This window comes from Streptomyces sp. NBC_00984 (genome assembly GCF_045162475.1).
Lineage (GTDB): Bacteria > Actinomycetota > Actinomycetes > Streptomycetales > Streptomycetaceae > Streptomyces.
On sequence record NZ_CP108734.1, the window covers coordinates 4,577,648 to 4,692,336 of the forward strand.

Below are 114,689 nucleotides of genomic sequence, written 5' to 3' on the forward strand. Positions count from 1 at the left end.
CTTGCTCACTAGGGGGCTCCAGAAATGACTCGTGTGTTGGCGGGACATCGCCTGGCTGTCACCGTGCGCCCACGAGAGACTCGCGTAAACGCTCTAGTGCACCGCTTCACAATCACAGGATCGTGATCTTTGCCCATCGGAGGCAGGCGGCAGCAGCCATCGACAACTCGACCTGGTCACGGTACGCGCGGCTACGCCATCCGGTCAAACCGGCTCCGCAACACCCCCCACTGTGCACAGGCTGTGGACAACAACTTGAACCACGCGGGTCGCCCTGACTACCGTGGTTGAGTTCCGGTCTTTTCTTCCTGCCTGCCGGTCCCCACCCATCCCGTCCCGAGAACCACACATTCGTGGGACCTGCGAGAGAGCGTGCCCTGTGGCTGACGTACCTGCCGATCTTGCCGCAGTGTGGCCACGAGTGCTGGAGCATCTCCTCGGGGAGGGCCAACAGGGCATCGAGCCGAAGGACAAACAGTGGATCGAGCGCTGCCAGCCGCTCGCCCTGGTCGCGGACACCGCGCTGCTCGCCGTCCCCAATGAATGGGGCAAGCGCGTCCTCGAAGGCCGGCTCGCGCCGCTCATCAGCGAGACGCTGAGCCGCGAATGCGGCCGCCCGATCCGCATCGCGATCACCGTCGACGACTCCGCGGGCGAGCCTCCGAGCCCGCCCGCGCCTCCGATGCACCAGTCCCAGCAGCCCCAGCAGCACCGCTACCAGGGACCGCAGCACGACGAGCGGCAGCACAACGACGCGTACGACGGATACGGGCACCGGCCCTCCGACGACGGCATGCCGACCGCCCGGCCGGCCTACCCCGACTACCAGCAGCAGCGTCCCGACCCCGGCGCGTGGCCGCGCACCCAGGAGGACCTCTCCTGGCAGCAGCCCCGGCTCGGCGGATTCCAGGACCGCGAGGCTCCCGCGGACCAGTGGCGCGAGCCGTACGCCGGCGGCCGCCCCCAGCAGCCGCAGCACGACTACCGTCCGCAGCCGCCCGAACGCCAGGGTTACGAGCAGCAGCGCCCCGACCACCACGACATGCAGGAGCCCCAGCCGCAGCACCGGCAGGGCGGCGTCGGCACCGGACGGCCCGGCGGCGCCTCCGGACCGATGGGCTCGCAGCCGGCTCCCACGCCCGGCCCCGGCGAACCGGCGGCCCGGCTGAATCCGAAGTACCTCTTCGACACCTTCGTCATCGGCGCGTCCAACCGGTTCGCGCACGCCGCGGCGGTCGCGGTCGCCGAAGCCCCCGCCAAGGCGTACAACCCGCTCTTCATCTACGGGGAGTCCGGGCTCGGCAAGACCCACCTGCTGCACGCGATCGGTCACTACGCCCGCAGCCTCTACCCGGGCACCCGGGTGCGGTACGTGAGCTCCGAGGAGTTCACCAACGAGTTCATCAACTCGATCCGCGACGGTAAGGGCGACACCTTCCGCAAGCGCTACCGGGATGTGGACATCCTGCTCGTCGACGACATCCAGTTCCTGGCGAGCAAGGAGTCGACGCAGGAGGAGTTCTTCCACACCTTCAATACGCTCCACAACGCCAACAAGCAGATCGTGCTGTCCTCCGACCGGCCGCCCAAGCAGCTGGTGACCCTGGAGGACCGGTTGCGGAACCGTTTCGAGTGGGGTCTGACCACCGACGTGCAGCCGCCGGAGCTGGAGACGCGGATCGCGATCCTCCGCAAGAAGGCGGTGCAGGAGCAGCTCAATGCCCCGCCGGAGGTGCTGGAGTTCATCGCCTCCCGTATCTCCCGGAACATCAGGGAGCTGGAGGGGGCTCTGATCCGGGTCACGGCCTTCGCCAGTCTCAACCGTCAGCCGGTGGACCTCGGGCTGACCGAGCACGTGCTGAAGGACCTGATCCCGGGTGGCGAGGACTCGGCTCCGGAGATCACGGCGACGGCCATCATGGCCTCGACCGCGGACTACTTCGGCCTCACGGTGGACGATCTCTGCGGAACCTCGCGCAGCCGCGTGCTGGTGACGGCGCGCCAGATCGCCATGTACCTCTGCCGGGAGCTCACCGATCTCTCACTGCCCAAGATCGGTGCGCAGTTCGGCGGCCGCGACCATACGACGGTGATGCACGCCGACCGGAAGATCCGCGCACTGATGGCGGAACGGCGCTCCATCTACAACCAGGTCACCGAGCTCACCAACCGCATCAAGAACGGCTGACGGACCGCCGCCACCTGCGCCGGCGCCGGTCGGCACCCAGGTCGGCACCCAGGTCGGCACCCGGGTCGCCACGCACCTCGACAGCTGCTCCCGTACGCGCCTCAGGGCGCCCGAAGAGCCCTCACAGGGTTCCTCGGGCGCCCTTTTCGTTGCCTGGAAACCGCCTGGAAACCGCCCTCAGGACGTCCTGATAGCCGTCCTGAGGCCGTCCTGAAAACCGCCGGAGGCCGCGCCGGAGCCACCCGGAAGCCGCCGGAAGGCCCTCAGAGACCGCCCGGAGGCGCCGCGGAGACCGTTCAAAGGCCCCTGGAGACCGCCCGAATGCCGTCCGAACGCCTCCCGGGGACCTCCCATCGCCCGCCCCGGACCCCACTGCCAACGCTCCGAGTCCACCGCGGTGTTCGAATACCTGCCGCTGGCCGTCCGTTCTCCACAGATCTGGGGAGTTTTCCCCCTCCACAGCCTGGGGATCCGGAAGTTGTCCATATTGCTTCCACAGGGCCGACTACCGATACTCCATCAGGCCAGGTCAAGGGCCTGGGGATTTGTGGTCAACAATGATCCACAGCCTGTGGACAAAATATTCGTCCACAGGAGGCGGATGATGTTGTCCACCGGCGACCCACAGGTCGAGCCGTGTTGTCCCCAGCTTCCTGCTGCTTCTCCACACCTCTGTCCACTGTTCGGCAACGCGGCACTGCCTTTCACCGCGCCGAGTGAAAGGCGTCACACCAAGAGGGTCGGTTGGGCTGTGGGGAACCTGGGTAAAGCTGGGGACAGCCCTGGGGAGAAACCCCCCTGTCCTGTGCATCGGGTGTGCAGAACTTTCCTGTGTCCACAGAAGCGCCGTGTTGTCCACCGGTGCCACCCACAGGGTCGGTGGACAAAAAACCGGACTTGACCTGCGGAAACGACGTTATCCACGGTTTCCACAGGCCCTACTACTACTGCCACATAGAGTTAGCCCGGAATCCGCTTCGAAGTGGGGCCTGTGCACAACTCGGGGCCGGAGCGCTCCGAGGCTCTTGTCGCGACTTGACCCCGAGCAGCACCGAGTGTCGGTGCCGTACGTCAGACTGGTCCCCGGCGTCCTTCCTGCCTCGTCGGCAGGAGACCCGATCAGACGACGAAGGCCAGCAGGGCGAGCGAGCAACAGCAGGAGGCGGTTCCGGTGAAGATCCGGGTGGAGCGCGATGTACTCGCGGAGGCTGTGGCCTGGGTGGCCCGTAGCCTCCCGGCCCGTCCGCCGGCGCCCGTTCTTGCGGGCCTTCTGCTGAAGGCTGAGGACGGGGCCCTCAGCTTCTCCAGCTTCGACTACGAGGTCTCGGCCCGGGTCTCGGTGGACGCCGAGGTCGAGGAGGACGGCACGGTGCTGGTCTCCGGCCGGCTGCTCGCCGACATCTGCCGCGCCCTTCCCAACCGCCCGGTGGAGATTTCCACAGACGGTGTACGGGCGACCGTGGTCTGCGGCTCCTCGCGATTCACACTCCACACCCTTCCTGTGGAGGAGTATCCGGCGCTTCCCGAGATGCCGACCGCGACGGGCACGGTCCCCGGCGAGGTCTTCGCCTCGGCCGCCGCCCAGGTCGCCATCGCCGCGGGCCGTGACGACACGCTGCCGGTGCTGACCGGTGTGCGGATCGAGATCGAGGGCGACACCGTCACCCTGGCCTCGACCGACCGCTACCGCTTCGCGGTCCGCGAGTTCCTCTGGAAGCCGGAGAACCCGGACGCCTCGGCCGTTGCCCTGGTGCCCGCCAAGACGCTGCTGGACACTGCCAAGGCCCTGACCAGCGGTGACACGGTGACCCTGGCGCTGTCCGGCTCGGGTGCCGGTGAAGGGCTGATCGGTTTCGAGGGCGCGGGCCGGCGGACGACCACGCGGCTGCTCGAAGGCGATCTGCCGAAGTACCGCACGCTCTTCCCCACGGAGTTCAACTCGGTGGCGGTCATCGAGACGGCGCCGTTCGTCGAGGCCGTCAAGCGTGTGGCTCTCGTCGCCGAGCGGAACACCCCGGTGCGGCTCAGCTTCGAGCAGGGCGTGCTGATCCTGGAGGCGGGTTCCAGCGACGACGCACAGGCTGTGGAGCGGGTCGACGCGGTGCTGGAGGGCGACGACATCTCGATCGCCTTCAACCCGACCTTCCTGCTGGACGGGCTGAGCGCGATCGACTCCCCGGTCGCCCAGCTCTCGTTCACGACATCCACCAAGCCCGCGCTGCTCAGCGGCCGCCCGGCCGTGGATGCCGAGGCCGACGACGCGTACAAGTACCTGATCATGCCGGTCCGCCTCTCCGGCTGACCCGGTCGCAGGTCCGGTCATCGGTCCGGTCATGGCGGATCTTCCGACGGGCACGCTCGGCTCCGAGCATGCCCGTCGGTCCGTCCCAGGCCGGGCGTAGGCTCGTCCTTGGGTACGAATCGGCACAACGCTTAAGGAATCTCTGATGGAGCTCGGTCTCGTCGGCCTCGGCAAGATGGGCGGCAACATGCGCGAGCGCATCCGCCGCGCAGGCCACACCGTCATCGGTTACGACCGCAACCCGGACGTCTCCGATGTCCACAGCCTCGAAGAGCTTGTGGGCAAGCTGAAGGGTCCCCGGGTCATCTGGGTGATGGTTCCGGCCGGCGCCCCGACCCAGGCCACGATCGACGAGCTCGCCGGTCTCCTCTCGCCCGGCGACATCGTTGTGGACGGCGGGAACTCCCGCTGGACCGATGACGAGAAGCACGCGGTCGAGCTGGGCATCAAGGGCATCGGCTTCGTGGACTGCGGCGTCTCCGGCGGCGTCTGGGGCCTGGAGAACGGCTACGCGCTGATGTACGGCGGCGACGCCGAGAGCGTGGCGAAGGTCCAGCCGGTCTTCGACGCACTGAAGCCCGAGGGCGACTTCGGTTCCGTGCACGCGGGCAAGGTCGGCGCAGGCCACTTCGCGAAGATGGTCCACAACGGCATCGAGTACGCCATGATGCAGGCCTACGCCGAGGGCTGGGAGCTTCTGGAGAAGGTCGACTCCGTCACCGATGTGCGCGAGGTCTTCCGCTCCTGGCAGGAGGGCACGGTCATCCGTTCCTGGCTGCTCGACCTGGCGGTCAACGCGCTGGACGACGACGAGCACCTCGACAAGCTCCGTGGCTACGCCGCCGACTCCGGTGAGGGCCGGTGGACGGTGGAGGCCGCGATCGACAACGCGGTGCCGCTGCCCGCGATCACCGCGTCGCTCTTCGCGCGTTTCGCCTCGCGCCAGGACGACTCCCCGCAGATGAAGATGATCGCCGCGCTGCGCAACCAGTTCGGTGGCCACGCGGTCGAGAACAAGAAGTAACCGCAACGGGAGGCGGGCCGGACCCAGGCGTCCGGTTCGCCCCACGAAGCACGGAGCAGGAAGCCGGGAAGGTCGGCGTACACCCATGCATGTCACGCATCTCTCGCTGGCCGACTTCCGCTCGTACGCCCGGGTCGAGGTACCTCTCGAGCCGGGCGTCACCGCTTTCGTGGGGGCCAATGGCCAGGGCAAGACGAATCTGGTGGAGGCGGTCGGCTATCTCGCGACGCTCGGCAGCCACCGGGTCTCCTCCGATGCGCCGCTGGTGCGGATGGGCGCGGACCGGGCTGTCGTCCGCGCCGCCGTGACACAGGGAGAGCGTTCGCAGCTGATCGAGCTGGAGCTCAATCCCGGCAAGGCCAACCGGGCCCGTATCAATAGATCGTCGCAGGTCAGACCGCGTGACGTGCTGGGGATAGTACGTACGGTGCTGTTCGCGCCGGAGGATCTGGCGCTGGTCAAGGGCGATCCCGGGGAGCGTCGGCGCTTCCTCGACGAGTTGATCACGGCTCGTTCGCCGCGGATGGCGGGTGTGCGCTCGGACTACGAGCGGGTGCTGAAGCAGCGCAACACGCTGCTGAAGTCGGCGGCGATGGCGCGTCGGCACGGCGGCAGGTCGATGGATCTGTCCACGCTCGACGTGTGGGACCAGCATCTGGGCCGGGTGGGTGCGGAGCTGCTGGCGCAGCGGCTGGATCTGATCGCGACCTTGCAACCGCTGGCGGACAAGGCGTACGGGGATGTCGCGCCGGGCGGTGGCCCGGTGGCGTTGGAGTACCGAAGCTCGGTCGGGGCGGGTGCGGAGTCCGCCCGTACCCGTGAGGAGCTGTACGAGCAGCTGATCGCCGCCCTGGTGGATGTCCGCAAGCAGGAGATCGAGCGGGGTGTGACCCTGGTCGGTCCGCACCGTGACGATCTGCTGCTGGGGCTGCGGGGGATGCCGGCCAAGGGGTACGCGAGCCACGGTGAGTCCTGGTCGTACGCGTTGGCGCTGCGGCTGGCTTCGTACGATCTGCTGCGCAGCGAGGGCAATGAGCCGGTGCTGGTGCTGGACGACGTCTTCGCGGAGCTGGACGCGCGGCGCCGTGAGCGGCTGGCGGAGCTGGTGGCCCCGGGTGAGCAGGTGCTGGTGACGGCCGCGGTGGACGACGACGTCCCGGGGGTGCTGGCGGGGGCGCGGTACGCGGTGTCCGCGGGTGAGGTGGAGCGGCTGTGAGCGGCCGTGGCGAGGGGCTCGGGGAGCCGTCGCGGGAGCGTTCCGGCGGGGGGAAGGCTCCGGAGCCCTCGGGTGTCGATCTGGCGCGGGTGGCGTTGCGCGCGGCCAAGGAGCAGGCGCGCGCACGTGGTGCTGCCGCGCAGCAGAAGAAGCAGGCCAGGCGGGGTGGCGGGCTGCGTTCGGGCGCGCGGGCCGATGGGCGTGATCCGTTGCCGCTGGGTTCCGCGATCAACCGTCTGATCACCGAGCGCGGCTGGGAGACGCCCGCGGCGGTGGGCGGGGTGATGGGGCGCTGGCCGCAGATCGTCGGTGAAGATCTGGCCAATCATTGTGTGCCGCTGCGGTACGACGAGGATCCGGACGAGCGGGTGCTGACGGTGCAGTGCGACTCGACGGCGTGGGCGACGCAGCTGCGGTTGCTGGCGCCTCAGCTGGTGGCCCGGCTGAACGCGGATCTGGGGCAGGGCACGGTGCGGTTGATCAAGGTACTGGGGCCCGGTGGTCCCCAGCGCAGGTTCGGTCCGCTGCGGGCACCGGGAAGCACCGGTCCGGGCGATACCTACGGCTGACCTGGGCTTTTCTCAGTTTCGGAGCTGTCGCAGGGCTGTTGTCGTGCTGCTCCGCTGTCTCTTCCGGGCCCTGTGCGGGCCCCGTTCCCGGTCCGGACGCGGCTCTGCCGCGGTGCTGGGCTGTCTGTGCGGGGCACTGCCCGTCGGGTCCGTCCTGTACGGGTATGCGGTGGTTGAAACCACGCGGTGAGAATGGGGCGTCCCTCACGGTAGCGGGAGCTTGACAGGCCGAAGCGCTCAAGGCCCGCGTGAGCCTCCTGAGGGCCCTTCCTGAATATGGGGAGTCGTCAGCCGCTCATTCAGGGCGGCACATGCGTACTCAGGTACCGGCAAACCCCCATTCATGTCAGCGCTACCGGTAGACTGGTGGACAATCCCGCACCTTTGCGGGAGTCGTCGATACAAGCCGAACGACGCAGCCGCTCCCGTTTGCCCGGAGAACGGCCTGTGCTGTGCCAGAAAGGGCGCTTCGTGGCCGATTCCGGCAACCCCAACGAGAACATTCCGTCCACACCCGGTGAGAGCGCCGAGGCTGTCGCCGCGGGCGAGGCCGTGGGCACCGGCGAGGTCACCGCCTCGTACGACGCCAGCGCGATCACCGTCCTCGAGGGTCTGGACGCGGTCCGTAAGCGGCCTGGCATGTACATCGGTTCCACCGGTGAGCGCGGCCTCCACCACCTCGTGCAAGAGGTCGTGGACAACTCGGTCGACGAGGCGATGGCCGGGCACGCGGACACGATCGACGTCACGATCCTCGCCGACGGCGGGGTCCGCGTGATCGACAACGGCCGAGGCATCCCGGTCGGCATCGTGCCGTCGGAGAAGAAGCCCGCGGTCGAGGTCGTGCTGACGGTGCTGCACGCCGGCGGCAAGTTCGGCGGCGGCGGCTACGCCGTCTCCGGCGGTCTGCACGGTGTCGGTGTCTCCGTGGTCAACGCGCTGTCGTCGCGGGTCTCGGTCGAGGTCCGGACGGACGGTTACCGCTGGACCCAGGACTACAAGCTCGGTGTGCCCACTGCTCCGCTGGCCCGCAACGAGGCCACCGAAGAGACGGGGACGTCCGTCACCTTCTGGGCCGACGGGGACATCTTCGAGACGACCGAGTACTCCTTCGAGACCCTGTCGCGCCGCTTTCAGGAGATGGCGTTCCTCAACAAGGGCCTGACGATCAAGCTCACCGACGAGCGCGAGTCGGCGAAGGCGACGCTGGGCGCGGATGTTGCCGAGGTGGCCGAGGCCGCCGAGGCGGAGCAGGCCCGTACGGTCACGTACCACTACGAGGGCGGCATCGTCGACTTCGTGAAGTACCTCAACTCCCGCAAGGGCGATGTCATTCACCAGTCGGTGATCGACATCGAGGCCGAGGACAAGGAGCGTCTCCTCTCGGCCGAGATCGCGATGCAGTGGAACACGCAGTACAGCGAGGGGGTCTACTCCTTCGCGAACACGATCCACACGCATGAGGGCGGTACGCACGAGGAAGGTTTCCGCGCCGCGCTGACCACGCTGGTCAACAAGTACGCGCGCGAGAAGAAGCTGCTGCGCGAGAAGGACGACAACCTCACGGGTGACGACATCCGCGAGGGTCTGACGGCGATCATCTCGGTGAAGCTGGGCGAGCCGCAGTTCGAGGGCCAGACGAAGACCAAGCTGGGCAACACGGAGGCGAAGACCTTCGTCCAGAAGGTCGTCCACGAGCAGCTCACGGACTGGTTCGACCGCAATCCGAACGAAGCGGCCGACATCATCCGCAAGGGCATCGCGGCGGCCACGGCCCGTGTCGCGGCCCGCAAGGCGCGTGACCTGACCCGTCGTAAGGGGCTCCTGGAGAGCGCCTCGCTGCCGGGCAAGCTCAGCGACTGCCAGTCCAACGACCCGACGAAGTGCGAGATCTTCATTGTCGAGGGTGACTCCGCCGGTGGTTCGGCGAAGTCCGGCCGTAATCCGATGTACCAGGCGATCCTGCCGATCCGCGGCAAGATCCTGAACGTCGAGAAGGCCCGGGTCGACAAGATCCTGCAGAACACCGAGGTCCAGGCGCTGATCTCGGCCTTCGGTACCGGGGTCCACGAGGACTTCGACATCGAGAAGCTGCGCTATCACAAGATCATCCTGATGGCGGACGCCGATGTCGACGGTCAGCACATCAACACCCTGCTGCTGACGTTCCTCTTCCGCTTCATGCGTCCGCTGGTCGAGGCCGGGCACGTGTATCTCTCCCGCCCGCCGCTCTACAAGATCAAGTGGGGCCGGGACGACTTCGAGTACGCGTACTCGGACCGGGAGCGCGACGCCCTGGTCGAGCTGGGCAAGCAGAACGGCAAGCGGATCAAGGAAGACTCGATCCAGCGCTTCAAGGGTCTCGGCGAGATGAACGCCGAGGAGCTGCGCGTCACCACGATGGACGTCGACCACCGGGTTCTCGGCCAGGTCACGCTGGACGACGCGGCGCAGGCCGACGACCTCTTCTCGGTGCTGATGGGCGAGGACGTCGAGGCGCGGCGCTCGTTCATCCAGCGCAACGCCAAGGACGTCCGCTTCCTCGACATCTGAGTCGGCCGTACCAGCAAGCCGCCGCTCGAAAGGACTTTGACCAGCAATGGCCGACGAGAACACCCCTGTGACACCTGAAGAGGAGCCCGCCGCCGGTGTGGGCATGCGTGTCGAGCCCGTCGGGCTCGAGACGGAGATGCAGCGCTCCTACCTCGACTACGCGATGTCCGTCATCGTCTCGCGTGCGCTGCCGGACGTGCGGGACGGTCTCAAGCCCGTGCACCGCCGGGTGCTGTACGCGATGTACGACGGCGGCTACCGGCCCGAGAAGGGCTTCTACAAGTGCGCCCGTGTCGTCGGTGACGTCATGGGTACGTACCACCCGCACGGTGACTCGTCGATCTACGACGCACTGGTGCGCCTGGCGCAGCCGTGGTCGATGCGCATGCCGCTGGTGGACTCCAACGGCAACTTCGGTTCTCCGGGCAACGACCCGGCCGCCGCCATGCGGTACACCGAGTGCAAGATGATGCCGCTGTCCATGGAGATGGTCCGGGACATCGACGAGGAGACCGTCGACTTCCAGGACAACTACGACGGCCGCAACCAGGAGCCGACGGTTCTGCCGGCGCGGTTCCCGAACCTGCTGGTCAACGGTTCGGCGGGCATCGCGGTCGGTATGGCGACCAACATCCCGCCGCACAACCTGCGCGAGGTCGCGGCCGGTGCGCAGTGGTACCTGGAGCACCCGGAGGCCTCGCAGGAGGACCTTCTGGAAGCGCTGATCGAGCGGATCAAGGGCCCCGACTTCCCGACGGGCGCGCTCGTCGTGGGCCGCAAGGGCATCGAGGAGGCGTACCGCACCGGCCGTGGCTCGATCACGATGCGCGCGGTCGTCGCGGTCGAGGAGATCCAGAACCGGCAGTGCCTGGTCGTCACGGAGCTTCCGTACCAGACCAACCCCGACAATCTGGCGCAGAAGATCGCCGACCTGGTGAAGGACGGCAAGGTCGGCGGGATCGCGGACGTCCGTGACGAGACCTCGTCGCGTACGGGTCAGCGCCTGGTCGTCGTGCTGAAGCGGGACGCGGTCGCCAAGGTCGTTCTGAACAACCTGTACAAGCACACCGATCTGCAGACCAACTTCGGCGCCAACATGCTGGCGCTGGTCGACGGTGTGCCGCGCACCCTCTCGATCGACGCGTTCATCCGCCACTGGGTGACGCACCAGATCGAGGTCATCGTCCGGCGTACGAAGTTCCGTCTGCGCAAGGCGGAGGAGCGGGCGCACATCCTGCGTGGCCTCCTCAAGGCCCTGGACGCCATCGACGAGGTCATCGCCCTCATCCGGCGCAGCAACACCGTGGAGATCGCGCGTGAGGGCCTGATGGGCCTGCTGGAGATCGACGAGATCCAGGCCAACGCGATCCTGGAGATGCAGCTGCGCCGGCTGGCCGCGCTGGAGCACCAGAAGATCACGGCCGAGCACGACGAGCTCCAGGCGAAGATCAACGAGTACAACGCGATCCTGGTGTCGCCGGAGCGGCAGCGGAAGATCGTCAGCGAGGAGCTGGCGGCGATCGTCGACAAGTTCGGCGACGACCGGCGTTCCAAGCTGGTGCCCTTCGACGGTGACATGTCCATCGAGGACCTGATCGCCGAGGAGGACATCGTCGTCACGATCTCGCGCGGCGGCTATGTGAAGCGCACGAAGACGGACGACTACCGCTCGCAGAAGCGCGGCGGCAAGGGCGTGCGCGGTACGAAGCTCAAGGAAGACGACATCGTCGACCACTTCTTCGTGTCGACGACGCACCACTGGCTGCTGTTCTTCACGAACAAGGGCCGGGTGTACCGGGCGAAGGCGTACGAGCTCCCGGACGCCGGCCGTGACGCCCGCGGTCAGCATGTCGCCAATCTGCTGGCCTTCCAGCCGGACGAGCAGATCGCCCAGATCCTGGCGATCCGTGACTACGAGGCCGCGCCGTATCTGATCCTGGCCACGAAGGGCGGTCTGGTGAAGAAGACCGCGCTGAAGGACTACGACTCCCCGCGTTCGGGCGGTGTCATCGCCATCAACCTCCGGGAGACGGGGGACGGCTCGGACGACGAGCTGATCGGCGCGGAGCTGGTCTCGGCCGAGGACGACCTGCTGCTCATCAGCAAGAAGGCCCAGTCGATCAGATTCACCGCGACGGACGATGCGCTGCGCCCGATGGGCCGTGCCACCTCGGGTGTCAAGGGCATGAGTTTCCGCGAGGGAGACGAGCTGCTGTCGATGAATGTTGTCCGGCCGGGTACGTTCGTGTTCACTGCCACCGACGGTGGGTACGCGAAGCGGACTCCTGTCGACGAGTACCGGGTTCAGGGCCGTGGCGGTCTGGGCATCAAGGCTGCCAAGATCGTGGAGGACCGGGGCTCGCTGGTCGGCGCGCTGGTGGTCGAGGAGACGGATGAGATCCTCGCCATCACGCTCGGCGGCGGTGTGATTCGTACGCGAGTCAATGAAGTCAGGGAGACGGGCCGTGACACCATGGGCGTCCAACTGATCAATCTGGGCAAGCGCGATGCCGTCGTCGGTATTGCCCGTAACGCCGAAGCCGGTCGTGAGGCCGAAGAGGTCGAGGGGTCCGAGGACGCCGAGGCCGCGACGGCAGAGGGTGCCGAGAGCACGGTCGAGGGCAATGTCGAAGGCACCTCGCCTTCGGCCGGGGAGCACGAGGAGTAGAGCGTGAGTGGAGCCACGGGCGCCGGTTCGGCCGCTTCCGGAGCAGGAGCGAACGGTGCCCGTGGCCCTGCCACGGACTCCCAAGGGGGCACTGTGACGGACACCCGGGGGCCTCAGCCCCAGTACGAGGGCTATGCGACCGGGCCGTTGCCCGGTGAGCGCGAGCCCGCACCGGGGCAGGCGAGCGGGCCGTACCACCCGCCGCAGGCGTATCCCTCGCCCGCCGGCGGGACCCAGGGCGGCCGGCCGCAGGGCGGTGCGCAGGGCGCCGACGCCGCGCAGGCGGCCAGGCGGCCGCGGACGGGGGCGCGGACGACTCCGCGTACCCGCAAGGCGCGGCTGCGGGTGGCCAAGGCCGATCCGTGGTCGGTGATGAAGGTCAGCTTCCTGCTCTCCATCGCGCTCGGCATCTGCACGGTGGTCGCTTCCGCGGTGCTGTGGATAGTGATGGACGCGATGGGCGTCTTCGAGACCGTGGGCGGAACGATCAGCGAGGCCACCGGGTCGAACGACAGCAACGGCTTCGATCTCCAGTCGTTCCTGTCGCTGCCGAGGGTTCTCATCTTCACTTCGGTCATCGCGGTGATCGACGTGGTTCTGGCGACCGCGCTGGCGACGCTGGGCTCCTTCATCTACAACTTGTCGGCGGGTTTCGTGGGTGGTATCGAGCTCACGCTGGCCGAGGACGAGTAGGACGCCGGGTATCGATTTTGGGACTGGCCCCGACGTGCGCTAATCTTCAGAAGTCAGCGCAGAGCGCGGCGGGGCTATAGCTCAGTTGGTTAGAGCGCATCCCTGATAAGGATGAGGCCACAGGTTCAAATCCTGTTAGCCCCACCAGCACGAAGGCCCCTCACCGGAAACGGTGGGGGGCCTTCGGCATGTACGGCTGATGTACGCGGCTGACGTGTGCGGCCGGCGTCAGTAGCTTGGCCGCATGTCTTCCGTACTTGTTGTCGGTTACGACCCACAGGCACTGCCCGGCGTCGACGCGGAGGTCGTTCGCGCGACCCTCGCCGAGGAGGTGAGGCGGTTCGGCGAGCTCGGTATCGAAGCGGCCATGACGCTGGTCGTCTTCGACGAGTCGGCCGAACCCGCGATCGTCGCGTCGCTGGCCGAGCGTCCGTGGGACGTGGTCGTCGTCGGGGGCGGGATCCGCAAGACCGAGCAGTTGTTCCCGCTCTTCGAGCAGATCGTGAATCTGATCCGCCGCCATGCGCCCGGGGCCGCCATCGCGTTCAACACCAACGCGGGGGACAGCGTCGAGGCGGCGCAACGCTGGCTCCAGTAGGCGGGAGAGCCGCTGGAGGGCACGGAGAAGCCCCCGTCCGGTGTGAACCGGTCCGGGGGCTCGGTGCGTCAGTTGAGCGGCTCTCAGGGCGGCAGGAGGGACGTGTCCCCCGCCGGGGCCCCGTGGGGGCTGCGGGCGGGGTTCCTGGTGTCGGTGGCCGTGTTGTCGACGGACAGATGACGGGTCGCGGGTGAGGAGCCGTGCGCCTCGGCGCGGATGCGCTGCTTCATCGTGGGTGGCAGCGCCCTGTCGCGCGGAAGGGTCCATCGCACCGACGGGGTGGTCGCGGTTGCCGCGGTCGCACCCATGTGCTCCTGGGTCGTGGTGGTCGGCTCCGTGGCGCTCTGCTCCGTGGCCGTCGCCGGGGTGCTCATGAGCCCCAGCGCGGCGAGCAGTGCGAAGAAGGCGGTGACGAAGGCGGTCCAGATGCTCTTGGGCTTGAAGGTGCTCATGGCCCCTCGCTTTCGGGTGGTCCGGTTTGCTTACCTTTCTGATGATGTGGATGTGGCTCGCGATTTCATGGACCGACGCCACCGATCCGCCGATCTTCGGATGAACACCACTCGTATGGTTCAACCGGTCCTGACGGGCTTGTTCCGGACCGCGGGACGGGGCCGGATCCGCCGGGCGGAACGATCCTCGGACGATCGCTTTTCCCCGGGCGCCAGTTGGGTCGCAGGCAGGTCACCGGTTGATATCGGCCGGTGTGTATAGTCGGGCGGCAGAAGTCCCCTACGTCAAGGAAAGACGAGGTCGCGCGGTGAAGAAGCTTCTCCTGGTCGCACTGGCCGCCATCGGCGGGCTCCTCGTGTACCGCCAGATCCAGGCGGATCGCGCCGAGCAGGATCTGTGGACGGAGGCGACTGACTCCGTGCCCGCAGGTTCGGGTGTGTGAGACAGAACAGCCTGATTGCGGGCCCCGGTCGCTGAGCGGCCGGGGCTTCGTGCTGTTGCGGGACCGTGACGGCCGTGCTCTTGAGTTCACCCGAGCAAATCAATACGTTGCTTGAGCAAAACAGCCGGGTTTTGGTCGAGGGGGCGCGGGTGAAGGCACGGGACCACCACCGCCGTACCGCAGGCGCGGGGGCATGGATCGGCGGGGCGCTGCTCGCCCTGGTGGCGGGCGCGATGCCGGCCGCGGCGGCGCCCGCGGACACCGCGCCCGGAGCATCCGGAGCCGGCTCGAACGGCAGCCTGATCATGGTCCTCGACTCGTCCGGCTCCATGGCGGACGACGACGGGACGGGGCACACCCGGATGGAGAGTGCCCGTACGGCCGTCGGGACCGTCGTCGACGGCCTTCCCGACGGGTATCCGACCGGACTGCGGGTGTACGGCGCCGACCGCGCCCGGGGCTGCGCGGACACCATGCTGGTGAGGCCGGTGCGCGGGCTCGACCGTACGGCCGTGAAGCGCGCCGTGGCGGCCGTACGGCCCAGGGGCGACACTCCCATCGGCCTGTCGCTGCGGAAGGCCGCCGAGGACCTTCCGCGGCCGTCGGGCGGTGCCATCGGTACGCGCACGATCCTGCTGGTCTCCGACGGCGAGGACAACTGCGGTACGCCACGGCCCTGCGAGGTCGCCGAGCAGCTCGGCAAGGAGGAGATCGGGCTGCGGATCGACACCGTGGGCTTCCAGGTGAAGGGCGCGGCCCGCGAGCAGCTCGAATGCGTCGCGGCGGCGGGCAACGGCCGCTACTACGACGCACCGGACGCCGATTCGTTGGCCAGGCAGTTGCAGCGGGCGTCCCAACTCTCCGCGGACGGCTACCGGTTCCGGGGCGAGCGGATCGCGGGCACGGCGACGAGCGCGGGGGCGCCCGTGCTCGGAGCCGGGCAGTATCTCGACACCATCGGGCCGGGTGAGAAGCGGTACTACGCCGTCGACCTGGACGCCGCCTCGACGGCGGACTTCTCGGCCACGGCCGTGCCGCAGCCCGGGGCGGCCGTCGACACCTTCGACGCGCTGCGCACCGGCATCGCGTACGGCACCGGCGGTTCCTGCGGCTCGGAGGCCGCGCACTTCTCCCAGAAGGAGGGAGCGGCCCCGCTGACCTCGGCGATCGCCCGTATCCCCACCGCGCGGGGCACCGGTCCCTGCGACCGGGCGGGGCGGTACTGGCTGGTGGTCGAGCGGGAGAGCAAGAAGGGCTCCGACGCGGCGCGTTGGCCGCTCGAACTCGTCCACGGGGTGGAGGCGCCGCTGGCGAAGGGCGTCACGCCCGCGCAGTCGCAGCCGGAGTACGGCAAGGGCGGCGAGGACGCCGTGCCTCCCTCCGGCGACCCCCGCGACGTACGGGGCGGCACCGGCTTCAACGACGCCGAGAAGATCGCCCCGGGCGTGTGGCGCGACCGGATCCTTCCGTCGCAGACCCTCTGGTACAAGGTCCCGGCCGGCTGGGGCCAGCAGGTGCGCTACGACGTGGAGTTCGCGAACGAGCCCACGGTGGAGCGCGGCGGATCCACGTACTCGTACGGGGCGACGCAGCTGTTCACACCCGCCCGGTTCCCGCTCACCGGAGGCGGCGAGTTCACCCCGACGACCCTGTACAGCGGCCGCCCTTCGTCGGTCCGGATGGGCGGCGTGCCGGTCGCCTGGAGCAATCGCTACGAGAACGGCGCCCATGTCCGGCCCGTGCACGCCGGGGGCGACTTCTACATCTCGGTGACGCTGGGGGCGCGGGCGGCGGACATCGCGGAGAACCCGCAGATCGGTGTGGTGCTGCGGGTGTCGGTCCTCGGCGACGAGCTGGCCGGTCCCGAGCACCATGCTCCCGCCGCCACCAAGAAGGCGGACAAGAAGGGCAATTCGATCAGGGTCGAAGACAGCAGCGGTACGGGCGGGGCAGGATGGACCGGCATTGCGGCCGCTGCCGGGGCGGGCGCCGTGGTGGTGGTGATCGCGGGGCTCGTGTTCGTACGCGGGCGTCGCGGGCGGGCCGCACAGACGACGAGGGGAAGCGCGTGATGAGGCAGCGCAACAGGGGCCGGGTGGCGCTGGCCGCGGTCGCGGCGATGTGCGCGGCGGCGGCGCTGCCGGGGCAGGCGTTCGCGGCCGGGGAGCCCGCCGCGTACACCTTCGACCCCGGGGCGGAGAAGGTCGTCGGCACGGAGGTCAGCACCGAGGCGTCGGCGCTGACACCCGGATCGGTCTACAAGAGCTCGATCAAGCCCGGCGAGAAGCTCTACTACCGCCTCAACCTCGACGCGAGGACGAACGCGTACGTCTCCGCGGTGGCCGTGCCCAGGGGCGGCGGTCAGGTCGCCTACGGGGACGGCATCACGGTCAGCATCCGCGACAGCACGGACATGCAGTGCAGTTCGCAGGACGCGCGGTTCGAGTCGGCGGAGTTCCCGCGTCCGATCGCCACATACGCCTACCGGATCATGGAGAAGGGCAGCAGCACCTGCCAGGAGGCCGGTACGTACAACGTCCTGATCGAGCGGGAGAGCAAGGAGACCTCGGCGCCCGACGAGTGGGACCTGGAGCTGCGCTACGAGTCCGAACCGCAGCTGAAGTCGGCCGGTTCGATGCCGACCGACGCGCCGGAGAACTGGCCGTCCGCCTCGCCCACGCCGCCCACGACCGCCCCGCAGAAGCGATCGGGCGGCACCAGCTACTACGACGCGACCGGTCTGGAGACCGGCGAGTGGCAGGAAAAGGGCGGCATCAAGCCGGGGCAGACCCTCTTCTACCGGGTGCCGGTGGACTGGGGCCAGCAGATCTTCGCCACCGCGGACCTGAGCAACAACAACGCCTCGGACGAATTCATCGGCAGCGCGCTCGCGATGTCCCTGGACAATCCGGCGCACGGCCACGTCGACTCCGCGACGCCGCTGTCGTACTCCGGCAAGCCCGCGTCCGTGTCGCTGGATCCGTTGCCCCCGGTGGCGTACGAGAACCGCTACGACTCCACGGGCAGCGTCAGCGCGATGCGATTCGCCGGCTGGTACTACCTGTCGGTGACGCTCAGCCCGGCGATTGCGAAGTCGTACGGCAACAAGGCGATTCCGCTGACCCTCAAGGTCAAGGTCGAGGGGAAGGCGCGGAATTCGCCGTACACGGGGGACGCCGGGGCCTTCTCGGTCACGCAGGACGACAAGGACATGGCGAAGAGCGGCCAGAGCGGCCCGCAGGCGGCCAGGAGCGGCACGATGAAGACGGTCGGCGCGGCCGGGATCGGCGCGGGTTCGGTGCTGGTGCTCGGGCTCGGGGTGTGGACGCTGCTGGCCCGGCGCCGCGCGAGCACCGCCCCGGCGGGACCGTCCGGCGGCGAGCAGTCGTACGGAGGCCCGCCGCAGGCCTGGTAGCCGGGCCGGAACCCGAGCCCCTTGCAGCAGGGGCTCGGCCGACCGGGCTCAGCTCTGGGTCAGCGCCCAGATGCCCACCGCGAAACAGACCAGCGCCACCAGCAGCACCGGGACCGCCACCTTCGGGGACGGTCCCGGATGTCTCTGCGGGGCGCGCGCCGGAGCGACCGCCGGAGCGACCGCCGGGCCGTGCGGGGGAACCTCCGCGCCGGGCGCGGGAGTCCGCGGCTGCCCGACGGTGTACGCGCGGGTGAGAGCCGGTTCGTGCTGCACGGCGGACGTGGGCGCCTGTGAGGGATCCGGCGCGGGAGCGGGGACGGGAGCGGCGTACGGGGGCGCCGAGTGCGCCGTGTGCGCCGGGAGCGGAGAATGCGGCGCGACCGGCTGAGCCTGCTGGGGCGACGGCGCGGCCTGCTGTGGAGGCGGCGGGAGGTGGAAGCTGCCCGTCTCCGACATCGGCACCGGCGGCTGGGTGTACGGCTGCTGCACGGGCTGCTGGGCCGCCGGCTGGCTTGGTTGGCCCTGCTGTTCCGGCTGTTCCGGCTGTCCCGGCTGTCCCGGCTGGGCGTCCTGGGCGTTCTGGGCGTTCTGCGCGTTCTGAACGGGAGCCGTGATCGGTCCCGAGGGGCCGAACCCGGTGGGCAGCGGCCCGATTTGGTCGAAGACCTCGACCGGCTCGTCCTCGGCTCCGGGCTCCGGCAGCATCTCGACCGCGGCCGTCAGCGCCTTGCGCGCACCCGTGGCCGTACGGAACCGGGCCTGCGGATCCGGCTGCAGCAGTCCCGCGAGGACCTGCCACAACGGCTCGGGGATCCCCTCCGGTGCGGCGGGCGTGCCGTACGAGGCGAAGTGCTCGACGATCGCCTGCGCGTCGGGCTTCTTGCCCTGGAGCAGATACAGCGCGACGAGGCCGACCGCGAACAGGTCCGCGGGGAAATCGGGTTCCGCGCCCATCATTTGCTCGGGCGCGAAATAACCGGGCGTTCCCACCACGTAGTTGGTCTCGGTGAGGCGCGGCTCTCCCTTGCGCATGGAGATACCGAAGTCGGACAGCCGCAGATGCGGTCGTCCGGTACCGGTCGCCTCCATCAGGATGTTGGCCGGCTTGATGTCCCGGTGCACCACACCCTCCGCATGCACCGTGGACAGCCCCGACAGCAGCTGGTCGAGGAGCGTGCAGACGAAACGGGGCGGCAACGGTCCGTAGTCGCCGATGACATGCGCCAGCGAACCGCCGCTCACCAGATCCATGGTGAACAGGACCTTGTCGTCGTCCGCCGCCCAACTGGCGGGCGCCAGCACATGCGGATGCTCGATCCGCAGCGCCTGCTCACGGACGAAGCGCAACAGCGTGTGCGCGTCGCTCTGCTGGAGGACCTTGGCCGCCACATAGCGGCGGCGCCGGTGGTCCCAGGCCCGCCAGACGGCGCCGACCCCACCACGTCCGATCGGATCGATCAGTTCGTACCGACCGGCGAAGACCTCACCCATTGTGCTGCGCCCGCTCCCAGTTCCTATTTCGGTCCACGGCGTTCCTGTTTCGGCCCACGGCCGGCTTCGGGGGTGGTGTCCGGCCCGATCCAGCGAAAGCTAGCCCTGGTGTCCCTCGTAGTGCGCCACCGCGTCCGCGGTGCGCCCTGCGCCGTACACCCGGAGGAACTCTGCCAGTTCCGGGTGGGTCGGGGCGAGGGCGTCGGCGGCATCGATGATGTCACCGGCGGCCGCGACCGACCGCAGCAGCGACTGGATCTCGCGGACCACGCGCCGGACGGTGGGGGCGCCGCCGGTGGTCGAGGTCTGTCCGGTGCCGGTGAGGACGGAGCCGCCCTGGGACTTCTTGATCTCTTCCATGCGGTCGGTGGCCTCGCCCGCGCTGACGCTGCCGTCCGCGACCTGTCCGGCCAGCTCCTGGAGCGCCTGGACGCGCTGGACGACCGCGGGGTTGCCGATCTTCGCCCGCTGGCCGCTCATCAGCTGGGAGAGCATGGGGGCGGACAGCCCGAGGACGGCGGCGAGCCGGGCCTGGTTCAGGCCGAGATCATCGATCAGCCGGCGGAAGAGCGCACCGAGAGGCTCCCCGTACCAACTGCGCTGAAGCTCTCTGGCCCTTGCCGTTGCCTCTTGCTGCGCTGCGTCCATGGCGTCTCCCCTTCGCTGCGGCTTCGCTGCTGCGAACCTCGTCGAGCATCTTACGGAGAGTGGTCGCCGACCGGGAGCCCCCATCTTTTTGCAGGATTCCGGGGAGTACCCGGTACTCTGGTCTGCGGCGGTGGCCAGGACGCAGAAGCGTCTGGGGCTGTCCGTTTTTCGGGGCCTTAGCTCAGTTGGTAGAGCGCTGCCTTTGCAAGGCAGATGTCAGGAGTTCGAATCTCCTAGGCTCCACCCATCAACCCCCTCTGACCGGCACGAACGCGGTCGGAGGGGGTTTTGCGTGCTGCCGTGCGCCGTGAGGGCATGGCGGGGAGCAGCGAGGGAAGCGGCCGGGCGGCAGGGAAAACGGAACCCGCGCTGGAAGGCCACGATGTCTTCCGGCGCGGGTTCGTCGTTCGGGGACCGGCTCAGCGGCGGTCGTCCGGTCCGGTACCGTCCACACCCTCCTGGCCGTCCGACCCGTCGGCCTCCGACTCGGCCTGCTTGGCCCGGACCTCGGGGTCCAGCGGGGCGGGGCCGCTGCCGTCGACCGAGGTCAGCGGCGCACGGTCGGAGACCTCCGTGGCAGCGGGCGGTTCGACCAGCCAGTCGGGGTTGGCCTGCTTGTCCCACCACCGCCAGGCGGCGTAGGCGCCGCCCGCCACGATGCCGACCACGACGAGTCCCTTGAGCAGCCGCCCGGCCTTCGCCCGCCGCTCGTGCTTCCTGGCCAGCTGCCGGATCTCCGCCGCCGTGACCTGCCCGCGCAGCGCGGCCAGCGCGGCGGCGCTGCGGGCCGAGGCCTCCTCGGCCATGGGCTGGGCGACGGCCATCGCGTGCTCGACCCGCGGCACCGTGTAGTCCGCGGCGGTACGGGCCGCCCGGCGGGTGCGGTGCGCGGCGCGCCGGCCGACCTCGTCGACCTTGGGCGGCACATGGGTGAGGGCCAGTTCGATACGTGGTGCCAGATGCGCGTCGTATTGGACGCGGGCTTGCTGGGCCGCCTTGGACACCTTCGGCGCGAGCCGCGTGCGGGCCTCGTACGCAAGATGTGCGGCCTGGTCCTTGGCCGTGTCGGCGTAGGGCGCCACCACTTCCGCGGCGTGCTGCACGCTGTCCTTCGCCGAGTCGGTTGCGGCGCGCACGCTGTCGATGCGGGTCACGGGATCCTCCTCCTTGGTGGCGGGTAGACACTCCGCCTTTCCACCCATTTCGAGATCATGCCTGCCGGAGTCCCGTATGGCATGCGGGGTGGGCATCCGGGTCATTCAGGTCATGAGTGATGTCTTCGGGCAATGCGGTGCAAGGGGAGCTTGCCGACGACAATGCCACGGTTCGCTCCAGCCCGCGCCGCTTCGTCACGCACTTGGCCGCATTTGTTCCTGCAGGGAGCGGCACGGGAAGCGGACCGGCGGGGATGCGGGCGGGCGCGGGTTGCGACGGCGTGCGAGGCGCGGAAATGGGGGCGCGGAATGGGGCAGGGAGGTGACGCCACGCCTTCGCCGGTAGCGGCCGGGCGCCTGAGCGCACGGCCCGTGCGAGGATCGGTGAGCGTCACTGAAGACTTGGTGAATGTCACTGAGACCTTGGTGAACGTCACTGAGGACTCAACATCACCGAAGACTTACGGAAGGCAGATCGTGGCCGAGGAGCTTTACGCCACCTTGAAGACCAACCAGGGCGACATCGAGATCCGGCTTCTGCCGAACCACGCGCCCAAGACGGTCAAGAACTTCGTCGAGCTCGCCAAGGGCGAGCGTGAGTGGACGCACCCCGAGACCGGTAAGAAGTCGACGGACAAGCTGTACGACGGCACCGTCTTCCACCGGGTCATCAGCGGCTTCATGATCCAGGGCGGCGACCCGCTCGGCAACGGCACCGGTGGCCCGGGGTACGAGTTCGCGGACGAGTTCCACCCCGACCTCGCCTTCACCAAGCCGTACCTGCTGGCCATGGCCAACGCCGGTCCGGGCACCAATGGCTCGCAGTTCTTCGTGACCGTTTCGCCGACCGCCTGGCTGACCGGCAAGCACACCATCTTCGGCGAGGTCACCGACTCCGCCAGCAAGAAGGTCGTGGACGCCATCGCCGCCACCCAGACCAACGCTCGCACCGACCGCCCGGTGCAGGACGTCGTGATCGAGTCGGTCGCCATCGAGACCCGTTGAGTCATCGGGACCCGTTGATCACCTGAAGACTCGTTGATCAGCCGAGGACCCGTTGATCAGCCGAGAACCCCGATGATCACCTGTGGTCATCGACTGATCACACACTGATTTCCCGTTCGGGAACCAACCGCCCTGCCCGTCCGTACTGATACATAGCGGACGAGCAGGGCGGCGTTGTGCGTGTCGTGCCCGCCATGACGAGGACCGAAGGGACCGGGAAGCGATGGGACCGATGGACCAGCAGCCGCCGGGAGGCACGGACCGGTCCGCCGCCGCGGACGGCTCGCTCAGCTGCTACCGCCACCCCGGTCGCGAAGCGAACATCCGCTGCACCCGCTGCGAGCGCCCGATCTGCCCCGAGTGCATGATCGACGCCTCGGTCGGCTTCCAGTGCCCGGACTGCGTCCGTCAGGGATCGGGTACGGGACACGGGCCGGCCGCCAATCAGCCGCGCACTGTCGCGGGCGGCAGCGTCACCGCTGATCCCCGCCTCGTCACCAAGATCCTTCTCGGTATCAATGTCGCCGTGTACATCGCAGTGCTGGCGAGGGGCACCGCGCTGGTCGACGAGCTGATGCTGATCGGCCGCGCCACGACCCACTACGGCGGTCCGCTCGAAGGCGTCGCGGAGGGCCAGTGGTACCGACTGGTGACGTCGATGTTCCTGCACCAGGAGGTGTGGCACATCGCGTTCAACATGCTGGGGCTGTGGTGGCTCGGCGGGCCGCTGGAATCGGCGCTCGGCCGTGCCCGCTACCTCACGCTCTACATGATCTCCGGCCTGGCCGGCAGCGCCCTCACCTACTGGCTCTCCGTGCCCGTGCAGGGTTCGCTCGGAGCCTCCGGGGCGATCTTCGGGCTGCTGGGCGCCACCGCCGTGCTCCTGCGCCGGCTCAACTACGACATGCGTCCGGTCCTCGCGCTCCTCGCGGTGAACCTGGTCATCACCTTCAACCCCTGGGGCGGAATCGCCTGGCAGGCACATGTCGGCGGCCTGATCGCGGGCACGTTGATCGCGATCGGCATGGTGCACGCACCCCGCGAGCGGCGCGCGCTGGTGCAGTACGGCACCAGCGCCCTGGTCCTGGCGGCCGTGATTCTCGTGGTCGTCGCCAGAACTGCCGCGCTGACCTGAGCGGACGTGGCACCCGGGTCGGTTGTCCACAGTCGTAGTTGTCCACAGCGGGTGCCGGATCTTGTGCATTCTGTGGGAACAACTGTGCCCCTTGTCGCTGAGCTGGGTTTTTCCAGTCGGGACAAGGGGCGTGCCATCCCCCGATGGGGGAGGCTGCAGTCACATCGGCGTCAACCGCCAGGGAGTTATCCACAGATCGTCTGACCTTTTCCCCTGCCTGTGGATAACGCTGTGGGTAACTCGGGGCAAGGCTTGCGGGACGGGGCCCCGCTGTGCCACCAGGAGCGCCGCGGTTCTGCTTCCACCGGGGTGCTACTGCTGCTGCGGTGCTACTTCCACTGCGTGGAGACACCGAAGCCGCCGGCGATGAAGCCGAAGCCGACGACGATGTTCCAGTTCCCCAGGTCCTTGATCGGCAGATCGCCGTCGGTCACATAGAAAACGACGATCCAGGCCAGACCGATCAGGAAGAGCGCCAGCATCACCGGCGCCACCCAGCTGCGGCTGGTCAGCTTTATGTTGGTTGCCTGCTTCGCCGGAGGAGGCGTGAAGTCGGCCTTCTTGCGGATACGTGACTTCGGCACGAGGAACTCTCCTGTCGATGCGCTGCGTGACCGCGCAGGGAACTGTGGCTGGCGCCGGGGCGGGGCTCGAGGGGAATACTGCCTCCCCCCGGGCGTCCGTTAGCGTAGTGCTTCCCTGGCGCCGAAGGAGATAAGGGTACGTTGAGCAATTCTGCCGACTCCCCCCAAGGCCCGGTCCGGCGCACCTTCCGGCACCCGGCCCGCGTGCTGACCGCTGCCGTCTTCGCCCTCGCAGGACTGATCTTCGTCACCAGTGCCAACACGGCCAAGGGCACCAATATCCGCACCGACTCCTCGCTGCTGAAGCTCTCCGATCTCATTCAGCAGCGCAGCAACAAGAACGCCCAGCTGGACGAGACCAACGCGGCCGTGCGCGAGGACGTCGACGCCCTCGTCCGGCGCGACGACGGCAGCACCAAGGCGGAGGACGCCCGGCTCAAGGAGCTGGAGCGGGCCGGCGGCACCACGAAGCTCACCGGCCGGTCGGTGAGCGTCACTCTCAATGACGCCCCGCCCAATGCCACCGCCAACCCCGGCTACCCCGACCCGCAACCCAATGACCTGGTCATTCACCAGCAGGACCTGCAGGCGGTCGTCAATGCCCTCTGGCAGGGCGGTGCCCGGGGCATCCAGGTCATGGACCAGCGGCTGATCTCCACCAGCGCGGTGCGCTGCGTCGGCAACACCCTGATTCTCCAGGGCCGGGTCTACTCCCCGCCGTACAAGATCACCGCGGTCGGCGACCCGGGCAAGCTCAAGCAGGCGCTCAACAATTCCCCGGCGATCAGCAACTACCTGCTGTACGTGAAGGCGTACGGGCTCGGCTGGAAAGTCGACGAGCACGAGGCGGTGACTCTTCCCGGTTACTCGGGCACAGTGGACCTCCACTATGCGGAGCCCGTGAAGTAGCGAGCGGCTGTGGGGAGGCCGGCCAGGTGTCGGTGCGACTGATCGTCAGGACGTTCAGCGAACTCTGCATCACCATCGGCGCCCTGATCGTGCTCTTTGTGGTGTACGTGCTGTTCTGGACCGGGGTGAAGGCGGCCGACGCGGCCGAGGGGCAGATCGACTCCCTGCGCAGCCGGTGGGCACAGGGGACGGTGTCCGCACCCGCGCCGCAGGCCTCCCCGACATCGAAGTCCTCGAAGGCATCAAAGGCATCAAAGGCATCGAAGGAGCCTCCCGCCCCCGCCGCGTACCAGGACGGCAAGCCGTTCGCGATGCTGTACATACCCCGCTTCGGCAAGGGCTGGGAGTGGCCCGTCCTGGAGAACACCGAGGTCAGGACCTTGCAGAAGGGCCTCGGTCACTACACGGGGACCGCCCGCCTCGGTGCGAGCGGCAATTTCGCGGTGGCCGGACACCGCCGTACCTACGGGGATCCGTTCAAGGACTTCCCGAAGCTGCGCCCGGGAGACGCGGTGGTGCTGACGGACGGGACGACGTGGTTCACGTACCGCATCGACAAGAAGCCCTACCGGACGGTACCGAGCGACATCGGGGTCATCGACCCCGTCCCCCGGAAGTCCGGCTTCGACGGGCCGGGCCGCTATCTGACGCTGACCACCTGCGACCCCGAATGGGGCAGCAGCCACCGGCTGATCGCCTGGGCGCACCTCGATGCCACCCAGCCTGTGACCGAAGGCAAGCCGGCAGCTTTCCACAGCTGACCCACGCTTCTGCCCCGGCCCTTTAGTCTGGTCCCGTACCGAATGGAGGGGACAGCATGTACGGCTGGATCTGGCGGCATCTGCCGGGCAACGCATGGGTGCGTGCGCTCATCTCGCTCGTGTTGGTGCTGGCTGTCGTCTACGCGCTCTTCCAGTACGTCTTCCCCTGGGCGGAACCGCTGCTTCCGTTCGGTGATGTGACGGTCGACGGCTCGACCGGGACGGAGGCCGGCCAGTGAGTGCCCGCATCCTTGTCGTGGACAACTACGACAGCTTTGTCTTCAACCTCGTCCAGTACCTCTACCAGCTCGGCGCCGAATGCGAAGTGCTGCGCAACGACGAGGTGACCACGGCACACGCCCAGGACGGCTTCGACGGCGTTCTGCTGTCGCCCGGTCCCGGCACCCCGGAGCAGGCGGGCGTCTGCGTCGAGATGGTGCGCCACTGCGCGGCGACGGGCGTCCCGGTCTTCGGGGTCTGCCTGGGCATGCAGTCGATGGCGGTGGCGTACGGCGGGGTGGTGGACCGTGCCCCGGAGCTGCTGCACGGCAAGACCTCGCCGGTGACCCATGAGGGAGCGGGGGTCTTCGCCGGCCTGCCGTCCCCCTTCACGGCGACCCGCTACCACTCGCTCGCCGCCGAACCGGACACCGTCCCGGCGGAGCTGGAGGTGACGGCGCGGACCGCCGACGGCATCATCATGGGGCTGCGCCACCGTGAACTGCCGGTGGAGGGCGTGCAGTTCCATCCGGAGTCGGTGCTGACCGAGTACGGGCATCTGATGCTGGCCAACTGGCTGGCGCAGTGCGGTGACACCGGAGCCGTCGCAAGGTCGGCGGGGCTCGCGCCGGTGGTGGGCAAGGCCGTCGCGTGACCGCACTCCGCCCCGAACACGACGCCGGACAGGATGGCCCGTACGAGCAAGGAGCGTACGAGGCCGCAGGCGCGTTCGAGGCGGCGGTCGACCGGTTGGCAGACCCGTTGAACGACCCGCTGCCGGGGCGGCACGCCTCGCCGTGGTTCAGGGCGGGGAACCCGGCTGAGGCAGCGGAGGCGGCTGAGGCACCGGGGGCGGGGCAAGGGCAGCACCGGGCCCCGGACGCGCAGGCACGGGCAGTGCCTCGGGCGCAGGAGCAGGCGCAGGCGCCACATGGGGTGCAGAGCCCCGGGGGAGCTCCGCGGGAGTGGTACGACCCCGAGGGGTTCGAACGGGACTGGTACGGGCAGCAGGCGCCCGCGCAGGCGCCCGCACGGGCTGCGCCCGTTCCCCGGGCGCAGCCCGTGCCCCTTCCCTTCCCGCTCGGCGACGAGACGGTCGGTCTGCCCCGGCTCCGGGGTGACACCCCGCCGGGGCCGGAATCGGATCCGGACTCGAACCCGAACCCGAATCCGAACCCGGATCCGGCGAGCGACGTGGAGAGCTTCGCCGAACCCGGAACGGAGCCCGAAGGCACCGGCCCGGAACCGCGCACCGGAGGCCGTGCCGAACGGCGTCGCGCCGCCAAGGGGCGGGGGCGCCGCCGAGCCGACCAGCGGCCGGACACCGAGGCGACGACCGCCGCACAGGCCGACAAGCCGATGTCACGCGTCGAGGCACGGCGTGCGGCGCGCGCGGCGAAGGACAGCCCGGCCGTGGTGGCCAGCCGGGTCACCGGGGAGCTGTTCATCACGCTCGGCGTGCTGATGCTGCTGTTCGTCACCTATCAGCTGTGGTGGACGAATGTGCGCGCCGACCAGTACGCCGGCAAGGAGACGCACAAGATCCAGGACGACTGGGCGAAGGGCGACCGCAATCCTGGTGTGTTCGAAGCGGGGCAGGGATTCGCCATCATCCACATCCCCAAGCTGGACGTGGTCGCTCCGATCGCCGAGGGCATCAGCAAGGAGAAGGTCCTCGACCGGGGCATGGTGGGTCATTACGGCGAAGGGGCGCTCCGTACCGCGATGCCGTCGGCCAAGCAGGGAAATTTCGCCCTGGCCGGTCACCGCAATACGCACGGCGAGCCATTCCGCTACATCAACCGGCTGAGCCCCGGCGACCTGATCGTGGTCGAGACACAGGACGCGTACTACACGTACAAGACGACGAGGACGCTGCCACAGACATCGCCGTCCAATGTCTCGGTGATCGATCCGGTTCCGCGCGGATCCGGGTTCACCGGGCCGGGCCGGTACATCACTCTGACGACCTGTACGCCGGAATTCACGAGTACGTACCGTTTGATCGTCTGGGGCAAGATGGTCGACGAACGACCGCGCAGCAAGGGGAAGCCCGACGCGCTCGTGGGCTGAATCATCATCACGACAGGGACGGGTGCGGTGACAGCTAGGACCGAGCACGAAGAGCGGGTCGGCGAATCCGCGCCCCCGCCCCGGCGCAGGGGCCGCCATCCCGTCGCGACCGTGATCAGTGTCTTCGGCGAACTGCTGATCACCGCGGGCCTGGTGCTGGGGCTCTTCGTCGTCTACTCCCTCTGGTGGACGAATGTGCTCGCCGATCGTGAGGCCACCAAGCAGGGCCACACCGTCCGCGACCGCTGGGCGGGCGGGCCGGGCGCGCTGGACACGAAGGACGGCATCGGCTTCCTCCACGTCCCGTCGATGAAGAACGGCGAGGTGCTGGTCAAGAAGGGCACCGACACCGAGAACCTCAACAACGGCATCGCGGGCTATTACACGGACCCGGTGAAGTCGGCGCTTCCGTGGGACAAGAAAGGCAACTTCACCCTGGCCGCCCACCGTGACGGGCACGGTGCCAAGTTCCACAACATCGACAAGGTGAAGACCGGGGACGCGGTCGTCTTCGAGACCAAGGACACCTGGTACGTCTACAAGGTCTTCAAGGAGCTTCCCGAGACGTCGAAGTACAACGTCGAGGTTCTGCAGCCCGTGCCGAAGGAATCGGGCGCGAAGAAGCCCGGACGCTACATCACGCTGACGACCTGCACGCCGGTCTACACGTCGAAGTACCGCTACATCGTGTGGGGCGAGCTGGTGCGTACGGAGAAGGTGGACAAGGACCGTACGAAGCCGGCGGAGCTGCGCTAGCCGATACGATGATCCGGGCCCGAAGTCGCAACCAATCCTTGCGACTTCGGGCCCCTGTCGTTCCGACCGGCTGCTCCTACTTGAGCACCTGCAGCTTCGCGCCCGCGCTCCAGGCCTCCAGGAGGCCGCGGTGCACGGCGGTGACGCCGGCCCGCATCGCGATATCGAGCGTCTCGCGGGAGAACGGGCAGGTCGCCACATACACAGCAACGTCTGCCCGGTGCAGAGTCTTGGTGCCGACGAACTTCTGCATCTCACCACTCCACACAGAGCGGTACGGGGCGAAGTTCTTGCACTGGACGACCAGTCGGCGTCCGTCGGCGGTGTACGCGGTGATGTCGGCTCCGCGATCGCCGCTCCCGCCGTGGACCTCGACATCGGTGCAGTCGTCCCGGCGGAGCAGTCCGGCGATGTGCTGCTCGAACTCCCGCCAGTTCATGGCGTCCATGGCGGCCATGACCCCGACGAGCGGGCGCCGTTCCTGTGCCCGCTGGAGGCGCCGCAGCTGGACATCGTGCCGGACGAGCCGCCGCTCGATCTGCTGGACGTTCTCGCGAAGGCTGACGAGTTCTCGCTGCTGCTCGCCGGACGTTTCGATGAGGGCGCTGAGCATGGGGACGACGGTGGAGCCGAGGAGACGGGTGAAGCTCTCTTCGCTGAGCCGTGTGATGCGGGCGTCGAGTGACTCGACGTCGCTGTCATGCCCCGGGGCGTCCACGACGGTCGGCTGTGCCCGGAAGGTGTGCTCGAGGTCGAGCAGGTACGTACGGACACGGCGTGCGACGTCACTGTCCCGGAGCAGCATGGCGACGTTCAGGACCGTCCGCCGGAGCCAGAGAGCCATGCTCGAACGAGGCTGTGGATAACTCTCTGGATAGGAACTCAGAGTGAGTTTCTTAAATTTCTGCAGCTCATTGCCCCGGATGACCCGCAGGCCATTCGATTCGAGCTCTTCTCGATGGCGGCTGAGGAGGTTGTTGATGACAGTTTCCGCGACCTCGAAGTAGGCGGCGACCATGGCCGTGGTCACGTGCAGACCGTTCGGCAGCAAGGACAGCACCTTTACTCGGTCGAGTGCCTCCGTCCGCTCGGTGAAGCTCTGACGTTGTGCTTGTGATTCCACCAGAGCGACCTCGTTGATCATGCTCCTGGCCCTTCGCGTAGCCGGATGTACGGCCGGAGCCCGACGCCCCGCCCCGCCTGATCAACGAATCACCACATATGAAGACACGATCGGTTTACGATCACATGTGCGGTATGCAACGGATCCGTGGTGGCGGACACAGCAAAGGGCCCCGGTCGCCGTGTGGCGGCCGGGGCCCGATGGAGCGGTGTGTCCGGGTCAGCGGTGTGAGCCGGACGGGCCGCCGAAGATGTTGCCGTTTCCGCCGCCCGGCATGGTCTGGACGTTGACCGCGCTGTTCTTGTCGACCGGCTGACCCGCGTTGGGCTGGAAGGCGACGACCTTCGCGTTGTCGTCGTTCGGCCCCTGCACCTGGCCGAGCTGCAGACCCGCCCCGGCGAGCAGGGCCTTCGCCTCCGCGATCGTCTTGCCCTGCAGATCGGGAACCGTGGTCTGTTCCGGCTGCTGCGGGCCCTTCGAGACCGTCAGCACGATCTGGGCAGTCAGCGGCTGCATCGAGTCGGGGGGCGGCGTCTGGCTGATCACCTGGTTCGCCGGCTTCTCCGAATCGACGTCGGTCCTGGAGACGTTCGTGAAGCCCAGGCCGTTGAGCTGAGCCACGGCGGCGTCGTAGTCCCGGTCCGCGACGTTCGGCACCTTCTGGGTGGCCTGCTTGGCGACCGTGATCGTGACTTCGGAGTTCTTCTCGGCCTTCGAGTTGCCCTTGGGGTCCTGGTTGATGACCGTACCCGCGGTCTTCTCGGACTCGACCGCGGTGACGTTCACCGTGAAGCCCTTGTCCTCAAGGTCCTTGCGGGCGGTCGCCTCGGTCTTCTCCATGACGTCCGGGACATCGACCTTCGGGGCGCCGGTGGAGACGACGACCGTGACGGTGTCCTTCTTGTCCATCTTCTCGCCGACTGCCGGCGCCTGGCTGCAGATCTTGCCCTTCGGCTGATCCTCGCACGGTTCGCGCGAGCCGATCTTCAGGACGACATCGGGATTCTCCGCGAGCTTCTGTGCTTCCTTCACGGTCGAGCCGATCAGGTTCGGCGCATCGACCTTGCCGTTGTCGCTGTTGCTGTCGCTGAAGACCGACTTGCCGATCAGGACCGCGCCGATCAGCACCAGGACGCCCGCGACGATCAGCAGGATCGTCGAGGTGTTGCTCTTCTTCTGGCGGCGGCGGTCCGGGCGGTCGTCGTAGCCGTAGCCGCCGTCGTCCGGGTTGACCGGGGGCAGCATGGACGTGGGCGCGCCGTTCTGGTCCGCGGCGCGCAGTGCGGTGGTCGGCTGGTCGTTGCCGTATCCGTCGTAGCCGCCGTAACCGGCCGCACCCATCGCCGCGGTGGCGGCGACCGGCTGGCCGTCGAGGCAGGCCTCGATGTCGGCGCGCATCTCGTCGGCCGACTGGTAGCGGTAGTCGGGGTCCTTGACCAGGGCCTTCAACACGATCGCGTCCATTTCGGGCGTGATCTCGGGGTCGAAGTTGCTGGGCTTCTGCGGTTCTTCCCGTACGTGCTGGTAGGCGACCGCGACCGGTGAGTCCCCGATGAAGGGCGGCCGGACCGTCAGCAGCTCGTAGAGCAGGCAGCCGGTCGAGTAGAGGTCGGAACGCGCGTCGACCTGCTCGCCCTTGGCCTGCTCCGGGGAGAGGTACTGGGCGGTGCCGATGACGGCGGCGGTCTGGGTCATCGTCATTCCGGAGTCGCCCATGGCGCGGGCGATGCCGAAGTCCATGACCTTGACCTGACCGGTGCGCGTCAGCATGACGTTCGCCGGCTTGATGTCGCGGTGGACGATGCCGGCGCGGTGCGAGTACTCCAGCGCCTGGAGGATGCCGACGGTCATCTCAAGGGTGCGCTCGGGCAGCAACTTGCGCCCGGAGTGCAGGAGTTCCCTGAGTGTCGACCCGTCGACGTACTCCATCACGATGTACGGGATGGACACCCCGTCGACGTAGTCCTCGCCGGTGTCGTAGACGGCGACGATCGCCGGGTGATTGAGCGAGGCGGCGGACTGGGCCTCACGGCGGAACCGGGCCTGGAAGGACGGATCGCGGGCCAGATCGGCCCGGAGCGTCTTCACGGCTACGGTGCGGCCGAGCCGGGTGTCGTGTGCGAGGTAGACCTCGGCCATGCCACCACGGCCGAGCACCGAGCCCAGCTCGTACCGGCCGCCGAGGCGACGCGGCTCTTCCATAACTGTTCCAGCCCTCTCCGTCAGTCCCGACCGCACCGGTGTGCGGTCCGGCGGTGTGCTGCTCGCGCATACGCTACCGGCCGCGCACTACCTGATCGGTCCGTAGTCCTGACCTGATATCTGACCGGTATCCCAATGTGCAGGTATGGCACCCGATGTGATGGGCATCACTTCTTGCTGTCGATGACCGCCTTCATTACTGCCTGTGCGATCGGGGCGGCCAGGCCGCCGCCGGAGATGTCATCGCGGTTGGCCTGACTGTCCTCGACGACCACGGCGACGGCGACCGGAGAGCCGCTGTCGGTCTTGGCGTAGGAGATGAACCAGGCGTACGGATTCTCGCTGTTGTTCAGACCGTGCTGGGCCGTACCCGTCTTGCCGCCGACGGTGACGCCGGGGATCTGGGCGTTCTTTCCCGTGCCGTTCTCGACGACGGTCTCCATCATCTGCTGGAGCTTCTGCGCGTTCTCGCCCGAGAGCGGCTGGCTGAACTGCTCCTTCTCGTGGGTGTAGATCGCGTCGAGGCTGGGGGACTGGCGCTCGGCGACCATGTACGGCTGCATCAGCTTGCCGTCGTTGGCGACGGCCGAGGCGACCATCGCCATCTGGAGCGGGGTGGCGCGGTTGGACGCCTGGCCGATGCCGGCCATGGCGTTCTGCGGCCGGTTGTCCTTGGGGTAGACGCTGGCGTCGGCGCGTACCGGAGTGAAGATCTCCTTGTTGAAGCCGAACTTGTTGGCCTCGTCGATCATCTTCTGGTTGCCGAGATCGTCACTGATCTTGCCGAAGACGGTGTTGCAGGACCACCGCAGCGCTTCCCGGAGCGAGGCGTTCTCGCACGGGATGTTGCCCTCGTTGGCGAGGTCGCCGGTGGTCAGCGGGAGCCGCCAGGGCAGCGGGGAGTTGGTCTTGTCGTCGATCCCCTTGTACAGCCCGTTCTCCAGAGCCGCGGCGGCGGTGACGACCTTGAAGGTCGAGCCGGGCGGGTAGGTCTCGCGCAATGCCCGGTTGAGCATCGGCTTGTCCTTGTCGTCAAGGAGCTTCTTGCGGGCCTTGCTGTCCTTGTCGGAGTTGCCCGCGAAGACCGAGGGGTCGTACGAAGGGGTGCTGACCAGGGCCAGGATGGCGCCGGTCTGCGGGTCGAGCGCGGCCACGGCGCCCTTCTTGCTGCCGAGCCCCTTGAACGCGGCCTTCTGCGCGGCGCCGTTCAGGGTGGTGACGACGTTGCCGCCCTGCTTCTTCTCGCCGGTGAACATCGAGAGGGTGCGGTCGAAGAAGAGCTGGTCGTCGTTGCCGGTGAGGATGCCGTCCTCGAGGTTCTCCAGTTGCGAGGCGTCGAAGGCCTGCGAGGAGTAGCCGGTGACGGGGGCCCACATGGGGCCGTTCTTCCAGACCCGCTTGTACTTGAAGTCGCTGCCCTTGGTCTCGACGGACCCGGTGACGGGGTTGCCGTCGACGATGATGTTGCCGCGCTCGTGGGCGTAACGCTCGATGCGGACGCGACGGTTCTCGTCGCGGCTGTTCAGCTCGTCGGCACGGACGTACTGGAGGTAGTTGGTCCGCACGAGCAGGGCGAGGATGAGGAAGCCGCAGAAGATCGCGATCCGGCGCAGTGGCTTGTTCACGGTCGGACCACCTGGGTCATCTCGGCGTCAGGGGACGGTGCGGGTGCCGGTGCGGGGCGGCGAGCGGTGTCGCTGATCCGGATCAGAATGGCGATCAGTGCCCAGTTGGCCAACACGGACGAACCACCGTACGCAAGGAACGGCATGGTCATACCGCTGAGCGGAATGAGCCCCATGACACCGCCGGCGACCACGAAGATCTGGATCGCGAAGGCTCCTGACAGCCCGATGGCGAGCAGCTTGCCGAAGGGGTCACGGGCGGCCAGTGCTGTGCGTACGCCCCGCTCGACGATCAGGCCGTAGATCAGCAGGACGGCCATCATCCCGGCCAGACCCAGCTCTTCGCCGACGGTGGCGAGGATGAAGTCGGCGTTGGCGGCGAAAAGGATAAGGTCCGAATGGCCTTGGCCGAGCCCGGTGCCGAGCGTGCCGCCGGAACCGAAGGCCATCAGCGACTGGGCGAGCTGTTCGCTCTGGGCCCACGTCGCCTTGGCGAACGGGTCGAGCCAGGCGTTCACACGGGACTGCACGTGCGGCTCGAAGGACGCCACACCCACGGCGCCCACCGCGGACATCAGCAGGCCGAAGACGATCCAGCTGGTCCGCTCGGTGGCGACGTAGAGCATCACCACGAAAAGACCGAAGAACAGCAGCGAGGTGCCGAGGTCGGTCTCGAAGACCAGGACCAGGATCGACAGGGCCCAGATGGTGATGATCGGTCCGAGGTCCCGCCCGCGCGGCAGATACATCCCCATGAATCGGCGGCTGGCCAGCGCCAGTGCGTCACGCTTCACCATGAGATAGCCGGAGAAGAACACCGCGATAAGGATCTTGGCGAACTCTCCCGGCTGGATCGTGAACGGGCCGAGGCTGATCCAGATCTTCGCGCCGTTCACCGCCGGAAAGAACATCGGCAGGACCAGCAGGACCAGCGCCACGGCCATCGAGATGTAGGTGTAGCGCTGCAGGATGCGGTGGTCCTTGAGGATCACCAGCACGGCGACGAAGAAAGCGACACCGATCGCCGAGTACAGCAGCTGCTTGGGAGCGTCCGGGCTGTAGGCGCCGTACTGAGACTCCGCGCGCTGGATCAGTCGCTGCGACTGGTCCAGCCGCCAGATCAGCACCAGCCCCAGGCCGTTGAGCAGGGTGGCGAGCGGGAGTAGCAGCGGATCCGCGTACGGCGCGAACTTGCGCACCACGAGGTGGGCGACGCCTCCGAGCAGGATGAGTCCGGCTCCGTATCCGAACATGCCGGACGGGAGCTTGCCGTCGATGGCGAGCCCGACATTGGCGTAGGCGAACACCGAGATGGCGATGGCGAAGACCATCATCATCAGTTCGGTGTTGCGGCGGCTCGGTGCGTCGATGGCGCCGATCGTGGTCGTGTTGGTGACAACGCTCATGGTGCTGAAGGCCCCCTACGGCTTTACTGCTTACCGCACTGCGGGACCAGCTTTTTCTCTTCCTCCGAGAGGCTGGGACCAGGAGTGGGAGTTTTGGTCGGCTTGGTCTTGGCGGCATCGGACGTCTTGGCGCCACTGGATGTCTTGGCAGCGTCCGTACCCGGTGCCTGGCCCTCGTCGGCGCTGGCCTTCTCGGCGGCACGTCGTTCTGCGTTCTTCTGGCAGGCGGATGCCTGGAGAGCGAGTTCGCCGATCTTCTCCTGGGCGGCGGCCAGGCCGCCCTCGGCGATGGTCGCCTTGACCTGCTTGCGCTGGTAGGGCGGGAGGTACTTGAGTTCGATCTCGGGGTGGTCCTTCTCGACCTTCGAGAGCGAGACCCAGGCCAGGTCCTGGCTGATGCCGCGGAACAGCGCGACGTGTTCGTTCTTCGCGCCGACGTAGAACTGGTTCTGGGTCCAGCGGTAGCCGCCGTAGAGGCCGCCGCCGATGACGGCGAGCGCCAGCACGGTGTAGAGGGACCTCTTCAGCCACTTGCGGCCGCCGCCGGGCTTCACGAAGTCGTCGTCGGTGTACGCGTCGAAGGAGCCGTCGGGCATCCCGCCGTAGCCGCCGTCGACGCCGTCGCCGCTTCCCGGCGGGCCGAAGCCCCCCGCGGGCGGCGGTACGGGGCGGCCGAGGCCGGCTGCCCGTCCGGCGGGGGTCTGCATGGCGGCCGTGCTCTCGGCGGCGGACATCTGAGCGGCCTGGTTCTCGGCGACAGCGCCGACGATGACCGGGGTGTCGTTGAACTGCGCGGCCAGGGTGTCGTTGCTGTCGACGTCGAGGACGTCGGCGACGATGCAGGTGATGTTGTCGGGGCCGCCGCCGCGCAGGGCGAGCTGGATCAGCTCCTGGATGGTCTCCTGGGGGCCCTGGTAGCTGGCGAGCGTCTCTTCCATCGTCTGGTGGGAGACGACGCCGGACAGCCCGTCGGAGCAGATCAGGTAGCGGTCGCCGACCCGGACCTCACGGATGGAGAGATCGGGTTCGACATGGTCGCCACTGCCCAACGCACGCATCAGCAGGGCGCGCTGCGGGTGGGTGGTGGCCTCTTCCTCGGTGATCCGGCCCTCGTCGACCAGCCGCTGCACCCAGGTGTGGTCCTGGGTGATCTGGGTGAGTACGCCGTCGCGCAGCAGGTACGCGCGGGAGTCGCCGACGTGGACGAGGCCGAGGCGCTGGCCGGTCCAGAGCAGGGCGGTGAGCGTGGTGCCCATGCCCTCCAGCTGGGGGTCCTCCTCGACCATCATGCGCAGTTGGTCGTTGGCCCGCTGGACCGCCGTACCGAGCGAGGTGAGGATGTCCGAGCCCGGGACGTCGTCGTCGAGCTGGACGAGCGTGGAGATCACCTCGGAGCTGGCGACCTCGCCGGCTGCCTGGCCGCCCATGCCGTCGGCGATGGCGAGAAGGCGCGGGCCGGCGTAGCCGGAGTCCTCGTTGCCCTCCCGGATCATGCCCTTGTGCGATCCGGCGGCGAAGCGCAGGGAAAGACTCATGCGCACCTCGCCCGTCGGCTCGGGGTACAGCCGGTCTCGAGCCACACTGCCCACCCTCCGGTCGGGAGCCGGGCGGGGTCCGTTGCCCGGACTGCCGCGGCTCGCTCGCTCCGCTCGCTCATTGTCGTACTACTTCCGCAGCTCGATGACGGTCTTGCCGATCCGGATCGGCGCGCCCAGCGGAACAGGTGTCGGGGTGGTGAGTCGGGTCCGGTCGAGATACGTGCCGTTGGTGGACTCGAGATCCTCGACGATCCACTGGCCGTCACGGTCGGGGTAGATCCTGGCATGCCTGCTGGACGCGTAGTCGTCGTCCAGCACGATCGTTGAATCGTGCGCCCGGCCCAGCGTGATGGTCTGCCCCTGGAGCGCCACCGTGGTGCCGGTGAGGCTGCCTTCGGAGACGACCAGCTTTGTGGGTGCCCCCCGGCGCTGGCGCCCTGGCTGCTGGCGTTGCTGCGGCGGTGCCGCGGCATTCTGGCGTGCCTGTGGAGGCCGCGCGTCGTTCGCAGTGCGGCGTGAGCCGCGCTGCGTGACGCGCGTTCCGAACAGGTCGCTGCGGATGACCTGGACGGCCACGATCACGAACAGCCACAGAACAGCCAGGAAACCTAGCCGCATGACCGTCAGGGTCAGCTCTGACATTGCCCCCGCTTCACCCTTCGGCTTGCCGGTAAACGATGGTGGTGCTGCCCACGACGATCCGCGAGCCGTCGCGGAGCGTAGCGCGGGTGGTGTGCTGCCCGTCTACCACGATGCCATTGGTAGACCCGAGATCCTGGATCGTCGAGGGCGTTCCGGTCCGGATCTCACAGTGCCGACGCGATACGCCGGGGTCGTCGATCCGCACGTCGGCGTCGGTGCTGCGTCCCAGCACCAGCGTCGGGCGGGAGATCTGATGGCGGGTGCCGTTGATCTCGATCCAGCGTCGCACCTGCGCGTTCGGCAGGGGGCTGGGCCCGGCCGGCGGGTGCCGGTCGGTGCTGGCTGCTCCGGGCCTTCCGGCACCCGGCGGCGGCGGGGCCGCGGGCATGGGAGGGGCGGAGCTGGGCGGGTATCCGTAGCCGCTGGTGGGTTGCGCGGACCGGCCCGGACCCGGGTAGGGAGGCTGGCCCTGCAGTCCTTGGTGGCCCTGGGGGTCCTGCTGTGACGAACTCGACGCCAGGGTGCGGCTGCGCACCCGGTAGAGCCCGGTGTCGAGGTCGTCGGCCTTCTCCAGGTGGACCTTGATGGGGCCCATGAAGGTGTACCGCTGCTGCTTGGCGTAGTCGCGGACCAGCCCGGAGAGTTCGTCGCCCAACTGGCCGGAGTACGGGCTGAGTCGCTCGTAGTCAGGGGTGCTGAGCTCGACGATGAAGTCGTTGGGGACGACGGTCCGTTCGCGGTTCCAGATCGTCGCGTTGTTGTCGCACTCGCGCTGGAGGGCTCCTGCGATCTCGACCGGCTGGACCTCGGACTTGAAGACCTTGGCGAAGGTGCCGTTGACCAGACCTTCGAGACGCTGCTCGAAACGCTTCATGACTCCCATGGGGCACCTCCTCCGTTGTAGTCGTCCCTGTACTGCTTACTGATCGTATCCACGCGTCGGGAAATCGGCTGGTTCCCCTTGTCTGCCCTGTGGATGAGTGTCACCTCTCACACGGATCGTAGAGGCGGCCTCCTCACAGTGTCCCGCACCCGGGGTGCACAGAGGAGGAGTGGGGGCGACCGCTCGGCGTTCCCGCTTCCCTTCAGCCGGTCGGTGAAACAACGGATGTGAATCCACCCTGTCCAGCGTGCTAATCTTCCGGATGTCGCCAGGGACTCGCACCAAACGGTGAGAGAGTCTCTGAAAACACCACTCTTGCGCGAGTGGCGGAACGGCAGACGCGCTGGCTTCAGGTGCCAGTGTCCTTAGGGACGTGGGGGTTCAAATCCCCCCTCGCGCACAAGAGAGAAGCCCCACAGGCCAAACGGTCTGTGGGGCTTCTTCGTTCCCGGATTCTTGTTTCACGTGAAACGTCTGATTCGAGGCGTCCTGCGGGACGGTGGGGCTTACGAGCTATACGAGTCGTACGTGGCGTATGGGGCTTGTGGGGCTGAGGGGTGACCGCCTCGTGGGGCCGAGGAGGGTCGAGGGGGCGATGGGGCTCGCGGAGTCCTGGTTCCGCGAGCCGCTGTCCGGGGCCTGGGGTCGGATCAGGCCGTCGGCGTCTGCGGGGCGGCCGTGATGGTGTTGCCCGCCGAGTTGTAGCGCAGCAGGTATTCCGCGAACCGGGCGAGATCTTCCTCCGTCCAGTCCGCGAGGCGCTCCTGGTAGGCCGTGCGGCGACTGGCCTGTGTGGAGGCGAGGGCCTGGGTTCCGGCCGCGGTGGGGTGCAGCACCTGGATCCGGTGGTCGTCGGGGTCCGGGTGGCGCTCGACCAGTCCCAGTTTCTCCAGGGTGCCGATCTGTCGGCTGACCGTCGATTTGTCCAGCATGTAGTGCGCGGCCAGATCGGTCGCGCGGCAGCCGTGCCGGTCTTCGATGTGCGCCAGCAGTGTGTACGAGACCAGGGGGAGCTCCGGGTGGAGGCGGGCCGCCGCGGCCCGTGCGCGGCGCGCGAAGGCAGTCAGTTCACGCTGGATGACGTCCAGCGACTCTTCGCGCTCCTCGGGGGTGCCTGGCACGGTTTCGCCTTCCGTCTCGCGGTTCCGGGGTTTCAGTTGTATAGTACAACGAGTTAAAGGTTGTAAAAGCCAACTATTGGAGTGTTCCGAATGTCCGCAGGCCCGAGTGCCGCCGCCGGCTCCACCGCCGCCGCCCTCCGCCATGTGCTGGGCCATTTCGTCACGCCGCTGCTGATGTGCATCGGCATGGGGCTCGCCTACCTCGGGGCCTTTCACGCCCCGGAGCCGCACGATCTTCGGGTGGACGTGGTCGGGTCCGGGCCGAGCGCGCAGGTGCTCGCGCAGACACTGCAGGACAAGAGCGACGGGGCGCTGAGCGTGCGTACCGTTCCCGACCGCGCCGCGGCCGTGGACCACCTCAGGACGCAGGCGAGTTACGGCGCCTACCTGCCGGGCAAGCACCCCGAGCTGCTCGTGGCCAGTGCGTCCTCCGACACCAGTGCCACGGTGGTCGAGAAGGTGTTCACCAAGGTTGCCGCCGAACAGGGCGACCCGCTGAAGGTGACGGACACGGCACCGACCGCGGACGGCGATCCGACCGGCCAGGGCATCTTCTTCCTGCTGGTCGCGGTGAGTATCGGCTCGTACGCCTCGGTCGCGGTCATCGGCGGCGCGGGCGCCGTGCTGGCGCTGCGGATCAGGGCCGCACTGGCTGTTGCCGCGTCGCTGGTGGTGAGCGTGATCGGAGTGGTGTTCGCGGGGCCGCTGTTCGGCCTGGTGGACCATGGGCTCGGCGGTCTGTGGGCGATGGCCTGGCTCTACTCCGCGGGCATCCTGTTGATCGGCGTCGGACTGCACACCTTCCTCAAGCGCTGGACGACGCTCGGGCTGATAGTGCTGTTCGTGATGCTCAACTTCACCAGCTCCGGCGGCATCTTCCGGCCCGAACTGCAGCCCGGATTCTTCGCTTCGCTGCACTCCTTCTGGAACGGCGCGGGCTTCGTCGAGGGCGTACGCAGCCATGTGTACTTCGGCGGACACGCGCTGGGCGGACATGTGCTGGTGCTCGCGCTCTGGTTCGTGGCGGGCCTGGCCCTGATGGGGCTGGCGGGGTGGTCGGAGTCGAGGCGGCGGCAGGCCGCGGTGGAGACGGCAGCGGCCGGCACCGACGCCGTCGCCAGTTCTGTCGAGGCCGGCGGAGCCCATGGGCCGAAGCACGCCGCCAGGACCGGGGCCGGAACCCGGACCGGGGTGGGCGCCGAGCCGCAGATCGAGGAGGAGATCGAGGCGGAGATGGAAGAGACCGTCGGTGTCTGACCAGGACGGATCGTTGTCCACAGGTCGCAAGGTGCGTTTTCCACAGGGGCAGACGGCATTCGGCCGACGGCGGTACCTTCGTCGCAATTGATCTGCGACAGGGCGTCGGGCCGGGAGCGCAGGGCGAGGGCGGGGGAGGCTGCGCGCCATGGGTGACATCGAAGCGACAGTGCCGGTTCAGCGGTCTGTGTCTGGTGATCCGCGCATTCCGGTCGTGCCCGGATTCGCGCGGAGGGCGGCCGGGGCGGGCGGGGGCGCGCAGCGGCCGTCGAGGAAGGCGGGCAAAGCGGTGCGGGAGCGGGTGCCCAGGGCCTCGCACGCGTTCCTGGACCTTCCGGCCGGGCGGCCCGACGCGGTGCGGGCGGTCGAGGAGTCGAGCCTGGGCAGAGTGCCCTCCCTCGCCCCGATCCGGGTGGGGCGGATGGCGGCCACCCCCTTTGCCTTTCTGCGCGGCTCGGCCGGGCTGATGGCCCATGATCTGGTGGGCACGCCGGTCAGTGGGGTGGGTGCCCAGCTCTGCGGCGATGCGCACGCGGCCAATTTCGGGCTGTACGGCGATGCGAGGGGCAGCCTGGTCATCGATCTGAACGACTTCGACGAGACCGTGTTCGGCCCGTGGGAGTGGGACCTCAAGCGTCTGGCCACCTCGCTGGTGCTTGCGGGGCGTGAGGCCGGGGCGGACGAGGAGACCTGCCGGCAGGGCGCGTACGACACGGTGGGCGCGTACCGGCGGACGATGCGGCTGCTGGCCAAACTGCCCGCGCTCGACGCCTGGAACGCCATCGCGGACGAGGAGTTGGTCTCGCACACGGACGCGCGGGATCTCCTCGGCACTCTGGAGCGGGTCTCGGAGAAGGCCCGTAACAACACCAGCGCCCGCTTCGCGGCCAAGTCCACCGAGGATTCCGGGGACGGCGGACGCCGCTTCATCGACGCGCCACCGGTGCTGCGGCGGGTGCCGGACGAGGAGGCCGCGGCGGTCGCGGCGGGACTCGGCGACTACCTGGGCACGATCTCGGAGGACCGGGTTCCGCTCCTTGCCCGGTACGCGATCCACGACGTGGCGTTCCGGGTGGTCGGTACCGGGAGCGTCGGCACCCGGTCGTACGTGGTGCTCCTGCTCGATCACCGCGGTGAGCCCCTGGTGCTGCAGGTGAAGGAGGCGCGGCCCTCCGTGCTGGCGCCGTACTTGCCGGCTGTCGGCTTCGATGTGCCGGAGGTGGCGCACGAGGGGCGTCGGGTGGTGCTCGGGCAGAAGCGGATGCAGGTCGTCAGCGACATCCTGCTGGGCTGGGCGACGGTGGACGGACGCCCGTTCCAGGTACGGCAGTTCAGGAACCGCAAGGGCAGCGTGGATCCAGCGGCACTGGCGGCCGATCAGGTCGACGACTACGGCCGGATGACCGGTGCGTTGCTGGCACGTGCCCACGCGCACAGCGCGGATCCGAGACTGATCGCGGGCTACTGCGGCAAGAACGAGGAACTGGACGAGGCGGTGGCGGCGTTCGCGGTGACCTACGCGGACCGTACGGAGGCGGACCACGCGGAGTTGGTGCGGGCCATCGGTTCGGGGCGGATAGCCGCCGAACTGGGCGTCTGAGGGGCATCGGGCCGACCGTGCGTCCTTGGGACGTGGGCCGTGGCCATACGCTGGACGGGTGACCCACGAAGCCGCCGGGGTGCCGACCACCCGGAACGACGATGACCGGCAGGACAACGACCGGCAGCGCGAGCAGCATGCCCGGAACGAGCAGTACGGGCGGGGCGAGCCGCCGGAGCAGCACGGTCGGCCGGCCGGTGCCGGTACGGACACCGGCGCCGGTCCTGGGGCCGGTGACGAAGGTGGCTCCGGCACCGCCGCGGGCGGCGCCGGAGACGGGGCTCCCGACGAGGCAGCGGGCGGGGACGCCGGCGGGGGGACGGGCGGTCGTGCTGAAGGTGAGCGGCCCGAGGCCCGGCTCGCGAAGGCGGTTCGGGCGGCGGAGCAGGCGCTGATCGAGTTCGAGATCGCGGTGGAGACCTTCCGGGTCGAGGTCGAGAACTTCTCCCGGCTGCATCACCAGAAGCTCGGGCCCATGTACACCCGCCTCGACGAGCTGGATGCGCAGATCGCGGAGGCTCGGGCCGCCAGGACGGGCGATCCGGAGGACATCCGCAAGGCGCAGGAGGCACGGGCGATCGTCATGCCGATGCCGGGCGTCGACGAGCTGTTTCACGACTGGATCGATTCCGACGGGCTGTCCCCCGAGGCCGCGGCGATGCTGACCGAGCAGCCGGTCCGGCCGCCCAAGCGGGTCCGGCCGACCGAGGAGGCGCGCAAGCTCTACCGCGACCTGGCACGCCAGGCCCACCCGGACCTGGCGCAGGACGAGACGGAGCGGGCCCGCCGGGACGAGTTCATCGCCCGCGTGAACGCCGCGTACGGGCGGGGGGACGAGGCTCTCCTGATCGAGTTGGCGCAGGAATGGGCGGCGGGTCCGGTGGCTCCGGAGGCGGAGCTCAGTGAGAGCGAGGAGCTCTACGCCCGGCTGAACTGGCTGACCCAGCGCAAGGAACTTCTGACGGTGCTCGCCCAGGAGCTGGAGAAGAGCGCCATCGGGGCCATGCTGCGGATGGCGCCGGACGATCCGGACCGGCTGCTCGACGAGATCGCCGAGCAGCTGCTGGGCGAGGTCGCGCAGCGCGAGGCGGAGCTGGCGTCCATGGTGCAGTAGCGTTCCAGGTGACTCAGGAGCGTACGTACGAGAGAAGGCATGACCCATGAATTTCGCCCCGCTGCCCTCGGTGGATGTCGCGGCGGTGCCGTCGGACGGCTTTGTGCTGGACGTCCGGGAGGACAACGAGTGGGCGGCCGGGCATGTCGAGGGCGCTCTGCACATCCCGATGAGTGACTTCGTGGCCCGCTTCGGTGAGCTGACCGAAGCCGCCGACGACGGCCGGCGCGTGCATGTGATGTGCCGGGTCGGTGGCCGGTCGGCCCAGGTCACCCAGTACCTGGTGCAGCAGGGCATCGATGCCGTGAACATCGACGGCGGGATGCTGGCCTGGGACGGCGCCGGACGCCCGATGGTCACGGACGACGACAACCCGGCCTTCGTGCTCTGAGCCGGGGAGCCGCTCCGCCGGGGAGCTGGTTCATGGTTGTGCGGCGGCTTGGCCGTTCGCTGGGCGCCCTTGCCGTTCGACCGGTGTCAGCCGAGGAGGTGTGCGGCCAGAAGGCTGCCCAGTGCCTCCTCGTGTGCCGCTGCCGGACCGAGGGACAACTCGATCTGCTTGGCCCAGGCGTGAAAGCGGTGCAGCGGATAGTCCGTGTCCGCTCCGAAACCGCCGTGCAGATGCTGTGCCGTCTGCACGACCCGGCGGACACCGTCCGAGGCCCAGATCTTCGCCACGGCGATGTCGCCCTCGGCAGGCAGCATCCCGTCGGCTCCGGTGGAGATCCGCCAGGCCGCCTGCCAGAGCGTCACTTCCATGGCCCGTAGGTCGATGTACCGGTCCGCGGCCTGTACCGCGACGGATTGGAAGGTCGCCACCGGGAAGCCGAACTGCTCGCGCTTGCCGGTGTATTCGCTCGTCATGGCGAGCACGGCCTCACCCAGGCCAAGTGCGAGCGCGCACGTTCCGGCGGTGAGGAGGGCGCGCAGCCACTCCCAGGCCCCGGCTCCGTCGATCAGCGCGCTGCCGTCGATCCGTACCGACTCCAGCCGGACTTCGGCGAACCGTTCACCGCTGGTGGAGACCTGCTCTGCCAGAGTGACGCCGTCCTGGGCGGGCTGGATCAGGGCGACCACCGCCCGGCCCTCGTCCGTGTGGGCCGGAATCGCGATCCAGTCCGCCGCCTGCGCCCACGGCACTGCCGACTGCGTCCCGTCGAGCACCCAGCCGGCAAGATCTCCGGCACCGTCGCCGACGGCTGTGCCGGGGGTTTCGTCCGTCGGGACGATTCCTGCTGTCGCCTCCCGGCGGGCGGTGACGGCGAGTTCGGCCGGATCGTGGCCGGAGCGGCCGTTGGCCCCGACGGTGAGGACCAGCTCCCCTCGGCCGGCCTTGGGCAGCAACTGGGCGGCCAGCCGCGGGTCTCCGTACCGCTGGAGCGCCATCGCGACCGCGCACGTCTCCAGCAACGGCACTCTCGCGAGCACCTTGGCTGACTCGCGCAACACCAGACAGAGCGCGACGAGATCGAGCCCGGCCCCGCCGTGCTCCGGCGACAGCGTCAGGCTCAGCAGATCGCTCGCGGCAAGCCGGGCCCACAGCGGGCGGTCGATGTCCTCGGCCACCGCGCCCGGCACGAGGGCGGGGCTGGGAATTCCGTCCGGTGCGACTCCCGAGAAGACCGCTCGTGCTGCCTCCGTGGCCGCCTGCTGTTCCTCGGTGAAGGTGAAGTCCACTGCCCTGGCCTCCCGCTGACCGATTGTCCCTGTGCCCGAATGTGACGGGCCGTCAAGATAGAACAGGTTCTACGAGAAGGGAACAGGAGGAGGAGCGGGAGAGGCAGCAGGGGAGGATCAGGAGACAGGGAGAGGCGAGGCGGCGCGGTCAGCGGTCGAAGTCGAGCTCCACCTCCGGAGTGGCCGGATGCGACTGGCACGCCAGCACATAACCCGCATCTGTCTCCTCGGGCTCCAGCGCGAAGTTGCGGTCCATCCGCACGTCGCCCGAGACCAGGAACGCCCGGCAGGTCCCGCACACCCCGCCCTTGCAGGCGTACGGTGCGTCGGCGCGGCTGCGCAGCACGGTCTCCAGCAGCGATTCGCCCTCTTCCACCGGCCAGGTGCCGGAACGGCCGTCCAGGGTGGCGGTGAGCCTGCTGTGAGCGGGTGTTTCGGCCCGGGGGCGGACGGATGTGCTCGGTCCGTCGTCCACATGGAAGATCTCCTGGTGGATGCGGGGCCGGTCGACGCCGAGGCCGCGCAGCGCCTGGTCCGCGGCCCGGATCAGTCCGAATGGCCCGCAGAGATACCAGCCGTCCACCTCGGTCACCGGTAGCAGCGCGGGCAGCAGTCCGGTGAGACGGTCCCGGTCCAGCCGGCCGGAGGGGAGACCTGCCTGCTGCTCCTCCCGGGAGAGTACCGTGACCAGCTGGAACCGGTCCGGGTAGCGATCCTTGAGGTCGGCGACCTCGTCCAGGAACATCGTCGAGAGCGCTGTCCGGTCGCTGCGGATCAGGCAGAAATGGGCATCGGGTTCCCGCGCCAGCAACGTGGCCGCGATGGACAGGACCGGCGTGATTCCGCTGCCGCCCACGATCGCCGCGAAGTGTCCGGCGCGGGGCGCCAGCACGAAGCGGCCCATCGGAGGCATCGCCTCGACCAGGTCACCGACGGCGAGTTCCTTCAGGGCGTACGTGGAGAACACGCCGCCGTCGACGAGCCGAATGCCCACACGCAGTACCGGATCATCCGGTTCCTCGGTGGCAGGGGAGCAGATCGAGTACGAGCGGCGGATCTCCTCGCCGTCGACCGTGTACCGCACATTGAGGTGCTGGCCGGGCTTGTGGCGAAAGGTCTCGCGCAACTCGGGCGGCACGGCGAGGGTGACGGCCACCGAATCGTCCGTGAGCCGTTCGATCGTGCGGACCCGGAGCGGATGGAACATCTACAACTCCTTGAAGTGGTCGAACGGTTCGCGGCATGTCACGCAGCGGCGCAGCGCCTTGCACGCGGTGGAGGAGAACCGGCTCAGCAGCTCCGTATCGGTCGAGCCGCAGTGCGGGCAGCGCACCGAGAGCGTGAGCGGCACCGGACCGCCCGCGCCGGTCGTGGCATCGTGCGGGCGTGGGGGCGCTATGCCGAACTCGGCCAGCTTGCGCCGTCCTTCCGCGCTGATGTCGTCCGTGGACCAGGCCGGTGAGAGCACGGTGACCACGGAGACCTCCGGTATGCCGTGGTCGTGCAGCACCCGCTCGATGTCGGAGGACATCGCCTCGATCGCAGGGCAGCCGGTGTAGGTCGGGGTGAGCCGCACGGTGACCTTGCCGGGGGCGAGAACATCCACGCCCCGGAGCACCCCCAGCTCGTCCAGGGTCAGCACGGGCAGTTCGGGATCGGGCACGGAGCCTGCGAGGCGGTGCAGCTCCTTCTCCAGGACGGTCTCGGTCACCATGACGCCCCCGGGTGGCTGCGATGCAGATGCTGCATCTCGGCGATCATGCGGCCGAAGGGTTCGGTGTGGATGCCCTGGCGTCCCGCACCCGCCGTCCACGCCCCGGACCGCGGACCGGCCGGCAGTGTCAGCGTGGCCCGCTCCAGCACCGCGGAAACGGACTCCAGCCAGCCGCTGTGCAGCGACTGCCAGTCGACCTCCACCCCCTCGACGGGCTCGAACAGCTCGCCGGTGAACCGCCACAGGGCATCCACGGCGCGCTGCATCCGGTCATGGCTCTCGTCCGTGCCGTCGCCGAGCCGCAGTGTCCAGTGCTCCGCGTGGTCCTGGTGGTACGCGACCTCCTTGACGGCCTTCGCCGCCAGGCCGGCGAACGCGTTCTCGCCCGATGCCAGCTGCTCGTACAGCAGCCGCTGGTAGGTGGAGAAGTAGAGCTGGCGGGCGATGGTGTGGGCGAAGTCGCCGTTCGGCTGCTCGACCAGCTGGACGTTGCGGAAGGCGCGTTCCTCGCGCAGATACGCCAGCTCGTCCTCGTCCCCGACCAGGGAGAGGAGTATCCGGGCCTGCCCCAGCAGGTCCAGGGCGATGTTGGCCAGGGCCACTTCTTCTTCCAGCACGGGCGCATGACCCGCCCACTCCCCCAGCCGGTGCGAGAGCACCAGCGCGTCGTCGCCCAGGGCGAGGGCCGCGGTCACAGGTGCTTCACCCCTTCCGGGATCTCGTAGAACGTCGGATGCCGGTAAGGCTTGTCGCCGGCCGGTTCGAAGAAGGAGTCCTTCTCGTCCGGCGAGGACGCCGTGACCTGTGCGGACGGGACCACCCAGATGGAGACGCCCTCGGAACGGCGCGTGTACAGATCGCGCGCGTTGCGCAGGGCCATCTCGGCGTCCGGGGCGTGCAGGCTGCCCGCGTGGGTGTGGGAAAGGCCGCGGCGCGAACGCACGAACACCTCCCACAGTGGCCATTCGGTCGAGCTGCTCATGCTGTCGCCTCCCCGTTCCCCGCTGCTGTGTGTGGTGCTGCGTGTGCTTGTGCTGCTGTGCGTTTCCCGGCGTAGGCAGCCGCCGCGTCCCGGACCCAGGCGCCGTCCTCGTGCGCCCGGCGGCGCTGGGTGAGGCGCTGTTCGTTGCACGGGCCGTTGCCCTTGAGGACCTCCTGGAACTCCTTCCAGTCGATCGCCCCGAAGTCGTGCTGTCCGCGCTCCTCGTTCCACCGGAGGTCCGGGTCCGGGAGGGTGAGACCCAGCGCCTCGGCCTGCGGGACACAGATGTCCACGAAGCGCTGCCGCAGCTCGTCGTTGGAGTGGCGCTTGATCTTCCAGGCCATCGACTGCGTCGAGTGGGCCGATGCGTCGTCCGGCGGGCCGAACATCATCAGGGACGGCCACCACCAGCGGTTCACCGCGTCCTGCGCCATTTCGTGCTGCGCCGGCGTGCCGCGGCTGAGGGTGAGCAGCAGCTCGTACCCCTGGCGCTGGTGGAAGGACTCCTCCTTGCAGATGCGGACCATCGCGCGGGCGTACGGGCCGTACGAGCAGCGGCACAGCGGCACCTGGTTGGTGATCGCGGCGCCGTCCACGAGCCAGCCGATCGCGCCGACGTCCGCCCAGGTCAGCGTCGGGTAGTTGAAGATCGATGAATACCTCTGGCGGCCCGCGTGAAGTTTGTCGAGCAGTTCCTCGCGGCCGGTGCCGAGGGTCTCCGCCGCGCTGTACAGGTAGAGCCCGTGACCCGCCTCGTCCTGCACCTTGGCCATCAGGATCGCCTTGCGCCGCAGCGAGGGCGCCCGCGAGATCCAGTTGGCCTCCGGCTGCATGCCGATGATTTCGGAGTGGGCATGCTGGGCCATTTGCCTGACCAGCGAGGCGCGGTACGCATCGGGCATCCAGTCGCGTGGCTCAATGCGCTCGTCGGCCGCCACCGCGGCGTCGAATGCCGCCTCCAGGACCTCGTCCGCCCCTTCGGGCCTGTCCGCTCCCGCCTGCGCTGTCTGGTCCGCAGTCACTGCCGCCATCCCGGGCTCCCTACCGACCGATCGTTCGGTCCAATGTCTTCAATGGTGAGTCGGCGGCCCGTAGGGTGTCAACCCTGTGGATAACTGACCGGGGATCGACGGGGATCGGGGCGGGATGGATTCGTACGACGACAGGGGCGCCGAAAGTGGGAACGGGGCTGCCGAGCCGGGGCCGGATCAGCAGGAAGAAATATCTTCCGACGCTGGTCAGGGGCCTGAATCAGGTCCTCGTGGCGGAATGGCCGCCCTGTCGCTTCCTTACCAGATCGTTGCCGCGGTTGCGCTGTCCGTCATCGGGCTGGTCACCTGTGGACAGCTGGCCATGGTGTTTCTGCACGTCGCCCCCTCCAACACCATGACCAAGCAGCACGGCGAAGCGGTCGACGAATGGATCTATCCCGAGTTCGAGCAGAACTGGAAGCTCTTCGCCCCGAACCCGCTTCAGCAGAACATCGCCATTCACGTACGAGCCGAGATATCCGGCGCCGACGGGCGCCGCACCACCTCCTGGATGAGCCTTTCCGGTGAGGACGGCAAGGCGATACGCGGCAGTCTTCTCCCCAGTCACGTCCATCAGAACGAACTCCGGCGCGGCTGGGACTTCTACGTCAGTTCCCACGACAACGAGAACCGGGCCAACGGCCTCCGCGGTCAGCTCTCCGAGCGTTACATCCGCCGCATCGTGATGCTGCGCCTCGGTGAACACGACTACGGCGGCACCGTCGAGCGCATCCAGGTCCGTTCCGAGGTGCGGTCCGTCGCGGCGCCCGCATGGAGCGAGGAGAAGATCAGTACGAGGCCGTCCTACCGGGTACTGCCGTGGTGGACGGTAACTGACGCAGACCTTCCCGAGAGCGCCAAGGGGGCGGACAAGTGAGTACGTTCGCCGTCGACCGCAAGATCGCCCGCGGTATCCAGCGCGTCACCTCCACGTCCTTCGGCCAGTATCAGAGTGCCGTCATCCGGATCGGCTTCTCGGCCACCTATCTGTTCTTCCTGCTGCGCGAACTGCCGCACCGCCACGAGATGTACGGACCCGACGCCCCGTGGCGCTGGGACATGGCGCAGCAGCTCATATCCGGCAATCAGGCATTCACCGCACTCATGTGGTCGGACAGCACGGTCTGGTTCGAGATCGTGTACGCGGTCGCGCTGATCTCCGCGGCGCTGCTGATGGTCGGCTGGCACACCCGCGCCATGTCGGTCCTCTTCATGGCCGGAGTGCTTTCCCTGCAGAACCGCAGCATCTTCATGGGCGACGGCGGCGACAACGTCATCCATCTCATGGCGATCTACCTGATGCTCACGCGCTGCGGGCGGGTCTGGTCGTTGGATGCGCGGCGGGCGGCGCGGCGGGCGCGTGCGGGAGCGGACGATCCTCGGCGCCCGGTGCGGGGGAATGTGGCCGGGACGGTCCTCTGGGTGGTGCTCGGCCTCGTTCTGATCGTGGCCGGCATGACCGATGGGCTCGGCGGCACCTGGTGGCTGCCGACTCTTCTCTGGGTCCTTTGGGTCGGCGAGGGCGCCTGGTGGGCTGTGAACCGTTACGCACCGCACAGCGAATCGCGCACCCTGCTCGATGTCGTCGCCAACCTCGCCCACAACGCGACCCTCGTCGTGATCATGGCCGAGGTCTGTCTGATCTACGCCACCGCGGGGTGGTACAAGATCCAGGGTTCGCGGTGGCAGGACGGTACGGCGCTGTACTACCCGCTCAAGCTCGACTACTTCACGCCCTGGCCCGGACTGTCGGACATCCTCGCCTCCAGCGGTGTGATGGTGATGCTGCTTACGTACGGCACGGTCATCGTTCAGGTCGCGTTTCCCTTCACCCTGTTCAACCGGCGGGTCAAGAACGTTCTGCTCGTCGGCATGATGTGTGAGCACGCCGGCATCGCCCTGCTGCTCGGGCTGCCCTTCTTCTCCATGGCGATGATCGCCGCCGACTCCGTCTTCCTGCCGACCGTCTTCCTGGTGTGGCTCGGCGGCCGGGTGACCCTCGCCCGGGAGCGGCTGTTCCCGGGCAGGGTCGAGGTCCCCGGGCAGCGGCGTGGCGCCGATGACGAGGAGGCCCCGCAGCACAGCGGCGACGGGGGTCATACGCTCGTCGGGTGAGCAGTAGTGAGAGTGGCAGCACGGGCCGCGCGGGCAGTAGCGGCGGCGAATCGTTGGACGAGGAGGCCGTCGGACTCGATGCGCCCCTCGCATCCGTGGCGGGGACGGAGCCCGGTCTGCCGGAGGAGCCCGGTGCCTCGGCGGAACCGATGCAGTACGACGACGGGTTCGGGACGGAGATCGGCGTCGGACCCCACCCGCTGCCATGGCCCGTGGACGAGCGGTACGACCCCGAGCTGCTCGCCCACGGCGACCGGCGCAACGTGGGCGATGGCTACCGGTACTGGACCCGGGAGGCGATCGTCGCCGATCTGGATCTACGGCGGCACGACTTCCATGTCGCGGTCGAGAACTGGGGCCACGACTTCAACATCGGCTCCGTGGTGCGCACGGCGAACGCCTTTCTCGCCAAGGAGATCCATATCGTGGGGCGGCGGCGCTGGAACCGGCGCGGTGCGATGGTCACCGACCGCTACCAGCATGTGCGGCATCACCCCGACACCGAGTCGCTGACCGCGTGGGCCGAGGCCGAGGGTCTGCCGATCATCGGGATCGACAATCTGCCGGGCGCGGTGCCGCTGGAGCGGACCGAGCTGCCGCGGCGCTGTGTACTGCTCTTCGGGCAGGAAGGTCCCGGGCTCACCGAGGAGGCCCGTAAGCACGCGGCGATGGTGTGCTCCATCGCGCAGTTCGGGTCGACGCGGTCGATCAACGCGGGGGCCGCGGCCGCCATCGCCATGCACGCGTGGGTGCAGAGGTATGCGGAGATTCCCGAGGCGGGGAACTAAGACCGACCGGTCTGGGTTGGGGGCGGGGCTCCGCCCCCAACCCTCGCCGGGTCATGCCTGGCGGCGGACTTCCACCATCCGGAAGCGGTTGGACACGAAGGCTCCGTCGCACAGCGCCGCGTTCGCCGCCGGGTTGCCGCCCGAGCCGTGGAAGTCGGAGAAGGCCGCGGTCTGGTTGACGTACACCCCGCCGGTCAGATTCAGCGACAGCTGGGCCGATTCGTCCAGGCAGACGTCTTCCACCGCGCGTTCCACCTCCGGTGAGGTGGTGTACGCGCCGACCGTCATCGCGCCCTGGTCGCGCACCGTGCGGCGGAGCAGCTCAACGGCGTCGGCCGTCGAGTCGACCGCTACCACGAAGGCGACCGGGCCGAAGCACTCCGACAGGAAGTGCTCCTCGTCGTCCGGCTTGGTGGCGTCCAGCTTGACGACGGTGGGGGTGCGGACCACGGCGTCGGGGAATTCCGGGTTGGCCACCTCGCGGGAGGGCAGGGCGACCTCGCCCAGATCCGCGGCTGCTTCCAGGCGGGCCTTCACATCGGGGTTGACCAGGGCGCCGAGCAGTGCGTTCGCCCGGGTGTCGTCGCCCAGCAGGCCGGTGACGGCGGCGGCGATGTCGGCGACCACTTCGTCGTACGTCTTCTCGCCGGCGTCGGTGGTGATGCCGTCCCGGGGGATCAGCAGGTTCTGCGGGGTCGTGCACATCTGGCCGCTGTACAGGGAGAGGGAGAACGCCAGGTTGGACAGCATGCCGCGGTAGTCGTCCGTGGAGTCGAGGACGATCGTGTTGACGCCGGCCTTCTCCGTGTAGACCTGGGCCTGGCGGGCGTTGGTCTCCAGCCAGTCGCCGAAGGCGGTGGACCCGGTGTAGTCGATGATCTTGATTTCGGGGCGGAGGGCAAGCGTCTTCGCGATGCCTTCGCCCGGTCGCTCGGCGGCCAGGGCGACCAGGTTGGGATCGAAGCCCGCCTCGGCGAGCACCTCGCGGGCCAGCTGCACCGTGAGCGCGAGCGGAAGCACGGCGCGTGGGTGCGGTTTGACCAGGACGGGATTGCCGGTGGCCAGGGAGGCGAAGAGGCCGGGGTAGCCGTTCCACGTGGGGAAGGTGTTGCAGCCGATCAGCAGCGAGATGCCGCGTGGCGCCGCGGTGAACGACTTCTGCAGCTGGAGCGGGTCGCGCTTGCCCTGCGGCTTGGACCAGTCGGCGCTCCGCGGGGTGCGGATCTGCTCCTCGTACGCGTACGCCACCGCCTCCAGGCCGCGGTCCTGGGCGTGCGGGCCGCCCGCCTGGAACGCCATCATGAAGGCCTGGCCGCTGGTGTGCATCACGGCGTGACCGAACTCGTGGGTCCTGGCGCTGATCCGCGCGAGGATCTCCAGACAGACCAGGGCCCTGGTCTCGGGGCCCGCCGTACGCCAGGCGGGCATGCCCGCGCGCATCGACGGAAGCAGGACGTCCAGGTCGGCGTGCGGATATTCGACGCCGAGCTCCGGCCCGTACGGAGAGACTTCCCCGCCCGTCCAGCCGTCGGTGCCGGGCTGGCCGAGGTCGAGCCGGGTGTTCAGCACGGCGTCGAAGGCGGCCTTGCCCTCGGCGGCGCTCAGGCTGCCGGTGGCGCCGCCCTCGCCGTATGCCTTCGGATGCTCGGGGTGCGGGGACCAGTAGGCACGCGTACGGATCGCGTCGAGGGCCTGGTCGAGCGTGGGGCGGTGCTTCTCGGACAGCAGGTGCGGGGAGAGCTCGGCGGCCATGACGGACCAACTCCTCATCGAGCTGGGCAGGGACGGGCGGACAGAGTTAGAGTAACCGAACGATCGGTCGGGACAAGGGGGCCCGCCAAACCTGTGGACAACTCGTAGGGGAGGATCGCGGACATGACCACGGCCAAGCGGGACACGTACACCCCGGAGACTCTGCTCACCGTTGCCGTCCGTGTCTTCAACGAGCGCGGCTACGACGGCACGTCCATGGAGCATCTCTCCAAGGCAGCGGGCATTTCCAAGTCGTCCATCTACCACCATGTCGCGGGCAAGGAGGAGCTCCTGCGCCGCGCGGTCAGCCGGGCGCTGGACGGGCTCTTCGGAATTCTCGACGAGCCGGGGGCGACGCGGGGGCGTGCGATCGAGCGGGTCGAGTACGTCACCCGGCGCACCGTCGACGTGCTGATAGCCGAACTGCCCTACGTGACGCTGTTGCTGCGCGTACGGGGCAATACGAAAACGGAGCGCTGGGCCATGGAGCGGCGGCGCGAGTTCGACCAGCGGGTGACCGATCTGCTCAAGGCGGCGGTCGCGGACGGTGACCTCCGCTCCGACGTGGACATACGGCTGGCGACCCGGCTGCTCTTCGGAATGGTCAACTCCTTGGTGGAGTGGTATCGGCCGCTGCCCGACGGCGGAGTCGACGGGGAGCGGCTGGCGGACACGCTCGTCCGCGTGGCCTTCGAGGGGATGCGGTCCAGCCGTTGAACCGTTGACGGCCGCACAAGGAATCCCGGTCCCGCCCCGGATTCCTGGCGCCCGCTGCGGGCAGCCCTCAGGCGAGCTCGGTGGGCCTGTCCGGGCCCGGGGCCAGGTCCGTCTCCTCGAACACCAGAAGCGTGCGGGTGGAGAGCACCTCCGGGATGGCCTGGATCCTCGTCAGTACCAGTTCGCGCAACGACCTGTTGTCCCGGGTGTGCACCAGCAGCAGGACATCGAAGTCACCGCTGACCAGCGCGATGTGAGTCGCCCCGGGCAGGGCCTGGAGCTGCTCGCGCACCGTGCGCCAGGAATTCTGGACAATCTTGAGAGTGATGTACGCGGAGGCTCCCTGCCCCGCCCGCTCATGGTCCACCCGTGCGCTGAAGCCACGGATCACGCCGTCGTCGATGAGCCGGTTGATCCGGGCATAGGCGTTGGCCCGGGACACATGGACCCGATCGGCCACCGACCGTATCGAGGCGCGGCCGTCCGTCTGGAGCAGTCGCAGGATGCGGCGATCGATGGCGTCGAGCGGGCGCGCGGGCGGAACCTGGCCCGGGTCCTCGCCCCCGTCGGCCATTTGTTCAGCTGACATGTGTCCCCGCCTCCCTGTCCTGGACGACCTGCCTCCATCCCAGGCTGTGGAGAACCGTTTGTCCACAGGCTGAAGGCGCCTGTAGCCAAAATGCGCTCACGACCGAACAATCGGTAGGTGAGGCACACCACGTCCGTGCCTCGGCAGCGCTCGACATTTCGATGTATTTCGACACCCCTCGGCATCGGACGATCCCCCGATGCCGACAGACGCCGCTCGAAACCCCTCGATGCCAGGAGGTGCTTGTCATGACGGTCCAAGAGCTGCCCGGCGCGGCCGCTTACCGGCCCACGCCGCCCCCGGCCTGGAAGCCGCTCACCGATCCCGCGCCGCTGCTCCCGGACCCCGCGCCGTACCGCGTGCTCGGTACGGATGCCGTGGCCGACGCCGACCCCGAGCTGCTGCTGCGGCTCTATGCGGAGCTGGTCCGCGGCCGGAGGTACAACGCGCAGGCCACCGCCCTCACCAAGCAGGGCCGGCTCGCCGTCTACCCGTCGAGCACGGGGCAGGAGGCCTGCGAGATAGCGGCCGCGCTGGTGCTGGAGGAGCGGGACTGGCTCTTTCCCAGCTACCGGGACACGCTTGCGGCGGTGGCGCGAGGCCTGGACCCGGTCGAGGCACTGACCCTGCTGCGTGGCGACCGGCACACCGGTTACGACCCGCGTGAGCACCGCATCGCACCGCTCTGCACCCCCCTCGCCACCCAGTTGCCGCATGCCGTCGGGCTGGCACACGCGGCGCGCCTCCAGGGTGACGACGTGGTGGCGCTCGCCATGGTCGGCGACGGCGGGACCAGCGAGGGCGATTTCCACGAGGCGCTGAACTTCGCGGCCGTCTGGCGCGCTCCGGTCGTCTTTCTCGTGCAGAACAACGGCTTCGCCATCTCCGTACCGCTGGCGAAGCAGACCGCCGCGCCGTCCCTGGCGCACAAGGCCGTGGGGTACGGGATGCCGGGCCGGCTGGTGGACGGGAACGACGCGGCCGCGGTGTACCAGGTCCTCGGCGAGGCGGTGGCGCGGGCCCGCAGCGGCGGCGGGCCGACGCTCGTCGAGGCGGTGACGTACCGCATGGATGCCCATACGAACGCCGACGACGCCACTCGCTACCGCGTCGACAGCGAGGTGGAGGCCTGGCGTGCGCACGACCCGATCCAGCTTCTCGAGCGGGAGCTGACCGGGCGGGGGCTGCTCGGCGACGACGGGATCGAGGAGGCGCGCGTGGCCGCGGAGCGGATGGCAGCCGCTCTGCGCGATCGGATGAACGCCGATCCGGTACTGGACCCGATGGACCTGTTCGCCCATGTCTACGCGGAACAGACCGCACAACTGCGGGAGCAGGCAGCCCGGTTGCGTGTCGAACTGGACGCCGAGCAGGACCAGCACGGCCATGACGACGTGGAGGAAGGACGATGACCACCGCAGCGGCGACGGCCGGAGAGCGGACGGCGAAGGCCAAACCCGCCACGATGGCGCAGGCACTCGGGCGGGCGCTGCGCGACTCGATGGCACAGGACCCGACGGTGCACGTTCTCGGCGAGGACGTCGGCACGCTCGGCGGGGTCTTCCGGATCACCGACGGGCTGGCGAAGGAGTTCGGCGAGGACCGTTGCACGGACACCCCGCTGGCCGAGGCGGGCATCCTCGGGGCGGCCGTGGGCATGGCGATGTACGGGCTGCGGCCCGTGGTGGAGATGCAGTTCGACGCCTTCGCCTATCCGGCGTTCGAGCAGCTCATCAGCCATGTCGCGAAGATGCGGAACCGGACGGCCGGCGCCATGCCGCTGCCGATCACGGTCCGGGTGCCGTACGGCGGCGGGATCGGCGGGGTCGAGCACCACAGCGACTCCTCGGAGGCCTACTACATGGCGACACCCGGCCTCCATGTCGTCACGCCCGCCACGGTCGAGGACGCGTACGGGCTGCTGAGGGCCTCGATCGCCTCCGACGATCCGGTGGTGTTCCTGGAGCCGAAGCGGCTCTACTGGTCGAAGTCGGACTGGTCGCCCGACGCGCCGGTGGCGGTGGAGCCGATCGGCCGGGCCGTCGTCCGCCGGCCGGGCCGCAGCGCAACGCTGATCACGTACGGGCCTTCGCTGCCCGTCTGTATGGAGGCGGCGGAAGCGGCCGTCGAAGAGGGCTGGGACCTGGAGGTCGTGGACCTGCGCTCGTTGGTGCCGTTCGACGACGAGACCGTTGCCGCTTCCGTCCGGCGTACGGGGCGTGCGGTCGTCGTCCATGAGTCCTCCGGTTTCGGCGGTCCGGGCGGTGAGATCGCGGCCCGGGTCACAGAGCGCTGCTTCCACCACCTGGAGGCGCCGGTGCTGCGGGTCGCCGGGTTCGACATTCCGTATCCGCCGCCGATGCAGGAGAAGCACCATCTCCCGGGCGTGGACCGGGTGCTGGACGCGGTCGCCCGCTTGCAGTGGGAGGCGGAGAGCTGATGCCCCAGGTACTCGAATTCAAGTTGCCGGACCTCGGCGAGGGGCTCACCGAGGCGGAGATCGTGCGCTGGCTGGTGGAGGTCGGCGATGTCGTCGCCATCGACCAGCCGGTCGTCGAGGTCGAGACGGCCAAGGCGATGGTGGAGGTGCCGTGCCCGTACGGGGGCGTGGTGACCGCACGGTTCGGCGAAGAAGGCTCGGAACTACCGGTCGGGGCACCTCTGTTGACGGTGGCGGTCGCGGTGGGATCGGCGCAGCCGGTGGGGTCGGTCGAAGGGGTGGGCGAGGGGGCGGATGAGGGAGCAGGGTCCGGTTCGCGTGGGTCCGGGTCCGGGTCCGGTGAGGTGGAGGCGTCCGGCAATGTGCTGGTCGGGTATGGGACGGGTGCGCCGGTGGCGCGCCGTCGGCGGGTCCGTCCCGCAGCCGTGACCGCGGCTGTTCCCGCACGGGTGCCTGCGGCTCCGGCGCCGGTTCCCGATCCCGATCCCGTGCCGGATGCGGTGCCGGGGCCGGTGGCGGTCGTCTCCCCGCTGGTACGGAAGCTGGCGCGGCAGCATGACCTTGATCTGCGGCAGCTGGAGGGCTCCGGACCGGACGGGCTGATCCTGCGGGCCGATGTCGAATCCGCGATCAGGGCGATGGCAGAGGGAAGGGCCGCTCCCCTGGTGGCCCCGGTCCCGACGCCGGGGGCCGTGGCGGAGTCCGTGGCGGTAACGGAGTCGGTTCCGGAGTCGGTTCCGGGATCGGTATCGGTGTCGGGATCGGTGTCGGGGTTGGCTTCCGGGGTGGTGGGGCAGTCGCTGACGGCGGCGAGACCGGCCGCACATCGGATTCCGTTGCGCGGTGTACGGGGCGCGGTGGCCGACAAGCTGGCGCGCAGCCGACGGGAGATCCCCGACGCCACGTGCTGGGTCGACGCCGATGCCACCGAGCTGATGGCGGCCAGATCCGCGATGAACAGCGCCGGTGGTTCGGCTGCCGGCCCCAAGGTGTCGGTGCTGGCCCTGCTGGCTCGTATCTGCACCGCGGCGTTGGCCCGGTTCCCCGAGCTCAACTCCACGGTGGACCTGGAGGCGCGGGAGATCGTGCGGTTGCCGGAGGTCCATCTCGGGTTCGCGGCGCAGACCGAGCGGGGCCTGGTCGTCCCCGTCGTGCGGGACGCACAGGCCAGGAACGCCGAGTCGATCGGGGCCGAGATCCTCCGGCTGACCGAGGCGGCGCGGGCCGGGCGGCTGACCCCGGCGGAGCTGACCGGGGGCACGTTCACACTGAACAACTACGGGGTGTTCGGAGTCGACGGATCGACCCCGATCATCAACCACCCCGAAGCGGCGATGCTGGGCGTCGGCCGGATCGTGCCCAAGCCCTGGGTGCACCGGGGAGAGCTGGCCGTGCGCCAGGTGGTCCAGCTCTCGTTGACCTTCGATCACCGGGTCTGTGACGGCGGCACGGCGGGCGGCTTCCTGCGCTACATAGCCGACTGCGTGGAACAACCGGCGGTGCTGCTGCGCACGTTGTAGGCGAAAACAGGCGTGGGCTCCCGTTTCCTCCCTTCGCTCGATCCGGCCGATCGGCTCGATCACCGACCGGGAGGATCAGCGGGAGCCCGCGGCCCGCATACTCGGATGCATGACCGCGTATGACGCCATCGTCCTTGCCGGAGGGGCCGCCAAGCGGCTCGGCGGCGCCGACAAGCCCGGGATACGGGTCGGTGGCCGTGCGCTGATCGACCGGGTGCTCGCGGCCTGCGCCGACGCTTCGGTGACAGTGGTGGTGGGCGGGCGCCGGTCCACCGTGCGGCCGGTGATCTGGACACGCGAAGAGCCGCGGGGCGGCGGTCCGGTGGCCGCGCTCGACGCCGGGGTTCGGCGGACCACGGCGGAACGGGTCCTCGTGCTCTCCGCCGACCTGCCGTTTCTCGGGGCGGGCACTGTCGGAGCGCTCCTGGCCGCCGCCGGGGAAGGGCAGCGGGACGGGGCTCTGTGCATCGATCAGCAGGGGCGCGACCAGCCTCTCGTCGCCGTCTACCGTGCCGAGCCGCTACGCCGTGAGCTCGCGCTGCTCGCCGCCGAGCACGGCGGTCTGTCCGGGCTCCCCCTGCGTCTGCTGGCGCAGGAACTCGACCTTGCTCGGGTGGAGGCCGATCCTCTCGCCTCCTTCGACTGCGACACCTGGGAGGACATTGCGTCGGCCCGTGCCCGTATCAGAGAGCATGGGACCGTGCTGGATGAATGGATCACCGCAGTCAAGAACGAACTCGGCATCGAACTCGACGTCGACACCGACGTCCTGCTCGACCTCGCCCGTGACGCCGCCCACGGCGTCGCCCGGCCCGCCGCGCCGCTGACGACCTTCCTGGTCGGGTACGCGGCGGCCAAGGCGAGCAGCGAAGGAGGCGGCGACGGCGACGGTGCCACGGCGGTGGCCGAGGCGGCCCGGAAGGCTGCTGCGCTCGCCCTTCGCTGGGCGGACGAGAACGAGACGCAATGACCACCCGTAACGGCGGGTCCGATCGGCCTCCGGCTGCGGATACCGCATCGATGGGCGTCGGGGCCTCGGCGGCCGGATCGCTCCCGGCGGCCGGCGCACGTTCGGCGGCTGGCGCACGTTTGACGGTCGGCTCATGTCCGGCGGACGACGCACACTCGGCCGACTCGTCCGTGGACGTCGAGCATGAGTCACCCGTCGGCTCGTCTTCGGCCGTCGGCTCGTCTTCGGTTGTCGGTTCGTCCTCGGTCGCCGGTTCGTCCTCGCCTGTCGGCTCGCCTTCGGCCGTCGGCTCGCGTTCGGAGGACGACCGTCCCCGGAGCGGGGAGCGGTGTCCGACTCCGGGAGAGGTGCGGGCGGCCGAGGAGGACCGGGCCGTTGAGCAGGCCCTCGCTCTGGTAGGGCGCCAGTCGTCCGGTGAACCTCACCCCGCGGGTGGGCCCCATGCCGCGGGGCAGCCGCACGCCATGGGCCGGCCTCGCCCCGCGGACGAACCCGCGGCAGCACCCCGTTCGCTGACCCCGGACCGGAGCCCTGACGCGGCCCCCGGGCATGACCGGCACGCGGACAAGCACACGCACGCGCACGCGGACAAGCACAAGCACGCGGACACGGACATGGGCAGGCATCGGCACAGGCATGCGGCCTCCTGGCGGGAGGCGCGTGCGCTCGCCGTTCGGTCCGGGCGTGCCGCTGCGGTCCGGGCCAGCCGTCTCCCTCTCGACCAGGCGCTCGGACACGTACTCGCCGGACCGCTCGTCGCGCTCACCGATCTGCCGTCCTTCGACACCTCTGCCATGGACGGCTGGGTCGTCTCCGGACCGGGGCCGTGGAACATCCGCGAGGCCACCGGGGCCGGAGAAAAGAAGAGGGCCGGTGCCGGCTCGACCCGGGATCTGGGCATCCTCGCCGGGCGGAGCGCCCCCGCCACGCTTGCCGACGGAGATGCCGTACGGATCGCCACCGGCGCCCGCATCCCGGTGGATGCCAACGCCGTGATCCGCAGCGAGCACGCTCACGTGGACGAGGCCAGGGGGCTGCTCCACGCGAAGCATGGGGTGCTGCCCGGCCAGGACATCAGGCCCCGTGGCCAGGAGTGCCGTGCCGGCGATCAGCTCATGCCCGCCGGCGCGCTGGTGACGCCCGCCGTTCTCGGTCTGGGCGCCGCGGCCGGGTACGACACGCTCGTCGTGGTGCCTCGTCCTCGTGTCGACGTCCTCGTTCTCGGTGATGAACTGCTGACCGGCGGTCTGCCGCACGACGGGCTGATCCGTGACGCGCTCGGCCCGATGGTCGGCCCCTGGCTGCGCACGCTGGGTGCCGAGGCCTCGGCCCCGCAGCGTCTCGGCGACGACGCGGCGGCCCTGCGGCGCGCGCTCACCACGTCCGATGCCGATCTGGTCATCACCACCGGTGGTACGGCTGCGGGTCCCGTCGATCATGTCCACCCGGTCCTTGCCGAGATCGGCGCCGAGCTGCTGGTCGACGGAGTCGCCGTCCGACCCGGCCACCCGATGCTGCTGGCCCGGCTCAGGAGGGCGGACTCGGTGGCGGGTTCGTCGGAGCGCCGGGGTGAGGCGCGGGGCAAGGGCCCGTATCTCGTCGGGCTGCCGGGCAATCCTCTGGCCGCCGTCTCCGGGCTCCTCACACTCGCCGAGCCCCTGCTCCGCGGGCTGGCGGGCCGGGAGCCGGAGGCGCCGTACCGGGCCGTCGTACGCGACGAGGTGCACGGGCACCCGCATGACACCCGTCTGGTGCCCGTCATCCACCGAGCGGGCGGCGCTGCCGAGAGGCCAGGCAGCGGGTACAGCGGGTGTGCGGACGGCAGTGGATACGGCGATGGCAGCGGGGGAACCGGTAGCGGTGCCGAGCGCGTCGTACCGCTGCATTACGACGGTCCGGCGATGCTCCGCGGGATCGCTGCCGCTGACGGGCTGGCCGTCGTACCGCCGGGCGGGGTACGGTCCGGCACCGAGGTGGAGATCCTCGGTCTACCGTGGGCCTCGGCGATGCCGTGGACGGAAGGGTGTTTCACGTGAAACTTCCCGGCCACGATGCGATGGCCAGGCGCGCGGACGAGCATGTCGTACCCACGCGGGTGCTGCTCCCGCGCAGGGTGGTCAACGGTCCGGCGCGGCAGGTCGCCAAGCGGCTGATGATGGCGCTTCTGGTACTGGCCGCAACGGTGTTGATCGTCTGGGTGGACCGCGGCGGATACCACGATGCAGCCGATGGCCGGGTCGATCTGTTGGACGCGGTGTACTACGCGACGGTCACCCTCTCCACCACCGGCTACGGCGACATCACCCCGTACGGGGACGCCGCCCGGCTCACCAATGTGCTGCTCGTGACCCCACTGCGGGTGCTCTTCCTGATCATCCTGGTCGGCACCACTCTCGAGGTCCTTACGGAACGGACCCGGGAGGACTTTCGGCTGAAGCGTTGGAGAACCAACTTGCGTGATCACACCGTTGTCGTCGGCTTCGGGACGAAGGGCCGTTCGGCCATCCAGACCTTGTGTGCCACCGGGCTGAAGAAGGAACAGATCGTCATCGTCGACCCGGCGACCAAGGTGATCGAGATCGCCAACGCCGAAGGGTTCGTCGGTGTGGTCGGCGATGCGACGCGCAGCGAGGTGCTGTTGCGGGCAGAGCTCCAGAAGGCGCGTCAGATCATCATTGCCACCCAGCGAGACGACACGGCGGTGCTGGTGGCGCTGACGGCCCGGCAGCTCAATCGCGGGGCGAAGATCGTCGCCGCGGTGCGCGAGGAGGAGAACGCCCCGTTGCTCCGGCAGTCCGGCGCCGACGCGGTGATCACCAGTGCCAGTGCGGCGGGCCGGCTGTTGGGCCTCTCCGTCCTCAGCCCCAGCGCGGGCACGGTGATGGAGGACCTGATCCAGCAGGGCAGCGGTCTCGATCTCGTCGAACGGCCGGTGATAAAGGCCGAGGTGGGCAAGAGCGTGCGGGAGACGGATGATCTCGTGGTCAGCGTCCTGCGGGGGCATCGACTGCTGGGTTACGACGATCCGGCGGCCAGTCCGCTCCAGTTGACGGACCGTTTGATCACCATCGTGCGCGCCTCGAACGAATTGCCGCCGGACACCCCGTCCATGGGCACCCCGCGCCTGCGCGACTGATCCAGGGCCTTGCCCGCTCCAGGGCGGTGCCCGCGCGGATGGTCCCACGCAGCGCCTGCGCGACTGCTGCCAGGGGCTCCCGCGCGACTGGTCCAAGGCGGTGCCCGCGCGACTGGTCCAAGGGCCCCGCGCGGCTGGTCTGATCCCGGGCGGCGTCCTTCATGGTCCTTCATCCGCCACGGAGTAGCCTCGCCGCCATGTATGCGATCACGATCCCTGATCCCGGCGGCCCCGAGGCACTTGTCTGGGCCGAGGTGCCCGATCCGGTAGCCGGTGAGGGCGAGGTCCTCGTCGATGTCGTGTCCAGCGCGGTCAATCGCGCCGATGTGTTGCAGCGGCAGGGTTTCTACAGCCCGCCGCCCGGCGCGTCCCCGTACCCCGGCCTCGAATGCTCGGGCCGTATCTCGGCGATCGGGCCCGGTGTCACGGGCTGGTCGGTCGGCGACGAGGTGTGCGCGCTGCTCGCGGGTGGCGGATACGCGGAGAAGGTCGCCGTGCCCGCCGGGCAGCTGCTGCCCGTGCCGGACGGCGTCGAGCCGGTTCTGGCCGCGGCGCTGCCCGAGGTGACGGCCACGGTCTGGTCCAACGTCTTCATGGTGGCCCATCTGCGACCCGGCGAGACGCTGTTGGTGCACGGCGGGTCCAGCGGCATCGGCACGATGGCGATCCAGCTCGCCAAGGCCGTGGGCGCGCGGGTCGCGGTCACCGCCGGGGGGCCGGAGAAGCTGGCGCGCTGCGCGGAGCTCGGGGCCGACATCCTGATCGACTACCGGGAGCAGGACTTCGTCGAGGAACTGCGCAAGGCGACCGACGGGGCCGGTGCGGATGTCATTCTCGACATCGTCGGCGCGAAGTACCTGGACCGGAACGTGAAGGCGCTCGCCGTCAACGGCAGGCTGGCCATCATCGGCCTTCAGGGGGGCGTCAAGGGCGAGCTGAATCTGAGCGCCCTGCTGAACAAGCGGGCGGCCATCACCGCGACCTCGCTGCGCGGCCGCCCGCTCGCTGAGAAGGCCGCCATCGTCGCCGCCGTGCGCGAGCATGTCTGGCCGCTGATCGCCGACGGCGTCGTGCGGCCGATCGTGGACCGCACGGTGCCGATGCCGGACGCCGCCGAGGCTCACCGGGTACTGGAGTCCAGCGCGCACATCGGGAAGGTGCTGCTGCAGGCCCCTGCGGCCTGACGCCCCGGCCCGGCCCCTGCCCGCCCCACCGCGCGGAGAGGCCCGGCGCACAGGTCGTGGACCATGTGTGCCGGGCCTCGGCGTTTTTCGTAGTCAGGGGCGTACGCACCAGGGATATCGGAGGTGCGGGACCGAGGGACCAGAAGGGCCGGGGAACCAGAAGGACCGGGCGACTAGAGGTACGGGCCCGACCTGATGGCCCCGTGCGGGTCCCCGCTGCCGTCCTCGTCCTCGTGCGCGCTGCCCGGCGGAAGGGCGCGGCGCATCTGCTCCAGCTGGGCCCGTGCCGCCATCTGCTGGGCGAAGAGCGCCGTCTGGATGCCGTGGAAGAGGCCCTCCAGCCAGCCCACCAACTGGGCTTGCGCGATCCGGAGTTCCGCCTCGGAGGGCACCGACTCCTCGGTGAACGGCAAGGAAAGGCGCTCCAGCTCCTCCACCAGCTCCGGCGCGAGGCCGTCCTCCAGCTCCTTCACGGAACTGGCGTGGATCTCCTTGAGCCTGACCCGGCTCGCCTCGTCGAGAGGAGCCGCCCTGACCTCCTCCAGGAGCTGCTTGATCATGCTGCCGATGCGCATGACCTTCGCGGGCTGCTCGACCATCTCCGTCACCGGGACCTCACGCGATTCGTCGTCAGTGCCACCGCCGCCGATCGCCATGCCGTCCTGCCCCACCACGAGGACTTGGGGGTGCTCCTGCGACCGTTCATTCCTCGGCATCTCCATGGCGCCATTGTCTCGCACACCTGCCGTACAACACCGTGGTGCCCCCGCAAACGGTTGATCCACCGTTTCCGAGGGCACCAAGTCAGCCGGTCAGCCCACCGACGACATCGACCGTGCCGGCGACTCCGCCCGTACCGACGACACCGACCGCACCTGCCACACCGCCCGCACCGCCCCCGCCGACCGCGACATCACTCGGCCCTCCGTGCCAGCGCGAGGCGGGAGCGGGTGAGTGCCGTCGCGAGCAGACCGGCCAGCAGCGGGACGCCCACGACGAGCAGGCCGAGGGTCGTCCAGGGCAGCACGATCGGTGTGTACGCCGACTCCGTGGGTTCCAGCCGCATGATGTGCAGCGCCTCGCTCAGATCGACCATCCGCAGTGCCACCGCGGGCACCAGTCCCGCCAGAGTGCCGAGCACCACACCCGTGAGCGCCACCACCACGCACTGGAAGCCGGACAGCTTCCGCCGCACGCTCGGGGGCGCACCCACCGCGCTGAGCGTGTTGAGATCGGCCTCCGCGTCCGCCTTGGCGAGGCCCGTCGTGATCGCGGCGGCGCCCAGCGTCACCATTCCGGCGAACAGGGTCAGGATCAGCAGCATGGAGTCGTCGGTCCGGCCGGGGCCGGATTCGTACTGCGTCCAGATGCCGCCGCCGGCCTGCTCGATCGCGCCGTAGGTCCGCTGCTCCTCGGCGCCCGTCGGCGTGTGGGTGACCGCGTACACGCTTCCTCGCGCTTGGGTGTGCAGGCCGAGCCGTTCCGCGGTCCGCTGCGGCAGGATCATGTGGATCCCGGGGGTGGCGGCGTACTTCTCGGGTGCCACGTACACCTTCAGCCTGTCCGTGGCGGTGCGGGTCCTGCCCGGGTGCAGCTTCCGGTTCTGCTTGTCCTTCTTGCTGTAGCGGTGGACCGCCTTGACGGTGACCTCGCCGTTCTTCGCGAACACCTGGTTGAGCAGTACCGGTGTGCCGGCCGCCAGTGCCTTGGCGGCGGCGGGGTCGTCGAGCTTCACATAGGTGCTGAGCATGGCCTCGTCCGCCACGACGATGCTGCTCACATCGGTGTTGAAGAGGCCCGACGACATGAGCTCGACCAGGCAGGCGGGGGAATGCATCAGCTTCTTGTGCTCGTCGGCGGTGAGCCGCGCGGCGAGTTTCTTGGCGCCCTTGCCGGTGAGCGGGCAGGAGCCGGCCTGGCCGGCGGGCTTGACCAGTTCGAGCGAGCCGCAGTGGTTCTCCTCGTCGCCGTAGATGTCGCAGTCGCTGCCCGCCCAGACCCGTCGGAAGTCGGCGTGCCCCCCGGTGACGGCCATGTTCCGCTCGACGGCGGCCCGTGCCAGCGGGAGCCGGGCGGCGGCCTCGGCATCGGAGGAGGAGAGGACGACGGTCCCCGCGTTCAGCGAGGGGACGTAGTTGAACTCGGCCTCGGCCGTGGCGCTGGACATGTACGTGGCGATGGCCACCGAACCGGCGACGGCCGCCATCACGGCCGCGACCGCGGGAGCGGTACGGCCGCGGTTGCGGGCCGCGTCGCGCAGCGCCAGCCGGGGCGAGAGCGGCAGCCAGCGGCCGAGCCGCCCGAGGGAGCCGACGATCACCGGGATGCAGGCGAGCAGCCCGAGCTCGGCGGTCACCGAGCCGCCGGCGACCAGCGTCGAGTCCCCGTCGGTGCCGCCGTAGATGGCGACGGCGACACCGATGGCCAGTACGCAGGCGCCCAGAACGGGCAGCACCCGGGAGGAGCGGCGGACGCCGCGGCGGCCGGTGAGCGACTCCAGTACGGACTGCCGGCTCGCCACGATCGCCGGGGCGAACGCCGCCAGGAGACCGGTGATCAGGCCGATCACTGCGATGGCCAGCAGTTCCTTCGGGTTCAGGGCAAGAGAGACGAAGCGCTGCCCGGCCCACTCCTCGATCATGGGGCGGAACACAGCGGTGGCTCCCAGCCCGACCACCACACCGGCCGCGGCTCCGATGCCGCCGAGCACCAGACCGCCGCCGAGCACCACGGCCCGGACGTGGCGTCTGTCCCCGCCACAGGTGCCGAGAAGGCCGAGCTGGCGGCGGGAGCGGCGCGCGCCGACCGCGAAGGCCGGTCCGGCGAGCAGCACGATCTCCAGGACCGCCATGGCGACCACGGTGACGAGCGCAGCGCTCAGCGGTCCGGAGTCCTCCGCATACGTCTCGCGGTTCTTCCTGGCCAGCGGGACCTCGGAGAGCGGCGGCGGGTCGAGGACGACCTGACGGGACTTGACGAGGATGCCCGACTTATTGGCCGCCATGACGTCCGGCCAGGTCACCCCCACCCCTTCGGGGCCCTTGACCAGCCAGCTCTTGGAGCCGACGTTCGGCGGCAGCACGTTCTTGTCGTGGTCGGCCCTGGCCTGCCACGGGGCGATGACCGCTCCCGGATCGGCGTACAGCGCCTCGGTGTTCAGCATGTCCGGCTGCTCGACCACGCCGGTGATCGTGTACTTCTCGCCGGAGTTGCGCACGGTGGTGGCCGAACCGATGTGCAGGCCGGTCGACTTCAGGAACGGCTCGGTGGCGGCCACCTCGTCCGGGCCGTGCGGGTAGTCACCGCGTACGAGGTCGATCTTGCCGCGGGCCAGCTTGTCCGATGTCCGGAACTCGTGGATCTCGGTGTTGGCGACGCCGTAGCCGGTGGTGACGCTCGCCGGGACGGACTGGATGCTGATCGCCCGCGAGCCCTTGGGGAACGTGGTGCTGATGTCGATCGACGGGCCGGTGTCGTCCACCGGCGCGTTCTCGTCGACCTGGTCGTACCTCTCCGCTTCGGGCATCTGCTCGATGGGGCCGATCTGCTGATCGCTGAAGAGCGCGTCGGCGGAACCCATCGCGGCGGTCAGCTGCTCGGCCGTGGTCGATGTCACGCTGCGGTACGTCACGTCGAGGGCGGTGACGCCGACCACGGGGGCGGCGATCATCGCGACCACCAGTGCGCTGCGGCCCTTGGACCGCATCGCGTCGCGCCGGGCTATCCGGAGGGCGGCGCGCCAGCCGGTGAAGACGCTCACTCGGCGGCCTCGGCGGCGAGGAGCGAGTGGGCGTCGGCGTTGTCGGTGAGCGTCTGGTCGACGATCGAACCGTCCCGCAGGAACACGACCCGGTCCGCCCAGGCCGCGTACCGCGGCTCGTGCGTCACCATCACGCCGGCCGCGCCCTGGTCGCAGCGGCTGCGCAGCAGCGCGAGCACCGTCTCGCCGGTCTCGGAGTCGAGCGCCCCGGTCGGTTCGTCGGCGAGCACCAGGCGCCGGTCCCCCACCAGCGCACGGGCTATCGCGACACGCTGCTGCTGGCCGCCGGACATCTCGTCGGGGAACCGGTCGGCGACCTCCAGGAGCCTCATCTCCTCAAGCGCCGCCCGAGCCTCCTTGCGGGCCTTGCGGACGGAGATGCCGTCGAGCTCGCGCGGCAGGGCGACGTTCTCGGCGGCGGTGAGGGCGGGGATGAGGTTGTAGTCCTGGAAGACGTAGCCGACGCTCCGGCGGCGCAGGGCGGCGATGCCCTTGCGGCCGAGTCCGGCGATGTCCTGGCCCTCGATGACGACCTGGCCGCTGGTCGCGGTGTCGAGACCGCCCGCGATGGTCAGCAGGGTGGACTTGCCGGAGCCGGACGGGCCCATCACGGCGACGAGTTCACCGGCGCGCACGGAGAGGTCGATGCCGCGCAGGGCGTGCACCTCGGCTATGCCGGAGCCGTGGGTGCGGGTGAGCGCCCGGAGTTCGAGCACCGGTTCACCGGCCGGTATCGGCGAGCCGGCCGGTGCCGCGGATCGGGACGGGGCGTGCGAGGACATGGTGAGTGGTTCCCCCTCGGAACGGGTGTGAGTCGATGGGCCCGCGGCCGTGCGGTCTGTGGTCGCGCGCTCCTGTGGTCAGCGCCGGCTGCGCGGGCGGGCGGTACGGGGCGCGGCGCGGCCGGTCGTACGGATCTCGGGTTCCGGCTCCGTGGCGGCGGCCTCGGCGAGGCGGACCAGCCGGGTCTCGCAGTGATCCAGCCAGCGTGTCTCGGCCTCCGCCTGGAAGATCAGCTGCTCCAGTACGAGCAGCCAGGCGACCTCGTCGCGGTTGGCCGGTACGTCGCTGAGCGACCGCGCCTTGAGGCGGGTGTAGTCCTGCATCGCCTTCAGGGTGTGGTGGCGCTGGGACTGGATGACGGCACGGATGTCGACCCCCGGTGCGCCGACCGCCATGGCGAGCTTGATGGCCAGCTCGTCACGGGGCGGGTTGCTGCGGTCGACGGGTGTCTCGAACCAGTTCCGCAGTTCGGTGCGTCCGTCGTCGGTGATCGCGTACAGGGCGTGCCCCTGGTCGTCCTCGTCGTCCTGGACGACGAGACCGTCACGCTCCAGCCGGCTCAGCGTCGTGTACACCTGGCCGACGTTGAGCGGCCAGGTGGAGCCGGTGCGCGATTCGAATTCGGTACGGAGCTGGGAGCCGTATCGGGGGCCCCGTTCCAGAAGGGCCAGCAGCCCGTGACGGATCGACATACTCAGTATGTATACCGAGTATGTTGCTCCGTGCAAATCTCCGCCGGGCGTGTGGGCGGCGGTGAGAGGCCCGGTTCGTGGAAGATCCGTGGAGGATCCGTGGAAGACGTGGGCGGCTCAGTCCGGGCGGCGCATACGGAACGCCAGAAAGCCCAGCCCCAGCCCGATCAGCGTGATTCCCGCACCCAGCGACACCCGCTTCATCTGTTGAACGGCCGGCGCGTTCAGGGCCTGCGGCGAGAGCGGGCCGGTCCCGGGGGGTGTGCTCGCCGCGGGTATCGCGGCCGGCGCCGGCCCCGGATCGGTGGCCGCGGGGGGCGCGTCGGGCCGCGGGCGCGAATTGTCCACGCGTGCGAGCTCCCACGGCAAGAGCTGCCGTCCGGGGCGCAACCGCCCCTCCCCGGCCTCGCGCCCGGCGAGCGGGGGCTGCACCTCGGGCTGCGGCGGCTCCTCGTCGGAACCGGGGTCCGAGCCGGAGTCGGAGCCGGGTTCCGAAGCGGAGTCGGGATCGGAGTCCGAAGCGGAGTCGGACTCGGGGTCGGAGTCGGAGGTGGCCGGGGAGTCGGAGGGCGAGGCCGATGCCGATGCCGGGCCGGAGGGGGAGCCGGAGGCCGGGGAGGAGGGGGCCGGGGATCCGGGAGGTGCGGGGGCGGCCGTTCCGCCGTCCGAGGGAACGGGCGTCGGTATGGCCGAGGGGGCGGCCGTAGGGGTGACCGGCTCCTCGGCTGACGGATCGGCACCGGGTATGCCGGAAGGCCGGGCGGAGGCTCCGGCCGAGGTGTGCGGGGGCGGCGCCACCGGGGTGCTGAACGGGCCTATTGGCCGGTCGGGCGCGCGCTGGACGGCCTGCGTCTCGCCTGCCGCAGTCCCCAGCGCCGCACCCGCCGTCAATATCAGGCAGGCCACGCGCCTCGTGGGTCGTGAGGGGAGAAGTCCTGGAGCCATGAGGGCAGCGTCACATGTGACGGTATGTCCGGCATCTCGACGTATGGCGCTCGGGGCGCCGCCCTCACTCGTGCTCACTCGCGCGCGACGGCCCGCCATCCAACCCGCGCACGCACCGGCCCATCACATGTACCGGCCCGTCACCTCAGCCTCCGCACGAGCCGCCCAAGTACGAGCTGTACGAGTACGAGCCGCCGAAGTACGAGCCGTACAAGTCCGCACGAGCCGCCGAAGTGCGAGCCGTGCAAGCCCGCACGAGCCGCCGAAGTGCGAGCCGTGCGAGTACGCACGAGGCCGGGCGGGTCCGGACTCAGGCCGGGTCGCCCGTCGCGATGCGCAGCTCGAAGTGGGCGTCGGTCTTCGCCACGGCGGTGCCCGGCGTGGGGAACTGGTCGATGACCTGGTCCTCCGCGTAGGTGTTGCCCGGTACCTGGATCTTCTTGATGGTCCAGCCCGCCGCGTCCGCGCACGCCCGCGCGGAGAGGATGTCCTTGTACAGGAAGTTCGGTGCGTCGACCTTGTTCGGGTCGTCGCTGTCCTCCATCGCGTCCGTGCACTTCTCGGTCTTCATCGTCCGGTTCCGCTCCGGATCCTTGTGCTCGCCCGCGGCCGGCGACTCGTTCGCGGTCGTGCCGCCCTTCGAATCGTCGTTCTTCAGCGAGAGCACCGTGATCAGCCCGCCGATCGCGATCAGCGCTACCACGATCGAGCCCACGATCACCGGCATGTTCCGCTTGGAGCCGCCCCCGCCCGAGCCGGAGTGCGACTGCGTCCGGGTCTGCGGCGAGACCGTGTAGGGCGGCGTCTGCTGCTGCATCGGGGCCTGGCTCTGGTACGCCTGGGCCGACTGCGGGTAGCCGTACGACGGTGCCGGCGTGGGAGCCGGGGTCGCCGGACCGTACGGGCCCGGCTGGGCGCCCGACTGGTACGGGCCCGGCTGGTACGGCGTCTGGACGCTCTGGGGCATTCCGCCGGACTGGTCGACCGGCGGGAAGACCGCCGAGCCGACGCCCGCGCCGCTGTTCGCCGGGGCGCCGCCGCCCGCGACGATCACCGGCGCGCCCGTGGAGCCGCTCGCGGCCAGCACGCGGGCGATCTCGTCCTGCATCGCCGCCGCGCTCGGGAAGCGTTCGTTCGGGTTCTTCTTCAGCGCGCGGGCGACCAGCGCGTCCATCGCCGGGGTGATCGACCGGTTGATGGTGGAGGGCGCGACCGGCTCCTCCTGGACGTGCGCGTACGCGATGGCCAGCGGGGAGTCCGCGTCGAAGGGGATCCGCCCGGTCAGCAGCTGGAACAGCATGATGCCGACCGAGTACAGGTCGGAGCGGGCGTCCACGCCGCGGCCCAGGGCCTGCTCGGGGGAGAGGTACTGCGGGGTGCCGACGACCATGCCGGTCTGCGTCATCGACGTGACGCCCGACTGCATGGCGCGGGCGATGCCGAAGTCCATGACCTTCACGACACCGCGCTTGGTCATCATCACGTTGCCGGGCTTGATGTCGCGGTGGACCAGGCCCATTTCGTGGCTGGTGTCCAGCGCGGCCAGGACGTCGGACGTCACCTTCAGTGCCCGGTCGGCCGGCATCGCGCCGTGGTGCTGGATGTCCGCCTGGAGCACGGAGCCGAGCGGCTGCCCCTCCACGTACTCCATGACGATGTACGGCATCAGCGCGCCGCCGAGCTCGTCCTCGCCGGTGTCGAAGACCGAGACGATGTTGGTGTGCTGCAGTTTGGCAACGGCCTGCGCCTCGCGCCGGAACCGTTCACGGAAGGACTGCTCGCGGCCGAGCTCCGTATGCAATGTCTTGATTGCGACCTGTCGGTCCAGGGCGGTGTCGTACGCCAGGTATACGGACGCCATGCCGCCCTCGCCGAGCAGGTCGCGAAGCTGGTAACGCCCGCCGGCGACGGAACCGCCCGCGTAGCGACCCTGAGCGCCGTGTGCGCCGTCCTGGCTCATGACTAGCTTCCCCCTCGGCGCGCGACTCACGCGATCATCCCTATTACGCGCCAAGTCTGCCCGAGGGGTACGACACGTCAAGCCAGGTGCCCGTTCCGTGACCCTACGCACAAGAAGCGTCTCGGAAGCGTTACAGGAACCGCATGAAATTTGCGTGGACGGCACGCCGGGCGGTTGGATAACCGGTCCCTCTCGGAAACGGTGCGTCCGAAAGAGGCTGTAGCGTGACGTGGCAATGCAGCTAGACACCGTGAGAACCCGCGGACGCGCGGACAGATACGACGGCGAGGACTGATGGCACCCGATTCCGAAGCAAACGGCGGCGGAGTTTCGGATGGCACCGACTCCTGGGGCATCGGCGGTGTCGTCGGTGACGGACGTTACCGGATGACCCACCGCCTCGGCCGGGGCGGCATGGCGGAGGTCTTCGCGGCCGAGGACGTCAGGCTGGGGCGCACGGTCGCCGTGAAGCTCCTGCGCTCCGACCTCGCCGAGGACCCGGTCTCCAAGGCCCGGTTCACGCGCGAGGCGCAGTCGGTCGCCGGGCTCAACCACCACGCGATCGTCGCCGTGTACGACTCCGGCGAGGACGTCGTGGGCGGGCAGACCGTCCCCTACATCGTGATGGAGCTGGTCGAGGGCCGCACCATCCGCGACCTGCTGATCAGCGCCGAGGCCCCGCCGCCCGAGCAGGCCCTGATCATCGTCTCCGGCGTGCTCGAAGCACTGGCGTACTCGCACCAGCACGGCATCGTGCACCGCGACATCAAGCCGGCCAACGTGATCATCACCAACTCCGGCGCGGTCAAGGTGATGGACTTCGGCATCGCCCGCGCGCTGCACGGCGCGCAGTCGACGATGACCCAGACCGGCATGGTCATGGGCACGCCGCAGTACCTCTCGCCCGAGCAGGCGCTCGGCAAGGCCGTCGACCACCGCTCCGACCTCTACGCCACCGGCTGCCTGCTGTACGAACTCCTGGCGCTGCGGCCCCCGTTCACGGGCGAGACGCCGCTGTCCGTCGTGTACCAGCACGTCCAGGACATTCCGGTCCCGCCGTCCGAGGTCCTGGACGCGGTGCCGCCGGAGCTGGACGGGCTGGTCATGCGCTCGCTCGCGAAGGACCCGGACGACCGGTTCCAGAGCGCCGAGGAGATGCGCGGCCTCATCCAGTACAGCCTCCAGATGCTTCAGGTGCAGGGCGGCCACACGGGTACGTGGAACACCGGTGCGGTCGCCATGCACGAAGGCGGGAACACCCCGGCCATGGGCGTCGCCGGGGCCACGATGGCGATGGGCCACCCGCGTCACGGGGACACCTCGCAGGGTCCGATCCTGCCGCCGATGAACCCCGACGACGGCGGTTACGAGGGCGGGCACCAGGGCGGCGGCGGTCGCGGCAAGCTGTGGCTGTTCGTCGTGCTCGCGCTGATCGCGATCGGGGCGGGTGTCGCCATCGCGGTCAATGCCGCGAACGACACCGGTTCGACCCCTGAGAAGAAGCCCGACAAGACCACCAGTCCGCCGTCCCCGTCGAAGAAGTCGTCCGGGCCGAGCGACGAGAAGAGCCAGGAGACCCAGGCGCCGGAGAACTCCACCGGCAACCAGCAGGACACGCCGCCGCGGCGGAGCTACTCCCCGTCGACCACCCCGAGCGAGCCGTCCGAACCACCGTCGAAGGAACCGTCCGCCCCGGCCAACGGCAGCACCGGTACGGACACCGGCGGCACCACGGACACCGGCGGCACCAGTACGGACGGCGGCAGCACGGGTACGGACACCGGCGGCACCACGGACACCGGCGGCACCAGTACGGACGGCGGCAGCACGGGTACGGAGGGCGGCAGCACGGGTACGGAGGGCGGCAGCGGCGCCACCACCGGTACATCCGCGGCGGCCGGGCCCGGTACGGGCACCACGTCCTGACCCGACCGACGGCCAAGCCACCGCCCCGGCGATGACCGGGGCCCCCGGCCCGTGAACGCCTCGCGCACCGGCCCGGTCGTTCACGGGCCGGTCACCCCGTGAACGCCTCGCGCACCGTCTCGTACTCGCGCGTCCACCAGACCGCCAGGGCCGACACCGCAGGGAACTGCGGGTCGGCCCTCCGGTCGTGCAGGCAGTACCGCCAGCGCAGTATCCAGAAGTCGTTGAGCCGCTCCCACCACACCCGGTGCACCGCGGCCGCCAGTTCCGCCGCCCCCGCCCCGGCCGCCTGCCGGTAGGCCCGCGCGTACGCCCGCACCTTCTCCAGCTCCAGCTTCCCGGCCGGCAGTACGAAGAAGATCGCCGCGGCCCGCACCGCCTCCTCCGCCCGCGGTTCGACCCCCAGCCGGTCCCAGTCGAGGATCGCGACCGGGTCGCCGCCCCGGTACAGGACGTTCAGCGGGTGGAAGTCGCCGTGCACCCAGCCGGTGGCCGGGGCGCCGGGGGTGGGGGGTCTGCGGTCGGCGTGCTGTTCCAGCAGGGTGCGCCGCTCCAGGAGGCGGTGCTCGGCCAGCTCGTCGAAGGCGTCCCGGGGACGGCGCCGGCGCGCGGCCGTCAGCAGGTCGTCGATCATCGCGAAGGTGTCGGCGGGGTCGGGGCTCCGGTACCCGACGGACCGGTGCGCGAGCCTCGTGCCCGCCCCCATGACCTGTTCGAGCCCGGTGTGCACCGCCCCGAGCAGCGCCCCGAGCCGCTCCGACTGCGCGGTGCTGAGCTGGGCGCCCGCCCGGTGCAGCCCGTCCACCCACGGGTGCAGGGCGTAGCACCGGCCGCCGATCTCCGTGACCGTGTCGCCCTCGGTGTCCTGCACGGGCGGGGCGACGGGCACGCCCAGCGACTGCAGCCGCTGGGTGGCGCGGTGCTGGCGGACGATCGTGGCGCGGTCACCGGTGGAGTCGTCGAGGTGGTGCTTGAGGAAGTAGGAGCCGCGGGTGGTGGAGACGCGGTAGCCGTGGTTGAGCAGGCCCTTGGTGATGGGCTTGCAGCTCAGGGGTTCACCGGCGTCCGGATAGTGGCGCAGCACCTCGTTCACCGGGGGCACGGGCGGCCGTGGCACGGACGGGAACAGCACCTCGCCGGCCGACGGAGCGGGCGGAAGGGTGACAAATGAGCGCGGCACTCACCAGATGTTAGATCACACTGTGTCAGCCGATCGGCTGACTTGCGTCGAAGCCCAGAGTGTGCACGGAGGCGAAGTGCGGTTCGATCCTGAGGTACGCCGGGTCGAAGGGCTCCCCGTTCACCCGGGCGGGACCGTCACCGAAGAGCTCGCGCTGGCCGGGTGCCGGGTGCACGATCTCGGCGGTGCCGGTGAACTGTACGGCCCACAGATCGCCGTCGTCTCCCGGACCGTCGCCCCGCGGACCGTCGCCCCCCGCGCCGGCGGCGTCGAAGTTGTCCGCGCCGTACGCCACGACCGTGCCGTCGCACGCGTTGTGGTACCCGAAACCGCTGTGCATCCGCAGGACCACGCGGCCGTCGATCACGACGTGGCGGGCCACCGACAGAAACGGGAGGGCACGCATGCTCGTCGCCAGCCGGCCGTAGCGGACGCGGCCGAGCAGTTCGATCGCCTGGAGTTCCTCGGAGGACATGGCCTCCACTCTCCGCCACCCGGGAGGTCGCGGAAAGAGGCCGCGGCCCCGCTTGGTCCGGGACCAAAGTCCCGAAGATCACCGGCGCGCGCGGCCCCTCGGACTCTGCGCCCGGGTCGTCCCGGCCGTCCGGGGCGTGGTGCTCAGCGCTTCTCCGCCTGGAGCCTGGCCACGTACGCGGCGGCCTGCGAACGCCGCTCCATGCCCAGCTTGGAGAGCAGGCTGGAGACGTAGTTCTTGATCGTTTTCTCGGCGAGATGCAGCCGCTCGCCGATCACCCGGTTCGTCAGCCCCTCGCCGATCAGATCGAGGATCTTGCGTTCCTGGTCGGTGAGACCGGCGAGCTTGTCCTCGCCCCGGCCCTTCTTGCCGTCGCGCAGCCGCTCCAGCACCCGGGCGGTCGCCACGGGGTCCAGCAGCGACTTCCCGGCCGCCACGTCGCGTACCGCGTTCAGCAGTTCGTTGCCCCGGATCGCCTTCAGCACATAGCCCGACGCACCCGCCATGATCGCGTCGAAGAGTGCCTCGTCGTCGGCGTACGAGGTGAGCATCAGGCATTTGATGTTGTCGTCCTGGGAACGGACCTCCCGGCAGACCTCCACCCCGCTGCCGTCCGGCAGCCGCACGTCGAGCACCGCCACATCGGGCCGGGTCGCGGGGATGCGGACCAGCGCGTCCGCCGCGGTGCCGGCCTCGCCGACGACCTCGATGTCGTCCTCGGACGAGAGCAATTCATGGACTCCGCGTCGGACGACTTCGTGGTCGTCCAACAGAAAAACGGTGATTTTTCCTTGTTCGCGCACAAAACGCAGTCTCACACACTCACCTCTTCCCTGCCGCCGAACGGCGGGATAACGTGCCGTTGTTCCGGCGGCCTGCAAGGCTGTTACCAGTGCTGTGACCAGCGAGAGTTCCCGACTTTTTCGATTTACTTGGAAATCCAAGCAAAATCGCAGGTCAGATAGGGTTTCGCAGTTATGCGGCGTACTGGGTAACGTGCTTTTGGCAGGACGCTCGCCGGGGCACCTGTCACGCCTGTTCCCGGACCGAGCGGCACCCACCCCGTGCACGGGTACGGACACAGGCGAGCCGCACTGGCTTTCCCGGCAGACCCCGGGGGCCGGACCGACGGAGGAGCACGCACGTGACCGTGGAGAGCACTGCCGCGCGCAAGCCGCGACGCAGCAGCAAGCGGACCAGCGCCGTGAAAACGACCGCGAAGACGTCCGCGAAGACGCCACAGAGTTCCGAGCCCGAGCTCGTACAGCTGCTGACGCCCGAGGGCGAGCGCGTGGAGCATCCGGACTATTCGATCGACCTGACCGCGGACGAGCTGCGCGGCCTGTACCGGGACATGGTCCTGACCCGCCGCTTCGACGCCGAGGCCACCGCCCTCCAGCGCCAGGGCGAGCTGGGCCTGTGGGCCTCGCTGCTCGGCCAGGAGGCCGCGCAGATCGGCTCCGGCCGGGCTCTGCGCGACGACGACTACGTCTTCCCGACGTACCGCGAGCACGGTGTCGCCTGGTGCCGGGGTGTCGATCCGACCAATCTGCTCGGGATGTTCCGCGGCGTGAACCACGGCGGCTGGGACCCGAACACCAACAACTTCCACCTGTACACGATCGTCATCGGCTCGCAGACCCTGCACGCCACCGGCTACGCCATGGGCGTCGCCAAGGACGGCGCGGACTCGGCCGTGATCGCGTACTTCGGCGACGGCGCGTCCAGCCAGGGGGACGTCGCCGAGTCCTTCACCTTCTCCGCGGTCTACAACGCCCCGGTCGTCTTCTTCTGCCAGAACAACCAGTGGGCGATCTCCGAGCCGACCGAGAAGCAGACCCGCGTCCCGCTCTACCAGCGCGCGCAGGGCTTCGGCTTCCCCGGCGTCCGGGTCGACGGCAACGACGTACTCGCCTGCCTGGCCGTCACCAGGTCGGCGCTGGAGCGGGCCCGCCGGGGGGAGGGGCCCACCCTCGTCGAGGCGTTCACCTACCGGATGGGCGCGCACACCACCTCCGACGACCCGACGAAGTACCGGGCGGACGAGGAGCGGGCCTCCTGGGAGGCCAAGGACCCGATCCTGCGGCTGCGCGCGTACCTGGAGAAGGAGGGCGCCGCCGACGAGGCGTTCTTCACCGCGCTGGACGAGGAGAGCGAAGCGCTCGGCAAGCGGGTGCGCGAAGCGGTACGGGCGATGCCCGACCCGGACCCGATCGCGATCTTCGACCACGCCTACGCCGACGGGAACCCGCTCGTCGACGAGGAGCGCGCCCAGTTCGCCGCCTACCAGGCATCGTTCGCCGACTCTGCCGAGGAGAGCAAGTAGCCATGGCCATGGAAAAGATGTCCATTGCGAAGGCTCTCAACGAGTCGCTCCGCAAGGCTCTCGACACCGACCCCAAGGTCCTCATCATGGGTGAGGACGTCGGCAAGCTCGGCGGGGTCTTCCGGATCACCGACGGACTCCAGAAGGACTTCGGCGAGGGCCGGGTGATCGACACCCCGCTCGCCGAGTCCGGCATCGTCGGTACGGCGATCGGCCTGGCCCTGCGCGGCTACCGGCCCGTCGTGGAGATCCAGTTCGACGGCTTCGTCTTCCCCGCGTACGACCAGATCGTCACGCAGCTCGCCAAGATGCACGCCCGCGCGCTCGGCAAGATCAAGCTGCCGGTCGTCGTCCGGATCCCGTACGGCGGCGGCATCGGTGCCGTCGAGCACCACAGCGAGTCGCCCGAGGCCCTGTTCGCGCACGTCGCGGGGTTGAAGGTGGTCTCGCCGTCGAACGCGAACGACGCCTACTGGATGATGCAGCAGGCCGTCCAGAGCGACGACCCGATCATCTTCTTCGAGCCGAAGCGCCGCTACTGGGACAAGGGCGAGGTCGAGACCGACTCCATCCCCGGCCCGCTGCACAAGGCCTCGGTGGCCCGTACCGGCACCGACCTCACGCTCGTCGCGTACGGCCCGATGGTGAAGGTCTGCCTGGAAGCGGCCGCGGCCGCCGAGGAGGAGGGCAAGTCGATCGAGGTCCTGGACCTGCGCTCGATGTCCCCGATCGACTTCGACGCCATCCAGACCTCGGTCGAGAAGACCGGCCGGCTCGTCGTGGTCCACGAGGCGCCGGTGTTCTACGGCTCCGGGGCCGAGATCGCGGCCCGGATCACCGAGCGCTGCTTCTACCACCTGGAAGCACCGGTGCTGCGGGTCGGCGGCTACCACGCCCCGTACCCGCCGGCGCGGCTGGAGGACGAGTACCTGCCGGGTCTCGACCGCGTGCTCGACGCCGTCGACCGCTCGCTGGCGTACTGAGGACTGGGACGTGACAACGATGACCGACACTTCCAACGCTGCTCGCTTCCGTGAGTTCAAGATGCCCGACGTGGGCGAGGGACTGACCGAGGCCGAGATCCTCAAGTGGTACGTCCAGCCCGGCGACACCGTCACTGACGGCCAGGTCGTGTGCGAGGTCGAGACGGCGAAGGCGGCCGTGGAGCTGCCGATCCCGTTCGACGGGGTGGTGCACGAGCTGCGTTTCCCCGAGGGCACGACCGTCGACGTCGGCCAGGTGATCATCGCGGTGGACGTGGCACCGGGCAGCGGTGACGCGGCCCCGGCGCCGGTTGCCGTTCCCGCGCCGGTCGCCGCGGCCGAACCGGAGCCGGAGGCTCCCAAGGGCCGTCAGCCGGTCCTGGTCGGGTACGGCGTGGCCGAGAGCTCGACCAAGCGGCGGGCCCGCAAGGGCGCCACGACGGCGGTGCCCGCTGCCGCGGCGGCGATCCAGGGCGAGATGAACGGCCACGGCGCCGTGGTCCCGGAGAGTCGGCCGCTGGCCAAGCCGCCGGTCCGCAAGCTGGCCAAGGACCTGGGCATCGACCTGGCGACGGTCGTCCCGACCGGCGAGGGTGGGATCATCACCCGCGAGGACGTGCACGCGGCGGCCACGCCCGTACCGGCACAGGCCCCCGCGCCCGTCGCCGCGCAGGCCGTCCCCGTTCCCGAGGCTCCGGCTCCGGCCGTGGTCACCACGGTGGGCGCCCGCGAGACCCGCATCCCGGTCAAGGGCGTACGGAAGGCCATCGCCCAGGCGATGGTCGGCAGCGCGTTCACGGCTCCGCACGTCACCGAGTTCGTCACCGTCGACGTGACGCGCACGATGAAGCTGGTGGCGGAGCTCAAGGAGGACAAGGAGATGGCGGGGGTGCGGGTCAACCCGCTCCTGATCATCGCCAAGGCGCTCCTGGTCGCGATCAAGCGGAACCCGGGCGTCAACGCCGCCTGGGACGAGGCGAACCAGGAGATCGTCCAGAAGCACTATGTGAACCTGGGCATCGCCGCCGCGACCCCGCGCGGACTGATCGTGCCGAACATCAAGGACGCGCACGAGCAGACGCTCCCGCAACTGGCCGCGTCACTGGGCGAGCTGGTCTCCACGGCCCGCGAGGGCAAGACGTCCCCTGCGGCCATGGCGGGCGGCACGGTGACCATCACCAACGTCGGCGTCTTCGGCGTCGACACGGGCACGCCGATCCTGAACCCGGGCGAGTCCGCGATCCTCGCGGTCGGTGCGATCAAGCTCCAGCCGTGGGTCCACAAGGGCAAGGTGAAGCCCCGTCAGGTCACCACGCTGGCCCTGTCGTTCGACCACCGCCTGGTCGACGGTGAGCTCGGCTCCAAGGTCCTGGCGGACGTCGCCGCGATCCTGGAACAGCCGAAGCGCCTGATCACCTGGGCGTAGCAGTCACTTCGGTACCTGTGCGAGATGGGCCCGCGCGAACGACTTCGCGCGGGCCCATCGGCATCTCCGGCCCCTGCCGCAGGGCGAGTTCGGCGAACACGGTCTTGCCGACGGTGCGCGGCTCGACGCCCCAGCGGTCCGCGATCCGCGCGACGATCAGGAGCCCGCGGCCGTAGCACTCATCGTCCTCGGCCTCGCGCAGACCGGGCAACCGCTCGCCGCGTGCGTCGCTCACCGCGATACGGAGCGTGGTCGTGGTGAGCGTGAGGTGGACGCGGAAGAGGCGGCCCTCGATGGCGCCGTGCAGCAGTGCGTTGGTCGCCAACTCGCTGACCAGCAGGGACGCGTCGCCGGCCAACTCCGGATGGCCCCACTGGAGGATGAGCCGGGCGGCGCGATGACGACACGGGGCGACGCTGCGCGCGGTGGGGGTGTAGTCGAGTCGGTCCTCGCGGAGAACGGGTTCGGGGACGGGGATCGCCTGGGCTGCGGTCATGGGCGCGTGCCTCTCGGTGAGGGGGCGGTGGCGATGCCGCGGCTGCGGGGCGCCGGTTTCGGCGCGGGGCAGGGCGGTGCACTTCCGCCGGTCGTTGCCGCAGGGTGAGCGGCCGAGACTGAACGTAGCGATGTATGTGTCTCACGCTCAAGCTGTTTGGGGAATATCTTCCCCAGACGAGCGAATGGGTCGGCGTGAGACGTGCTTCCTGGCACACTGAGCGCGATGGATGGGAGGTCGCCATGCGGAAATCTGGTGCTGGCGTGCGCAGCAATCGGAGCTCAACGGTGCTCGGTCGGCGCCTGGGCGGGGAACTGCAACAGATGCGCCTGGCGGCGGACATGACGCAGCAGCAGGCGGCTCAGTATCTGAGTGCGACTGCAACCAAAGTCGTCAAGATGGAGAGCGGTTGGGTTCCGGTACGTGATCCGGATATCCGGGCGCTGTGCCAGTTGTACGGAATGGCGGACGAAAAGGTCCTGGCAGGCTTGTTGGACCTTGCAAAGACGGACCGTGACCGACGCAAGGTCAAGGGCTGGTGGAATGACACCCCTACCCTTGCCACGCAGGTGGACTACATTGCCATGGAAGATGCTGCAATCAGGATCAGGCAGTGGCAGATGGCGCTTGTCCCGGGACTCTTTCAGACAGCGGAGTACACCCGCGCGCTGGGCGTGGCCAGCATGTCAGGGGAGGACCTTGACCGGATCGAAGACGTGGTCGAGGGGCGCGCCAAGCGCCAGCAGCGTCTCTATGACGAGGTGCCTCTGCGTATCCACGCGGTGATCTGGGAGGCCGCACTTCGCCAGATGGTGGGTGGACCCGCTGTCATGGGACGCCAGTTGACCCATCTGTGTCACCTGGCGGAACGGCCCAACGTCCACATCCAGGTTCTGCCCTTCCGGGTGGGAGCGAACGCAGGGATCGGCGGCCCCTTCAATGTCCTGTCGTTCGGGGAGAACGAGGCGGTGGACGTCGTGCACATGGACGCCCCTCGGTCGACGATCTGGGTCGAGAATGCGGAGGAGAGCGCCGCATTCGTCATGGTGTTCAACCACGTGATGAAGGTGAGCCTGTCGCCTCACGATTCGGTTCAGTTCATGGACGGCATCGCTAAGGAATTGAAGGAATGACAGCGTTTCAGTTTGCCAAGTCCAGCTACAGCACGCCCGAGCGCGAGTGCGTCGAAGTGGCCCGCAACATCCCCCGCACCGTCGCCGTCCGCGACTCCAAGCGCCCCGACGGCCCTCTCCTCGTCCTCGCTCCCGCCGCGTGGGACAGCTTCACGGCGGGCCTGCGCCGGCAACCATAAGCGTGGCGGTGGAACGGCGAGGGCGAGGAGGCCGCCTGCGATATCCCCCGCGCCGTCGCCGTCCGTGACTTCGAGCTGTCTATTCGGCCCACACTGCCGTGTTCTGGCAGGCGTGCAGCAGCCACCTTCCGTCATCCTGCTTCGTCATGACGTAGAGCGGAGCGCCTTCCGTTTCGCCCTCCGGTGAGTGGTAGACCTGCCGGACCTTGACGGCCGCCACGTCGGGCCGCAGGAATTGCGTGTGCACTGCCTCGTAGGTGATCTCGCCCTCCCAGTTGGCCGCGGGCAGCACGGTGCGGGTGAACTCGGCGATCGCGTCGAAGCCGATCAGGACCTTGCCGTGGCCGGTCGTCCAGAGGGCGTCGGGGTGGAAGAGCGCGAGGAAGCCCTCGACGTCCTTGGCGCGCTGAGCGCGCTCGACGGTGGCGACGACCTGTTCGATGGCTTTGATGTCTGCGGTTTCGGTGTTCATGCAGATCACTCTGGGATCTCAAGCGGACTTGAGGTCAAGGCCCAGCTGCGAGATCGGCCGGGCCGGTCCGGTCGTCGGACTGACCCGGCCGGGCCGGCTAACGCTCCGACTCCACCGCCCTCCCCGGCACCAGCAGGGCGAGCGTGCTGCGTGCTTCACGTCGCAGTGTGCGACGCCGGGCGAAGGTCGCGGTGAGGGCGAGGACGGAGACCGTGCCCCCGTAGAACACGGCGGCAATAGTGGAGAGGAGCCCGACAGACACCGGGCACGCACCTTTCTTCCCCCGCTCGGCCCGCCCGGCTCACGGCCCGGGGCGGGCGTTGATGCGTTTCCTCACCATCGTACGAACGCCGTCAACTCCCCTGTCACTGACCACTGCAGCAGGCAGCACGGCCGGGCTCAGTGGGGTGGGGCGCGGTGCCGACGGCTGGAACGTCATGCAGGTCGGACTCCCCCCCGACCATCTCGAAGCGGCATTCGCCCAGGTGCCGCATGGTGAGCGGCTCATCCGACAGGAGTCGGGTCGGTGCGAGGCAGCCCGTTTTCAAGCCTGTGATGACGCGTTGGACATTGACGGTGAATTCCGCCTCCTCACCCTTGCCCTGAGCGGCGGCACAAGTGTTCATCCACTGTTCGACACGGAACAGTTCGGGCCCGACTCGGTCGTCCGGTTGTCTTGTGACCAGTGCCTCGAACGTCGCATTGACCTTGTCCCACATGGTGATCTCGGAGCCACCCAGGCGAGGTACAAGGAGCTCGAAGAGTGCCAGCTCTTCGAGTTGTTCACGATGCATCAGCCAGCCGGCGGTCAGCGGAAAGTAGCTTGACACGTTTGTGCCATGCATCCGCAAACGCTGGATCCGTTCGTACTCCCACCGCTGTTGCTCGGCTTGTGCGAAGGAATGAAGCACCGGCTCGCCGGCGGCCGCGAGGGTCTTGCCGGACACCTTCTCACCGCCGTGCAGGAGGTCGTACATACCGACAACCGCTTCGCGAGTCCGGACGCGTGCTTCATCAAGCTGTGGTCGCGACGTGGCAGGCTCACTTCGTCCTTCCAGCCAGGCAGCGACGGAGGGGCGTTCCCGGATGGCCCGCAGACTGGTCAAGGCCTTCCTGGGTGCCTTGGCTCCGAAGACCTCCAGCGTGATGGCGCGGAGGTTCGGCGCGGTCCTGATGATCTCGTCCAGCATGTCGAAGCAGACCGAGATGATGGGGGCATCACCATGGCTGTCGTCATATTGGTAACCATGAGAGTGCAGATCGATACCGCCACCCGCGAGGTGAATCTCGGTGATGTGGTCCCAGGGCAGTCGGTGGAAGTCTGCGGTGGGAGAAGCACCCCGGGCGATCTGGTAGCTGAGCACATGCCCGATATCCAGGCACATGCCCGCGCCTGTCTCGCTCACCAGTGTGCGGAAGAAGTCGAACGCGTGCATGTCCCCGACGGCCATGGTCATCGGCGGGAACTCGGCATTGAACGGGACACCGAGGCCCTCATGGATCCGATGGACGTTGTCCACGGTTACGGCCAGGGTTGTGTCCGTGACCGGGAACTGCATGAAGTACGGGTAGACGTGCCGCTCACTCATCAGCCAAACGCCGAGATCTTCCGTCACCCATGGAGCGTCGGCGACGGCAACGAGCGAGCGCAAGCTGTCCAGGTCACCCTGCTCGGGGGCCTGCGGATAGACGGGATTGAGGTCTGTGCTGTGCACCAGGACGCGATGGTCCGCAGCCAACTCGGGTATCCGCAGATGTCGGAAGCCCGTCGGCGCGGTGCGCCTGCGCTGGATCTCGCGGTAGTTCACCGGCCCTTGGTGGCGCACAGTCGGTGAGGTGACCTCGAAGAAGTCCAGATCGATCGGAGCGCGATCGAGGTAGTCCTCGTGTATATCGGACGGGTTGACGCCCAGGCCCACCCCGTAGCGGGGCAGGGTGGAGAAGTATTCGGGTCCGAAGGACATCGGATCAGCCTTCCTGCTAGCGGAGTTCACGCCCGGAAGTCGGGTCGCCAGGCCAGTGCTTCGCTCGGGTACCAGTGGCCTTCGAGGCAGTACGGATCGAAACCTCCCAGCCGCAGCTGAAACTGTTCGAACTCCGAAGTGGACAGGTCGAGCCGGTCGCAGAGTTCGGCGATCGAGGCGGTTCCGTCGGCCTGGACGACGGCCTCGGCCAGCCGTGCCTCCGCCCCCCGCAGCACGGTGGCGACTGATTTGGCGCGCCCGTTCTGGTGCCTCAGGGTGTGCAGCGCCAGTACAGGCCCGTCCTGCGACGGCTCACCGTTGAGGCTGGGCACTCCGGACACGTCGAAGGGGCCGAAGATCGGATTGATCCGAGGATGGACATAGTCCGCCGAACGGCGATCAGCAGCTGCCTGGCGGCGCAGCCATTGGTCCGCGGCGTTCTCGTCGAATCCCCGCGGCAATGCCGGCCGCTTCCGCTCCTGACGTGCCTGGAGCCAGCCGGAGTACTCCCTGCGGCAGTGCCACAGGTCCGAAGGGTCGGACCTGACCCGCGCCGCCAGCAGACCGTACAGCGCTTGTACGTAGTCCTGCTCGCTGAGGCCGGGTTCCAGCAGCCACAGGCTGTCGAGAACGAGTTGCGCGAGACTGTCGCCCTGGGAGGCCAACCTGCCGACGGTGCGCGGAAAGTAGCGCAGTACCGGTGCTTTGACGCGTCCTTCGGGAAGGCCCTCGATCGCGCTGAGCAGAACCTTGTCCCAGTCCGCCAGCAGTTCTTCGAGCCGTGAGCGACACTCAAGCCAGGCATCGCGCCACTGCCCGTGTTCCCGGTCCAGGACCAGTCCGAAGTAGTACCGGTCACGGACATGTACGTCGATCAGGAGCGACCAGAACCTGCCCAGGACGATCTCTACGTCGCTGGAACCGTTGTCCGCCGCTTCGACCAGGCTTTCGACGGATTCCAGCGGAGCGCTTTCGTGCACGTGCAGGGACTGGCCGTCCTCGATCGCCAAAAGCCGGGAGCCCTCGGGATGGGCGGCGAGAAAGGCGCGATCTCGGTACAACGCTTCGCCATGCGGGAACCACGGTACGTCCGTCGCCGTGATGCCACGTCGTGGACCTTCATTCACACCGAGCGGAACCATGGCCTCGGGCTGGAGAATTCGGGCGGCCTCCAGGAAAGTTCCGGGTGACATCTGGTTCCGCAGATTCTGGTAGTTCAGGCTGCAATTCAAGGGGAGCATGGCGATGCGTATGGGCCGCTCCTGTGCGATTTTCTCGAAAGCGTCAAAATCTTCCAACGTGTCCGCGCCGTGCAGTATTCGCAGATCTTCCCTCTCCAGCAAAAGGGACTGCTGAGGTACGCCCTCGATCGAGTCGGGTGCTGGGACAGAGGTCACGTCAATACCAGCAAGCCGAACAGTCTGCATCGGCTCTATTTCAATGACGTTCGTGAACCCGTACTCGGCAAGTTCCGCTGCCATCGGGAAATCCGACGACCGGTCGCTGGAGGGTACGGCGACCGGAGTGTCTCGGTCGAAGTGCAACAGCGTCGGCAGATGGAAGTGATCACTGTGGGAATGGGTGATGACCACGGCCGAGACGTCCGCAAGCAGTTGACTTGCCATCCTGTTCCTGCCTCTGGGACTCCAGAGGTTTCCGAAGTAATCCAACGCGGGATCAACGGCGAGCCGTCCGTCTTCGGTATCGAAGACGAAGCACGTGTGCTGGACCCTCGTGACCCGCATGGTTCACCTCATACCTTCGGAAGCAGCAGTTTCCAGACCATTGTCGACCTCGATATCAAGGTCCACCAGTCCCCTGATCCGGGTACAGCCGAAGACGTCTGAGTCTATTGACCGAGGACTGTCGGGCGTGGTCAAGTCATGCCATCCGGTTCGTACCGGAGTCTCGCCGGGAACCCCGTCGGGATCGCTCTCCATCAATAGGAGGAAAATCATGGAGCCGAAGGTCAACGAGAACTCGAACACCGAGATCGTCATCGAAGAGATCGAGGAGTTCGACGCCGAGTTCCTGATGCCGGCCAACTCTCGCTGCCAGTAATCGGAGAAACGGGCTCTGCCCGCTGTGGCCCCAGTTCTCTGGTGCCACAGCGGGCCCCGTGGCTATACCACTACTGCAAACCCGGAGGGTGCCCCCCATGGACCAGGATGGATGGTTTGAGTACTCGCCCGGTGTTTCGGTTACCGCTGAGGACGCGCTGATTACATTCCGTTCGCCGAAACTTCGGATGAGAGTCCGCGTTCCGGATTCGGAGCTCCGAAGCCGTCTGCTGAAGATGACCGAGAACCCGGTATCGGCGAGCGAGATTCCCCGAGACGTCGCCCTGTCCCTGAGCGAGTACGGCCTTGTCACGCGGGGCGCCCATGCGGCGCACCTGCAGGCCCTGCGCATGCATGCCGAATCATCGGTTCCGATCAATCGTGGTCTCGCTTACACGCCCGATGAACTGATGCAGTATCAAAAGCGCGGTCATGCAAAGCGCTTCCTGCCCGGTGGCGTCTCCGACGGCCTTGACCTGCCGCTCTCCTTACGTCGTGCGCCGAGCTTCGCGCCTTTCGGCGGCCCTCGTGCGAAGGCGGTGGACCAGGGGCGGCTTTGGTCCGTCATGCAGACCCTGCACGATCCGGACAGTCGGCTCTATCCGTCCGCCGGTGCCCTCTATCCCGTACACCTGGTCGCCGAGCAAAGCGGTGCAGCCGGGACCAGGGGCAAGTTGATCGCGTTCGATCCTTCGTCAGGACGACTTGTCTCGCGCCAAGCTGCGTCTTGTACCGATGAGTTGGGACTGGACCCGACTCTCGCTGCCGTGGCGACGAGGTTCTGGCTGGTGGCGGATCTGGCCGATGCCACAGCCAAGTACGGCCCTCGCGGGTACCGATATGCCTTGATCGAAGCCGGCCATGCAGCGCAGGCGCTGATCCAGGTGCTGGGGACCGCCGGTATGGACTGCCGGCCTTTCGGCGGCTTCGACGACCGTGCGGTGGCACACCATCTCGACCTGGGCGAAGGCACCGTACCCCTCTATGCCGTGGGTGCAGTTCCTGCGGACAGCAGCTCCTCCGGCACTGACTGGGTCAAGGCCGAAGAGGTCAAGTGCATCCTGGCCAACGGTCAGTCCCTGTACTACGCCAACGCCTACGGACCGAAGACCGATGGCGGCCGGGAATGCGGCTTCGGGGTGGACACCAGTGCTGACGGTGCGCGCCTTCGAGCCAAGGGGGAACTCGCCGAACGGCTTGCCCTCTTGGGCTCTCGCCGCCGACTCGGCAACAGCAACGGCATGGCCGCGCACACCCGTTACTCGGCGGCGGCCGATGCGGCGATGTATGAGTTGTACGAGCGCCATTGCTTCCTGCGTACCTGGCTGACGCAGCAGACGCCACCGGGACTGCAGCCGCCGAGCAGCCCGCTCACCGACGCGGTTCTGTCCCTTTGCCGCTCGGGGGGCGTGGAGTTGAGCCTGCTGGACATCGCTGACCCGGTCTATGGTGTTCCAGCGGTAATGGCCGTGGTCCATGCCGAGGGGCACGGAGGAATCATCACGTCCTCCGGGGCCGGCGCCGACGAGCCCGAGGCTGCGGCCAGGGCGTTGCGGGAGATTGCCAAAGCGCTGGTGTACCGCTTGGTGTTGCGAAAGACTTCGGTCTTCAGCGAGGAGAACCCCGTCACCGGTACGTTGAGTCAACCATGGGAGCACGAGGCGTGGTTCGCACATCGACGGGTTCCGGTGGATCAGACGCGTTTCCTGCTCAGCGCCGGTTCCCCACGCGCCTTGCGATGCGGCAGCACAGGCATCGAGACTCTGAGGTCGGCGATCACTGTCGAGGACCTCTCGGTGGAAGGACCGGATGAACGGCGATGGAAGATTGCCCGAGCCACATCCGAACGGCTGCTCGTCGTCGACTTCGGTACCGCGACGCCGGCCTTCCGAAGCCGTGCGACCGAGGTGTTGGGGCCCGAACTCGATGTCGATGCACGGTGGCCACATCCCCTCGGGTGATGGCCGTAGCCTCGCTCTCCCTCCATTCTGGTGAGAAAGACTATGTCGCAACCTGAAATGCGCGCTCTCTTACGTAGCCGGCGATACCTGGCCTTCTGGCTCGGGCAGGTGACGAGCACGGTGGGCAACCAGCTCACCGTCGTGGTGCTCGCGGCCCTGGTCGTGCCGGACCGCGGCCCCGGCACCTTCGGTCTGCTACTGGCAGTGGAGTCCGCCGTCATGGGTGTCCTGCTGCTGGCCGGCGGGGTGGTCGCCGACAGATATTCCCGCAGCCTCGTGATGGCCGTCGCGGATGTCCTCCGCCTGGCCGGGATCGGCGGCTTCTTCTTCTTCGCCTCGCAGGGGCCGCTTGCGTTGCTGCTGGCCGCCGCGGCGATGACCGGAGCGGGCGCAGCGCTGTACGAGCCGGCTCATCGTGCGGCCCTCACTCAGGTGGTGCCGGAGGACCTGCGTCAGCAGGCGTACGCCCTGGACGTGTCCACCAAGCGGATCGGCTCGATGGCCGGGGCCCTGCTGGCAGGGGTCATGCTCGCCGGGATCTCACCGCCGAAGACCCTTCTGGTGGACATCGCCACGTTCGTGGTCAGCCTGGTCACGCTGGTCTGGCTGCGCCTGCCACCCATCCGTACCGCCGACCCGCAGACCGACGAGCCGGACGGGCTGCGGGGGGTGCTGGCCGAGGCGCGGGAGGGCCTCGTCGAGGTCCGTCGGAGGCCCTGGGTATCGGTCCTGATGCTCCAGGGCACGGTGCAGGTGTTCTTCCTCTTCGGGCCGAACTACATTCTGGTGCCGATGGTCAGCCAGGCCCGGTACGGCCTCTCCGCTTTCGGCTGGGTCAGCGCCGCCACTCTTGCGGGTTCGGTGATCGGCTCGTTGCTGGGAGGCAGGGTTTCCTCGGGCCGTCCAGGACTGTGGGCCATGAACGCGCTGGCTCCCTGCTTGCTGACGCCTATATGCCTCGCTGTCGACGTACCCCTGTGGATGTTCTGCGCCGCTGGTGCCGCCGGTTCCGCCGGAGTCGGCTGCTTCATGGTCCTCTGGTACAGCTCGCTCCAGCGTGAGTTCCCGGAGCAGGTCCAGGGCCGGGTCTTCGCCCTGGAGGGGCTGGCCAGCTTCGGCCTCCAGCCCATCGCGCTCGCCGTGACACCGCTGCTCGTCCGGTTCATCGGAGTTGCGCCCTTTGCCACCCTGGCTGCCGTCGTGTTGCTGGTGTCCACCTATGGAGTGCTCGCCGTTCCCGGGACTGCCCAGCTCGCTACCCGTACACGCACCCGCAAGAGCCCCGCAGTTGTCGAGAGCACTGTTCGGAACTGACAAGGAGAAGCTGTCGCATGACTCGCATCGACTGCCGGGGTGTGGAACTGGCTTTCGGCGGTGTCACCGTGCTAGGTGGCGTAAGCCTCTCACTCGGCAGGGGAGACCGGGTGGGTATCGTGGCGCCCAACGGCACGGGGAAGTCGACCCTGCTCAAGGTCCTCTCCGGCGAGCTGGTCCCGGAGAGCGGAACGGTTGTCCGAGCGCCACAGACGACCACAGTGATCAGGCTGGCACAGGAAGCCGATGTGCTCGCCGGTGAGAGCACGGCGGAGTACCTGGCCCGCAGGACCGGAGTGGCCGCGGCGCAATCGGCGCTCGACGAGGCCACCATTGCTCTTGAGCGCGAGGAGCCTCAGGCAGGTGAAGCCTATGCAGATGCCTGGGACACCTGGCTCTCGCTGGGCGGCGCGGATCTCTCGGAGCGGGCGACGGTGGTCGCCTCCGACCTGGGGCTGGATCTGGACGGGCGGGAGACAGCCGGCCTGTCCGGCGGGCAGCGGGCCCGCTTGGCCCTGGCGGCGGTGCTACTGGCGCAGCCGGATGTCCTTCTTCTCGATGAACCGACCAATGACCTGGACGCCGACGGCCTGGACCGTCTGGAGCACCATGTGCACACGTCACGGGCCGGAATCGCCTTGGTCAGCCATGACCGGGCGTTCCTCTCGGCGACGGTGAACCGGATCGTCGAACTCGACGAGTTCACGCGCCGGGGCGCGGAGTACGGCGGGGGCTGGGACGCCTTTGTCGCGGAGCGGGCGCTGGCTCGCCGACGCGCCGTTGACGCGTACAGCGCGCATGAAGAGACCCGTCGCCGTCTGGTCGACACTGCGCGAACTCACCGCCAGTGGTCCCGGGAAGGTACGCAGCGGGCGGCGAATCCGCGCCGTCAGCCTGACGGGGACAAGTTCCGCAAGGCGTCACGTATCGCAGGGGCCCAGCAGACCGGCGCGGCTGCGGCGAAAGCGGACCGCGCGGTCGAACGACTCGACAGGCAGGCCCCCGAGCAGGTGCGGGAATCCTGGCAACTGAGATTCTCGATTGCGGAGACAGCGGGGACGGGCGATGTGTCCCTGGCCCTGCGGGCAGCCGTGGTACGCCGGGGGGCGTTCACTCTCGGGCCGATCGACCTTGAGGTGGGCTGGGGCGAGCGGATCCGGATCTCTGGCCCGAACGGCTCGGGAAAGACCACCTTGTTGGAATGCCTGCTCGGCCGGATACCTCTGGAAAGTGGTTCGCAATGGGCCGGTGCCGGTGTGGTGGTCGGGGAGATCGACCAGACCAGGCGACTGTTCGATACCAGTCGACCCGTGGTCGACGTGCTGAGGTCGAAGACCGGCCTCGGCGTGACGGAGGCCCGGACCCTGCTGGCGAAGTTCCGTCTGGGCGGGGAGGCGGCGTTGCGCGTGGCGCGGACCTTGTCGCCGGGGGAGCGGACTCGCGCAGGTCTGGCACTGCTCCAGGCGAGAGGGGTCAATTGCCTGATCCTGGACGAGCCGACGAACCATCTGGACATTGAAGCGGTTCAACAGCTGGAGCAGGCGTTGGACAGCTTCTCGGGCTCCCTTCTGCTGGTCACCCATGATCGGAGGCTTGCCGAGTCGGTACGCATCGACACGACGGTGGAGGTCACCGAGCTCAGCGGCCCATGAGGTACTGCTACGGGACAGCCCTCAGGCCGCCCAGCACATGGCCAACGCTGCCCTGGTGAGTTCAGCTTTGTTCCCAACCCTCAATTTGCACCGGATTCGCTTTACGTAGGTGTCGACGGTGTGCTGGCTGATTGCGAGCCGCCTGGCTACTTGCGCATGTGTCAGCCCATCCGCAATGAAGCCGAGTACCTGCCGCTCCCGCTTGGATAGATCGGGGCGTTCTTGCGCTGAAACCTTGGCCTGGCCGTCCGAGGGCGGTTGCCCCGCTACGGCTGCTCGATGGACCGCTCGGACCAGTTCGCTCGGTGAGCTGAACTCGCTGAGGTAGCCATCGGCGCCGAACGTCTCAGCTGCGATTCCCTCGGGCAACGGCGACATCACGAGAACGCAGGATGCCTTGGGAACCTTGAAGTCCGGTGGCTGATCACCGGAGTTGGAAATCTGATTGGTGATCAGAACGTCGTACGCATCGTCGCACCCGGAGTCCGGGACGGCAGAGCTCATGTCGAGCAGGCTGACCGAGAGGTCGGGGACGGTGGCCAGTGCCCGGTCCACGGCCCAGGCAATCAGGGGATGGCTGTGCAGCAAACCGATTCGGTACATCGCTTCCTCAACCCCGCTCACTGATTCGGCCTGATTGACGTGCGCCCCCTGTGCCCACGGCTGGTGCCATCACTTCCACCCGTCGGGCGATGGCCTTGGCGCTCTCCTTGCACGTCATCGGTTCACTCCTCTGCATTGGTGGAGCCGGATCGATTCGCGGGCAGGCAACAGCTTCATGCCTCAGAAGGAGGAGTGGCGGCCTCTTCGGGTGTCATGCCTGCGAACTGCCTCTTCCAGAAGACTGCTGAAAACGTGTCGAAGGGATGTCTGGCCGCAGGCCGGGGTGGGCCCGAGAGATGGGGCGGACGGTGGGGGTGACGTGTCCATCTGCCGGTCAACGTGCAGTTAATCGGCGGCGGTTGTATGGCGGAGGCCCGCTGTTAGGGTGGCCGAATGGCATCGGTAAGGAAGATCCAGATCACTTTCGACTGCGCGGATCCCGAGCGCGTCGCTCGTTTCTGGTGCGAGGTGTTGGGGTACGTCGCACCGCCGCCTCCGGAGGGGTTTGACTCCTGGGACGCCTATAACGACTCACTGCCGTCCGAGGAGCGGGGTGCGTGGTTCGCGTGCTCCGATCCCACGGGTGAGGGCCCGCGCATGTACTTCCAGCGCGTTCCCGAAGGCAAGGTCGCCAAGAACCGGGTGCACGTCGACGTGCGGGCCGGCACCGGGCTCGTGGGTGCGGAGCGGCTGGCCGTGCTTGAGGCCGAACGCGATCGGCTGGTGGCGCTCGGCGCGGTGTGCACGCAGGTGCTGTATGCCGACGAGGACAACGAGTCGTGCATCAACATGCAGGACGTCGAGGGCAACGAGTTCTGTCTCGACTGAGCCCTCCGGTGCGGCGAGAGGGGGCCCGCGTGGCGCGGGCCCCCTCTTTGTGTGCGTTGCCGGGCCGGGCTACTTCTTGAAGGAGTAGTCCATGATCTTCTTCATGTCCGCGGTGCGGTTGGCCGCGCTAGAGGAGCCGAGCACGGTGCCGATGACCGTCTTGCTGCCGCGGGTCGCGGCGAAGACCAGGCAGTACTTGGCCGACGGTCCGGAGCCGGTCTTGATGCCGATGGCGCCGCTGTAGCTGCTGAGCATGGTGTTGGTGTTGGACCACGACATGTACCGGTAGCCGCCGGACTTCGTGGTGACCTTCTGCTTGGTCGACTTGGTCTTGACGACGGAGCGGAAGGTGGAGCTCTTCATCGCGCTGCTGGCGATCTTCGTCAGGTCGCGCGGCGTCGAGTAGTTCGAGCCGTTCCCTATGCCGTCGAACGAGTCGAAGTGGGTGTTCTTCAGCCCGAGGGACTTGGCCTGGGCGTTCATCTTGCCGATGAACGACTTCACGCGGGCCGCGCGGGTGGAGCCGGAGCCGAACTTGTCGGCCAGCGCGTAGGCGGCGTCGCAGCCGGACGGCAGCATCAGGCCGTACAGCAGCTGGCGGACCGTGACCTTGTCGCCCACGATGAGGCGGGCCGACGAGGCGCCCTTGGAGACGATGTAGTCGCTGTACGCCTTCTGGATCGTGACCTTGGAATCCAGGTTCAGGTTCTTCTGCGACAGCACCACCTTCGCCGTCATGATCTTGGTGGTGGAGCCGGTGGAACGACGGGTGTCCGCGGTCTTGGCGAACAGGGACTTCGCGGTGCCGTTGTTCATCACGTACCCGCCCGCGGCGGTGATCTTGGGGTTGGGCAGCGTGGCGGCCTGCGCGGTGGAGGCGAACGCGCTGCCCGCGATGACGGCACCTGCCGTCAGGGCCACGGTGGCAGTGGCAGTAACGCGGTTTATGCCCTTAATGCCGATTTTCAACTTGAACGCTCCAAATGCCCCTGGAATGCGGCCACATGTGGGTGCCGCTCGGTGGTGAGACTCATGAGGGCGGGGGATGGATGTGCTGATTCCTGGGGCAATTTCAGGGCTACGGGTGATTCCGGCCAGGATCATGTGAAGCGCGCGCGGGCCGGCCGGGGACGGGCGTGTGTCCGTCCGGATCCCGGACTCGTTTCGCCATGCACGCATCTTGTATCTATGCTGTGTACATGCCTGCCGCACCCCCAGCCGTGAAGCCTGCCGCGAAGCCCGTCGTGAAGTCCCCCATCAAGCAGCCCCCCGCAGCCGAGCGCGTGTACGCCCACATCAAGGAGGCGGTCCTGCACCGCCGTTACGAGGGCGGCACGCTCCTCACCGAAGGAGACCTCGCGGAGGCCGTCGGGGTCTCCCGCACGCCGGTGCGCGAGGCGCTGCTGCGGCTGGAGGTCGAGGGGCTGATCAAGCTGTATCCGAAGAAGGGTGCCCTCGTCCTCGCCGTCTCCGCGCAGGAGATCGCCGATGTGGTGGAAACCCGGCTGCTGGTCGAGGAGTTCGCGGCGCGCAAGGCCGTGCCCGCCTCCGCGCAGCTGATCGGCCGGCTCGAAGAACTCCTGGAGGAGCAGCGGCAGCTGGCCGAGGCCGGGGATCTGGCCGAGGTGTCGGTGAAGGACCGCTGCTTCCACGCCGAGATCGTGCGCAACGCGGGCAACGACATCCTCTCGCGCCTCTACGACCAGCTGCGTGACCGGCAGTTGCGGATGGGCGTCGCCGTGATGGAGGCGCACCCGGGGCGGATCGCCGCCAACATCACCGAGCACGGCGAGCTGCTGGAGGCGATCAGGGCCGGTGACGCGGACGGTGCCGCGCAGGTCGTGCGTCGCCATGTCAGCCGGGTCAAGGTGCTGGTCAGGGGTGAGGACCGGTGAGTTCTGCCGCCGCTCCCACCCTGTCCCTGCCCGGCGATCCACCCGGCGGCCGACGTGCCGCCCGGGTCTGGGGCATCGGGGTCGCCGTCTACTTCGTCGCCATCATCTTCCGCACCAGCCTGGGTGTCGCCGGGCTGGACGCCGCCGACCGGTTCCACGTCAACGCCTCCGCGCTCTCCACGTTCTCCATCCTTCAGCTGCTCGTCTACGCGGGCATGCAGATACCCGTCGGCCTGATGGTCGACCGGCTCGGCACCAAGAAGGTCCTCGCTCTCGGGGCCGTCCTGTTCACCCTCGGGCAGCTCGGCTTCGCGCTCTCCCCCTCGTACGGCATGGCGCTGGCGTCCAGGGCGCTGCTCGGCTGCGGTGACGCGATGACGTTCATCAGCGTGCTGCGGCTCGGCGCCCGCTGGTTCCCGGCCCGGCGCGGCCCGCTGATCGGCCAGGTCGCGGCGCTCTTCGGGATGGCGGGCAACCTCGTCTCGACGCTCTTCATCGCACGGGCCCTGCACGGGTTCGGCTGGACCACCACGTTCGTCGGCAGCTCCGTCGCCGGGGTCGTCGTCCTCGTCCTGCTCCTGCTGTTCCTGAAGGACCACCCCGAGGGCCATGAGCCGCCGCCCGCGGAGCACGCGGGTGCCGCCTATGTGCGCAAGCAGATCGCCGCTTCCTGGCGGGAGCCCGGCACCCGGCTCGGTATGTGGGTGCACTTCACCACGCAGTTCCCGGCCATGGTGTTCCTGCTGCTGTGGGGGCTGCCGTTCCTGGTGGAGGCGCAGGGGCTCAGCCGGTCCACCGCCGGGGAGCTGCTCACCCTGGTGGTGCTCTCCAACATGGCTTTCGGGCTGGTCTACGGGCAGATCATCGCCCGCCACCACGCGGCCCGCGCCCCGCTGGCCCTCGGTACGGTCGCGGTGACGGCGCTGCTCTGGGCGTCGGCCATCTTCTGTCCGGGCGACCATGCGCCGATGTGGCTGCTGATCGTGCTGTGCGTGGTGCTCGGCGCGTGCGGTCCGGCCTCGATGATCGGATTCGACTTCGCGCGGCCGGCGAATCCGCCGGAGCGGCAGGGCACCGCGTCGGGCATCGTCAACATGGGCGGCTTCGTCGCCTCGATGACCACGCTGTTCGCCGTCGGTGTGCTGCTGGACGCGACCGGCGACAACTACCGGATCGCCTTCGCCTCGGTCTTCGTGCTGGAGGCGCTCGGCGTCGTACAGATCCTGCGGCTGCACTCCAGGGCCACGCACCGCGAGCGGGACCACCATGTGGTCAGCCGCGTGGAGGCCGTGCACGTACCGGTGTGACCGCCCCGCGCGCCGGATCGGCGGCGCGCCCGTCCCTCGTGCGACGGGCGCCGCCGATCATGACGTCACGGCACTACGCCGTCACGGCGTCACGGCGAAGTTCTGCAGGATCGCCGTCGCCAGGTCCTGATCGCCCTCGACCTTGATCCGCTCGGCGACCGTACCCGCGCGCACCCGCCCGCAGGCGAGGAGGAAGTACGTCTCCCAGTCCATCGCCAGCGTCACCGCGGGCCCGAGCGACGGCGAACCGTCCACCGAACCACGGCCCTCCGCGTCGACCCTGACGGTGCGCAGGAACTCCAGCGGGCCGTGCACATCGAGCACGATCGCCGAACTGGCCGGTGCCCCCGCGTCCTTGGCGACCACCTTCGGCAGCGCCTGCAGCAGGGTGTCCCGGACGACGGTGGCGCCGGGGGAGTCCAGATTGCCGGGCTGTCCCAGCGTCGCCCGCAGGTCCTGCTCATGCACCCAGACGTCGAAGGCGCGCATCCGCAGCGCCAGTTCGAGGGTCTGCTCGGCGCCGAGCGGCGCCCGGACCATGGTCTCGGGGTCACGCGTCTCGTTGCGCAGCTGACGCGCCCGCCGGATGATCGTGTACTCCAGCTCGGAGGTCATCTCCGGTGCGGTGTGGTGACGCCGCACATCGACCTGCATCTCCATGTACCGGGCGAAGTCGTTCTGCACGTGGTAGAGGTCGCGGGGCAGCGTGTGGATCGGGCGCGGGTCGCCGAGCTGCTCGGACTCCATGCCGATGACGTGCGAGACGATGTCGCGCACCGACCAGGCGGGGCATGGCGTACGGCGGTTCCACTCCCCCTCGGCGAGTGGCTTCACCAGCTCGGCTATCGACTCGATGGAGTGGGTCCAGGCATCGGCGTAGGTCTGGAGGCTGGGATGGACGGTCACGGGACCCCTCGTGCGGTTCTGCGGTGCATGGGCTGGAGAGCTTGGCGCGGGCGGCGGGCTGCGTGGGAGGTTCGTTCGCTAAGTTACGCTGCGAGCAGGCACCCCGGCAGTGCTTTCGTGTGACGATCGTAGGCCCGTGTTGACGGCTCGAATGCCAGGACGGTGGTAGTGTGCGCGCCTCCCTCATCCAGATCGCAGTAGACCCGGACGAATCCGTCAACGCCCGTAGGCAGCGTGCGGCTTCACTGGTCGAGGCCCAGCGCGGTGCGGATCTGGTGGTGCTTCCCGAGCTCTGGCCGGTCGGCGCCTTCGCGTATGCCGACTTCGCGGACGAGGCCGAACCGCTCCAGGGGCCCACCCACGACATCATGGCGAAGGCCGCGGCCGACGCCGGGGTCTGGCTGCATGCGGGCTCCTTCGTCGAGCGCGCCCAAGACGGCACCCTCTTCAACACCTCGCTGGTCTTCACGCCCGAGGGCGAGCGGGCCGCCACGTACCGCAAGATCCACCGCTTCGGCTTCGACAAGGGCGAGGCGGTCATGATGGGTGCCGGCGAGGAACTGGTCACGGTCGCCCTGCCGCAGACCACGCTCGGCCTCGCCACCTGTTACGACCTGCGCTTCCCGGAGATGTTCCGCGGCCTGGTCGACGCGGGCGCCGGGACACTGATCGTCGCGGCGGGCTGGCCCGAGCGGCGCCGGGCCCACTGGACGCTGCTGGCGCAGGCCCGCGCCGTCGAGAACCAGTCGTACGTCCTGGCCGTCGGCACCGCGGGCACCCACGCCGGAGTCCAGCAGGCCGGGCACAGCATCGTCGTCGACCCGTGGGGCGAGGTGCTCGCGGAGGCGGGCGCGGACGAGGAGGTGCTCGGCGTGGAGTTCGACCCGGCGAGGGTGGCGACGACCCGTGAGCAGTTCCCGGCCCTCAAGGACCGTCGCCTGGGACTGGCCCCGCCCAGGCTCCGGTAGGACCACTTCGTTTCACGTGAAACCGGGGCGGGTCAGTCCTCGCGCTCCTTGTCCGCGAGCACGATGACGCAGACCGATACGGCGATGAGCAGTGCCGTGTCGGCGTCCTCCCGTACGACATCGATGCCGTAGGTGTCCCGGACGGTCAGTCGGCGCCGGGAGATCTGGGCCAGCAGTTCCCCGTCGTAGTCGATGGCGAACTCGCGGTCCAGGATCTTGCCGCTGACGTCGAGCTCGGTGCCGTCGACCAGCGTGACCCGGTAGTGGTTGCGCAGCAGCGACAGCCGCTTGCGCTTGATCCTGGCGAGCTGTTCGCCGTCGCGCTCGATGAGCATCGTGTCGCGCAGGCTGAGCAGCTTCTGCCGGATCTCGACCAGGATCCGGCCCTGTGCGTCCTTCAGCTCGAAGGTGTCCCGCACCCGCATGGCCTTGCCGTCGACGAGGAACACCTTGCGGCCGTCCGTGTCCTCGATCCAGTAGTCGTCACCGACGGCGAAGAGTCGTTCACGCACCAGGAATCTCATGGCTCACAGGTTCCCCGAGGTCCCTGCGGAATGTGTGGATGCCACGGTGATGTTGACTGTTCACATGGCAACACGTGCGCGCGTCAGGGCCCCCGAGCTGGTCGGCAAGGGTGGCTGGCTGAATACAGGCGACCAGCAGTACACCCTCGCTGACCTGCGAGGACGCATTGTGATTCTGGATTTCTGGACCTTCTGCTGTGTGAACTGCCTGCATGTCCTCGATGAGCTGCGCGAGCTGGAGGAGAAGCACCGCGACACCCTGGTGATCATCGGGGTGCACTCGCCGAAGTTCGTCCACGAGGCCGAGCACCAGGCCGTCGTCGACGCCGTCGAGCGGTACGAGGTCCACCACCCGGTCCTCGACGATCCGGAACTGGCGACCTGGAAGCAGTACGCCGTACGGGCCTGGCCCACGCTCGTCGTCATCGATCCCGAGGGCTATGTCGTCGCCCAGCACGCCGGCGAGGGCCATGCGCACGCCATCGAGAAGCTGGTCGAGGAGCTGGAGGCCGAGCACGCGGCGAAGGGCACGCTGCGCCGCGGCGACGGCCCCTATGTCGCGCCCGAACCGGTCGCCACGCATCTGCGCTTCCCCGGCAAGGCGCTGCTCCTGCCCGACGGCGGCTTCCTCGTCTCCGACACCACCCGTCACCGCCTGGTGGAGATCGAACGTGACAGTGAAACGGTTCGCCGTCACATCGGATCAGGGGACAGGGGGTTCGCCGACGGCGCCCCCGACGAGGCCCGGTTCTCCGAGCCGCAGGGCCTCGCCGTGCTGCCCGACGGCCGGATCGCGGTCGCCGACACGGTCAATCACGCCATCCGCGCCCTCGACCTCGGCACCGGGGTGACGACGACGCTCGCCGGCACCGGCCGCCAGTGGTGGCAGGGTTCGCCGACGTCCGGGCCGGCCCGCGAGGTCGACCTCTCCTCCCCCTGGGACGTCGCCTGGTTCGCGGACCGGCTGTGGATCGCCATGGCGGGCGTGCACCAGCTGTGGACGTACGACCCCGCGACGGAGACCGTCCAGGTCGCCGCGGGTACCACCAACGAGGGCCTGGTCGACGGGGAGGCCGCCGAGGCGTGGTTCGCCCAGCCGTCCGGGCTCGCCACGTCCGCCGACGGGGAGCGGCTCTGGGTCGCCGACTCGGAGACGTCCGCCCTGCGGTACGTCGAGCGCGACGGATCCGGCTTCGCCGTCCGTACGGCCGTCGGCACCGGACTCTTCGACTTCGGACACCGCGACGGCGCCGCCGGGCAGGCCCTGTTCCAGCACCCGCTGGGGGTGACCGCGCTGCCCGACGGGTCCGTCGCCGTCTGCGACACGTACAACCACGCGCTGCGGCGCTACGACCCCGGGAGCGGTGAGGTCACCACCCTGGCCACGGATCTGCGCGAGCCGAGCGACGCCGTGCTGGTCGACGGCGATCTCGTGGTCGTCGAGTCCGCCCGGCACCGGCTGACCCGGCTGCGGCTCCCCGAGGAGGCCGTACGCGTCGCCGACCGCGCCCACCGCACCCGGCGCGCGGCCACCGAGATCGCCCCGGGCACGCTCCGGCTCGATGTGGTCTTCCAGGCGCCCGCCGGGCAGAAGCTGGACACCCGGTACGGCCCCTCGACCCGGCTGCTGGTCTCGGCGACCCCGCCGGAGCTGCTGGCCGAGGGCGCGGGCCCCGGTACCGACCTCTTCCGCGACCTGGTCCTCGCCGAGGGCGTCACCGAGGGCGTCCTGCATGTGTCGGCCATGGCGGCGTCCTGCGACGACGACCCCTCGAACGAGTACCCGGCCTGCCACGTCCACCAGCAGGACTGGGGCGTCCCCGTCCGCGTGAGCGCACAGGGCACGCCCCGGCTGCCGCTGGTGCTGGCGGGAATGGACGAGCAGGCCTGACCTCCCGCGGTCTCCCGGGCGCTCTCGTGATCGCGTCCGGGAGGGGGCTCACCCGTTGTGGGTGAGCCGTCGGACCGCCTCCTCGTACCGCTTGCGGTACTCCGGCTCGGCCGTCACCCGCAGCAGCGCCTGGAGGGCCCGTACCGCGCCGGTGTCGTATCCGGCGGACTCCGCCTCCCCGGCCGCCCGGTCCAGCAGCCGGATCCCGTCGTTCTCCTCGCCGAGTGCCAGACGGGCCTCGCCGCTGGTGGTCAGCAGCAGCACCCGGCGGGCGACCTCCTCGTGCTCGGGCCCCAGGTCGAGCGCCGTCCGGACGGATTCGAGGGCTTCGTGCGGCCGGTTCGCGGTGAGCTGCATCCGGGCGAGGTGCTGGAGCGCCAGCATCTCGGTGTGCGCGTCCCGTTCCTCACGGGCCAGGTCGACAGCCCGCCCGCAGTCCTCCAGAGCCGTGTCGAGCTCTCCCTGCTCGGCCTGGACGACGGCGAGGTTGATCAGTGCGGTCGCCTCGCCGAGCCGGTCGCCGGCCCGCCGGGCCAGAACGGGCGAGCGTTCCAGCAGGGTGACGGCCTCGGTGGTCCTGCCCTCCTCGGTCAGCACCCAGCCCAGCAGGTTGAGCACCCTCGACTCGGCGTACGCGTCGTCGTGGGCGCGGGCGGAGTCCAGCGCCAGTTCCAGCAGCGGGGACCAGTTGTCCCGCACCCGCCACACCACCTGCGGCCACTGGAGCAGGATGATCCGCCACGCCCGGTCGTGGAACCCGGCGGTCCGGGCCGCGTCGGCGGCCAGTGCCAGATCGTCGCGTTCGGCCGCCAGCCAGTGCATCGCCGCCGCCCGGTCGACGAAGTCCCGTACGGCGACCGGGCGGTGGTAGTCCTCCGGCAGGACGAAGCAGGGCTCGCCGCCGGGCTCGGCCGTGTCGGCGGCGGCGAGCGCGGTGGCGATGTAGTGGTCGAGGACACCGATGAGCGCCTCCGACCCTTCCGCGGGGTCCATGCCGCGGGCGTAGAGGCGCACCAGATCGTGCAGCGCCCAGCGCCCCGGAGTCGTCTCGGTGACGAGATGGGCGGCGGCGAGCCGTTCCAGCGCCGCCGTGGCGACGACCGGGTCGGTGCCGGCGAGCGCGGCGGCCGTGTACGGGTCGAAGTGGCCGCCGGGGTGGTGGCCGAGCCGGGCGAGCTGGTGGACGGCGTCCTGCGGCAGCTGCTGCACGGTCAGCCGCAGCGCGGCCGAGACACCGGTGTCGTCCACGTCGAGGTAGGTCAGCCGGCTGTGCTCGTCGGCCAGTTCGTCCGCGAGACCGGCCAGCGTCCAGCTCGGGCGTCCGGCCAGCCGGGCCGCGGTGACCCGGAGGGCGAGTGGCAGCCCTCCGCAGAGTTCGGCGAGCCGGCGGGCCGCGACCGGCTCGGCGAGCACCCGGTCCTCACCGAGCACACCGGCCAGCAGTGCCGTGCCGTCCGGCGGTTCGAGTACGTCGAGCGGTACGGGACGGGCCGCGTCCGAGGCGATGAGGCCCTCCAGCCGGTGCCTGCTGGTGACCAGCGTGACGCAGTCGGTGCCGCCCGGCAGCAGCGGCCGGACGGTGGCGGAGTGGCGGGCGTTGTCGAGTATGACGAGCAGACGGCGCCGGTCGGTCAGTGACCGGAAGAGCGCGGCCGCGGCCGCGAGGGACTCCGGGACGCGGCGGGGCGCGACGCCGAGCGCCAGCAGGAACTCGCGCAGGACTTCGACGAGTGCGGGCTCACCGGTGTCGCTGAACCCGCGCAGATCGGCGAAGAGCCGTCCGTCCGGGAAGGCGGCCGGGTTGCGGTGCGCCCACTGCAGGGCCAGCGCGGTCTTGCCCACCCCGGCCGGTCCGGTGACCAGGCAGACGGGTGCCTCGCCCGCCGCGGCCCGGGTGAGGGCGGCCAGTTCGGCGGTCCGCCCCTGGAAGCCGCGGGGCGCGCGGGGCAGCAGATCGGTGGGGTGCGGCTCGCCGGCGAGGGACGGCACGGGGAGGGGGCGGGGCGGCGCGGGGCTGGGGGCGCCGCTCGTACCGCTGCCCGTACCGCCGCCCGTATCGCAGGGCCGCTCGGCCGGGCGGTCGGCCGGTGCCGCCGCGGCCCCGCCGTCCGTTCCGGCCCGTCGGTCCGCCGCCGGGCGGGCCGCGGGCACGGCCCCGTTCCCGGAGCCGCCGCTGTCACCGCCGCCCGACCGGACCGGGCCGCGGGCTGTCGTCCCCGGACCGCCGGGCGCGTTCCGTCCGCCCTCCCGTCCGGCGTCCGGCCCGGGGTCGCCGCGCAGGATCAGCGCGTACGCGTCGGCGAGTTCGTGTCCGGGATCGATCCCCAGCTCGTCGGCGAGCAGCCGCCTCGTGCGGTGGAACCAGTCCAGTGCCTCCGACTGACGCCCCGCCCGGTACAGCGCCGTCATCAGGGCCGCCGCCAGCGACTCCCGCATCGGATGCGCGACGGCCTCCGACCGCAGTACCGCCGCCGCCCGGTTGTGCTCCCCCAGCGCGGCGTAGGCGCGCGCCAGTTGCTCGACCGTCGCCAGCCGCGACTCCTCCAGCGAGTGCGCGGCCGCCTGGAGCGGCCGTCCGGCGAACGCGCCGCTGAGCGCCGGGCCCTGCCACAGGGACAGGGCCTCCTTGAGCATCAGTACCGCGTCGACGGGGCTGCGCTGCCCCCGCGCCAGCGTCAGCAGCTCCTCGAAGCGCTGCGAGTCCAGCAGGGTTTCCGGCAGCCGCAGCACATACGCGTCGCCGAGCGTGACCAGCTCCACCCCGTACGCCTCCGCGTCCGCACCCACCAGCAGGGCGCGCAGCCGGGACACATGCCCCTGGATGACGCTGCGGGCGTGCAGCGGCGGTGTGTCGTCCCACAGGGAGTCCGTCAGCCTGGCGATGGAGACGGGGGTGTTGGCGGACAGCAGCAGCGCGGCGAGCAGACTGCGGCGTTTGGCGGGGCCGAGCGGCAGCGGCCCGGTGAACGTGTCGACGGAGACGGTGCCGAGCAGCCGGAACTCCACGAGCAGCTTCCCTTCCGGGCGGGATGCGCCCGGAGCCGGGCACGGGAAAATCCCAGGATATCGGGGGTGCCGGAGAGTCGGCGACGGGTCGTGCCCGACCGGCGGGGTGCGAGCGGAACGGCGTCGTCGGCCGGGCCGGCGCGCCTCGCGCACCGGCCCGTCGATGGCCTCGCGGCGGGTGGCTCAGCCCGCCAGGAACGCCGTCAGCGCGTTGGCCAGCAGATACGGGTCGTCCGCCCCGCACAGCTCACGGGCGCTGTGCATCGACAGGATCGCGACGCCGATGTCCACGGTCTGGATCCCGTGCCGGGCAGCGGTGATCGGGCCGATCGTGGTGCCGCACGGCATCGAGTTGTTGGAGACGAACGACTGCCACGGCACGTCCGCCTTCCGGCACGCCGCCGCGAACACGGCCCGGCCGCTGCCGTCGGTCGCGTACCGCATATTGACGTTGACCTTGAGGATCGGTCCGCCGTTGGCCACCGGGTGGTGGGTCGGGTCGTGGCGCTCGGCGTAGTTGGGGTGGATCGCGTGACCGGTGTCGGAGGAGAGACAGACCGTCCCGGCGAAGGCACGGGCGCGGTCCTCGTACGTCCCGCCGCGCGCGAAGACGGAACGCTCCAGGACCGTGCCGAGCAGCGGCCCGTCGGCGCCGGTGTCGGACTGCGAGCCGTTCTCCTCGTGGTCGAAGGCGGCCATGACCGGGATGTACGGAAGCTCCTCGTCCGGCTGCCCGGCGACGGCGCCGAGTGCGGCGGTCGCCGCGTGCACGGAGAGCAGGTTGTCCATCCTGGGACCGGCCAGCAGTTCGCGGTCCCGGCCCAGGTAGGCGGGCGGCTCGACGGCGTGCGGCATCAGGTCCCAGCCGGTCACGTCCGCGGCGTCGACGCCGGCCTCCTCGGCGACGAACCGGATCAGGTCGCCCTCCTCGACGTCCCCGAGCCCCCAGATCGGCTGCATGTGCTTCTGCCGGTCGAGCTTGAGCCCGTCGGGGTTGGCCGACCGGTCCAGGTGCACGGCCAGCTGCGGTACGCGCAGCAGCGGCCGGTCGATGTTCACCAGCCGGTGCGTGCCGTCACGCAGCGAGATCCGGCCGGCCAGGCCGAGGTCCCGGTCGAGCCAGGTGTTGAGCAGCGTCCCGCCGTAGACCTCCACAGCGACCTGCCGCCAGCCGTGCGCCCCGGTGTCGGGCAGCGGCTTGACCCGCAGGTTCGGCGAGTCGGTGTGCGCCCCGACGATCCGGAACGGGGTGTGCGCCTCGGCGCCCTCCGGCACGTACCAGGCCACGATCGCACCGCCGCGCAGGACGTACTTGCCCCCGCTGGTCCCGTCCCAGGCCGCGGTCTCCTCGACCTGCCGGAACCCGGCCTTCTCCAGCCGGGCGGCCGCGGTCGCCACGGCGTGGTACGGGGAGGGGGAGGCCATCAGGAAGGCCATCAGATCGTCGGTGTGACCGCGGTCGAAGCGGAGGGAGGAACTCATGTTCCTCACTGTAACGAGACCGGACCGGGCGGCTTCACCACCGTCGCACGAGGGCGTCCGCTCAATGTCCAGGGAGGGTCGCCGAGGGCTTCTCGCCGTTCTGGGCCTGCTGCGCGCGCTCGGCGAACATGGTCGCGAACGCCTTGACCTCCTTGTCGGGGACGGCTGATTTGCCCTGGGTTCCGGTGCTGATGCTCAGGACGGTCGTCCCGACCCGGATCTGCGCGATCGTGCCTGGTCCGCCCATGGTGCCGACCGCGGCGCGGTCGGCCTCGCGCTCGGCGCCCGGACTGCCGACGTCCACCTTCTCGGCGTCCTGGCCGACCCGGTCCCCGCCGTACCACGTGATCAGGTCGTCGTACGCGGCGTCCGCGGCCTTCCCGTCCTTGTAGGCGAGGACCCAGAAAATCAGGGTGGTCGCGTCCGTCTTGCGCGCGAAGGCGGACGAACCCCAGGACGTGGCCTTGTGGCAGGCCGTCCCCCGCTGCTCCTTCGTCCTGGACACGCAGACCGGCGGCGGGACCGGCCACCTGGAGCCGTCCGGCTGGCGGTGCAGCGAGTCGGGCAGTGCCTCGGCGGTCATGGTTCCTCCCACGGACGGGATTCTGAGCCCTGCAGCCAGCGTACCCAGCTGATACGACAGCACCGCCACCCGAAAGCGTGTCCGGGTGACGGTGCTGTCGGCGATCTCGGAGGGGCTAGAACGCGGCCTCGTCCAGCTCCATCAGCGAGTTGTCGACGGACTCGGCGAGCGCGCGCTCGGCCGAGACGCCCGGCAGGACGTTCGCGGCGAAGAACTTCGCGGCGGCGATCTTGCCCTGGTAGAAGGCGACGTCCTTCGCGGAGGCGGTCGGCAGCTTCTCGGCCGCGACGGCCGCGCCCTTGAGGAGCAGGTAGCCGACGACGACATCGCCGGAGGCCATCAGCAGGCGGGTGGTGTTGAGGCCCACCTTGTAGATGTTCTTGACGTCCTCGCCGGTCGCGGTCAGGTCGGTGATCATCGTGCCGACGATCGCCTCCAGGTCCACGGCCGCCTTGGCGAGCGAGTCCAGCGCGCCGGCCAGCTCCTCGTTGCCCTGGGCGCCGGCGAGGAACTTCTTGATCTCCTCGGAGAGGGCGTTCAGCGAGGCGCCCTGGTCACGGACGATCTTCCGGAAGAAGAAGTCCTGGCCCTGGATCGCCGTCGTGCCCTCGTACAGCGTGTCGATCTTGGCGTCACGGATGTACTGCTCGATCGGGTACTCCTGGAGGTACCCGGAGCCGCCGAAGGTCTGGAGCGACTGCGCCAGCTGCTCGTAGGACTTCTCGGAGCCGTAGCCCTTCACGATCGGGAGCAGCAGGTCGTTGAGGCCGTGCAGCGCCTTCGCGTCCTCGCCCGCGGCCTCCTTCTCCTGGATCGCGTCCTGGACGGTGGCGGTGTACAGCACCAGGGAGCGCATGCCCTCCGCGTACGCCTTCTGCGTCATGAGGGAGCGGCGCACGTCGGGGTGGTGCGTGATGGTGACCTTGGGGGCGGTCTTGTCCATGAACTGCGACAGGTCGGTGCCCTGGACGCGCTCCTTGGCGTACCCCAGCGCGTTCAGGTAGCCGGTCGACAGGGTCGCGATGGCCTTCGTGCCGACCATCATGCGGGCGAACTCGATGATGCGGAACATCTGGCGGATGCCGTCGTGCTTGTCGCCGATCAGCCAGCCCTTGGCGGGGTGCTGGTCGCCGAAGGTCATCTCGCAGGTGTTGGAGGCCTTGAGGCCCATCTTGTGTTCGACGTTCGTCGCGTACACGCCGTTGCGCTCGCCCAGCTCGCCGGTGGTCCAGTCGAAGTGGAACTTCGGGACCATGAAGAGCGAGAGGCCCTTTGTGCCGGGGCCGGCGCCCTCGGGGCGGGCCAGCACGTAATGGATGATGTTCTCGGACATGTCGTGCTCGCCCGAGGTGATGAAGCGCTTCACACCCTCGATGTGCCAGGAGCCGTCCTCCTGCTCGACGGCCTTCGTGCGGCCCGCGCCGACGTCGGAACCGGCGTCCGGCTCGGTCAGCACCATCGTCGAGCCCCACTGCTTCTCGACGGCGATCCCGGCGATCTTCTTCTGCGCCTCGTTGCCCTCCTCGAAGAGGATGCCGGCGAACGCCGGGCCGGAGGAGTACATCCACACGGCCGGGTTCGAGCCGAGCAGCAGCTCTGCGTAGCCCCAGATCAGGGAGCGCGGCGAGGTGGTGCCGCCGATCTCCTCGGGCAGGCCGAGGCGCCAGTACTCGGAGTCCATGAACGCCTGGTACGACTTCTTGAAGGTCGCCGGGACCGGCGCGGTGTTGGTCTCCGGGTCGAAGACCGGCGGGTTGCGGTCGGCGTCGGCGAAGGAGACGGCCAGCTCGTTCTCCGCGAGGCGGTTGACCTCGTCGAGGATGCTCTTCGCCGTCTCGACGTCCATCTCGGCGAACGGGCCGGTGCCGTACGTCTTGTCGCGCCCGAGGACCTCGAAGAGGTTGAACTCGATGTCGCGGAGATTCGACTTGTAGTGCCCCATGGGAAGGCTCCGTAATCAATAGCAGTGGCGCGCAGCGCCCCGGGACGGGGTGTGGGCCGGGCGGGCGACGAGCTGGCGGTGCGTATATCAGCTGACCTCTCCGATGATGCTACCCGTCAGTAATAAGACGCAACCCCTCAAGGCCCCGATGTGTCCGATTACTCTTTGCGCTATGTACGGCTACGACCAGAACCCGGGCGCACAGCAGCAGATGGGTGGCGGCTACGGCGAGCAGCCGCTGTATCCCGAACCCTCGCCGCCGTCCCTGGGCGACGCGGTACGGGCCTTCACCACCGGCTCGCTGTCCGCCGAGGACTTCCAGCAGATCTTCGCGACGTCGAAGGTCTACTGCCCGCGCGGTGACAACCCCGGGTTCCTGGCGCTGCACAACACCCAGCAGCCGGTGATCCCGATGTTCACCACGCTCAAGGAGCTGCGGCGGTACGCGGGCAAGGAGTCCAAGTACTTCGTGATCACCGGGGCCGAGGTGATCGACCTGCTGCCGACGGGTTACGGCTTCGTCCTCGACATGGAGGGCGAGCACCGCATGGTCTTCGACGCGAAGGCCGTGGAGCAGATGGTCGACTTCGCGATGCGCCGCATGTACGGCTGAGATCCGATCCTTCGCAGGGGTCCGCACCGCTCGGTGCGGGCCCCTTCTGTTGCTCCGGACGGTTGAGGGAATGAATGGCACCTTGCGGGATGTTCACCATTCAACTAAATTGAAGGCGGAACGATCCCGGAGGTGGCTCCCATGCCCGCAGTGACTGTCGAAAATCCGCTGACCCTGCCCAAGGTCGCCGCCCCGGGCGACGCAGCGGACCGTCCCGTGCTCGCCGTCACCACGGCGCCGAGCGGATTCGAGGGCGAGGGCTTCCCGGTTCGCCGGGCGTTCGCCGGTATCAACTACAAGCACCTCGACCCGTTCATCATGATGGACCAGATGGGCGAGGTGGAGTACGCGGCCGGTGAGCCGAAGGGCACCCCCTGGCACCCGCACCGCGGCTTCGAGACCGTCACGTACCTGATCGACGGAAGCTTCGTCCACCAGGACTCCAACGGCGGCGGCGGCACCATCCGGAACGGCGACACTCAGTGGATGACCGCCGGTTCCGGTCTTCTGCACATCGAGGCCCCGCCTGAGTCCCTCGTGATGTCGGGCGGTCTCTTCCATGGCCTCCAGCTCTGGGTCAACCTGCCCAAGGCCGACAAGATGATGGCCCCCCGCTACCAGGACATCCGCGGCGGCCAGGTCCAGCTCCTCGCCTCCCCGGACGGCGGCGCGCTGCTCCGCGTCATCGCCGGTGAGCTCGACGGGCACGAGGGCCCCGGCATCACCCACACCCCGATCACGATGATCCACGCCACCGTGCGCCCCGGCGCCGAGGTGACCCTGCCGTGGCGCGAGGACTTCAACGGACTCGCGTACGTGCTGGCCGGCCGCGGCACCGTCGGCGCGGAGCGCCGCCCCGTCCACATGGGGCAGACCGCGGTCTTCGGCGCCGGTTCCGCGCTGACCGTCCGCGCGGACGAGAAGCAGGACGGCAACGCCCCGGACCTGGAGGTCGTGCTGCTCGGCGGCCGTCCGATCCGTGAGCCGATGGCGCACTACGGGCCGTTCGTGATGAACAGCCAGGCCGAACTGAAGCAGGCCTTCGAGGACTTCCAGGCCGGCCGCCTCGGCACCGTGCCCGCGGTTCACGGAATGTGACACCCGCAGTCGGAGTGTGACAGTCCGTCATTCATAGAGCCCCACAAGCGGGACATCACACCCGCGCCGTGATTGGGTGGGAGGGTGCCGAACCAAAATCCCCTCCTGCCCGATGCCGCGCGGCGCACAGCCGCATGGTGCGGCGTGGTCCTCCTCGTCACCGGGGTCGCCGCAGTCGCCATCTGGCTGTGCGTCATCTTCAAGACCGCCATCACTCCCGTGCTGCTCGCGCTGCTCGGTACGGCGCTGCTCGGTCCGGTGCACCGCTGGCTGACCGCCCGCGGACTGAAGCGCTCGCTCGCCGCGGCGCTCACCTGTGTACTGCTCGTCGCGGTGGTCGGCGGCGCCGGGTACATCGTCGTCACCGCGCTCGTCGACACCGGTGACCAGATCGTCCGGTCGCTGAAGGACACCGCCCAGTGGGTCGTCGACCACTTCGGGATCGGCAGGACCACCAGTGTGGACGACCTCGCGTCCAACGCCCAGAAGCTCGTCGAGAAGTTCGGCGCGAGCGCCGCGGGCGGGCTGCTCTCCGGGCTCAGCCTGATCGGCTCACTCATCGCCACCAGCGTCCTCGCCCTCCTGCTCACCTTCTTCTTCCTGCGCGATTCCGACCGGGCCGCGCAGCTCGCCCACTCGGTCGCCCCGCGCGGTACCGGGGAGCTGGTCGAGGCGATGGGGCGGCGGGCCTTCGAGGCCGTCCAGGGCTTCATGCGGGGCACCACGTTCATCGCGCTGATCGACGCCGTCTGCATCACCGTCGGCCTGCTGATCCTGCGCGTTCCCGGCGCGGTGGGGCTCGGTGCGCTGGTCTTCGTCGGTGCCTACATCCCCTACCTCGGGGCCTTCATCTCGGGTGCCGTCGCGGTGCTGGTCGCGCTCGCCGACCGGGGGTTCGTGATCGCGCTCTGGGCGCTGGGGGTCGTGCTCGCCGTGCAGGTGCTGGAGGGCCACGTCCTGCAACCGATGATCCAGAGCCGTACGGTGCAGATGCACCCGGCCATGATCATGATCGCGATCACCGCGGGCGCCAGCGTGGCCGGTCTGCTGGGCATGCTGCTCGCGGTCCCGGTCTGCGCGGCGGCCTTCGGCATCCTCGGCGAACTGCGTGGAGATCGCCCGGGGCCGCCGTCCGGGGGCGGGCCGGCGGGCGGCGCGTCCGGGCCCTGAGGCCCGGCTCAGCTCCCCGCCCCGGCCTCCGGCCCCGACTCGTACAGCTCGAACCAGATCGATTTCCCGGCCCCCTGCGGATCCACCCCCCACGCGTCGGCGAGCATCTCCATCAGCACCAGCCCCCGGCCGCTGGAGGCCATCTCCCCGGGACACCGTTTGTGCGGCAGTTCGTCGCTGCCGTCGGACACCTCCACGCGCAGCCGCCGCTCGCCGTGCTCCCCCGTCGCCTGCGCGAGCATCAGCGCGTCCCCGTCCGTGTGGACGAGGACATTGGTGGCCATCTCGGAGATCATCAGCACCGCCGCGTCGACCTGCTCCGGATCCGCCCAGTCGTGCAGCAGGTCCCGCAGCTGCTGCCGGGCCGCCGCGATCCGCTCCGGCTGGGCCTGCGCGATGGTCAGGGCGGTGCGCCGCGGCGCCGGCTGTTTCCGGGTACCCCCGTCGCACCGGAGCAGGAGCAGCGCGATGTCGTCCTCCCGGCGGTCCGCCAGCGGGCCCGTCGTGTAGTGCGAGGTCGGCCCGTGCACCGCCTGCACGAGGGCGTCGGCGAGCTTCTCCAGGTCGTTCGTGTGCTGCTCCAGGACCGGCCGCAGCCGGTCCCAGCCGGAGAACATGTCGTGGCCGCCGGTCTCGATCAGCCCGTCCGTACAGAGCATGATCGTTTCTCCGGGCTCCAGGGTGAGCCGGCTCGTCGGATAGTCGGCGTCCTCCTCGATGCCGAGCGGCAGTCCGCCCTCGGTCTGGCGGATCATCGCGGTCCCGTCGGCGGTGGTGACCACGGGGTCGGGATGGCCGGCCCGCGCGATGTCGAGCGTGCCGGACTCCGGGTCGACCTCCGCGTACAGGCAGGTGGCGAAGCGCGGCCCGGTCGTCGCCCCGTTCTCGTACGCGTCGGTGAGCCCGGAGAGGAAGCGCGAGGCGCGCGAGAGCACCGCGTCCGGACGGTGCCCCTCGGAGGCGTACGCGCGCAGCGCGATCCGCAACTGGCCCATCAGCCCGGCGGCCCGCACGTCGTGGCCCTGGACGTCTCCGATGACCAGGGCGATGCGGCCGTTGGGGAGCGGGATCATGTCGTACCAGTCGCCGCCGACCTGGAGCCCGCCGCCGGTCGGGATGTAGCGGGCGGCGACGGTCATCCCCGGGATGTCGGGGCCGAGCGTCGGCATCATCGAGCGCTGGAGCCCCAGCGACAGCTCCCGCTCGGTCTCGGCGACCCCGGCCCGGGTCAGTGCCTGCGCGAGCATCCGGGCCACGGTCGTCAGTACGGACCGCTCGTCCGGCGAGAACGACACCGGGTGCTTGAACCCCGCCATCCACGCGCCCATGGTGTGCCCCGCGACGATCAGCGGCAGGAAGGCCCAGGACTGGCGCCCGAAACGGCTGGCGAGCGGCCAGGTGACCGGGTAGCGGCGGCCGTAGTCCTCGGGCGACGGGAGATAGATCGCCCGCCCCGTCCGTACGACCTCGGCGGCCGGGTAGTCGGTCTCCAGCGGCATGTCGGTGAACGGGTCCTCGTCGCCGACGCTGTGTCCGTGGTGCCCGATGATCGTCAGCCGCTCGCCCGCGATGCCGAAGACCGCCAGGCCGTCCGGCGAGAAACCCGGCATGGAGAGCGAGGCGGCGACCCGCAGTACCTCCGCGGTCGACCTGGCCTCGGCCAGCGCCCGGCCCGCGTCCAGCAGGAAGGCCTCGCGGGAGCGGCGCCAGTCGCCGGTGATGGGGGTGTGCGCCCCGGTGGTGCCGGGCTGCGGTTCGGCGACTTCCTGAAGGGTGCCGACCAGCATGTAGTCCGCGCCGCTCGCCACCTCGACCGGGAGCGGCTTGGAGCGGCTGCGCACCGTGCGCAGCACCCGGCCGCTCCTGTCGACGATCCGCAGCCGGGCCTCGGCGAGGGTGCCCTCGGCGAGGGCGAGATTCACCACCCCGTAGATCTCGTTCCAGTCGACGGGGTGGAAACGGGAACGCACCGCGGACTCGCGGAAGACGCCGGCCGCGGTGGGCAGCTCCAGCAGCCGGGCCGCCTCCGCATCGAGCGTGACGGTCCCGGCTGCGTTGTCCCAGCGCCACAGACCGGTCGCGGTCGCGGCCAGGACGTCCTCGGTGCGCATTGCCCCACTTTAAGAAGATCTGCTCCGCGAACGCCACTGAGGGGTGGCCTCTTCGGCCCCCGGATGATCTTGAAATGTCAATGTCAATGATTCGGCGCGGGTGCGGGCGGTAGCCTGGGGTGGCTGAATCCACCCCGAACCGCGAAGACTGGATGAACGACGATGCATCGGTACAGGTCCCACACCTGCGGCGAGCTCCGCGCCTCTGACGTCGGCACCGACGTCCGACTGAGCGGCTGGCTGCACAATCGCCGAGACCTGGGTGGCATCCTCTTCATCGATCTGCGCGACCACTACGGTCTGGTGCAGCTCGTCGCCCGCCCCGGCACCCCCGGCAACGAGGCGCTGGCGAAGCTCACCAAGGAGACCGTCGTACGGATCGACGGCAAGGTCTCCGCGCGCGGCGCCGACAACGTGAACCCGGAGCTCCCGACCGGCGAGATCGAGATCGAGGTCACCGAGGTCGAGGTGCTGGGCGAGGCCGCCCCGCTGCCCTTCACGATCAACGCCGAGGACGGGGTCAACGAGGAGCGGCGCCTGGAGTACCGCTTCCTCGACCTGCGCCGCGAGCGCATGCACCGCAACATCATGCTGCGCTCGTCCGTCATCGCCGCCATCCGCGCCAAGATGGTGGCCCTCGGCTTCAACGAGATGGCGACCCCGATCCTCGCCGCGACGTCCCCCGAGGGCGCCCGTGACTTCGTGGTCCCGTCCCGCCTGAACCCCGGCAAGTTCTACGCCCTTCCGCAGGCGCCGCAGCAGTTCAAGCAGCTGCTGATGATCTCCGGCTTCGACCGCTACTTCCAGATCGCGCCGTGCTTCCGCGACGAGGACGCCCGTGCCGACCGCTCGCCCGGCGAGTTCTACCAGCTCGACGTCGAGATGTCCTTCGTCGAGCAGGAGGATGTCTTCCAGCCGATCGAGAAGCTCATGACCGAGCTCTTCGAGGAGTTCGGCAACGGCCGCCACGTGACCTCGCCGTTCCCGCGCATTCCGTTCCGCGAGTCGATGCTGAAGTACGGCAACGACAAGCCGGACCTGCGTGCCCAGCTGGAACTGGTCGACATCTCCGACATCTTCGCGGACTCGGAGTTCAAGGCCTTCGCCGGCAAGCACGTCCGCGCCCTTCCGGTGCCGGACACCGCGGGCCAGTCCCGGAAGTTCTTCGACGGCCTCGGCGACTACGCCGTCCAGCACGGCGCCAAGGGCCTGGCCTGGGTCCGCGTCGGCGAGGACGGCACGCTGGCGGGACCGATCGCCAAGTTCCTCACCGAGACGGACATCAAGACCCTCACCGAGCGTCTCTCCCTCGTCCCCGGCCACGCGGTCTTCTTCGGCGCGGGCGAGTTCGACGAGGTCTCCAAGATCATGTCCGTCGTCCGCGTCGAGGCCGCCAAGCGCGCCGGCCACTTCGAGGAGGGCGTCTTCCGGTTCTGCTGGGTCGTCGACTTCCCGATGTATGAGAAGGACGAGGACACCGGCAAGATCGACTTCTCGCACAACCCGTTCTCCATGCCCCAGGGCGGCATGAAGGACCTGGAGGAGAAGGACCCCCTCGACATCCTGGCGTGGCAGTACGACATCGTCTGCAACGGCATCGAGCTGTCCTCCGGCGCCATCCGTAACCACGAGCCCGAGGTCATGCTGAAGGCCTTCGCGATCGCCGGTTACGAGGCGGAGACCGTCGAGAGGGAATTCGCGGGCATGCTGCGCGCGTTCCGCCTCGGCGCCCCGCCGCACGGTGGCATCGCCCCGGGCGTCGACCGCATCGTGATGCTGCTGGCCGACGAGCCCAACATCCGCGAGACGATCGCCTTCCCGCTCAACGGCAACGCCCAGGACCTGATGATGGGCGCTCCGTCGGAGCTGGACGAGACCCGCCTGCGCGAGCTGAACATCCAGCTCCGCAAGCCGGCCGCGTCGGTGAAGGAAAAGGCGGACGCCAAGGATTCCGTGGCGAGGGACACCGGCGCGAAGTAAGACCGACCGGCAATTGCCGGTCGGTCCAAGCGTCACCGGTTCCGCTTCGGTTCCACGTGAAACATCCCCCGGCCGCCCCAGGCCGGGGGATGTTTCACGTCCGGGGCCGCCTC

At 69.1% G+C, this 114,689-nt stretch carries 99 protein-coding genes and 3 tRNA genes (2 of these 102 running past the window's edge); 56 read left to right on the forward strand and 46 right to left on the reverse strand.

The genetic code is table 11. From position 1 onward, the window contains the following. A protein-coding gene (rpmH, locus tag OG520_RS20330) for a 50S ribosomal protein L34 (RefSeq protein WP_030930485.1) crosses the window boundary here: on the reverse strand, window positions 1–9 show its 5' end (the start). It extends 129 nt beyond the left edge of the window; the window shows 9 of its 138 coding nt (coding positions 1–9); its start codon is at window positions 7–9; the stop codon falls past the left edge of the window. 370 nt (window positions 10–379) lie between these two features. On the opposite strand from rpmH, the gene dnaA reads away from it, so the two are divergent. The 10 genes from dnaA to OG520_RS20380 all read left to right on the forward strand — a co-directional run bounded on the left by dnaA (window position 380) and on the right by OG520_RS20380 (window position 13,811). Further along, a complete protein-coding gene (gene dnaA, locus OG520_RS20335) occupies window positions 380–2,188 on the forward strand; it encodes a chromosomal replication initiator protein DnaA (RefSeq protein ID WP_399328678.1) in 1,809 nt (602 codons plus the stop codon). A gap of 1,171 nt (window positions 2,189–3,359) precedes the next feature. Then, on the forward strand, window positions 3,360–4,490 hold the full coding sequence (gene dnaN / locus OG520_RS20340; RefSeq protein WP_072487582.1) for a DNA polymerase III subunit beta: 1,131 nt from the start codon (window positions 3,360–3,362) through the stop codon (window positions 4,488–4,490). A gap of 145 nt (window positions 4,491–4,635) precedes the next feature. Then, complete coding sequence (gene gnd / locus OG520_RS20345; protein ID WP_406014091.1) at window positions 4,636–5,514, forward strand: phosphogluconate dehydrogenase (NAD(+)-dependent, decarboxylating); 879 nt, start codon at window positions 4,636–4,638, stop codon at window positions 5,512–5,514. A gap of 85 nt (window positions 5,515–5,599) precedes the next feature. Further along, a complete protein-coding gene (recF, locus tag OG520_RS20350; protein ID WP_399328677.1) occupies window positions 5,600–6,730 on the forward strand; it encodes a DNA replication/repair protein RecF in 1,131 nt (376 codons plus the stop codon). Continuing rightward, window positions 6,727–7,299, forward strand: coding sequence for a DUF721 domain-containing protein (locus tag OG520_RS20355; RefSeq protein WP_399328676.1), 573 nt, complete (start codon window positions 6,727–6,729; stop codon window positions 7,297–7,299). Before recF ends, OG520_RS20355 begins: the two co-directional genes overlap by 4 nt. Window positions 7,300–7,746: 447 nt before the next feature. Continuing rightward, window positions 7,747–9,852 carry a DNA topoisomerase (ATP-hydrolyzing) subunit B gene (gene gyrB, locus OG520_RS20360; protein ID WP_406014092.1) on the forward strand — a complete coding sequence of 702 codons (2,106 nt, stop codon included), beginning with the start codon at window positions 7,747–7,749 and terminating at the stop codon, window positions 9,850–9,852. A 46-nt stretch (window positions 9,853–9,898) separates the two neighbouring features. Further along, window positions 9,899–12,520, forward strand: coding sequence for a DNA gyrase subunit A (gyrA, locus tag OG520_RS20365; RefSeq protein ID WP_399328674.1), 2,622 nt, complete (start codon window positions 9,899–9,901; stop codon window positions 12,518–12,520). A gap of 93 nt (window positions 12,521–12,613) precedes the next feature. After that, window positions 12,614–13,213 carry a DUF3566 domain-containing protein gene (locus OG520_RS20370; RefSeq protein WP_399328673.1) on the forward strand — a complete coding sequence of 200 codons (600 nt, stop codon included), beginning with the start codon at window positions 12,614–12,616 and terminating at the stop codon, window positions 13,211–13,213. Between the two features lie 70 nt (window positions 13,214–13,283). Continuing rightward, a tRNA-Ile gene (locus tag OG520_RS20375) sits at window positions 13,284–13,360 on the forward strand. Between the two features lie 97 nt (window positions 13,361–13,457). Next, window positions 13,458–13,811 (forward strand): hypothetical protein, encoded by a 354-nt coding sequence (locus tag OG520_RS20380; RefSeq protein ID WP_406014093.1) that lies wholly within the window; start codon window positions 13,458–13,460, stop codon window positions 13,809–13,811. 83 nt (window positions 13,812–13,894) lie between these two features. Here the strand turns inward: OG520_RS20380 and OG520_RS20385 are convergent, their stop codons facing one another. Continuing rightward, window positions 13,895–14,263, reverse strand: coding sequence for a DUF6344 domain-containing protein (locus OG520_RS20385; protein ID WP_406014094.1), 369 nt, complete (start codon window positions 14,261–14,263; stop codon window positions 13,895–13,897). A 308-nt stretch (window positions 14,264–14,571) separates the two neighbouring features. On the opposite strand from OG520_RS20385, the gene OG520_RS20390 reads away from it, so the two are divergent. The 3 genes from OG520_RS20390 (at window position 14,572) to OG520_RS20400 (ending at window position 18,121) form a co-directional block, all read left to right on the forward strand. After that, window positions 14,572–14,706, forward strand: coding sequence for a DLW-39 family protein (locus OG520_RS20390; protein ID WP_003958712.1), 135 nt, complete (start codon window positions 14,572–14,574; stop codon window positions 14,704–14,706). A gap of 233 nt (window positions 14,707–14,939) precedes the next feature. Continuing rightward, window positions 14,940–16,778, forward strand: a complete 1,839-nt coding sequence (locus OG520_RS20395; RefSeq protein WP_406016530.1) for a vWA domain-containing protein — start codon at window positions 14,940–14,942, stop codon at window positions 16,776–16,778. Beyond that, window positions 16,778–18,121, forward strand: a complete 1,344-nt coding sequence (locus OG520_RS20400) for a hypothetical protein (protein ID WP_406014095.1) — start codon at window positions 16,778–16,780, stop codon at window positions 18,119–18,121. Before OG520_RS20395 ends, OG520_RS20400 begins: the two co-directional genes overlap by 1 nt. Before the next feature lie 48 nt (window positions 18,122–18,169). Here OG520_RS20400 and OG520_RS20405 read toward each other — a convergent pair whose 3' ends face one another. Both OG520_RS20405 and OG520_RS20410 read right to left on the reverse strand, forming a co-directional pair. Beyond that, complete coding sequence (locus OG520_RS20405) at window positions 18,170–19,612, reverse strand: serine/threonine-protein kinase (RefSeq protein WP_406014096.1); 1,443 nt, start codon at window positions 19,610–19,612, stop codon at window positions 18,170–18,172. 99 nt (window positions 19,613–19,711) lie between these two features. Further along, a complete protein-coding gene (locus OG520_RS20410; protein ID WP_406014097.1) occupies window positions 19,712–20,260 on the reverse strand; it encodes a helix-turn-helix domain-containing protein in 549 nt (182 codons plus the stop codon). Between the two features lie 170 nt (window positions 20,261–20,430). Here OG520_RS20410 and OG520_RS20415 point away from each other — a divergent pair. Beyond that, window positions 20,431–20,503 (forward strand) — tRNA-Ala (locus tag OG520_RS20415). 176 nt (window positions 20,504–20,679) lie between these two features. Here the strand turns inward: OG520_RS20415 and OG520_RS20420 are convergent. Then, window positions 20,680–21,414: a DUF5324 family protein gene (locus OG520_RS20420; protein WP_399328668.1), complete on the reverse strand. Its 735-nt coding sequence runs from the start codon at window positions 21,412–21,414 to the stop codon at window positions 20,680–20,682. A gap of 477 nt (window positions 21,415–21,891) precedes the next feature. Between OG520_RS20420 and OG520_RS20425 the strand changes: the two genes are divergently transcribed. Further along, a complete protein-coding gene (locus tag OG520_RS20425; RefSeq protein ID WP_399328667.1) occupies window positions 21,892–22,419 on the forward strand; it encodes a peptidylprolyl isomerase in 528 nt (175 codons plus the stop codon). Window positions 22,420–22,651: 232 nt separating this feature from the next. Then, window positions 22,652–23,554: a rhomboid family intramembrane serine protease gene (locus OG520_RS20430; RefSeq protein ID WP_399328765.1), complete on the forward strand. Its 903-nt coding sequence runs from the start codon at window positions 22,652–22,654 to the stop codon at window positions 23,552–23,554. 329 nt (window positions 23,555–23,883) lie between these two features. Here the strand turns inward: OG520_RS20430 and crgA are convergent, their stop codons facing one another. Beyond that, complete coding sequence (gene crgA, locus OG520_RS20435) at window positions 23,884–24,138, reverse strand: cell division protein CrgA (RefSeq protein WP_093548084.1); 255 nt, start codon at window positions 24,136–24,138, stop codon at window positions 23,884–23,886. A gap of 141 nt (window positions 24,139–24,279) precedes the next feature. Between crgA and OG520_RS20440 the strand changes: the two genes are divergently transcribed. Genes OG520_RS20440 through OG520_RS20465 form a run of 6 tightly spaced genes read left to right on the forward strand, consistent with a single transcriptional unit; the run spans window position 24,280 to window position 28,856 of the window. Beyond that, entirely contained in the window at window positions 24,280–25,047 is a 768-nt protein-coding gene (locus OG520_RS20440) for a DUF881 domain-containing protein (protein ID WP_399328666.1), read from the forward strand. 26 nt (window positions 25,048–25,073) lie between these two features. Then, entirely contained in the window at window positions 25,074–25,808 is a 735-nt protein-coding gene (locus OG520_RS20445; RefSeq protein ID WP_406014098.1) for a class E sortase, read from the forward strand. Window positions 25,809–25,864: 56 nt separating this feature from the next. Further along, complete coding sequence (locus OG520_RS20450) at window positions 25,865–26,047, forward strand: hypothetical protein (RefSeq protein WP_072487564.1); 183 nt, start codon at window positions 25,865–25,867, stop codon at window positions 26,045–26,047. After that, window positions 26,044–26,682: an aminodeoxychorismate/anthranilate synthase component II gene (locus tag OG520_RS20455; protein WP_072487563.1), complete on the forward strand. Its 639-nt coding sequence runs from the start codon at window positions 26,044–26,046 to the stop codon at window positions 26,680–26,682. Before OG520_RS20450 ends, OG520_RS20455 begins: the two co-directional genes overlap by 4 nt. Continuing rightward, window positions 26,679–28,100 (forward strand): class E sortase, encoded by a 1,422-nt coding sequence (locus OG520_RS20460; RefSeq protein ID WP_406014099.1) that lies wholly within the window; start codon window positions 26,679–26,681, stop codon window positions 28,098–28,100. The genes OG520_RS20455 and OG520_RS20460 overlap by 4 nt, the downstream gene beginning before the upstream one ends. A gap of 27 nt (window positions 28,101–28,127) precedes the next feature. Then, the gene (locus tag OG520_RS20465; protein WP_399328662.1) at window positions 28,128–28,856 is read left to right on the forward strand and encodes a class E sortase; all 729 of its coding nucleotides are present in this window, start codon (window positions 28,128–28,130) and stop codon (window positions 28,854–28,856) included. A 76-nt stretch (window positions 28,857–28,932) separates the two neighbouring features. On the opposite strand, the gene OG520_RS20470 is transcribed toward OG520_RS20465, so the two are convergent. The 7 genes from OG520_RS20470 to OG520_RS20500 form a co-directional block, all read right to left on the reverse strand. Beyond that, window positions 28,933–30,000: a restriction endonuclease gene (locus OG520_RS20470; protein WP_406014100.1), complete on the reverse strand. Its 1,068-nt coding sequence runs from the start codon at window positions 29,998–30,000 to the stop codon at window positions 28,933–28,935. Between the two features lie 198 nt (window positions 30,001–30,198). Further along, window positions 30,199–32,181 (reverse strand): Stk1 family PASTA domain-containing Ser/Thr kinase, encoded by a 1,983-nt coding sequence (pknB, locus tag OG520_RS20475; protein WP_406014101.1) that lies wholly within the window; start codon window positions 32,179–32,181, stop codon window positions 30,199–30,201. Between the two features lie 167 nt (window positions 32,182–32,348). Continuing rightward, complete coding sequence (locus tag OG520_RS20480; RefSeq protein WP_406014102.1) at window positions 32,349–33,806, reverse strand: peptidoglycan D,D-transpeptidase FtsI family protein; 1,458 nt, start codon at window positions 33,804–33,806, stop codon at window positions 32,349–32,351. Further along, on the reverse strand, window positions 33,803–35,212 hold the full coding sequence (locus OG520_RS20485) for an FtsW/RodA/SpoVE family cell cycle protein (RefSeq protein ID WP_389972436.1): 1,410 nt from the start codon (window positions 35,210–35,212) through the stop codon (window positions 33,803–33,805). The genes OG520_RS20480 and OG520_RS20485 overlap by 4 nt, the downstream gene beginning before the upstream one ends. Window positions 35,213–35,235: 23 nt before the next feature. Continuing rightward, window positions 35,236–36,747, reverse strand: coding sequence for a Stp1/IreP family PP2C-type Ser/Thr phosphatase (locus tag OG520_RS20490; RefSeq protein WP_399328659.1), 1,512 nt, complete (start codon window positions 36,745–36,747; stop codon window positions 35,236–35,238). Between the two features lie 129 nt (window positions 36,748–36,876). Continuing rightward, window positions 36,877–37,392: an FHA domain-containing protein gene (locus tag OG520_RS20495; protein WP_406014103.1), complete on the reverse strand. Its 516-nt coding sequence runs from the start codon at window positions 37,390–37,392 to the stop codon at window positions 36,877–36,879. Between the two features lie 10 nt (window positions 37,393–37,402). Continuing rightward, window positions 37,403–38,275 carry an FhaA domain-containing protein gene (locus tag OG520_RS20500; protein ID WP_406014104.1) on the reverse strand — a complete coding sequence of 291 codons (873 nt, stop codon included), beginning with the start codon at window positions 38,273–38,275 and terminating at the stop codon, window positions 37,403–37,405. 317 nt (window positions 38,276–38,592) lie between these two features. Here OG520_RS20500 and OG520_RS20505 point away from each other — a divergent pair. Further along, window positions 38,593–38,675, forward strand: a tRNA-Leu gene (locus OG520_RS20505). A 250-nt stretch (window positions 38,676–38,925) separates the two neighbouring features. Here the strand turns inward: OG520_RS20505 and OG520_RS20510 are convergent. Continuing rightward, on the reverse strand, window positions 38,926–39,396 hold the full coding sequence (locus OG520_RS20510) for a MarR family winged helix-turn-helix transcriptional regulator (RefSeq protein ID WP_385325592.1): 471 nt from the start codon (window positions 39,394–39,396) through the stop codon (window positions 38,926–38,928). Between the two features lie 90 nt (window positions 39,397–39,486). On the opposite strand from OG520_RS20510, the gene OG520_RS20515 reads away from it, so the two are divergent. From OG520_RS20515 to OG520_RS20530, 4 genes are all read left to right on the forward strand, one after another. Further along, window positions 39,487–40,653 carry a hypothetical protein gene (locus tag OG520_RS20515; protein ID WP_406014105.1) on the forward strand — a complete coding sequence of 389 codons (1,167 nt, stop codon included), beginning with the start codon at window positions 39,487–39,489 and terminating at the stop codon, window positions 40,651–40,653. Window positions 40,654–40,801: 148 nt separating this feature from the next. Beyond that, on the forward strand, window positions 40,802–42,253 hold the full coding sequence (locus OG520_RS20520) for a DUF2252 domain-containing protein (protein WP_406014106.1): 1,452 nt from the start codon (window positions 40,802–40,804) through the stop codon (window positions 42,251–42,253). A 58-nt stretch (window positions 42,254–42,311) separates the two neighbouring features. Next, window positions 42,312–43,367, forward strand: a complete 1,056-nt coding sequence (locus OG520_RS20525) for a J domain-containing protein (RefSeq protein WP_406014107.1) — start codon at window positions 42,312–42,314, stop codon at window positions 43,365–43,367. A gap of 46 nt (window positions 43,368–43,413) precedes the next feature. Continuing rightward, entirely contained in the window at window positions 43,414–43,758 is a 345-nt protein-coding gene (locus tag OG520_RS20530) for a rhodanese-like domain-containing protein (protein ID WP_399328653.1), read from the forward strand. 86 nt (window positions 43,759–43,844) lie between these two features. On the opposite strand, the gene OG520_RS20535 is transcribed toward OG520_RS20530, so the two are convergent. From OG520_RS20535 to paaA, 6 genes are all read right to left on the reverse strand, one after another. Next, window positions 43,845–45,044 (reverse strand): acyl-CoA dehydrogenase family protein, encoded by a 1,200-nt coding sequence (locus OG520_RS20535; RefSeq protein ID WP_406014108.1) that lies wholly within the window; start codon window positions 45,042–45,044, stop codon window positions 43,845–43,847. Between the two features lie 148 nt (window positions 45,045–45,192). Further along, on the reverse strand, window positions 45,193–46,251 hold the full coding sequence (locus OG520_RS20540; protein ID WP_406014109.1) for a 2Fe-2S iron-sulfur cluster-binding protein: 1,059 nt from the start codon (window positions 46,249–46,251) through the stop codon (window positions 45,193–45,195). Next, window positions 46,252–46,758, reverse strand: a complete 507-nt coding sequence (paaD, locus tag OG520_RS20545; protein ID WP_385325605.1) for a 1,2-phenylacetyl-CoA epoxidase subunit PaaD — start codon at window positions 46,756–46,758, stop codon at window positions 46,252–46,254. Continuing rightward, window positions 46,752–47,453, reverse strand: a complete 702-nt coding sequence (gene paaC / locus OG520_RS20550; protein ID WP_406014110.1) for a 1,2-phenylacetyl-CoA epoxidase subunit PaaC — start codon at window positions 47,451–47,453, stop codon at window positions 46,752–46,754. Before paaC ends, paaD begins: the two co-directional genes overlap by 7 nt. Then, window positions 47,450–47,740, reverse strand: coding sequence for a 1,2-phenylacetyl-CoA epoxidase subunit PaaB (gene paaB / locus OG520_RS20555; protein ID WP_093548044.1), 291 nt, complete (start codon window positions 47,738–47,740; stop codon window positions 47,450–47,452). Before paaB ends, paaC begins: the two co-directional genes overlap by 4 nt. Further along, entirely contained in the window at window positions 47,737–48,771 is a 1,035-nt protein-coding gene (paaA, locus tag OG520_RS20560; protein WP_399328649.1) for a 1,2-phenylacetyl-CoA epoxidase subunit PaaA, read from the reverse strand. The genes paaB and paaA overlap by 4 nt, the downstream gene beginning before the upstream one ends. Window positions 48,772–48,886: 115 nt before the next feature. On the opposite strand from paaA, the gene OG520_RS20565 reads away from it, so the two are divergent. The 3 genes from OG520_RS20565 (at window position 48,887) to OG520_RS20575 (ending at window position 51,674) form a co-directional block, all read left to right on the forward strand. Continuing rightward, window positions 48,887–49,648, forward strand: coding sequence for a DUF5819 family protein (locus OG520_RS20565; protein ID WP_406014111.1), 762 nt, complete (start codon window positions 48,887–48,889; stop codon window positions 49,646–49,648). Continuing rightward, window positions 49,645–50,886, forward strand: coding sequence for an HTTM domain-containing protein (locus OG520_RS20570; RefSeq protein ID WP_406014112.1), 1,242 nt, complete (start codon window positions 49,645–49,647; stop codon window positions 50,884–50,886). The genes OG520_RS20565 and OG520_RS20570 overlap by 4 nt, the downstream gene beginning before the upstream one ends. 149 nt (window positions 50,887–51,035) lie before the next feature. Continuing rightward, window positions 51,036–51,674: a TrmH family RNA methyltransferase gene (locus tag OG520_RS20575; RefSeq protein ID WP_406016531.1), complete on the forward strand. Its 639-nt coding sequence runs from the start codon at window positions 51,036–51,038 to the stop codon at window positions 51,672–51,674. Window positions 51,675–51,725: 51 nt separating this feature from the next. Here the strand turns inward: OG520_RS20575 and paaN are convergent, their stop codons facing one another. Beyond that, window positions 51,726–53,426 (reverse strand): phenylacetic acid degradation protein PaaN, encoded by a 1,701-nt coding sequence (gene paaN, locus OG520_RS20580; RefSeq protein WP_406014113.1) that lies wholly within the window; start codon window positions 53,424–53,426, stop codon window positions 51,726–51,728. Window positions 53,427–53,549: 123 nt separating this feature from the next. On the opposite strand from paaN, the gene OG520_RS20585 reads away from it, so the two are divergent. Continuing rightward, a complete protein-coding gene (locus OG520_RS20585) occupies window positions 53,550–54,143 on the forward strand; it encodes a TetR/AcrR family transcriptional regulator (RefSeq protein WP_399328645.1) in 594 nt (197 codons plus the stop codon). 67 nt (window positions 54,144–54,210) lie between these two features. Here OG520_RS20585 and OG520_RS20590 read toward each other — a convergent pair whose 3' ends face one another. Next, window positions 54,211–54,717, reverse strand: coding sequence for an Lrp/AsnC family transcriptional regulator (locus tag OG520_RS20590; RefSeq protein ID WP_399328764.1), 507 nt, complete (start codon window positions 54,715–54,717; stop codon window positions 54,211–54,213). A gap of 263 nt (window positions 54,718–54,980) precedes the next feature. Here OG520_RS20590 and pdhA (OG520_RS20595) point away from each other — a divergent pair, with 263 nt between their 5' ends. The 7 genes from pdhA (OG520_RS20595) to OG520_RS20625 all read left to right on the forward strand — a co-directional run bounded on the left by pdhA (OG520_RS20595) (window position 54,981) and on the right by OG520_RS20625 (window position 63,982). Next, window positions 54,981–56,144: a pyruvate dehydrogenase (acetyl-transferring) E1 component subunit alpha gene (pdhA, locus tag OG520_RS20595; protein WP_406014114.1), complete on the forward strand. Its 1,164-nt coding sequence runs from the start codon at window positions 54,981–54,983 to the stop codon at window positions 56,142–56,144. Then, on the forward strand, window positions 56,141–57,172 hold the full coding sequence (locus tag OG520_RS20600; RefSeq protein ID WP_266416932.1) for an alpha-ketoacid dehydrogenase subunit beta: 1,032 nt from the start codon (window positions 56,141–56,143) through the stop codon (window positions 57,170–57,172). The genes pdhA (OG520_RS20595) and OG520_RS20600 overlap by 4 nt, the downstream gene beginning before the upstream one ends. Next, the gene (locus tag OG520_RS20605; protein WP_406014115.1) at window positions 57,172–58,692 is read left to right on the forward strand and encodes a dihydrolipoamide acetyltransferase family protein; all 1,521 of its coding nucleotides are present in this window, start codon (window positions 57,172–57,174) and stop codon (window positions 58,690–58,692) included. The genes OG520_RS20600 and OG520_RS20605 overlap by 1 nt, the downstream gene beginning before the upstream one ends. 109 nt (window positions 58,693–58,801) lie before the next feature. Beyond that, complete coding sequence (locus tag OG520_RS20610; protein ID WP_406014116.1) at window positions 58,802–59,662, forward strand: NTP transferase domain-containing protein; 861 nt, start codon at window positions 58,802–58,804, stop codon at window positions 59,660–59,662. A gap of 464 nt (window positions 59,663–60,126) precedes the next feature. Then, complete coding sequence (locus OG520_RS20615) at window positions 60,127–61,698, forward strand: molybdopterin molybdotransferase MoeA (RefSeq protein WP_406014117.1); 1,572 nt, start codon at window positions 60,127–60,129, stop codon at window positions 61,696–61,698. Further along, a complete protein-coding gene (locus tag OG520_RS20620) occupies window positions 61,656–62,798 on the forward strand; it encodes a TrkA family potassium uptake protein (protein WP_266416939.1) in 1,143 nt (380 codons plus the stop codon). Before OG520_RS20615 ends, OG520_RS20620 begins: the two co-directional genes overlap by 43 nt. Before the next feature lie 197 nt (window positions 62,799–62,995). Continuing rightward, window positions 62,996–63,982: an NAD(P)H-quinone oxidoreductase gene (locus tag OG520_RS20625; RefSeq protein WP_406014118.1), complete on the forward strand. Its 987-nt coding sequence runs from the start codon at window positions 62,996–62,998 to the stop codon at window positions 63,980–63,982. A gap of 173 nt (window positions 63,983–64,155) precedes the next feature. On the opposite strand, the gene OG520_RS20630 is transcribed toward OG520_RS20625, so the two are convergent. The 6 genes from OG520_RS20630 to OG520_RS20655 form a co-directional block, all read right to left on the reverse strand. Next, window positions 64,156–64,704: a bacterial proteasome activator family protein gene (locus OG520_RS20630; protein ID WP_323180131.1), complete on the reverse strand. Its 549-nt coding sequence runs from the start codon at window positions 64,702–64,704 to the stop codon at window positions 64,156–64,158. Between the two features lie 191 nt (window positions 64,705–64,895). Continuing rightward, on the reverse strand, window positions 64,896–67,742 hold the full coding sequence (locus tag OG520_RS20635) for an FtsX-like permease family protein (RefSeq protein ID WP_406014119.1): 2,847 nt from the start codon (window positions 67,740–67,742) through the stop codon (window positions 64,896–64,898). Then, window positions 67,739–68,524, reverse strand: coding sequence for an ABC transporter ATP-binding protein (locus OG520_RS20640; RefSeq protein WP_406014120.1), 786 nt, complete (start codon window positions 68,522–68,524; stop codon window positions 67,739–67,741). Before OG520_RS20640 ends, OG520_RS20635 begins: the two co-directional genes overlap by 4 nt. 78 nt (window positions 68,525–68,602) lie before the next feature. Beyond that, the gene (locus OG520_RS20645; RefSeq protein WP_406014121.1) at window positions 68,603–69,217 is read right to left on the reverse strand and encodes a PadR family transcriptional regulator; all 615 of its coding nucleotides are present in this window, start codon (window positions 69,215–69,217) and stop codon (window positions 68,603–68,605) included. Between the two features lie 117 nt (window positions 69,218–69,334). Beyond that, on the reverse strand, window positions 69,335–70,123 hold the full coding sequence (locus OG520_RS20650) for a hypothetical protein (RefSeq protein WP_406014122.1): 789 nt from the start codon (window positions 70,121–70,123) through the stop codon (window positions 69,335–69,337). Window positions 70,124–70,472: 349 nt separating this feature from the next. Then, complete coding sequence (locus tag OG520_RS20655) at window positions 70,473–72,122, reverse strand: protein kinase domain-containing protein (RefSeq protein WP_406014123.1); 1,650 nt, start codon at window positions 72,120–72,122, stop codon at window positions 70,473–70,475. 294 nt (window positions 72,123–72,416) lie between these two features. On the opposite strand from OG520_RS20655, the gene OG520_RS20660 reads away from it, so the two are divergent. Next, window positions 72,417–74,048: a protein kinase domain-containing protein gene (locus OG520_RS20660; RefSeq protein WP_406014124.1), complete on the forward strand. Its 1,632-nt coding sequence runs from the start codon at window positions 72,417–72,419 to the stop codon at window positions 74,046–74,048. A 91-nt stretch (window positions 74,049–74,139) separates the two neighbouring features. Here the strand turns inward: OG520_RS20660 and OG520_RS20665 are convergent, their stop codons facing one another. From OG520_RS20665 to OG520_RS20675, 3 genes are all read right to left on the reverse strand, one after another. Next, a complete protein-coding gene (locus OG520_RS20665) occupies window positions 74,140–75,132 on the reverse strand; it encodes a phosphotransferase (protein ID WP_399328763.1) in 993 nt (330 codons plus the stop codon). A 121-nt stretch (window positions 75,133–75,253) separates the two neighbouring features. Then, the gene (locus OG520_RS20670; RefSeq protein ID WP_406014125.1) at window positions 75,254–75,703 is read right to left on the reverse strand and encodes a pyridoxamine 5'-phosphate oxidase family protein; all 450 of its coding nucleotides are present in this window, start codon (window positions 75,701–75,703) and stop codon (window positions 75,254–75,256) included. Between the two features lie 143 nt (window positions 75,704–75,846). After that, window positions 75,847–76,506 carry a response regulator transcription factor gene (locus tag OG520_RS20675; protein ID WP_266425659.1) on the reverse strand — a complete coding sequence of 220 codons (660 nt, stop codon included), beginning with the start codon at window positions 76,504–76,506 and terminating at the stop codon, window positions 75,847–75,849. A gap of 341 nt (window positions 76,507–76,847) precedes the next feature. On the opposite strand from OG520_RS20675, the gene pdhA (OG520_RS20680) reads away from it, so the two are divergent. From pdhA (OG520_RS20680) to OG520_RS20690, 3 genes are read left to right on the forward strand one after another with little or no spacing between them, the layout of a single operon-like run. After that, the gene (pdhA, locus tag OG520_RS20680) at window positions 76,848–78,029 is read left to right on the forward strand and encodes a pyruvate dehydrogenase (acetyl-transferring) E1 component subunit alpha (RefSeq protein ID WP_406014126.1); all 1,182 of its coding nucleotides are present in this window, start codon (window positions 76,848–76,850) and stop codon (window positions 78,027–78,029) included. A 2-nt stretch (window positions 78,030–78,031) separates the two neighbouring features. Beyond that, on the forward strand, window positions 78,032–79,012 hold the full coding sequence (locus OG520_RS20685) for an alpha-ketoacid dehydrogenase subunit beta (RefSeq protein ID WP_399328631.1): 981 nt from the start codon (window positions 78,032–78,034) through the stop codon (window positions 79,010–79,012). 10 nt (window positions 79,013–79,022) lie between these two features. Next, window positions 79,023–80,438 carry a dihydrolipoamide acetyltransferase family protein gene (locus tag OG520_RS20690; protein WP_406014127.1) on the forward strand — a complete coding sequence of 472 codons (1,416 nt, stop codon included), beginning with the start codon at window positions 79,023–79,025 and terminating at the stop codon, window positions 80,436–80,438. Here OG520_RS20690 and OG520_RS20695 read toward each other — a convergent pair. Then, window positions 80,425–80,934 carry an ATP-binding protein gene (locus OG520_RS20695; RefSeq protein ID WP_406014128.1) on the reverse strand — a complete coding sequence of 170 codons (510 nt, stop codon included), beginning with the start codon at window positions 80,932–80,934 and terminating at the stop codon, window positions 80,425–80,427. The two genes, OG520_RS20690 and OG520_RS20695, sit on opposite strands and share 14 nt — an antisense overlap. A 134-nt stretch (window positions 80,935–81,068) precedes the next feature. Between OG520_RS20695 and OG520_RS20700 the strand changes: the two genes are divergently transcribed. Together OG520_RS20700 and OG520_RS20705 are read left to right on the forward strand one after the other, a co-directional pair. Next, a complete protein-coding gene (locus OG520_RS20700; protein ID WP_406014129.1) occupies window positions 81,069–82,067 on the forward strand; it encodes a helix-turn-helix domain-containing protein in 999 nt (332 codons plus the stop codon). Then, a complete protein-coding gene (locus OG520_RS20705; protein WP_406014130.1) occupies window positions 82,064–82,246 on the forward strand; it encodes a DUF397 domain-containing protein in 183 nt (60 codons plus the stop codon). The genes OG520_RS20700 and OG520_RS20705 overlap by 4 nt, the downstream gene beginning before the upstream one ends. A gap of 79 nt (window positions 82,247–82,325) precedes the next feature. Here the strand turns inward: OG520_RS20705 and OG520_RS20710 are convergent, their stop codons facing one another. The 4 genes from OG520_RS20710 to OG520_RS20725 all read right to left on the reverse strand — a co-directional run bounded on the left by OG520_RS20710 (window position 82,326) and on the right by OG520_RS20725 (window position 86,427). Further along, window positions 82,326–82,718 (reverse strand): SgcJ/EcaC family oxidoreductase, encoded by a 393-nt coding sequence (locus OG520_RS20710; RefSeq protein WP_317863850.1) that lies wholly within the window; start codon window positions 82,716–82,718, stop codon window positions 82,326–82,328. A 97-nt stretch (window positions 82,719–82,815) separates the two neighbouring features. Then, window positions 82,816–82,980: a hypothetical protein gene (locus OG520_RS20715; RefSeq protein ID WP_259930233.1), complete on the reverse strand. Its 165-nt coding sequence runs from the start codon at window positions 82,978–82,980 to the stop codon at window positions 82,816–82,818. Between the two features lie 103 nt (window positions 82,981–83,083). Continuing rightward, window positions 83,084–84,682 carry a DUF692 family multinuclear iron-containing protein gene (locus OG520_RS20720; RefSeq protein WP_406014131.1) on the reverse strand — a complete coding sequence of 533 codons (1,599 nt, stop codon included), beginning with the start codon at window positions 84,680–84,682 and terminating at the stop codon, window positions 83,084–83,086. Window positions 84,683–84,708: 26 nt separating this feature from the next. After that, a complete protein-coding gene (locus OG520_RS20725; RefSeq protein ID WP_406014132.1) occupies window positions 84,709–86,427 on the reverse strand; it encodes an MBL fold metallo-hydrolase in 1,719 nt (572 codons plus the stop codon). Between the two features lie 413 nt (window positions 86,428–86,840). Here OG520_RS20725 and OG520_RS20730 point away from each other — a divergent pair, with 413 nt between their 5' ends. The 3 genes from OG520_RS20730 to OG520_RS20740 are packed head-to-tail and all read left to right on the forward strand — an operon-like array spanning window position 86,841 to window position 91,669. Beyond that, window positions 86,841–88,703 (forward strand): YcaO-like family protein, encoded by a 1,863-nt coding sequence (locus tag OG520_RS20730; RefSeq protein WP_406014133.1) that lies wholly within the window; start codon window positions 86,841–86,843, stop codon window positions 88,701–88,703. Between the two features lie 57 nt (window positions 88,704–88,760). Then, complete coding sequence (locus tag OG520_RS20735; RefSeq protein ID WP_385325647.1) at window positions 88,761–90,017, forward strand: MFS transporter; 1,257 nt, start codon at window positions 88,761–88,763, stop codon at window positions 90,015–90,017. A gap of 17 nt (window positions 90,018–90,034) precedes the next feature. Further along, on the forward strand, window positions 90,035–91,669 hold the full coding sequence (locus OG520_RS20740; protein WP_406014134.1) for an ABC-F family ATP-binding cassette domain-containing protein: 1,635 nt from the start codon (window positions 90,035–90,037) through the stop codon (window positions 91,667–91,669). Window positions 91,670–91,690: 21 nt separating this feature from the next. Here OG520_RS20740 and OG520_RS20745 read toward each other — a convergent pair whose 3' ends face one another. Then, window positions 91,691–92,293 (reverse strand): response regulator transcription factor, encoded by a 603-nt coding sequence (locus tag OG520_RS20745; protein WP_406014135.1) that lies wholly within the window; start codon window positions 92,291–92,293, stop codon window positions 91,691–91,693. Window positions 92,294–92,665: 372 nt separating this feature from the next. Here OG520_RS20745 and OG520_RS20750 point away from each other — a divergent pair, with 372 nt between their 5' ends. Then, window positions 92,666–93,100 (forward strand): VOC family protein, encoded by a 435-nt coding sequence (locus OG520_RS20750; protein WP_406014136.1) that lies wholly within the window; start codon window positions 92,666–92,668, stop codon window positions 93,098–93,100. Window positions 93,101–93,169: 69 nt separating this feature from the next. Here OG520_RS20750 and OG520_RS20755 read toward each other — a convergent pair whose 3' ends face one another. Continuing rightward, the gene (locus tag OG520_RS20755; RefSeq protein ID WP_399328622.1) at window positions 93,170–94,069 is read right to left on the reverse strand and encodes a D-alanyl-D-alanine carboxypeptidase family protein; all 900 of its coding nucleotides are present in this window, start codon (window positions 94,067–94,069) and stop codon (window positions 93,170–93,172) included. Between the two features lie 230 nt (window positions 94,070–94,299). Between OG520_RS20755 and OG520_RS20760 the strand changes: the two genes are divergently transcribed. Both OG520_RS20760 and OG520_RS20765 read left to right on the forward strand, forming a co-directional pair. Beyond that, entirely contained in the window at window positions 94,300–94,995 is a 696-nt protein-coding gene (locus tag OG520_RS20760) for a GntR family transcriptional regulator (RefSeq protein WP_266416981.1), read from the forward strand. Then, window positions 94,992–96,302 carry a nitrate/nitrite transporter gene (locus OG520_RS20765; protein ID WP_266416982.1) on the forward strand — a complete coding sequence of 437 codons (1,311 nt, stop codon included), beginning with the start codon at window positions 94,992–94,994 and terminating at the stop codon, window positions 96,300–96,302. Before OG520_RS20760 ends, OG520_RS20765 begins: the two co-directional genes overlap by 4 nt. 81 nt (window positions 96,303–96,383) lie before the next feature. Here the strand turns inward: OG520_RS20765 and OG520_RS20770 are convergent, their stop codons facing one another. Then, a complete protein-coding gene (locus OG520_RS20770; protein ID WP_266416983.1) occupies window positions 96,384–97,208 on the reverse strand; it encodes a maleylpyruvate isomerase family mycothiol-dependent enzyme in 825 nt (274 codons plus the stop codon). Between the two features lie 170 nt (window positions 97,209–97,378). On the opposite strand from OG520_RS20770, the gene OG520_RS20775 reads away from it, so the two are divergent. Then, window positions 97,379–98,176 (forward strand): carbon-nitrogen family hydrolase, encoded by a 798-nt coding sequence (locus tag OG520_RS20775; RefSeq protein ID WP_406014137.1) that lies wholly within the window; start codon window positions 97,379–97,381, stop codon window positions 98,174–98,176. Between the two features lie 32 nt (window positions 98,177–98,208). Here OG520_RS20775 and OG520_RS20780 read toward each other — a convergent pair whose 3' ends face one another. After that, on the reverse strand, window positions 98,209–98,700 hold the full coding sequence (locus OG520_RS20780; RefSeq protein ID WP_266416988.1) for an LURP-one-related/scramblase family protein: 492 nt from the start codon (window positions 98,698–98,700) through the stop codon (window positions 98,209–98,211). Between the two features lie 64 nt (window positions 98,701–98,764). On the opposite strand from OG520_RS20780, the gene OG520_RS20785 reads away from it, so the two are divergent. Continuing rightward, complete coding sequence (locus OG520_RS20785; RefSeq protein ID WP_406014138.1) at window positions 98,765–100,591, forward strand: NHL domain-containing thioredoxin family protein; 1,827 nt, start codon at window positions 98,765–98,767, stop codon at window positions 100,589–100,591. A 48-nt stretch (window positions 100,592–100,639) separates the two neighbouring features. Here the strand turns inward: OG520_RS20785 and OG520_RS20790 are convergent, their stop codons facing one another. The 4 genes from OG520_RS20790 to OG520_RS20805 form a co-directional block, all read right to left on the reverse strand. After that, the gene (locus tag OG520_RS20790) at window positions 100,640–103,597 is read right to left on the reverse strand and encodes a BTAD domain-containing putative transcriptional regulator (protein ID WP_406014139.1); all 2,958 of its coding nucleotides are present in this window, start codon (window positions 103,595–103,597) and stop codon (window positions 100,640–100,642) included. Between the two features lie 183 nt (window positions 103,598–103,780). Beyond that, on the reverse strand, window positions 103,781–105,079 hold the full coding sequence (locus OG520_RS20795; protein WP_406014140.1) for a M18 family aminopeptidase: 1,299 nt from the start codon (window positions 105,077–105,079) through the stop codon (window positions 103,781–103,783). 61 nt (window positions 105,080–105,140) lie between these two features. Then, a complete protein-coding gene (locus OG520_RS20800; protein WP_406014141.1) occupies window positions 105,141–105,662 on the reverse strand; it encodes a hypothetical protein in 522 nt (173 codons plus the stop codon). 115 nt (window positions 105,663–105,777) lie between these two features. Beyond that, window positions 105,778–107,604, reverse strand: coding sequence for an acyl-CoA dehydrogenase (locus OG520_RS20805; RefSeq protein WP_406014142.1), 1,827 nt, complete (start codon window positions 107,602–107,604; stop codon window positions 105,778–105,780). A gap of 172 nt (window positions 107,605–107,776) precedes the next feature. Here OG520_RS20805 and OG520_RS20810 point away from each other — a divergent pair, with 172 nt between their 5' ends. The 3 genes from OG520_RS20810 (at window position 107,777) to OG520_RS20820 (ending at window position 110,485) form a co-directional block, all read left to right on the forward strand. Beyond that, window positions 107,777–108,217 (forward strand): SseB family protein, encoded by a 441-nt coding sequence (locus tag OG520_RS20810; RefSeq protein ID WP_148836880.1) that lies wholly within the window; start codon window positions 107,777–107,779, stop codon window positions 108,215–108,217. 141 nt (window positions 108,218–108,358) lie between these two features. Continuing rightward, the gene (locus tag OG520_RS20815; RefSeq protein ID WP_406014143.1) at window positions 108,359–109,315 is read left to right on the forward strand and encodes a pirin family protein; all 957 of its coding nucleotides are present in this window, start codon (window positions 108,359–108,361) and stop codon (window positions 109,313–109,315) included. Window positions 109,316–109,399: 84 nt separating this feature from the next. Then, on the forward strand, window positions 109,400–110,485 hold the full coding sequence (locus OG520_RS20820; protein ID WP_406014144.1) for an AI-2E family transporter: 1,086 nt from the start codon (window positions 109,400–109,402) through the stop codon (window positions 110,483–110,485). An 8-nt stretch (window positions 110,486–110,493) separates the two neighbouring features. Here the strand turns inward: OG520_RS20820 and OG520_RS20825 are convergent, their stop codons facing one another. Then, window positions 110,494–112,596, reverse strand: coding sequence for a SpoIIE family protein phosphatase (locus tag OG520_RS20825; RefSeq protein WP_406014145.1), 2,103 nt, complete (start codon window positions 112,594–112,596; stop codon window positions 110,494–110,496). Between the two features lie 162 nt (window positions 112,597–112,758). On the opposite strand from OG520_RS20825, the gene aspS reads away from it, so the two are divergent. Beyond that, a complete protein-coding gene (gene aspS / locus OG520_RS20830) occupies window positions 112,759–114,576 on the forward strand; it encodes an aspartate--tRNA ligase (protein WP_399328612.1) in 1,818 nt (605 codons plus the stop codon). Window positions 114,577–114,687: 111 nt separating this feature from the next. Here aspS and OG520_RS20835 read toward each other — a convergent pair whose 3' ends face one another. Then, window positions 114,688–114,689, reverse strand: partial view of an ABC transporter permease gene (locus OG520_RS20835; RefSeq protein WP_399328611.1) — a 2-nt sliver only. Its footprint extends 1,192 nt past the window's final position; only 2 of the gene's 1,194 nt are visible here; its start codon lies beyond the right edge, outside the window; the stop codon is cut by the window's right edge — 2 of its three bases fall inside, at window positions 114,688–114,689.

What these genes read in the sequence shown, in the direction of transcription:
- OG520_RS20565 (WP_406014111.1), top strand. Translation starts at nt 48,887, where the DNA reads ATGGATTCGTACGACGACAGGGGCGCCGAAAGTGGGAACGGGGCTGCC.
- OG520_RS20815 (WP_406014143.1), top strand. Translation starts at nt 108,359, where the DNA reads ATGCCCGCAGTGACTGTCGAAAATCCGCTGACCCTGCCCAAGGTCGCC.
- OG520_RS20725 (WP_406014132.1), bottom strand. Translation starts at nt 86,427, where the DNA reads ATGCGGGTCACGAGGGTCCAGCACACGTGCTTCGTCTTCGATACCGAA.
- OG520_RS20780 (WP_266416988.1), bottom strand. Translation starts at nt 98,700, where the DNA reads ATGAGATTCCTGGTGCGTGAACGACTCTTCGCCGTCGGTGACGACTAC.
- pknB (WP_406014101.1), bottom strand. Translation starts at nt 32,181, where the DNA reads ATGGAAGAGCCGCGTCGCCTCGGCGGCCGGTACGAGCTGGGCTCGGTG.
- paaA (WP_399328649.1), bottom strand. Translation starts at nt 48,771, where the DNA reads ATGGCGGCAGTGACTGCGGACCAGACAGCGCAGGCGGGAGCGGACAGG.
- OG520_RS20705 (WP_406014130.1), top strand. Translation starts at nt 82,064, where the DNA reads ATGACAGCGTTTCAGTTTGCCAAGTCCAGCTACAGCACGCCCGAGCGC.
- OG520_RS20395 (WP_406016530.1), top strand. Translation starts at nt 14,940, where the DNA reads ATGCCGGCCGCGGCGGCGCCCGCGGACACCGCGCCCGGAGCATCCGGA.
- OG520_RS20470 (WP_406014100.1), bottom strand. Translation starts at nt 30,000, where the DNA reads ATGATCAACGAGGTCGCTCTGGTGGAATCACAAGCACAACGTCAGAGC.
- paaD (WP_385325605.1), bottom strand. Translation starts at nt 46,758, where the DNA reads ATGGTGACCGAGACCGTCCTGGAGAAGGAGCTGCACCGCCTCGCAGGC.
- OG520_RS20410 (WP_406014097.1), bottom strand. Translation starts at nt 20,260, where the DNA reads ATGGACGCAGCGCAGCAAGAGGCAACGGCAAGGGCCAGAGAGCTTCAG.
- OG520_RS20540 (WP_406014109.1), bottom strand. Translation starts at nt 46,251, where the DNA reads ATGTTCCATCCGCTCCGGGTCCGCACGATCGAACGGCTCACGGACGAT.
- OG520_RS20615 (WP_406014117.1), top strand. Translation starts at nt 60,127, where the DNA reads ATGGGCCGGCCTCGCCCCGCGGACGAACCCGCGGCAGCACCCCGTTCG.
- recF (WP_399328677.1), top strand. Translation starts at nt 5,600, where the DNA reads ATGCATGTCACGCATCTCTCGCTGGCCGACTTCCGCTCGTACGCCCGG.
- gnd (WP_406014091.1), top strand. Translation starts at nt 4,636, where the DNA reads ATGGAGCTCGGTCTCGTCGGCCTCGGCAAGATGGGCGGCAACATGCGC.
- OG520_RS20530 (WP_399328653.1), top strand. Translation starts at nt 43,414, where the DNA reads ATGAATTTCGCCCCGCTGCCCTCGGTGGATGTCGCGGCGGTGCCGTCG.
- OG520_RS20380 (WP_406014093.1), top strand. Translation starts at nt 13,458, where the DNA reads ATGTCTTCCGTACTTGTTGTCGGTTACGACCCACAGGCACTGCCCGGC.
- OG520_RS20575 (WP_406016531.1), top strand. Translation starts at nt 51,036, where the DNA reads ATGCAGTACGACGACGGGTTCGGGACGGAGATCGGCGTCGGACCCCAC.
- OG520_RS20740 (WP_406014134.1), top strand. Translation starts at nt 90,035, where the DNA reads ATGACTCGCATCGACTGCCGGGGTGTGGAACTGGCTTTCGGCGGTGTC.
- aspS (WP_399328612.1), top strand. Translation starts at nt 112,759, where the DNA reads ATGCATCGGTACAGGTCCCACACCTGCGGCGAGCTCCGCGCCTCTGAC.
- OG520_RS20660 (WP_406014124.1), top strand. Translation starts at nt 72,417, where the DNA reads ATGGCACCCGATTCCGAAGCAAACGGCGGCGGAGTTTCGGATGGCACC.
- OG520_RS20655 (WP_406014123.1), bottom strand. Translation starts at nt 72,122, where the DNA reads ATGAGCCAGGACGGCGCACACGGCGCTCAGGGTCGCTACGCGGGCGGT.
- OG520_RS20590 (WP_399328764.1), bottom strand. Translation starts at nt 54,717, where the DNA reads ATGGCCGACGGGGGCGAGGACCCGGGCCAGGTTCCGCCCGCGCGCCCG.
- OG520_RS20405 (WP_406014096.1), bottom strand. Translation starts at nt 19,612, where the DNA reads ATGGGTGAGGTCTTCGCCGGTCGGTACGAACTGATCGATCCGATCGGA.
- OG520_RS20645 (WP_406014121.1), bottom strand. Translation starts at nt 69,217, where the DNA reads ATGTCGATCCGTCACGGGCTGCTGGCCCTTCTGGAACGGGGCCCCCGA.
- gyrA (WP_399328674.1), top strand. Translation starts at nt 9,899, where the DNA reads ATGGCCGACGAGAACACCCCTGTGACACCTGAAGAGGAGCCCGCCGCC.
- OG520_RS20400 (WP_406014095.1), top strand. Translation starts at nt 16,778, where the DNA reads ATGAGGCAGCGCAACAGGGGCCGGGTGGCGCTGGCCGCGGTCGCGGCG.
- OG520_RS20750 (WP_406014136.1), top strand. Translation starts at nt 92,666, where the DNA reads ATGGCATCGGTAAGGAAGATCCAGATCACTTTCGACTGCGCGGATCCC.
- OG520_RS20495 (WP_406014103.1), bottom strand. Translation starts at nt 37,392, where the DNA reads ATGTCAGAGCTGACCCTGACGGTCATGCGGCTAGGTTTCCTGGCTGTT.
- OG520_RS20605 (WP_406014115.1), top strand. Translation starts at nt 57,172, where the DNA reads ATGCCCCAGGTACTCGAATTCAAGTTGCCGGACCTCGGCGAGGGGCTC.
- OG520_RS20810 (WP_148836880.1), top strand. Translation starts at nt 107,777, where the DNA reads ATGTACGGCTACGACCAGAACCCGGGCGCACAGCAGCAGATGGGTGGC.
- OG520_RS20685 (WP_399328631.1), top strand. Translation starts at nt 78,032, where the DNA reads ATGGCCATGGAAAAGATGTCCATTGCGAAGGCTCTCAACGAGTCGCTC.
- OG520_RS20805 (WP_406014142.1), bottom strand. Translation starts at nt 107,604, where the DNA reads ATGGGGCACTACAAGTCGAATCTCCGCGACATCGAGTTCAACCTCTTC.
- OG520_RS20640 (WP_406014120.1), bottom strand. Translation starts at nt 68,524, where the DNA reads ATGTCCTCGCACGCCCCGTCCCGATCCGCGGCACCGGCCGGCTCGCCG.
- OG520_RS20520 (WP_406014106.1), top strand. Translation starts at nt 40,802, where the DNA reads ATGGGTGACATCGAAGCGACAGTGCCGGTTCAGCGGTCTGTGTCTGGT.
- pdhA (WP_406014114.1), top strand. Translation starts at nt 54,981, where the DNA reads ATGACGGTCCAAGAGCTGCCCGGCGCGGCCGCTTACCGGCCCACGCCG.
- OG520_RS20630 (WP_323180131.1), bottom strand. Translation starts at nt 64,704, where the DNA reads ATGGAGATGCCGAGGAATGAACGGTCGCAGGAGCACCCCCAAGTCCTC.
- OG520_RS20515 (WP_406014105.1), top strand. Translation starts at nt 39,487, where the DNA reads ATGTCCGCAGGCCCGAGTGCCGCCGCCGGCTCCACCGCCGCCGCCCTC.
- OG520_RS20600 (WP_266416932.1), top strand. Translation starts at nt 56,141, where the DNA reads ATGACCACCGCAGCGGCGACGGCCGGAGAGCGGACGGCGAAGGCCAAA.
- OG520_RS20610 (WP_406014116.1), top strand. Translation starts at nt 58,802, where the DNA reads ATGACCGCGTATGACGCCATCGTCCTTGCCGGAGGGGCCGCCAAGCGG.
- OG520_RS20485 (WP_389972436.1), bottom strand. Translation starts at nt 35,212, where the DNA reads ATGAGCGTTGTCACCAACACGACCACGATCGGCGCCATCGACGCACCG.
- OG520_RS20625 (WP_406014118.1), top strand. Translation starts at nt 62,996, where the DNA reads ATGTATGCGATCACGATCCCTGATCCCGGCGGCCCCGAGGCACTTGTC.
- OG520_RS20720 (WP_406014131.1), bottom strand. Translation starts at nt 84,682, where the DNA reads ATGTCCTTCGGACCCGAATACTTCTCCACCCTGCCCCGCTACGGGGTG.
- OG520_RS20695 (WP_406014128.1), bottom strand. Translation starts at nt 80,934, where the DNA reads ATGACCGCAGCCCAGGCGATCCCCGTCCCCGAACCCGTTCTCCGCGAG.
- OG520_RS20735 (WP_385325647.1), top strand. Translation starts at nt 88,761, where the DNA reads ATGCGCGCTCTCTTACGTAGCCGGCGATACCTGGCCTTCTGGCTCGGG.
- OG520_RS20730 (WP_406014133.1), top strand. Translation starts at nt 86,841, where the DNA reads ATGGACCAGGATGGATGGTTTGAGTACTCGCCCGGTGTTTCGGTTACC.
- OG520_RS20800 (WP_406014141.1), bottom strand. Translation starts at nt 105,662, where the DNA reads ATGACCGCCGAGGCACTGCCCGACTCGCTGCACCGCCAGCCGGACGGC.
- OG520_RS20795 (WP_406014140.1), bottom strand. Translation starts at nt 105,079, where the DNA reads ATGAGTTCCTCCCTCCGCTTCGACCGCGGTCACACCGACGATCTGATG.
- OG520_RS20825 (WP_406014145.1), bottom strand. Translation starts at nt 112,596, where the DNA reads ATGCGCACCGAGGACGTCCTGGCCGCGACCGCGACCGGTCTGTGGCGC.
- OG520_RS20385 (WP_406014094.1), bottom strand. Translation starts at nt 14,263, where the DNA reads ATGAGCACCTTCAAGCCCAAGAGCATCTGGACCGCCTTCGTCACCGCC.
- OG520_RS20710 (WP_317863850.1), bottom strand. Translation starts at nt 82,718, where the DNA reads ATGAACACCGAAACCGCAGACATCAAAGCCATCGAACAGGTCGTCGCC.
- OG520_RS20500 (WP_406014104.1), bottom strand. Translation starts at nt 38,275, where the DNA reads ATGGGAGTCATGAAGCGTTTCGAGCAGCGTCTCGAAGGTCTGGTCAAC.
- paaN (WP_406014113.1), bottom strand. Translation starts at nt 53,426, where the DNA reads ATGGCCGCCGAGCTCTCCCCGCACCTGCTGTCCGAGAAGCACCGCCCC.
- OG520_RS20785 (WP_406014138.1), top strand. Translation starts at nt 98,765, where the DNA reads ATGGCAACACGTGCGCGCGTCAGGGCCCCCGAGCTGGTCGGCAAGGGT.
- OG520_RS20585 (WP_399328645.1), top strand. Translation starts at nt 53,550, where the DNA reads ATGACCACGGCCAAGCGGGACACGTACACCCCGGAGACTCTGCTCACC.
- paaB (WP_093548044.1), bottom strand. Translation starts at nt 47,740, where the DNA reads ATGAGCAGCTCGACCGAATGGCCACTGTGGGAGGTGTTCGTGCGTTCG.
- OG520_RS20490 (WP_399328659.1), bottom strand. Translation starts at nt 36,747, where the DNA reads ATGAGTCTTTCCCTGCGCTTCGCCGCCGGATCGCACAAGGGCATGATC.
- OG520_RS20700 (WP_406014129.1), top strand. Translation starts at nt 81,069, where the DNA reads ATGTGTCTCACGCTCAAGCTGTTTGGGGAATATCTTCCCCAGACGAGC.
- OG520_RS20450 (WP_072487564.1), top strand. Translation starts at nt 25,865, where the DNA reads ATGTACGGCTGGATCTGGCGGCATCTGCCGGGCAACGCATGGGTGCGT.
- OG520_RS20430 (WP_399328765.1), top strand. Translation starts at nt 22,652, where the DNA reads ATGGACCAGCAGCCGCCGGGAGGCACGGACCGGTCCGCCGCCGCGGAC.
- OG520_RS20760 (WP_266416981.1), top strand. Translation starts at nt 94,300, where the DNA reads ATGCCTGCCGCACCCCCAGCCGTGAAGCCTGCCGCGAAGCCCGTCGTG.
- OG520_RS20670 (WP_406014125.1), bottom strand. Translation starts at nt 75,703, where the DNA reads ATGTCCTCCGAGGAACTCCAGGCGATCGAACTGCTCGGCCGCGTCCGC.